Origin of the sequence: Streptomyces auratus (assembly GCF_050433025.1) — a bacterium.
GTDB lineage: Bacteria > Actinomycetota > Actinomycetes > Streptomycetales > Streptomycetaceae > Streptomyces > Streptomyces sioyaensis.
Genome location: NZ_JBNGCB010000003.1, coordinates 1,421,486 through 1,536,828, shown reverse-complemented (window position 1 = coordinate 1,536,828; position 115,343 = coordinate 1,421,486). Strand labels below are relative to the sequence as shown.

The window sequence follows — 115,343 nt, the reverse complement described above, 5'->3', positions numbered from 1 at the left end:
GGCGGCCGTGAACGCCGTGGGCGGCAGCTGGGGATCGCCCGCGACGAAGCGCGCCAGCGCCCGGTCCAGGAAGCGGGAGCGGGTGGCCGGATCGCCCACCAGCAGGGCGAGCGCGGAGCCGTGGTGGGCGGCGTCGGCGCGCCGGGCGAGCAGGCACAGCGCGGCGTAGCGCAGCAGGGCGCGGTCGGGTGCGGCGGTGGCGTGGGGGGCGGCCCGCAGGCCGTACGACGCGGCGGCGGCCCGGCGCTCGGGGCGCTCGTCGTGCGCCCAGCGGTCCACGGCCCGGCACACGGCTGCCGGTTCGTCCTCGGCGAGCGCGTCCATCAGCTCGTCGCCCCTGGGGTGCGCGGCGGTCACCAGTGCCTCCAGGAGCGCGTCGAGCGCCAGTCGGCGGTGGGTGTGCAGCAGGGCCTGCGCGGCGGCGGCGACGGTGATCTCACGGGGCAGGGCGCGCACGGGGCCAGCCGGGCCGCCGCCGTCCGCACCGGGACGCTGCAGCGGGCGGCTGTCGTCGAACCAGGCGCACAGCAGCGGCTGCATCCCCTCCGGGTCCGTCCGCAGCAGCGCGGCCGCGGCGTCGAGGAACCGCGTGGAGCGTGCGCCGGAGCCGGCCGCCGCGGACGGGTCGTCGGCGGGGTGCGGACGCGGACCGTCGGCGGGACCCACCGAACCGCCGCGGTCCCGGGCGGGCTCGGGACGGTCGGCGGGGTGGTCGGCAGGATGGTCCGCGGGGTGGACGCGTACGCGCGGCGGCTCCGCGAAGGGCCCACCCGGGCGCGGCACGGTGACCGGCGGGTGCGCGCCCGGCGCGCTGGGGACGGTTCCCGCCCCGGCACTCGTCCCCGCGCCCCCCGGCAGCCCGGCCGGCACCCGCCCCGCCGCGCCCGGCGGCCCGTCCGCCGGCAGCAGACGGCGCAGCAGATCCATCCGGTCCTCGTCCGTCAGCGCCAGCCGCTCCCAGAACCAGGGGCCGAACTCCGCCAGGCCGGTGTGCTCGAAGCCGCCCGCGCGCAGCGACCGCTCCGTGATCCGGTCGGCGAGCAGCCGCAGCACGCCCGTGTACGGCCGCGCATCGGGCACCCGGAGCAGGACGCCGGTCAGCAGCCGGGCGGCCCACCGGCGGCCGTCCACGGCGCGTGCGGCCGGCGCCGCGGGGCCGCCGGCGGTCGCCATCGGCACCAACTCGGCCAGCCGGAAGGTCAGTTGTACCGTCCCCTCCCGCCGGGCGAGCAGCAGCAGCGCCTGGACGACCGGTCCGGTGCGCCGCCCGGGGGCGGGCCGGAGCCCGGGGCCGGCGTGGGCGCCCTGCAGCCAGTCCGCGAACTCCTCGTGGGCGAAGCGGTATCCGCCGCCGGCCGGGACCAGCAGCCCCTCGCTGAGCACGGCGGCGGCCCAGCCCGGCTCCGGCGGAAAGACCTCCTCGAAGGACATCCGGTCCAGCGCGCCCGGCCCGGGGCGAAGACAGCGGCGGGCCGCCTCGTGCACCTGGCCGGCGACCTGGGCGGCCAGGCGGCGTACGGCGGTGCCGCGCAGCACGGGACGGTGCGCGGCCGCCAGGCGCCCGGCGATACGCAGACACGTCAGGTCCAGGTAGGCCTCGAAGATCTGATGGCGGTCAGGGGTGCCGAGACCGGCCGGGTCGCCCTTGGGGAGCGCCGCCAGGACCTCCGCGAGCAGCCGCAGCGCCAGCGGATGGCGGGCGTCGGCCGCGGCCGGCAGGCCCGGGGGCAGGCGGTAGCGGCCACGGGCGCGCTCCGCCGCCTCCTCCGGGAGATCACCGAGTCCCACGCAGGCGGGCAGCGCGGGCAGCGGATGGCGCGGCCGGTGCAGCAGCGCGGGCGGGAAGAGCGCCCCGGCCCGCTCCCAGTACTCGGGGCCGCAGGCGAGCACCAGCCGCACACCGGCCGTACGCAGCCAGTCGGCCGTCGCCTCGGTCCATTCGGCCAGCCGCCGGTCCAGGGCGGTCGGCATCTCCTCCGGACCGTCGAGGAGCACCAGCAGCCCGCGTCCGGCCGCGGCCGCCGCCCGGGCCACGCCCTGCGAGGTGGTGTCCGTCGGATCACCGGCCGTACGGCCCGCCGCGGCGACGATCCGGCCCGCGGAGCGCAGCGCGCGCTCCACCGCCGTCCGCACCCCGTCGTCGCCGGGCCGCAGCTCCGCGCCGCGCAGCCGGACGGTCGGCGCCGGGAGGGGTCCCTGCGCCCGGCGTGCGGCCAGCGCGGCCAGCTCCGTGCTCCGCCCCGTCCCCGGCTCCCCCACCAGGCCCAGCACCAGCGCGGTCGCCCTGCTGTCCTCGAAGCGCGCGAACTCCGCGGCCACCTCCGGCCGTTCGACCGGATCCCGCCACCGTCGCGGCCGTGCGGGGGCGCTCCCCGACACCTCGGTCAGGTGCCGGGCGCCGGCCGGATTCAGCTCGCTGCCGTAGGCGGGGACGGTCACGGCGTTGCGCTCCAGCAGCGCGGCCAGCACACCTCCCGGCGCGGCCTCGGCGACGGCGCGGAGCGGGATCGCATAGCCGCCGGCCCGGCGGCCGGAGTGCAGCGCGGTGCCGAGCACCCCGAGCACCGCGCCCGTCCGTGCGTCCAGCACCGGCCCACCGACCGCGGCGCCGCCCAGCCGCAGCGCCTCCCTGCCGCCCGCGCAGAGGTGGAGTTCCAGTGTCTCGTCGAGGAGATGGACGCGGTCGGTGGCCGTGTACATCACCCCGGAGCCCGGCCCGACGACCGTGCCGTCCAGCCAGCCGCCCGCCCAGAGCCGTGCATGGGTGCCCGCCGCGGGCCGGCCCGCGGCGATGGGCAGCGGCAGCAGCCGGTGCGGTCCGAAGCCGTCGGTCCGTACGAGGGCGAGCCCGTCCTCCGGCAACGGCGTCACGGCGTCGGCCGCCACCAGGCAGGTCCATCCACCGCCGCCCGCCGCACCGCCGCCCGCCCCGTCCGCCATGGGCTGCAGCACCAACTGTGCCGCCCCGTCCACCGCTTCGTGGCTGGTGATCACGGTGCCGTCGGGGTCCGCGAGGAACCCCGTGCCGCGCGTGCGACCTGCCAGATCGCGGATGCGCACCAGCGCCGCGTCCACATCGGCGTCCAGCAGTGCCATTGCCGATCCTCTCGCCTGTTCAGTCCCCGAACGGTAAGCAAGCAGTGATCGTCATGGCAGGGGGCCGTTCCAACGCGCCCCCGTCCACTCCTTGATTCACTCCGAGCGCCTCACCGAATGAGTGAATGGCCCGGCCCCGCTGGAGAGACACAAGGTGAGGGGGATGGTGGAGCGCGGGCCGGCCCTCCGTTCCTGACCGGGCGGCCCGCGTTCCACCACCCTTCCGGGGGCGGCCGCCGCCGCGTCCGCACACACGAAGGCCGGGCCCGGAGCGTCTCGCACGCTCCGGACCCGGCCACGGTGCACGGCCCCCTCGGGCCGTGCCTCAGACCTCGAACACCGCCAGGCTCTTCGCCTTCCCGCCCTGGTTCTCCACCAGCGCCAGGAACCGGCCGTCCGGCCCGAACGCCGCGACCGGGCCGTCGCCCTCGAACCGCGGCATCGCGATCCGCGCGCCGTTGAGCAGCAGCCGCGCCTGCGCCTCGGCGACGTCCCAGCGGGTGAACGCCGCGGCGGCCGCCTCCCCGAGCGGCATGACCGGCAGGCCCTCCCCCTCGGTGTCGTCCACCGCGGCCTGGAGCTGTTCGAGCGTGCGCGCCCGGTCCAGCTTGTACGGGCCGACGCGGGTACGGCGCAGCGCGGTCAGATGGCCGCCGACCCCGAGCCCGGCTCCCAGATCGCGGGCCAGCGCGCGGATGTAGGTACCCGACGAACACTCGACGGAGACCAGCAGATCGGTCACCGGGGTGCCGTCCTCGGCCTCGGTTTCGTGCGCGGAGTGCAGCACGAACGAGGAGACGGTCACCGGGCGGGCCGGGATCTCCACGTCCTCGCCGTCGCGGACCCGCGAGTACGACCGCTTGCCGTCGATCTTGATGGCGCTGACCTTCGACGGGACCTGCATGATCGCGCCGGACAGCCGGGCGATTCCCGCGTCGATGTCCTCGCGGGCGAGGCCGTGTGCCGCCTTCGACGCGGTGATCTCGCCCTCGGCGTCATCGGTGATCGTCGTCTGGCCGAGCCGGATCGTGCCGACGTACTCCTTCTCCGTCAGCGCGAGATGGCCGAGGAGCTTGGTGGCCCGCTCGATGCCCAGGACGAGCACGCCCGTCGCCATCGGATCGAGCGTGCCGGCGTGCCCGACCCGACGGGTGCGCGCCATGCCGCGCATCTTCGCCACCACGTCGTGCGAGGTGAAGCCGGCGGGCTTGTCGACGATGACAAGGCCCGCCGGCCGCCCACCACCCTTGCCGGAGCGCGCAGCGCGCTCGCCCCTCTCGATGGGCTTGTTGCTCTCACGCTTCATTCTGCCGCGGTGCCCTCGTCGTCCTCGTCCTCGCCCGGCTTGCGGTACGGGTCGGCCTCACCGGCGTACTGGGCGCCCGAGGAGACCTCGCGCACCTTGGCGTCCTCGGCCCGTGCCTTGGCGAGCAGGTCATCGATCGTCTTGGCGTTCTCCGGCAGGGCGTCCGCCACGAAGGCCAGGGTCGGCGTGAACTTCGTGCCGGCCGCGGCGCCGACCGCGGAGCGCAGGATGCCCTTGGCGCTCTCCAGCCCGGCGGCGGCACTGGCACGGTCCTCGTCGTCTCCGTAGACCGTGTAGAAGACCGTAGCCTCCCGCAGGTCGCCGGTGACCCGGGTGTCCGTGATGGTCACATGCGAACCGAGCCGCGGGTCCTTGATGCCGCGCTGCAGCTTCTGGGCGACCACCTCCCGGATGAGGTCCGCCAGCTTCTTCGCCCGCGCATTGTCGGCCACTGGTCCGTCTCCTTCTTTCTTCCACAATTGTGCTTCCACCGGCGGCGAGCTGCCCGTACCTCAGGTCAGTCGTCGTCGCCGTGCAGCCGCCGGTGTACCGACAGCAGCTCCACTTCGGGCCGTGCGGCGACCAGGCGCTCGCAGCGGTCCATGACATCGGTGAGATGCCCCGCGTCTCCGGACACCACCGCCAGGCCGATCCTGGCCCTGCGGTGCAGATCCTGGTCCCCGATCTCGGCGACGCTCACCGCGAATTTGCGGTGCAGCTCGGCGACGATCGGGCGGACGACGGAGCGCTTCTCCTTCAGCGACCGTACGTCGCCGAGAAGCAGGTCGAAGGACAGCGTCCCTACGTACATGCAGTGCGGGTCAAGCCGACCCGTGAGGCCTCGTATTCGGTAAGCCCTGCCGATATTTGGCAAGAACACAAGAACGGTACACGCAACATCGGACACCGATCGACGGGATTACTTTGCGTAGGCCCGAGGGGGCGGTGGGTGAGCGCATCGGGCCGTCAGTCCACCGCATCCTCGAAAACAGCCGGGGCCGGCCGGCGGAGCAGAACTCCGCCGACCGGCCCCGGTCTTTGCGTGATCAGCCGCGCGGCTTCTCCCGCATCTCGTACGTCGCGATGACGTCGTCGATCTTGATGTCGTTGAAGTTTCCGAGGTTGATACCGCCCTCGAAGCCTTCGCGGATCTCGGTGACGTCGTCCTTGAAGCGGCGCAGACCCTGGATGTTGAGGTCCTCCGCGACCACCTTGCCGTCGCGGATGAGGCGCGCCTTGGTGTTGCGCTTGACCTCGCCGGAGCGGATGAGCACACCCGCGATGTTGCCGAGCTTGGACGAGCGGAAGATCTCGCGGATCTCCGCGGTACCGAGCTCGACCTCCTCGTACTCCGGCTTGAGCATGCCCTTGAGGGCCGCCTCGATCTCCTCGATCGCCTGGTAGATGACCGAGTAGTACCGGACGTCGACGCCCTCGCGCTCGGCCATCTGCGTGGCACGGCCTTCGGCGCGCACGTTGAAGCCGATGACGATCGCGTCGGAGCCGGACGCCAGGTTGATGTCGGTCTCCGTGACCGCACCGACGCCGCGGTGCAGCACCCGGATGTCGACCTCTTCGCCGACGTCGAGCTGGAGCAGCGAGGACTCCAGGGCCTCGACGGAACCAGAAGCGTCACCCTTGATGATGAGGTTGAGCTGCTGGACCTCGCCGGCCTTGAGCACCTTGTCCAGGTCCTCCAGGGACACCCGGCGGGTGCGCTTGGCGAAGGCGGCGTTGCGCTCGCGCGCCGCGCGCTTCTCGGCGATCTGACGGGCCGTACGGTCCTCGTCGACGACCAGGAAGTTGTCGCCGGCGCCCGGGACGTTGGTCAGACCCAGGACCAGGACGGGGGTCGACGGACCCGCTTCCTCGACGTTGTTGCCCTTGTCGTCGAACATCGCACGGACACGGCCGTACGCGTCGCCGGCCACCATCGTGTCGCCGACGCGGAGGGTACCGCGCTGGACCAGGACGGTCGCCACGGCACCGCGGCCGCGGTCGAGGTGTGCCTCGATCGCGAGACCCTGGGCGTCCTGCTCGGCGTTGGCCCGCAGGTCCAGCGCCGCGTCCGCGGTGAGGACCACGGCCTCCAGCAGGGACTCGATGTTCTCGCCCTGCTTGGCGGAGATGTCGACGAACATGGTGTCGCCGCCGTACTCCTCGGCCACCAGGCCGTACTCGGTCAGCTGACCGCGCACCTTGGTCGGGTCGGCGCCCGGGACGTCGATCTTGTTGACCGCGACCACGATCGGCACCTCGGCCGCCTTGGCGTGGTTCAGGGCCTCGATCGTCTGCGGCATGACACCGTCGTTGGCCGCCACCACGAGGATCGCGATGTCGGTCGACTTGGCACCACGGGCACGCATGGCGGTGAACGCCTCGTGACCGGGGGTGTCGATGAAGGTGATGCGCCGCTCTTCTTCGTTGACCTCGGTCGCGACCTGGTAGGCACCGATGTGCTGGGTGATGCCGCCGGCCTCGCCCGCGATGACGTTCGTCTTGCGGATCGCGTCGAGCAGCCGGGTCTTACCGTGGTCGACGTGACCCATGACGGTCACCACCGGCGGACGCGCGACGAGCATCTCCTCGCCGCCCTCGTTCTCACCGAAGTCGATGTCGAAGGACTCCAGGAGCTCGCGGTCCTCCTCCTCCGGGCTGACGATCTCGACGACGTAGTTCATCTCGTCGGCGAGCAGCTGGAGGGTCTCGTCGGAGACCGACTGGGTCGCGGTGACCATCTCGCCGAGGTTCAGCATGACCTGGACCAGCGACGCCGGGTTGGCGTTGATCTTCTCCGCGAAGTCCGTCAGCGAGGCACCGCGCGACAGGCGAACCGTCGCACCGTTGCCGCGCGGCAGCATGATGCCGCCGACCGACGGGGCCTGCATGGCCTCGTACTCCTGACGCCTCTGCCGCTTCGACTTGCGGCCACGACGCGCCGGACCGCCGGGACGGCCGAACGCACCCTGCGTGCCACCACGGCCACCGGGACCGCCCGGACGACCGCCGAAGCCGGGACGACCGCCGAAGCCGCCGCCACCACCGGGGCCACCGCCACCGGGACGACCGGCGAAACCGCCGCCGCCACCCGGACGACCGCCGCCACCGCCACCGGGACGACCGGCGAAACCGCCGCCGCCACCGGGACGACCGCCGCCACCACCGGGACGACCGGCACCCGCGGGACCGCGACCGCCGCCGCCACCGGGACCCGGACGCGGGCCGGCTGCGGGACGCTGCGGCATCATGCCCGGGTTCGGACGGTTACCGCCGCCGCCACCGGGACGGGGACCGCCGGGAGCGGCACCCTGCGGACGGGGCATACCGCCCGGGGTCGGACGGGCGCCGCCCTGACCCTGCGGACGGGGACCGCCCTGGCCACCGGCCTGCGGACGGGGACCGCCGGGGCCGCCCTGGCCGCCGGGACGCGGGGCGCCACCGGGACGCGGGGCCTGCGGACGGGCCATGCCCGTCGAGCCACCGGAGGTGAAGGGGTTGTTGCCCGGACGGGGGCCGGACGGACGGGCACCGGGACGCGGGCCCGGACGCTCGCCACCGGGACGCGGAGCGTTACCGCGGCCCTGACCACCCTGGCCGCCCTGACCGGACGCCGGACGGGCCGGACGCGGGCCGGGGGTGGCACCGGGACGGGGAGCCGACTGACCGGCGGCGGGAGCGGCCGGCGCGGACGGCGGAGCCTGGAACTCGGGCTGCGCGGGGGCGGCCGGAGCGGGCTTGGGTGCCGCAGCCTTCGGGGCCGGCGCGGGGCGCGGACCCGGCGTCGGGCCGGCGGCGGGAGTGCTCTTGGGTGCTGCGGGGGCCTGCGGCGCCTCGGCGGCGGCCGCCGGGGCCGGAGCCGGAGCCGCGGGGCCCGGCTTGGGGGCGCCGCCCGGCTTCGGGGCAGCAGGACGGGACGCCTGCGCCGGGGACGGCGCGGACGGCTTCGCGGGGGCCGCCTTGCGCGGCGCCGCGGGCTTGCCGGCGGCGCGGCCGTTGCCGCTGCCTGCCTGGAAAGCGTCGGTCAGCTTGCGCACGACCGGCGCCTCGATCGTCGAGGACGCCGAACGGACGAATTCCCCAAGCTCTTGGAGCTTGGCCATGACGACCTTGCTCTCGACGCCGAACTCCTTGGCGAGTTCGTATACCCGGACCTTAGCCACTTCGCTCCTTCTAGGTCCGGGTTGTCCACCGGACCGTCGCTACTTCATGGGCGTACTCATCGCGTACTCATCGAGTGCTCATCGCAATCTCGACCTACTTCCGACTCGCGAGGTACCTGACCGCACGGTTTTCCGTGCGCTGTGCGTTTCTTGCTGCTGTGCCTTATTGCAACGGCGGCTGCTCGACGGGCGTCCGCTCGAGGAACCGACGGAGTTCCGTGGTGTCGAACGGCCCCCGGGCCCGGTAGGCCCGGTTGAACGCCCGGCGGCGAACCGCCAGGTCGAGGCAGACCGGTGTCGGGTGCACGTACGCACCCCGGCCGGGCAGCGTACCGCGAGGATCGGGGACACAGTCACCCTCGATCTCCACGATGCGCAGCAAATCGCCCTTGGCCGCTCGCTCCCGGCATCCCAGACAAGTGCGCTCAGGGCATGCGCGGGCATGCGTCCGGCCAGACACTGCTTAAGTCTACCTCCCCGTGGCGGCCCGACCCCGCTGGGGTGAAGGCCGAACGGCTGCTCAGAATTCCCTGCCGGGCGCCGCGGCACCACCGATTTTCCGGGGCCGCGACGCCCGCCGGCTACGCCGCGTGTACTCAGTCCTGCGCTGCGTGCTCGGTGTCCGGGCGGATGTCGATCCGCCAGCCCGTGAGGCGGGCGGCGAGCCGGGCGTTCTGCCCTTCCTTGCCGATGGCCAGCGACAGCTGGTAGTCGGGGACGGTGACCCGGGCGGAGCGCGCCGCCAGGTCCACGACCTCGACCTTGCTGACCCGGGCCGGCGACAGCGCGTTCGCCACCAGCTCGGCCGGGTCGTCCGACCAGTCCACGATGTCGATCTTCTCGCCGTGCAGCTCGGCCATCACGGCGCGTACCCGGCCGCCCATCGGGCCGATGCAGGCGCCCTTGGCGTTCAGGCCGGAGCGGGTGGACCGCACCGCGATCTTGGTGCGGTGGCCGGCCTCGCGGGCGATGGCGGAGATCTCCACCGAGCCGTCCGCGATCTCCGGGACCTCCATGGCGAAGAGCTTCTTCACCAGATTGGGGTGGGTGCGCGACAGCGTCACCGACGGGCCGCGGACACCCTTGACCACCCGTACGACGTACGAGCGCAGCCGGGTGCCGTGGGCGTAGTCCTCACCGGGGACCTGTTCCTGCACCGGCAGGATGGCCTCCAGGCGGCCGATGTCGACCAGGACGTTCTTGGGGTCCTTGCCCTGCTGGACGACGCCGGTGACGACATCGCCCTCCCGTCCGGCGTACTCGCCGAAGGTGATCTCCTCCTCGGCGTCCCGCAGCCGCTGCAGGATGACCTGCTTGGCGGTGGTCGCCGCGATCCGCCCGAAGCCGGAGGGGGTGTCGTCGAACTCGCGGGGCTCCTCGCCCTCCGCCAGGTCCGTGAGGTCCTCGGCGTTCTCCTTCGCCCACACCGTCACATGACCGGTGTTGCGGTCCAGTTCCACCCGCGCCCGCCGGCGGCTGCCCTCGGTGCGGTGGTACGCGATGAGGAGGGCCGACTCGATCGCCTCGACCAGCAGGTCGAACGAGATCTCCTTCTCCCGCACCAGCCCCCGCAGGGCACTCATGTCGATGTCCACGGCTACGCCTCCTCCTTGTTCTCGTCGATCTTCTCGTCCTGCTGCGCGTCGCGCTTGTCGGACTTGCTCTTGAATTCCAGCTCGACGCGCGCCTTGGCGATCTCGTCGAAGGAGACCCGGCGGGCGGTCGGCTTGCGGCCCTTGACGCCCGGCACCTCAAGATCCAGTCCGCTCTCGTCCACCCCGGTGATCCGGGCCACCAGCTCGCCGGCGCCTGCCTGCGCGGTCAGTTGGACCTTGATGAGGCGGCCGACGGCGCGGCGGTAGTGCCGCAGCTCGGTCAGCGGCCGGTCGGCGCCCGGTGAGGTCACCTCAAGGGTGTACGGGGCGCCGCCCATCACATCGGAGTCGTCCAGGACCTGGGAGGCCTCGCGGCTGAGCTCGGCACACTCGTCCAGCTGGACGCCCTCGTCGGAATCGACCACGATCCTCAGCACCCGCCGCTTGCCTGCCGGTGTCACCTCGATCTCTTCCAGATCCAGGTCTCGCGCGGCGACGAGCGGTTCAAGCAGTCCGCGCAGCCTCTCGCTCTGGGTCGTGCTCATCCGGGTGACTCCTCGGCCGCGTGTGCTGTTGTGGGTGGGTCGCGTGTCGGGTCAAAGCCTATCGGTTCCGGCGGGGTACTGACGATTCGGTGGGTGGTCACGGATACTCTCGCCTGCGGTGATCACTACGAAAGACCCCGGGAAGTGCAACGTGCCGAAAGTGCCGCTCACGCGCAGAAGGACCCTGCTGGCCGGCGCCGCCCTCGGGGGCGTGGCGCTGCTCGCCGGCTGCGCCGAGGACGACGGCCCCGGCGGGCGGGAACATTCCTCCGCCGCGGACCGGCTGCGCGAGCGCTCCGCCCGCGACAGCACGACCCTGCTGGCCCGCTATGACGCGACGCTGCACGCACATCCGGCGCTGGAGCCGCGGCTGCGCCCGCTGCGCGGCGAAGTCGCCCGGCACGCCGAGGCGTTGGGCGCGGACCGCACCGCCCCCGAGGACCCGGCACGCGACGCCGGTGCGCCCTCGTCCGCGCCGTCACCGCGCGCCGCCCGGCCGTCCGCTCCCCCGGTTCCCCAGGACGAGCGGGCCGCCCGCGCGGCGCTCGCCGACGCGGAGCGCACCCTCGCCGACACCCGCACCAAGGCGCTGACCGCCGCGCCCCCGGAGCTGGCCCGGCTGCTCGCCTCGGTCGCGGCGGCCGGGGCGGCACATGCGTTTCTGCTGGCGGAGCCGGCCCGATGACGGGCACCGGACGGCACGGCGGAGCACGGACCAGCGAAGGGGCGTACACATGAGGGCCGCAGCGGTTCACCGCAAAGACGGGCAGCAGGACGACGACGGGCACGGTGAGCTGACGGCGGTGCAGGCGGCGCTGGCCGCCGAGCATGCGGCGGTGTACGGCTACGGCGTGGTCGGCGGGCGGATCACCGGCGACCGGCGCAAGGAGGCGCAGGAGGCGTACGACGGACATCGCGCACGCCGGGACGCACTGCGCCGGGTGGTGCGCGACCTGGGCGGCACCCCGCAGGCCGCGGCCGCCGCCTATGAGCTGCCCTTCCCGGTCCCGGACGCGGCCGCCGCGGTCCGGCTGGCGGCGGAGCTGGAGGACCGGCTAGCCGCCGTCTACGCCGATCTCGTACGGGCCGGCGGCACGGCCCGGCGCAGGGAGGCGGCGGCCGCACTGCGGGAGGCGGCGGTCCGGGCGGTGCGCTGGCGCGGCAGCGGCGTAGCCTTCCCTGGGCTTGCGGAGCGGGCCGCGGCCGCCGCTCCGTCCGGCTCCGCGAGCGCCGCCGCGGGCGCGCTCTGAACGACGGCCGCCGCGCGGTCTCCGCCCAGGAAAAGGACAGCTCAAGCATGGCAACAGCACCCATCGAACCGCCGCAGCGGTTGGTGAGTTCGCTGAGCGGCGATCCGGACGGTGCGGTGCGCGAGTGGCTCGCGGCGCTCCCGACCCTGGTTCAGCAGCGGCTGGACGCCTGGCAGCTGACGCTGGAACGGGTGCAGGCCCCCGGTGGCCGCAGCAGTCTGCTCGCCCTCGTACGGCAGCAGGACGGGACGCCCGCGGCGCTGAAGCTGACGGTGCCGGGGCGGGTGTCCGCGCACGAGGCGGCGGCGCTGGAGGCGTGGGACGGCTGGGGCGCGGTACGGCTGCTGCGGTCCGACGACGCCGGCGGGGCGCTGCTGCTGGAACGGCTGCAGGGCGCGGTGTCGCTGCGGGCGCTGCCGGAGGCGAAGGCGCTGCTGGAGGCGGCCGGGACGGTGCGGCGGCTGTGGGTGCCGGCCAAGGCGGGCCACCCCTTCGAGACACTGGCCGGGCGCACCGAAGAGGCCGCGGTGGCGCTGCGTACGGCCGGGTCCCTGACCCGGGCCGCCGGACCGCTGGTCGAGCAGGCCCTGGAGCTGCGGCGCACCCTGCCGGCCGGGTCCGACGAGCAGTTCCTGCTGCACGGCGCGTTCCGGCAGGGCAAGGTGCTGGCCGGTGAACGGGCGCCCTGGCTGGCGGTCGGCCCGTCGCCGGTGGTCGGCGAGCGGGCCTACGACCTGGCGGCGCTGGTGCTGGACCGGTTCGAGGATCTGATGGCCGGGTCGGGCGCGGCCCCGGCGGCCCGCCGCCGGGTGGCCAAGCTGGCCGACTCCCTGGAGGTGGACCGCGACCGGCTGCGCGACTGGACGCTGTACCGGGCGGTGGACACCGGCGTACGGGAGGTGGCCGCGGGCGCCCGCCAGCGGGGCGAGCTGCTGCTGGAGTTCGCGGCCTGGCTGTAGTGGACGGACGAACGGGCCGGCCGGGGTGGGTACCCCGGCCGGCCCGTTGCCCTACGGTCCCTACGCGCTGAGGCGGGCGACGGCCTCCTCGACCGTCAGCTCCTCGCGCTCGCCGGTACGGCGGTCCTTGACCTCGACGACGCCCTCGGCGGCACGCCGGCCGGCGACCACGATGGCCGGCACGCCCAGCAGTTCGGCGTCGGTGAACTTCACGCCCGGCGAGACCCCGGCCCGGTCGTCGACCAGGACCCGCAGGCCTGCGGCGCCGAGCCGCTCGCCGACCTCCAGGGCGAGCTCGGTCTGCTTGGCCTTGCCGGCCGCGACGACATGCACATCGGCCGGCGCGACCTCGCGCGGCCAGCACAGGCCCTTCTCGTCGTGCGACTGCTCGGCGAGCGCAGCCACCGCACGGGAGACGCCGATGCCGTACGAGCCCATGGTGACCCGGGCGGGCTTGCCGTTCTGGCCGAGCACATCGAGCTCGAAGGCGTCGGCGTACTTGCGGCCGAGCTGGAAGATGTGGCCGATCTCGATGGCGCGGTCGATGCGCAGGCCGGTGCCGCACTTCGGGCAGGGGTCACCGGGCTCGACGACGACCACGTCGAGGTACTCGTCGACCTCGAAGTCCCGGCCCGCGACGACGTTGCGGGCGTGCTTGCCCTCCTTGTTGGCGCCGGTGACCCAGGCCGTGCCGGGCGCGATCCGCGGGTCGGCGAGGTAGCGGAAGGCCTTGCCGGCCAGGCCCTGCGGGCCGACATAGCCGCGGACGAGCTCCGGCCGGTCGGTGAAGTCCTCGGCGGTGACCAGCTCGACGGTGGCCGGTGCGAGGTGCTCGCCGAGCTTGCCGAGGTCGACCTCGCGGTCGCCGGGCACGCCCACCGCGACGATCTCGCCGTCGACCTTGACCAGGAGGTTCTTCAGGGTCGCGGCGGCCGGCACGTCGAGGAACTCGGCGAGCGACTCGATGGTCGGGGTGTCGGGGGTGTCCAGCTCCTCGACGGGGCCGTGCCCGGAGCCGTCGGCCGGCGCGACCTTGACGGTCACGGCCTCGGTGTTGGCGGCGTAGTCGCACGCCGGGCAGTCCACGAAGGTGTCCTCACCGGCCGAGGCCGGGGCCAGGAACTCCTCGGAGGCCGAGCCGCCCATCGCGCCGGAGACGGCGGAGACGATGCGGTAGTCCAGGCCCAGACGCTCGAAGATCTTCTGGTACGCCGCGCGGTGCAGGGCGTAGGACTGCTCCAGCCCCTCGTCGGTGGTGTCGAAGCTGTACGAGTCCTTCATCTGGAACTCGCGGCCGCGCAGCACACCGGAGCGGGGGCGGGCCTCGTCGCGGTACTTGGTCTGGATCTGGTAGAGGATCACCGGCAGGTCCTTGTAGGACGTGCACTGGTCCTTGACCGTGAGGGTGAAGATCTCTTCGTGGGTGGGGCCGAGGAGGTAGTCGGCACCCTTGCGGTCCTTGAGCCGGAAGAGCAGGTCGCCGTACTCCTCCCAGCGGCCGCTGGCCTGGTAGGGCTCCTTGGGCAGCAGGGCCGGCAGCAGGACCTCCTGGCCGCCGATGGCGTCCATCTCCTCCCGGACGATGCGGGAGACGTTCTCCAGGACCTTCTTGCCCAGCGGCAGCCACGTCCAGATGCCGGCGGAGGAGCGGCGGACGTACCCGGCGCGGACGAGCAGCTTGTGGCTGGCGGTCTCGGCGTCGGCCGGGTCGTCGCGCAGTGTCTTGATCATCAAGCGGGACATGCGCTGGACCTGTGCGGCGTGGGCCATGGGAGATTCTCCTGCGTAAGAAAGGTGACTCCCTGGAGGTTAGCCGTAGGGGTCTCTCCGGCGGAAATGCGATACCGCTGCGCTTGGCCTTCATTCCCACGTTGTCGGCCTTCCCGCCGTGGGAGTTTCTCGCCGTTTGCGCTGTGCGGCGCACCCCGCGTTTTCGGCGTTCCCGCCGTGGGAGGTTCCCACCGTTGCGCTTTGCGGCGCGCCGCACGTGGTCGCCTGGCCCGCCGCGGGTGTTTGTCGCCGTTGCGCCTGCGGCGGGCTGGTTGCCGCTGCGCTGGCTGTTCGGCCGCGGGACCGGCCCTCCGGACTCCGTCCTGCGGTCCGCCCCCTCCCGTTGGGGGTGGAAGAAGACCGGTGGGGGCGGACCTCATCCCTCGACTGCACGCAGACGACGGCCGGGGCCCGCCCCCACCGGCCTGTTCCCACCCACTCACGGGAGGGGCCGCGCCGCAGGACGAAGTCCGGAGGAGCGGCACCGCACCCGACAAACCACGCCCGCCGCCAGGCGCAACGGCGATAAGCCACCACGGCGGGAAAGACAAAAACGTGGGGCGCGCCGCCAAGCGCAAGCGGCACGGCGGGTCAGCCGACAACGTGGGAAGAAGGCCGCATCAGCGGCAAGCGCGCGCCCATCACCGCGTAAGGCGTAGGCGCGCTCGGGAAGAGCACGCGGCGGGCCAGGTCGTGGTAGCCGAGGGAGCGGTAGAGGCGGCGGGCGGGGCTTTCGGTGTCGATGGCGGAGAGGATGGAGCGTGGTTCGCGGGCCTCGTCGGTGAGGCGGGTGAGCAGGGCCCGGCCGATGCCGCGGTGCTGGTAGGCGGGGTGGACGTGCAGCTCGGTGATGGTGAAGGAGTTGTCGAGCCAGTGGTCGAGGGACGCGCTGCGCAGGTAGGGCTCGACGACCGTGGACCACCAGTGGGCGCGGTCGTTGGGCATGCCGTAGACGAAGCCGACCAGCCGGCCGTCGGGGGTGGTGGCGCCGAGGGCGCGGGCGCCGGGGCAGGCGAAGTGGCGCAGCACGATGTGCCGGCGGACGGCGGTCTCCTCGTCGCTCAGGCCGAAGGCGAGCGCTTGGACGGCCAGCGCGTCATCCACGCGGGCAGCGAGATCAAGGGGGCCGACCGCGACGTGATCCATGCCCGGAGCGTACAAGGCGGCGGGCGGGAACAGTACGGCGAGATCAGAACAGCACGCTCATGAACGCGCCGACCTCCTCGAAGCCCACCCGGCGGTAGGAGGCGCGGGCCGCGGTGTTGAAGTCGTTGACGTAGAGGCTGACGACGGGGGCGACATCGCTGAGGGCGTAGCGCAGCACGGCGGCCATGCCGGTCTCGGACAGGCCCTTGCCGCGGTGGGCGGGGTCGACCCAGACGCCCTGGATCTGGCAGGCCCGCTGGGTGGCGGCGCCGATCTCGGCCTTGAAGATGACCTTGCCGTTCTCTATGCGGGCGAAGGAGCGGCCGGCGCCGACGAGTTCGGCGACCCGGGCTTGGTAGAGGAGCCCGCCGTCGCCGGCCATCGGGGAGATGCCGACCTCTTCGGTGAACATGGCCACACAGGCGGGCATGATCAGGTCCAGCTCGTTCTTGCGGATCCGCCGGACGTCCGGGTCGGGGGCGATCTCGGCGGACGGTGCGGTGGTGACCATCAGCGGCTGGTGGGCGCGGATCTCGCGGGCCGGTCCCCAGTACGGCTCCAGGAGCGACCACAGCTCGGCGGTGGTGCCCGCGGGGCCGACGATGGACGAGCAGCGGCGGCCTTGGCGGCGGGCGCGTTCGGCGAAGCCGCGGACGGCCTCGGAGGTGGCGCAGACCGGGACGAGGTTGGCACCGGCGTAGCAGAGCGACTCCAGGCGCCCGCCGACGTACCAGCCCCACATCTCGCCGCCCAGCCGCCAGGGGTCGAGGCCGGCGATCTGGACGCGGGCGGCGACGAAGGCATTGGCGACCGGATCGCGGTCCAGGACCGCGAGGGCGTCGTCGAGCTCCCCGGGCTCGAGGACCTTGATGGCAGTGGTCGTCAGCACGTGTCGGACAGCCTCACCGTTACGGGCCTGGGAGGCCAGGCGGGAGCAGGTCCTGGCACTTTACCTCGCGCCCGCGGGGAGCACCCGGCCCCGGCGGGACGCATTGTTCCGGGCGGCCGAGAGCCCCGCGGCCCGGTGCGGGCGGCGGGGCTCGGCGGCTGCGGGAGGCGGTCTCAGCCTGCGGCGGAGACGACCGGGCTGCCGGAGGCGACGCCGTCCGCCTCCATCTGTGCGGCGATCTTCAGCGCCTCTTCGATGAGGGTCTCGACGATCTTCGACTCGGGGACGGTCTTGATGACCTCGCCCTTGACGAAGATCTGGCCCTTGCCGTTGCCGGAGGCGACCCCGAGGTCGGCCTCGCGGGCCTCGCCGGGGCCGTTGACGACGCAGCCCATGACGGCGACGCGCAGCGGCACCTCCATGCCCTCCAGGCCCGCGGTGACCTCGTCGGCGAGCTTGTAGACATCGACCTGGGCGCGGCCGCAGGACGGGCAGGAGACGATCTCCAGGCGGCGCTGGCGGAGGTTGAGCGACTCCAGGATGGAGATGCCGACCTTGACCTCTTCGGCGGGCGGCGCGGAGAGCGAGACGCGGATGGTGTCGCCGATGCCCTCGCTGAGCAGGGCGCCGAAGGCGACGGCGGACTTGATGGTGCCCTGGAAGGCGGGGCCGGCCTCCGTGACGCCGAGGTGGAGGGGGTAGTCGCACTGGGCGGCGAGCTGGCGGTAGGCGTTGACCATCACGACCGGGTCGTTGTGCTTGACCGAGATCTTGATGTCACGGAAGCCGTGCTCCTCGAAGAGGGACGCTTCCCACAGCGCGGACTCGACGAGCGCCTCGGGGGTGGCCTTGCCGTACTTCTGCAGCAGGCGGCTGTCCAGGGAGCCGGCGTTGACGCCGATCCGGATCGGGGTGCCGGCGTCGGAGGCCGCCTTCGCGATCTCCTTGACCTTGTCGTCGAACTGCTTGATGTTGCCGGGGTTGACGCGGACCGCGGCGCAGCCGGCGTCGATCGCGGCGAAGACGTACTTCGGCTGGAAATGGATGTCCGCGATGACCGGAATCTGGGACTTCCGGGCGATGACGGGCAGCGCATCGGCGTCGTCCTGGGTCGGGCAGGCGACGCGGACGATCTGGCAGCCGGAGGCCGTCAGCTCGGCGATCTGCTGCAGCGTCGCGCCGATGTCGGACGTGCGTGTGGTCGTCATCGACTGCACCGAGACCGGTGCGTCTCCGCCCACGGCGACCGTTCCGACCTGGATCTTGCGGCTGACCCGGCGGTCGGCAAGCTTGGTCGGTACGTCCGGCATTCCCAGTGAAATGGCAGTCATCTGGCGAGCAACCCCAAGGTGTGGATCTAGGCCCCGCATCGGCGGGCTCCGGCCTTCGAGGTTACGGCACCGGGGTTGCAGGAGGCACATCGTCCCCCCGTGGCACCACGAAAGGAGACGGCCGGACACCTCCAAACGCCACAGAGGTGCCCGGCCGCCGCCAAACCTGTTTTCAGGTCAGCTTCACCGGATTCACCACGTCGGCGACGAGCACCAGCAGGGTGAAGCAGATGAAGATCCCCGCGACGACGTAGGCGACCGGCATCAGCTTGGCGACGTCGAAGGGGCCGGGGTCGGGACGCCGGACGATCTTGGCGAAGGCCCGCCGGATCGACTCCCACACGGCCCCGGCGATGTGTCCGCCGTCCAGCGGCAGCAGCGGCAGCATGTTGAACAGGAACAGCGAGAGGTTGAAGCCGGCGACCAGGAAGAGCATGGTCGCCACCCGCTGCTCCGGCGGGATGTGCAGGGAGAAGACCTCGCCGCCGACCCGGGCCGCGCCGACCACGCCCATCGGGGAGTCCTGCTTGCGCTCGCCGCCGTTGAAGGCCGCGTCCCACAGGTCCGGGACCTTGCCGGGCAGGTTCACCAGCGAGGAGACGCCCTGCTCGACCATGTTGCCCATGCGGTCGACGGACTGGCCGAACGACTGCTGGACCACACCGCTTGCCGGGGTGAAGCCGAGGAATCCGGCGCTCACGAACTGGCCGGGCACATAGCCGCCGTGGCCGTCGGTCTTGGCGACCTTGTTCTCGATCAGGTCGGCGTGCAGGGTCGTGCGGGCGCCGTGTCGCTCGACGACGAGGGTGGCGGGCCCGGTGGTGTCGCGGATCTGCTGCTGGAGGGCGCCCCAGTCCGGGACGGCGCGCCCGTTGAACGACACGATCTTGTCGCCGGCCCGCAGGCCCGCGGCCTTGGCCGGGGAGTCCTTGGCGCCGGCCGGGCACTTGTCGGTCTTGGCGGCGGCCGAGATGACGCAGTCCGAGACGGAGCCGACCGACGTCGTCTGGGTGTTGATGCCGAAGCCCATCAGCACGCTCATGAAGATCACGACCGCCAGGATCAGATTCATGAACGGCCCGGCGAACATCACGATGACGCGCTTCCAGGGCTTGCGGGTGTAGAAGAGCCGCTTGTCGTCGCCGGGCTGCAGCTCCTCGAAGGCCGCCGAGCGGGCGTCCTCGATCATGCCGCGGAACGGCGAGGTGGAGCGGGCCTGGAGCTTTCCGTCGTCCCCGGGCGGGAACATCCCGATCATGCGGATGTAGCCGCCGAGCGGGACGGCCTTGATGCCGTACTCGGTGTCGCCCTTCTTACGGGAGAAGAGCGTCGGCCCGAAGCCCACCATGTACTGCGGCACGCGGATACCGAACATCTTGGCCGTGGAGAGATGGCCGAGCTCGTGCCAGGCGATGGAGAACAGCAGGCCGACGACGAAGACGACTATGCCGAGAATGGTCATCCAGGTCGTCATGCGCGAGCCTCCGAAGGTGTCCGTGCCGCACGGGCGGCCAGTTCGCGGGCGCGGGCGCGCGCCCAGGTCTCCGCCTCCAGGACGTCCGCGACCGTCAGGGAAGTTCCCTTCGAGGGCGTGCCGTGCTCGGCGACCACATCGGCGACGGTATCCACAATCCCTGTGAACGGCAGCCCGCCCTTGAGGAATGCCTCCACGCATTCCTCGTTCGCCGCGTTGAAGACGGCCGGGGCGGTGCCGCCCAGATCACCGACGTGGCAGGCCAGTGGGACGGACGGGAAGGCGGACCCGTCCAGCGGGAAGAACTCCCAGGTCTGGGCCTTCGTCCAGTCCACGCCCGGTGCGGCGTCCGGGACCCGCTCGGGCCAGCCGATGCCCAGCGCGATCGGCATCCGCATATCGGGCGGGCTGGCCTGGGCGAGCGTGGAGCCGTCGGTGAACTCCACCATCGAGTGGATGTAGGACTGCGGGTGGACGACGACCTCGATGCGGTCGAAGGGCACGTCGAACAGCAGATGCGCCTCGATGACCTCCAGGCCCTTGTTGACGAGGGTCGCGGAGTTGATGGTGACGACCGGGCCCATCGACCAGGTGGGGTGGGCCAGCGCCTGCTCGGGGGTGACACCGGCCAGCTCCCGCTTCGTACGGCCGCGGAACGGGCCGCCGGAGGCGGTGACGACGAGCTTGCGTACCTCGGCGCGCTCGCCGCCGGCCAGCGCCTGGAAGAGCGCGGAGTGCTCGGAGTCGACGGGGATGATCTGGCCGGGTGCAGCGACCGCCTTGACCAGCGGGCCACCGACGATCAGCGACTCCTTGTTGGCGAGGGCCAGCACCCGGCCCGCCTTCAGGGCGGCCAGCGTCGGGGCGAGGCCGATGGAGCCGGTGATGCCGTTGAGGACGGTGTGGCAGGGCGACGCGGCCAGTTCGGTGGCCGCGTCGGGGCCGGCCAGGATCTCGGGCAGCGGCTCGCCCGCGCCGTAGCGGTCCGCCAGCGCCGTGCGCAGCGCGGGCACCGCGTCCTCGCGGGCCACCGCGACGGCGGTCACCCGCAGCTGGTGCGCCTGCTCGGCGAGCAGCTCGACCCGGCCGCCGGCCGCGGAGAGCGCGGTGACCCGGAAGCGGTCGGGGTTGCGCAGCACGATGTCGATCGCCTGGGTGCCGATCGACCCGGTCGAGCCGAGGATCACCAGGGAACGGGGCCCGCGCGGGCCGTCCGGGTCGCCGGCGGCCGGCTCGAAGCGCAGATGCGGGTGGGCGAGGGAGTCCGTCATGGGGTCCATTGTGGCCGGTCGCCGGGGGGCGGTGGACACCAAGGGCGGGTCTTGCCGATCATGCCTCCCCTGGAGGCGCCCGGCACGCCCCGGGGCCGCCCCGGCGGATCACCGCCGGGGCGGCCCCGGGATGCGGGCCGCGTCCGGCTCAGCGGATGGGCCGCCGGACGTTGTCCGTCCTGCTCGGGCCCGGGGTGGCGTCGGCGATCCAGGGGCCGTCGCCGCTGGGGTCGACGATGCCGTCCTCCAGCCAGGTGTAGTTGCCGTCGAGCACCCCGGAGACGACCTTGCGGTCGAGCTCGTCGGTGTTGGTCCACAGCCGGCCGAACAGCTCCTCGATCCGGATCCGCGCCTGCCGGCAGAACACGTCGGCCAGCTGCTGCGCCTCGCGCCCGTGGTCGTCGGTCTCCCGCAGGTACTCGGCGCGGACGCAGGCGGCGCTCATCGCGAACAGCTCGGCGCCGATGTCGACGATCCGGCCGAGGAAGCCCTGCTTGGTCTCCATCCGGCCCTGCCAGCGGGACATCGCGTAGAACGTGGAGCGGGCGAGCTTGCGGGAGGTCCGCTCGACATACCGCAGATGCCCGGCGAGCATCCCGAACTCCTGGTACGTACGCGGGAGTTGGCCCGGACCGGCGACGAGCTTGGGCAGCCAGCGGGCGTAGAACCCGCCGGCCTTGGCCGCCGCCCGGCTCTTGTCGGCGAGGGTCTTGTCGGGGTCGATGAGGTCGCCGGCGACCGACAGATGGGCGTCCACCGCCTCCCGGGCGATCAGCAGATGCATGATCTCCGTGGAGCCCTCGAAGATCCGGTTGATGCGCATATCGCGCAGCAGCTGCTCGGCCGGGACCGCGCGTTCGCCGCGGGCGGCGAGCGAGTCGGCGGTCTCGAAGCCGCGGCCGCCCCGGATCTGGACGAGTTCGTCGGCGATCAGCCAGCCCATCTCGGAGCCGTAGAGCTTGGCGAGGGCGGCCTCGATGCGGATGTCGTTGCGGTTCTCGTCGGCCATCTGGGAGGAGAGGTCGACGACCGCTTCGAGGGCGAAGGTGGTGGCGGCGATGAAGGAGATCTTGGCGCCGACGGCCTCGTGCTTGGCGACCGGGCGGCCCCACTGCTCGCGGGCCCCGGACCACTCGCGGGCGATCTTCAGGCACCACTTTCCGGAGCCGACGCACATCGCGGGCAGCGACAGCCGTCCGGTGTTGAGGGTGGTCAGCGCGATCTTCAGGCCGGCGCCCTCGGGGCCGATGCGGTTCGCGGCGGGGACCCGTACCTGGTGGAAGCGGGTGACGCCGTTCTCCAGGCCGCGCAGGCCCATGAAGGCGTTGCGGTTCTCGACCGTGATGCCCGGCGCGTCCGCCTCGACCACGAACGCCGTGATGCCGCCCTTGTGGCCCTCGGAGGCGGGCACCCGCGCCATCACCACCAGCAGGTCGGCGACCACACCGTTGGTGGTCCACAGCTTCACGCCGTCGAGCACGTACTCGTCGCCTTCCGGGACGGCCACGGTCGCCAGCCGGGCCGGGTCCGAACCGACGTCGGGCTCGGTCAGCAGGAACGCCGAGATGTCCGTCCGCGCCAGGCGCGGCAGGAAGGTCTCCTTCTGCTCCTTGGTGCCGAACAGCTTCAGGGGCTGCGGTACGCCGATCGACTGATGCGCGGAGAGCAGCGCGCCGATGGCGGGGCTGGCGGTGCCGACCAGGGCCAGCGCCCGGTTGTAGTAGACCTGGGTCAGCCCGAGGCCGCCGTACTTCGGGTCGATCTTCATGCCGAGCGCGCCGAGCTCCTTGAGACCCTTGATGGTCTCGTCCGGAATCGTTCCCTCGCGCTCGATCCGGGCGCTGTCGATCTTCGTCTCGCAGAACTCACGCAGCGTGGCGAGGAATTTCTCGCCGCGGCGCACGTCGTCGACCGCGGGGGTGGGGTGCGGATGGATGAGGTCGAGCCGGAAGCGCCCCAGAAACAGTTCCTTGGCGAAGCTGGGCTTGCGCCAGTCCTGCTCGCGGGCCGCCTCGGCGACCTGGCGTGCTTCGCGCTCGGAAACGTTGCGGATGGATGGAGCGGTCATCAGGAGCTCACCTCGCCGCGGGTTCGGGAGTTCAGCGCCGGCGGCCGGTCGGTCGCTGGACAGCGCTACTTGTGAGAGTTACCCGATCCGCACGGGTTGCACCACTGGAGGTACGAGGAGAAGCCGGCGCAAGGGCGCCGGTGCGCCATGGGAGGCCTGCGCCCCGGCACCGGTCCCTGAGGACTCGCGGGCCTCGGCCCTTCGGGGGGTGGGGCACGGCGCCGGTGGAGTGGGGGCGGTGTCGCACCGCCCGGCCGGCGTGAGACCGTCCGCGGCTAGGGGGTGTCTCTTCGGTCTCCGTGGATCAGCCTGCGGCGTCTGGTGCCGTGCATCGCAAGGCGGAGCGTCTCCCTCGGACTGGGTGTCCGTGGGTGATGCGACAACGCCGCGTGGGGGTACCCCCAGCGTTAGCTGGGGGAGTGCGGTGCCAGGCGCCGCAGGCCCACGGAGATCGGAGAGACACCCCCTACGGGCGCGACGCCTGCCGCCGCACCCGCCGCGGGCCGGAACGGCGGACGCGGCGCGCTCCGCACAGAGTGCCGGAGCGCGCCGCGCCGGGGGCCGGCGCCGGAGCGCCGGCCGTGGCCCGGAGGGTGATACGACCCGAGGACGGCCGTCGCTGTCCACCTGGCCGGGCCGGGCCGGTGGGTTACAGCGCGAGTCCGGTGAGGACCATGACCCGCTCGTAGGTGTAGTCGTCCATCGCGAAGCGCACGCCCTCGCGGCCCACCCCGGACTGCTTGACGCCGCCGTACGGCATCTGGTCGGCGCGGTAGGACGGCACATCGCCGATGATCACGCCGCCGACCTCCAGCGCACGGTGGGCGCGGAACGCGGTCTGCACATCGTGCGTGAACACGCCCGCCTGCAGGCCGAACTTGGAGTCGTTGACGGCCGCGAACGCCTCGTCCACGCCCTCGACCTTGGTCAGGGTGAGCACCGGGCCGAAGACCTCTTCGCCGGCGAGGGTGGCACCGGCGGGCACGTCCGCCAGCACGGTCGGCGCGTAGGAGGCGCCGTCGCGCTTGCCGCCTGCGAGCAGCTTCGCGCCGCGCTCCACGGCCTCGTCCACCCAGGACTCGACGCGCTTGGCGGCGTCCTCGCTCACCAGCGGGCCGACCTCGGTCGCGTCGTCGGAGGGGTCACCGGTGACCTGCGCCTCGACGGCCGCCACGATCTTCGGCACCAGCCGGTCGTAGACGGACGCGTCGGCGATCACCCGCTGCACCGAGATGCAGGACTGGCCGCCCTGGTAGTTGGAGAAGGTGGCGATGCGCTGCGCCGCCCAGTCCAGGTCCGCCTCGGAGGAGAAGTCCGGCAGGACGACGGCGGCGCCGTTGCCGCCGAGCTCCAGGGTGCAGTGCTTGCGCGGCACCGAGTCGAGGATCGCGTAGCCGACCTTCTCGGAGCCGGTGAAGGAGACGACCGGCAGCCGCTCGTCCTGAACCAGCGCCGGCATCCGGTCGTTGGTCACCGGGAGGATCGACCAGGAGCCGGCCGGCAGGTCGGTCTCGGCCAGCAGCTCGCCGATGAGCAGACCGGAGAGCGGGGTGGCCGGGGCCGGCTTGAGGATGATCGGGGCGCCGGCGGCGATGGCCGGGGCGACCTTGTGGGCGCAGAGGTTGAGCGGGAAGTTGAACGGGGCGATGCCCAGCACCGTGCCGCGCGGGAAGCGGCGGGTCAGCGCGAGCCGGCCGGCGCCGCCCGCGTCGGTGTCCAGCCGCTGCGCCTCGCCGCCGTTGAAGCGGCGGGCCTCCTCGGCCGCGAAGCGGAACACGGACACGGCCCGGCCGACCTCGCCGCGCGCCCACTTCATGGGCTTGCCGTTCTCCGCGGAGATCAGCCGGGCGATCTCCTCCGTACGCTCCACCAGCCGGCGGTGCACATGGTCCAGGGCGGCGGCCCGCACATGCGCGGGGGTCGCGGCCAGCTCGTCCTGAACGGCGACGGAGGCCGCGATGGCCTCCTCGACCTGCGCCTCGGTGGGGACGCTCACCGTGCCGACGAGACGTCCGTCCCAGGGGGAGGTGACATCGAAGGTGGCCTCGCCGGTGGCCTTGCGGCCGGCGAGCCAGAAGGCGGTGGGGGCTGCATCAGTGGGGATCGGCACAGTGGAACCCGGCCCTTCAGACGTGGTGGGTGGTGCGCATGGCTCAGCGAGCGCCTCTGCGGTTTTGACTCTGCACCCAAGGTAGGGGGACGGCGGCGCCGTGGCGTTTGTCCGTAGCGGAGTAATCGGCAGGCCGGTCTCTCCGTGGTGGAGGGGGTGGACGGAGTGGGTCCGGGGCGCGGCGGAGAGGGCGTACGGGACGGGTCCGCGGTGCGCGGCCGAGGCGGCGGACGGAGCAGGCGGACCGGCCGTCGCGGGGAAGGCGACCGTCACGCGGTGCGCGACCGAGGGGGCTCACGCAGCAGGCGGACCGGCCATCACAGGGAAGGCGGCCGTCACAGGGAGGGCGACGAGCCCGCCCCGCCCTCGTTGCCCTCGGACGTCGAGGTCGCCTTCAGCGCCAGCCACAGCTCCATCCGGACATCCGCGTCGTCCAGCGAGCGCCCCAGGATCTCCTCCACCCGCCGCATCCGGTAGCGCAGGGTGTGGCGGTGGACGCCCAGGTCGGCGGCGGCCGCGTCCCACTGGCCGTGCCGGGCGAGCCAGGCCCGCAGCGAGGCCACCAGGTCGCCGCGGCCGGTCGCATCGTGCTCGCGCAGCGCCCGCAGCAGCCCGTCCGCGAAGGCACGGACCGCGTCGTCGGCGAGCAGCGGCAGCACGGATCCGGCCGCCACGTCCTCGTGCTCGACCAGCGCCCGGCCGCGCCGGCGGGCCACCGACAGCGCCTGTTCGGCCTGGCGGTAGGCGTGGGCGGCGGCCATCGGTCCGGTCGGCGCCGACAGCCCGACGGCGACCGTCTCGCGCCGCCCGCTCTCCCCGCGCCCGGCCCGGCCGCGCGCACGCGGCTGCGCGCCGGCGCGGGCCTCGGCCTCGGCGGCGTAGGCGGCACAGGCGGCCGCGGCCGCGCCGCCGTCCGCGACCAGCACGATCAGCCGGCCGCCGTCCGGCACGGCGAGCAGCGCCTCACCGGTCCGGGCGGCCGCGGAGTCCATCGCGTCGGCCAGCCCGTCGAGGCCCCTCGGGGAGACGGCGCCCCCGGCCGCACCCGACGACTGTTCCTCGGCGGGCACCGGCTCGGCGACCACCACCCGGAACGGCGCGTCCAGCAGTCCGCCGTAGAGCCGCCCGGCCACCGCCCGCGCGTGGTCCGGCTCCCCCGCGAGCAGCATCTTCAGCACCGCCGCGCCCAGCCGCGCCTCGGCGTCCTGCAGCGCCCTGGACCGCTCGGTGGTCAGGGTGAGCAGCGCCACCGCGGAGTGCACGGCGTAGCGCTCGGCCGTGCCGAGCGGCGCGGCGGTGCCCACCGCGAGCACCCCGCGGGCCCGCCGCCCGGTGCCCAGTGACTGCAGTTCGACCCGGTCGTCGCCTTCGGTGTCGCTGACCACGGAGCTGGCGGGGGCGGGCCGCTCGCGCAGCCGCCCGACGTCCTCGGCGAGCCGGGCCGCGCGCCGGGCCGCCCAGTCGGGGGCGGCGGCGACCACGGCGCCCGAGGCGTCGTAGAGCGCGGCCCAGCCGTCCAGATGGGCCGCGAGCCGGGCCAGGAGTTCGGCCGGACCCTCGGCGCCGAGCGCCGCCCGGGTCAGCTCCCGCTGCGCCTCGAACCCCGCGGTCACCGCGCGGTACTGGTCGGCGGCGACGGCCGCCGAGACCGCCTTGCTGATCGCGATGAACGGTGTCCTGCGGGGCACCCCGAGCAGCGGCAGCCCCTGCTCCCCGGCCGCCTCGACCAGCGCCGCCGGCACCCCCTCGTAGTTCACCCCGACCGCGAAGCCCAGCCCGACCACCCCGGCCTCGGCGATCCGCCGCACATAGCTGCGGGTCGCCTCCGCGTCCTCCGCGTCCAGCTTGAGCGCGGTGATCAGCAGCAGCTCGCCGCCTTCCATGTACGGCACCGGATCGATCAGCTCACTCGCGTGCGCCCAGCGCACCGGCACGTCCAGCCGCCCCTCGCCCGCGAGCACGGTCAGCTTGAGCGCGGTGTGGTTGACCAGGGAAGCGAGCGTGTGCGGCATGGGACCTTCGTGACGTCGACGACTGCGGGGGACGGACGGTCGACAACCGGTCACCGGCAGGGCCGGGGGACCGGCCGCCGACCCGTCTATTTTCGCCGCCCCGTATGAACGGCCGGTGTCGATTCTGCCTCAGCGGAGGAATCCGGGGGACCCACGGGCCGGATATTCCCGCCGCCTCCGGGGGCACGCCCCGCACCCGGGCCACCGGACGGCGCGCCGCCGCCTGCCCTGGATGCACCGGGCCGCCCCGGCCGGCGTCCGCCCCCGCGTCCGCCCCCTCAGGACCGCAGATCCACCAGCACGGGCGGCGCATGCTCCCCCGCCACCGAGGTCACGGAGAGCACGGCATGCCCGGGCGGCAGCGAATTGGCGAGGTCGGAGGCGGACCAGCGCTCCCGCTCGACGGTGCGGACGGTGACGGCCTTGGCGGTGGGCGCCTTGCCGGTGACCAGGTGGCGGAAGAGGTGGAGCGCCTTCATCGCGGCGCCCTCGGCAATGATTTGACGATCCGTCACATCTCGGGTCTCCACCCACTCCTTGCCCCACACCTCGGCGAACCGGGCGCCGTCCCAGGTCGTCACGCCCGCGAACGCCATCCGGCAGCCCACCGAGCCCAGCAGCGTGCCGCGCAGCGCGTCGGGGACGTCGTCCAGCGAGCGCAGCGTCAGCACCGCCCCGGCGTTCGCCGAGCGCAGCCGCTGCAGACCGCGCAGCGCCTCGGCGGTGATGGTGTGGGCGGCCTCGTCGAGGACCAGGCAGGCGAACACCGAGCGGTCGCCGCGGGCCACCGCGCACTCGGTGAACTGCGCCAGTACCAGCCGGGCGAGGATCCGCGAGGCCTCCGCATGGCCGCGCTCGGGGAGTTCGATACGGACCCGCAGCGGATGGTCCAGGGCGCGCAGCGAGACCTGCCGGGTGCCCCCGGTGGGGTCGAAGAACGCGGCGAAGGCGGGCCGGTCCAGGAGGGCGATGCGGTCGGCGAGGAGCACGCCGAGGTCGCCGGGGCGCTCCGACTGGCGGGCCCGTGCGTCCAGTTCGCGCAGCAGGGTCTGGGCGCCGGTCTCCTCCAGGGCGGCGCGCAGCGCGGACATCGCCCGGGGCGCGCCGTCCAGCAGTTCGCGCAGCTCGGGCACGGTGGGGAAGCGGTCGTGGGCGGCCGCGAAGGGGCCGAGCAGCTGGGCCAGTGCGGTGGCGGCGCGCCGGCTGTCGCCGCCGGGCAGTTGCTCGGCGAGATCACCGACCAGCGCCTCGGCGAGGATGCCGGCCGCTTCGTCGGGGTCCGTGGTGCCGCCGTACAGGTCGAGGTCGCACTCCGGATCGGGGCGGCCGATCCGGACCACCACATCGAACGCGTCGTCGGCACCGAGGTCGGAGCCGGCGGGGCCGACCACGACCACCGCGCACTGCCCGGCCAGCGCCTGCAGGCACATCGACTCGACGACGGGTTTGACGACCCGGGTGGTCTTGCCGCTGCCGGCCGGCCCGACGGCCAGCAGCGAGGTCCCCAACAGCGCCGGTTCCAGGGCGCATCCGGCGAGCCGGTGCTGATACGGGTTGCGGGGGTGGTCGGCGGCGGTGCCGATGCGGACCTGGTGGGCGAGCAGATCGTGGTGGGCGGTCCGGCGGGCCAGATCGCGCCGGCCCGAAGGGTGCGCACAGGCCGCCGCGCCGTGCCGGAGCACGGTGTCGGTGAAGGAGGCCAGGGAGTTCTTGCCGGACCGCACCGAGTGCCAGGCGCGCTCGATCCTGGCCACGTCCACATCGTTCATCCGCCCGGCGCGCGCCTCGGCGGCGAGCTTGTCGGCCGCGTCCGCGGCGCCGTGTGCCCGCAGTTCGGGCCACTGGGCCCGGTCGGCGGCGGGCTGCGGCCTGGGGGCGGGCGCGCCCTTGCGCATCCGGCCGAGGGCCGGTCCCAGGAAGCGGCGGGCGAGTTCGGGCCAGCGGCCGAGGCGGCCGAACACGACGGCCAGCAGCGCCAGCACCAGGCCGTAGTAGAGGTAACTGGCCCCGACAAAGATCATCTTGTCGCCGCCGGCCGTCCGCCAGGAGTCCGGCGTCAGCAGGAGCAGCGGCCAGAGCCAGTAGCTGCCGAGGTACTGGTTGTACAGCAGCGACCACAACAGCCACCCGCACAGGAACGAGATCACCGCGCCGCTGATCAGCTGCCGCGCGGGGACCCGGTCGGGATCGGCCGCGGCCCGGGGCCGGTGGCCGAAGGTCCAGATACCGGGCGCGGCGGCCGGGCGCGGGGTCCGCAGCCAGCCCAGCAGGGGCGGTTCGGCGGCGGAGCCGGCGGGCGCGGGGCCCGGCGGGGCGGCGGGCACGGCCGGCACGGCCGGCGGGGCGGCGGGTGGCGGCGGGGTGGGCGGTGCCGCGGGGCGCGGCACCGCGGCGTCGGGTCGGTGCGCTCCGCCGGGCGGCCGGGGAGCGGTCTCCTGTGCGTCCTGCGTGCCCTCGGTGTCCATCCGGTGCCCTAGTCCCCCTTGAGCCGTGGGCTGCTGCGTCGTTGCGCCGCGGCCGCGTCGTCGGGCCGCGCTGCCATTGTCATGCCCGCGCTGGTGTCTGCCACTGCCGGGCGCGCCGTCGCTCAATCTACTGGCCGGGGGCCGCCGCTATGTCCGGTGCGGACAACGCAACACGCGCACTTCTCCCGAACGGAACATGCCAGAGCCGCCCGGCCGCCCCTAGCCTGCGAGAACAAGACCTTTGTACGTCGTCCCGTTCCACCCCAGGAGACTGCCATGACCGAACTGTCCGGAGGCCCCGCCCTCCCCCAGGAGCGTCGCGTCGTCACCGCGATCCCCGGCCCGAAGTCGCAGGAGCTGTGGGCGCGCAAGCAGGCCACGGTGGCCGGTGGTGTCGGCGCCGTGCTGCCCGTCTTCGTCAAGCGCGCGGGCGGCGGCGTCCTGGAGGACGTGGACGGCAACTCCCTGATCGACTTCGGCTCCGGCATCGCGGTGACCTCGGTCGGCAACAGCGCGGAGGCGGTCGTCCGCCGGGCCACCGCGCAGCTGGCGGCCTTCACCCACACCTGTGCGATGGTCGCGCCGTACGAGCCGTACATCGAGGTCTGCGAGCAGCTGGCCGAGCTGACGCCGGGCGACCACGCGAAGAAGTCGGCGCTGTTCAACTCCGGTGCGGAGGCCGTCGAGAACGCCGTCAAGATCGCCCGCGTGCACACCAAGCGCCAGGCGGTCGTCGTCTTCGACCACGGCTACCACGGCCGCACGAACCTCACGATGGCGCTCACCTCCAAGAACATGCCGTACAAGCAGGGCTTCGGCCCGTTCGCGCCCGAGGTCTACCGCGTCCCGGTGGCCTACCCCTACCGCTGGCTGACCGGCCCGGAGAACTGTGCGCAGGAGGCCGCGGACCAGGCCATCTCGCAGATCACCAAGCAGATCGGGGCGGAGAACGTCGCGGCGATCATCATCGAGCCGGTGCTCGGTGAGGGCGGTTTCATCGAGCCCGCCAAGGGCTTCCTGCCCGCCCTCGCGAACTTCGCGAAGGAGAACGGCATCGTCTTCGTCGCGGACGAGATCCAGTCCGGCTTCTGCCGTACCGGCCAGTGGTTCGCGTGTGAGGACGAGGGCATCGTCCCGGACCTGATCACCACCGCCAAGGGCATCGCGGGCGGTCTGCCGCTGGCCGCGGTCACCGGCCGCGCCGAGATCATGGACGCCGCGCACGCCGGCGGCCTGGGCGGCACCTACGGCGGCAACCCGGTCGCCTGCGCCGCGGCGCTGGGCTCGATCGAGACCATGCGCGAGCAGGACCTGAACGCCAAGGCCCGCCGGATCGGCGAGATCATGAAGCCGCGGCTGACCGCGATCGCGGAGAAGTACGACATCATCGGCGAGGTCCGCGGCCGCGGCGCGATGATCGCGATCGAGCTGGTCAAGTCCGGCTCCAAGGAGCCGAACCCGGAGGCCACCGCCGCGCTGGCCAAGGCCTGCCACCAGGAGGGCCTGCTGGTACTGACGACCGGCACGTACGGCAATGTGCTGCGCTTCCTGCCGCCGCTGGTCATCGGCGAGGACCTGCTGAGCGAGGGCCTGGACATCCTCGAAGGCGCCTTCGCCACGATCTGAGCGGCAGACCGACGGCGGAGCAGCGCTCCGCGGGAGGCACCCGGCGCGGCCCGGGGCACGGCTGATGCCGTGTCCCGGGCCGCGGCCCGTTGGGCCCCTCTCCCCACCCCGCTCTTTGCCCCTCCCTTTGAGGATTTCTGCGCTCATTTCTGTGCGAACACGCGTAGGTGGAGGCATGGCGTGAAGAAGATGTGCGGGGCCGATGGCGGGCGGGTGATGCGGCTGTCGGGCGCGGTCGTGGTGCCGTACGGTTTCTGCAGATGAGAGAAACACCCCGCTCGCAGGGGACTGCGAGCGACGCCCGGTCGGCGCTTCCCCGGCTTCGACCAGGCCGTGCCCTCGCGCACAACACCGGAACCCCTGGCACTGGGAACTCCGGGAATCCTCACCGATCGGATGTCCGCCCGCCCCAGACCCCCCGGGGCGCGCGGGACACCGGTCACCACGGCCGCCTCGGAACCACCCCCCCTGTTCCGAGGCGGCCGACCCTTTTCCCGGGCCCCGCGGAGCCGTCCGGCCCCGGCCCCCGCCGCCTGTCCCCGCTGTCGGTCTGTGCGGTCAGTGCGTTGCTCTTCGCCGTGCTCACCTGGCAGGTGGCCGAGCACGGCCCGCTGCGCGCGCTCGACGAGCGGCTCGGCCGCGCCGTGGCCTCCGGCGGCCTCCCCGCCGGACCTGCCGGGTTCTTCGCCGATCTCGGCAATACGGCGGTGGCGCTGCCGGTGCTGTCGGCGGTCCTGGTGTGGGCCCTGTGGCGGGGCCGGCGCGCAGCGCGTCGCCGGGCGGCCGACGGCGGCGCTCCCCCGCGCTGGTGGCTGCCCCCGCTCGCGGCCGGCCTCACGGCGGTGGCGGTGCCCGCGCTGGTGGTCCCGCTCAAACTGTGGCTCGCCCGGCCGGGCCCGCCGCAGATGGCGGGCGCTGCGCACGAGGGCTTCTATCCGTCGGGCCACGGCGCCACGGCGGCGGTGCTCTACGGCCTGGCGGCGCTGCTGCTGTTCCGCGGCCGGCGGCGGACCGCGGCCACCCGCCCGGTCGTGCCGGCGGTCGTCGCCGCCGCGGTCGTCCTGCTCGATGCGGCCGTCGGCACCGGCCTGGTGCGCCGCGGCTATCACTGGCCGCTGGACGTGCTCGGCAGCTGGTGTCTGGCCGGGGTGCTGCTCGCCGTGTGGTGTGCGGTGTGCGACCGGTGGTCGGGCGGACGACGGGGCGTGGGTGCCCAGGGGCGGCCGGCGGGGCGCCCGTAGACCCGAGGGGGCGGACGGCGCACGGCCGGCCGCCCCCTGGCCGGGCGTCAGCTGTCGAAGCCCAGCCCCGCCTTGTCCATGGCCTTCAGCCACAGGTTGCGGCGTCCGCCGTGGGTGTCGGCGCGGGTCATCGACCACTGGGTGATCCCGATGCCGGCCCAGCGCAGCGGCTCCGGCGGGAACGGCAGCGGCTTGCTGCGGACCATCTCCAGCTCCGTGCGCTCGGTGCGCTCGCCCGCGAGCAGATCGAGCATCACCTCGGCGCCGAAGCGGGTGGCGCCCACGCCGAGGCCGGTGTAGCCGGTGGCGTAGGCGACCCGGCCGGCGTGCGCGGTGCCGAAGAAGGCGGAGAAGCGCGAGCAGGTGTCGATGGCGCCGCCCCAGCTGTGGGTGAAGCGCAGCCCCTCCAACTGCGGGAAGCAGCGGAAGAAGTGCCGGGCGAGCTTCTCGTAGGTGGCCGGGTGGTGGTCGTATTCGGCGCGTACGCCGCCGCCGTAGCGGTAGACGATGTCGTAGCCGCCCCACAGGATGCGGTGGTCCTCGGTGATGCGGAAGTAGTGGAAGTGGTTGTTGGAGTCCGAGAGGCCCTGGCGGTTCTTCCAGCCGATGGCGGCGAGCTGTTCGTCGGTCAGCGGCTCGGTCATCAGGGCGTGGTCGTAGACCGGGACGATGTACGGGCGGACCCGCTTGACCAGGGACGGGAAGGCGTTGGTGCCCAGCGCGACATGGCGGGCGAAGACCCGGCCGTAGGGGGTGCGGACGGCCATGCCCGTACCTTGTGAGGCGAGCGCGGTGGCGCGGGTGCGCTCGTAGATGCGGACGCCGAGGCCGAGGCAGGCCTTCTTCAGGCCCCAGGCGAGGCGGGCCGGGTTGAGCATGGCGACGCCGTCGCGGTCCCACAGTCCGGCGCGGAAGGTCGGTGAGTCGACCTCGGCGCGCAGGGCGTCCTCGTCGAGGAAGGTGTGCCGGTCGAGGCCGAGCTCCGCGGCGTCCTCGGCGAACTCCTGGAGTTCGGCGACCTGGTGGGGCTCGGTGGCGATGTCGATCTCGCCGGTGCGCTCGAAGGCGCAGTCGATGCCGTAGCGGGCGACGGCATCCCCGATGGCGTCGAGGTTGCGGATGCCGAGCTTTTCGAGGGTGGCGAGTTCACCGGGCCAGCGGGCCAGGCCGTTGCCGAGGCCGTGGGTGAGGGAGGCGGCGCAGAAGCCACCGTTGCGCCCGGAGGCGGCCCAGCCGATCTCGGCGCCTTCGATGAGGACGACGTCGCGCGCGGGGTCGCGCTCCTTGGCGATCAGCGCGGTCCACAGTCCCGAGTAGCCGCCGCCGACGACCAGCAGATCGCAGGTCTCGTCGCCGACGAGGGCGGGCAGGGCGGCTGGGCGGGCGGGGTCGTCGAGCCAGAAGGGGGTGGGGGCGGCGTCCGCGAGCGCATGGACCGGGGACGCCCCGGGCGTGTGCGGCATGGCAGCTCGTGCCATGGTTCTCAGCTCCTCTTCTTGCGGCGGTTCCCGGCCAGTTGACCGGCGAGTACGCACAACACCGCGACCAGGAACATCGCGGTGCCGATGACGTTGATCTGCACGGGCGTGCCCCGCTGTGCCGATCCCCAGACGAACATCGGGAAGGTCACGGTGGAGCCGGCGTTGAAGTTGGTGATGATGAAGTCGTCGAAGGACAGCGCGAAGGACAGCAGCGCGCCGGCCGCGATGCCGGGGGCGGCGATCGGCAGCGTCACCCGCAGGAAGGTCTGGACGGGTGAGGCGTAGAGGTCCTGGGCGGCCTGTTCCAGGCGCGGGTCCATGCTCATCACCCGGGCCTTGACGGCGGTGACCACGAAGCTCAGACAGAACATGATGTGGGCGATGAGGATCGTCCAGAAGCCGAACTCGATGCCCATGTTGAGGAAGAGGGTGGCCAGCGAGGCGGCCATGACGACCTCGGGCATCGCCATCGGCAGGAAGATCAGGGTGTTGACGCCGGAGCGGGCGCGGAAGCGGTAGCGGGCCAGCGCGAACGCGATCATGGTGCCGAGGACGGTGGCGCCGACGGTGGCCCACAGCGCCAGCTGCAGGCTCAGGCCGAGCGAGCCGCACAGGTCGGCGACGCCGCACGGATCGCGCCAGGCGTCCGTGGAGAAGTGCTGCCACTGGTAGTTGAAGCGGCCGTTGGGCTTGTTGAAGGAGAAGACCAGCACCACGAGGTTGGGCAGGATCAGATAGCCCAGCGTGGCGAGGCCCGCCATCACGACGATGTTGCGGCGCAGCCAGCGCAGGCCCCGGTTCGGGGTGCGGGCCGCGGGGGCCTGGGAGTCTTTCGTGGTCTCGTGGACGGCCATCAGACCAGGTCCTCCGTCCCGGACTTGCGGATGTAGAGGGTGACCATGGCGAGGATGGCCGCCATGAGGATGAAGGAGAGCGCGGCCGCGGTCGGATAGTCCAGGACCCGCAGGAACTGGGACTGGATGACGTTGCCGATCATCTTCTGGTCGGTGGAGCCCAGCAGTTCGGCGTTGATGTAGTCACCGGCGGCCGGGATGAACGTCAGCAGGGTGCCGGCGACGACACCGGGCATCGACAGCGGGAAGGTCACCCGGCGGAACGTGGTCGACGGGCGGGCGTAGAGGTCGCCGGCGGCCTCGTGCAGGCGCGGGTCGATGCGCTCCAGCGAGGTGTAGAGCGGCAGGACCATGAACGGCAGGAAGTTGTAGGTCAGTCCGCAGACCACCGCGAGCGGGGTGGCCAGCACCCGGTGCCCCTCGGTGATGCCCAGCCAGCTGGTGACGTCCAGGACGTGCAGCGAGTTCAGCACGCCGACGACCGGCCCGCCGTCGGCCAGGATCGTCTTCCAGGCGAGCGTACGGATCAGGAAGCTGGTGAAGAACGGGGCGATGACCAGGATCATCACCACATTGCGCCAGCGGCCCGCCTTGAAGGCGATGAGGTAGGCCAGCGGATAGCCCAGGACCAGGCAGAGCACGGTGGCGATGCCGGCGTACGCCATCGAGCGGACGAACTGCGGCCAGTATTCGCCGAGCGCGTCCCAGTAGGTGGCGAAGTGCCAGGTGACCTTGAAGCCCTCTTCGAGGGAGCCGGTCTGGATCGAGGTCGACGCCTGGTAGACGAGCGGTGCGGCGAAGAAGACGATCAGCCACAGGATGCCGGGCAGCAGCAGCCAGTAGGGGACCAGGCGCTTGCGGACGGGGGTCTTGCGGAGGACGGGGGACTCCGCCTCGGCCGGCCCGTCCGGTGGCGCGGGTGAGACGGTGGTGATCACTGGTGTCATGCCGCCTCCTCGTCGAGGTCCGCGCCGGCCTGGATGTCCTGGGCGGCGTCCAGACCGAAGGTGTGCGCCGGGCTCCAGTGCAGCACGATCTCCGCGCCGGGGACGAGGCGGCCGTCGCGCTCGATGTTCTGCTCGTAGACGGCGAGTTCGCCCAGGCCGGGCACCTCGACGACGTACTGGGTGGAGACGCCGATGAAGCTGGCGTCCTTGATGCGGCCGGGCAGCCGGTTGTGGCCTTCGGTGATCGACCCGGCGTCGTCGCCGTGCTTCAGCGCGACCTTCTCGGGCCGCACGCCGGCCAGCACCTTCTCGCCCGTACGGGCCGAGGCGCTGCACCGGGCGGCGGGCAGCCGCAGTTTGGCGTCACCGGCCTTGAGCAGCAGCTCCTCGCCGCCGGCCTCGACGACCTCGGCCTCGATCAGGTTGGAGGTGCCCAGGAAGTTGGCGACGAAGGTGGTGCCGGGGTTCTCGTAGAGGTCGGCGGGGGCGCCGAGCTGTTCGACCCGGCCGCCGTTCATCACGGCCACGGTGTCGGCCATCGTCATGGCCTCCTCCTGGTCGTGGGTGACGTGCACGAAGGTGATGCCGACCTCGGTCTGGATGCGCTTGAGCTCCAGCTGCATCTGGCGGCGCAGCTTGAGGTCGAGGGCGCCCAGCGGCTCGTCGAGGAGCAGCACCTGGGGGTGGTTGATCAGCGCCCGGGCGACCGCGACGCGCTGCTGCTGGCCGCCGGAGAGCTGCTGCGGCTTGCGGCGCGCCATCGGCCCGAGCTGGACGAGGTCGAGCATCTCCTCGACCTGCTTCTTGACGGACTTGACGCCGCGGCGGCGCAGGCCGAAGGCGACGTTCTCGTAGATGTCCAGGTGCGGGAAGAGGGCGTAGTTCTGGAAGACGGTGTTGACCTGGCGCTTGTAGGGCGGCAGGGCGGTGACGTCCTGGCCGGACAGCTCGACGGTCCCGGTGGTCGGCTCCTCCAGCCCGGCGATCATGCGCAGGGTGGTCGTCTTGCCGCAGCCCGAGGCGCCCAGCAGCGCGAAGAAGGAGCCCGTGGGGACGGTCAGGTCGAGCGGATGGACGGCGGTGAAGGAGCCGTAGGTCTTGCTTATCCCGTGGAGGCGGACATCGCCGCCGCTGCTCTGGGGGGTCGCGGTCTTCGTCATGTCGGTCGTCCCGTGGGTCGGTGGGCGAAACGGCTCGGGCGGGCCCGGAGGGGGGTCAGGCGCCGCTGAGTTCGGAGAACTTCTGGGTGAACGCCGTGTTCTCCTTGGCGGACAGGGCACGGAAGGAGTGGGAGCGGGCGGCCATCTCCTTGTCCGGCAGGATCAGCGGGTTGTCGGCCGCGCTCTTGTCGATCTTGGCCAACTCCTCGCGTACCCCGTCGACGGGACAGGCGTAGTTGATGTACGCCGCGAGCCGGGCCGCCGCCTTCGGCTCGTAGAAGTAGTCGATGAGCCGTTCGGCGTTCTGCTTGTGGCGGGCCTTGTTCGGCACCATGAGGTTGTCGGTGGAGACCATGTAGCCGGACTTGGGGATGGCGTAGGCGATGTCCGGGTTGTCGTTCTGCAGCTGGACGACGTCACCGGCCCAGGCCACACAGGCGGCGAGGTCGCCCTTGTCCAGGTCGTTGGTGTAGTCGTTGCCGGTGAAGCGGCGGATCTGCTTGGAGTCGACGCCCTTCTGGAGCCGGGCGATGGCCGCGTCGTAGTCGTCCGCGGTGACGTCCTCGGGCCGCTTGCCCATGTCCAGCAGGGTCAGCCCGATGCTGTCGCGCATCTCGGAGAGGAAGCCGACCCGCCCCTTGAGCTGCGGGTCCTCCAGCAGCTGGCTGACCGAGTCGACCTTCTTCCCGCCGGTGGCCTTCTTGTTGTACGCGATGATCGCCGGGATGCCCTGCCAGACGTAGGAGTGCGCGCGGCCCGGGTCCCAGGCGGGGTCGCGGTACTGCCCCGAGAGGTTGGCGTAGGCGTGCGGCAGGTTGGCCGGGTCCAGCTGCTGGATCCAGCCCAGGGAGATCATCCGGGCGCACATCCAGTCGGTGAGCACGATCAGGTCGCGGCCGGTGTCCTGGCCGGCCGCGAGCTGCGCCTGGATCTTGCCGAAGAACTCGTCGTTGTCGTTGATGTCCTCGGTGTATTTGACGGCGATTCCGGTGCGCCGGGTGAAGCGGTCCAGCGTCGGACGGTGCTTGCCGTCCTTGCTGACGTCCATGTACTCGGTCCAGTTGGAGAAGTTGACACGCTTCTCCGCCGCGGAGTGGTCCTCGCTCCGGCCGGCGTCCGTACGGCCGGCGGGCGGGATCCCGCACGCCGACAGGGCGCCCAGCCCGCCGGCCGCGGCCGCCATGGCACCGCCGGCGCGCAGCAGGGAGCGGCGGGTCATGGCGAGCCGGCCGTCGGTCATACTGCGGCGCACGGCGGCGAGTTCGACCGGGGACAGGGGTTCGGGCTGCTCGTGGTGCTCCATGCGCGGTGCCCTTTCAGGGGTGAACCCGGCACTGGGCCGGTGGTGACGAAGCCGCGCGGCGCGGGCCGCAGGGGTGGCGGCGGGGCCGGCCCGCCGCCGTCCGGGGGGACGTCCGTTACGGACGGTCCCCGAAGATCGTGCGGTGCCAGTCCTTCCGTGCCACCGCGGTGTTGTCGTACATGACGTGCTTGACCTGGGTGTACTCCTCGAAGGAGTAGGCCGACATGTCCTTGCCGAAGCCGGAGGCCTTGGCGCCTCCGTGCGGCATCTCGCTGATGATCGGGATGTGGTCGTTGACCCAGACGCAGCCCGCGTTGATCTCGCGGGTGGCGCGGCCGGTGCGGTAGACGTCCCGGCTCCAGACGGAGGCGGCCAGCCCGTAGGGGGTGTCGTTGGCCAGCGCGATGCCCTCGTCGTCGCTGTCGAAGGGCAGCACGACCAGGACCGGGCCGAAGATCTCGGACTGCACGATCTCGCTGTCCTGTGCGGCTCCGGCGATCAGCGTGGGCCGGTAGTAGGCGCCCTTGGCCAGCCCGCCCTGGGGAGCCTCGCCTCCGGTGACGACCGTGGCGTACGCGCGCGCCCGGTCCACGAAGCCGGCCACCCGGTCGCGCTGGGCGTGCGAGATCAGCGGGCCCAGGTCGGTGGACGAGTCGAAGGGGTCGCCGAGCCGCACGGTCGCCATCAGGTCGGCGACGCCGCTGACGAAGGCGTCGTAGAGGGGGCGCTGGACATAGGCGCGCGTGGCGGCGGTGCAGTCCTGGCCGGTGTTGATCAGTGCCCCGGCGACCGCGCCGTGCACGGCGGCCTCCAGGTCGGCGTCGTCGAAGACGACGAAGGGGGCCTTGCCGCCGAGTTCGAGATGCAGCCGCTTGACGGTGCCGGTGGCGATCTCGGCGACCCGCTTGCCGACGGCGGTCGAGCCGGTGAAGGAGGTCATGGCGACGGAGGGGTGGCCGACGAGGCGCTCACCGGCGTCCCGGCCGGCGCCGGAGACGATGTTGAGCGCCCCGTCGGGCAGCCCGGCGCGCTGGGCGGCCTGCGCGAACAGCAGCGAGGTGAAGGGGGTGATCTCGGCCGGCTTGAGGACGATGGTGTTGCCCGCGGCGAGGGCCGGCAGCACCTTCCAGGCGGCCATCTGGAGCGGGTAGTTCCACGGTGCGATGGAGCCGACGACGCCGATCGGCTCGCGGCGGATCACGGAGGTGTGGTCGGGGCTGTATTCGCCGGCCGCCTTGCCCTCCAGATGCCGGGCGGCGCCCGCGAAGAACGCGGCGTTGTCGATCGAGCCCGGTACGTCGAACTCCTCGCTGAGCTTGATCGGCTTTCCGCAGTTCAGCGACTCGGCGCGGGCGAGGTCGCCGGCGTCCTCGGTGAGCGCGGCGGCGAAGCGGTGCAGGGTGTCGGAGCGCTCGCCGGGCGTGGCACCGCCCCAGTCCGCGAACGCCCGCCGTGCGGCCTCGACGGCCGCGTCCACCTCTGCCCCGCCGGCGAGTTCGTAGGAGTACACCGTCTCGCCGGTCGCCGGGTCCACGACGTCCTGGGTACGGCCGGAACTGCCGCTCCGGAGACTGCCTGCGATGAATTGCGCGCCCTCGGCGAACCGCTCGGTGGCATCGAACCGCTGATCCATGGTGCACTCCTCCGCCGGGCGCCGGGGCCGCTCAGCGGCACTGCCTGGCGTAGCTATTTCCGGAATCGATGGCCGATCCTGGCAGAGGAACGCAACCTCAACAAGTGATTCCGTTGTTGCCTTTTGGTTACACGACGAAATCTGTTCTTTGCCTGGCCACGGCCCCGACACGTTGTCAGTGCCCGCTGACAGAATCCCGGCATGATGCACGACCACACGGGGACCACCACGGAGGACGCCACCTCACCCGCCGCCGACGGGCCGCGCTCGGTCGACGAACTGCGCCGGGCGACGGCCGCCGGGAAGCACCCGACGTACGTCTTTTTCTGGGGCCACAGCCCGCGGCGCGACGGCAGCCTCGGCGCCGGCTGTTTCAGCCAGTGGTGGCCCTCCCCCTTCACCGTCGACGGCGTCCGCTACGCCACCGCGGAGCACTGGATGATGGCCGGCAAGGCCCGGCTGTTCGGCGATGCGGAGGCCGAGCGGCGGGCGCTCGCGGGGCGCCACCCCCGGCAGGCCAAGGATGCCGGGCGGACGGTCCGCGGCTTCGACGAGGAGACCTGGCAGCGCCGGCGCTTCGCCCTGGTCGTCGAGGGCAGCACGCACAAGTTCCGGCAGGACGCCGCTCTGCGGGAGTACCTGCTGGGCACGGGGTCCCGGGTGCTGGTCGAGGCCAGTCCGCTGGACCGGATATGGGGCATCGGCCTGGCCGCCGACGACGAGCGGGCCGCCGACCCGGCGCGCTGGCGGGGCCTGAACCTGCTGGGCTTCGCGCTGATGGCGGCCCGGCAGCAGCTGCGGGAAGAGGGGGGCGGGCAGTCGGAGGGCAGGCCGTCGTAGGCCAGCGCCGGGGTCGCTCCTGCGGGCCGTTGCGTCATCCCCCGCACCATGACCGCCCCGCCCCGCATAGCATGGCCGGGCCCCTCCGCGCACTCCGGCGCACCCTTTGACCAGGAGGAACCGTTGTCCGATCTCGATGCCTTCATCACGGGCCTGCCCAAGGCGGAGCTGCACGTCCACCACGTCGGATCGGCGTCCCCGCGTATCGTCTCCGAGCTGGCGGCCCGCCACCCCGACTCCGCCGTCCCCACCGACCCCGATGCCCTGGTCGACTACTTCACCTTCCGCGACTTCGCCCACTTCATCGAGGTCTACCTCTCCGTCGTGGACCTGATCCGCGATGCCGAGGACGTCCGGCTGCTGACGTACGAGGTCGCCCGGGACATGGCCCGGCAGCAGATCCGCTACGCCGAGCTGACCGTCACCCCCTTCAGCTCGACCAGCCGCGGCATCCCCGACGCCGCGTTCGTCGAGGCGATCGAGGACGCCCGCAAGGCGGCGGAGTCGGAGCTCGGCGTGGTGCTGCGCTGGTGCTTCGACATCCCCGGCGAGGCGGGCCTGGCGTCGGCGGAGGAGACCGCCAGGATCGCCTGCGACCTGCAGCCCGAGGGCCTGGTCTCGTTCGGCCTCGGCGGCCCGGAGATCGGGGTGTCGCGCCCGCAGTTCAAGCCGTACTTCGACCGCGCCCGCGCGGCCGGACTGCACTCCGTCCCGCACGCCGGGGAGACCACCGGCCCCGAGACGATCTGGGACGCGCTCCGCGAGCTGGGCGCCGAGCGCATCGGCCATGGCACCAGCGCCACCCAGGACCCCGCGCTGCTGGCCCATCTCGCCGAGCACCGCATCCCGCTGGAGGTGTGCCCCACCTCCAACATCGCCACCCGCGCGGTGCGCACCCTGGACGAGCACCCGCTCAAGGAGATGGTCGACGCGGGCGTGCTGGTCACCATCAACAGCGACGACCCGCCGATGTTCGGCACCGACCTCAACACCGAATACGGCGTCGCCGCCCGCCTGTTGGGCCTGGACGCGCAGGGGGTGGCCGCCCTCGCCAAGAACGCCGTCGAGGCCTCCTTCATGGACGCCCCCGCGAAGGCCCGGCTGGCGGCCGAAATCGACACGTACACGGCGTCCTGGCCCGCCTAGCCAACGGGACGGTGGCGCCCTGACCGCCCGTCCGTCGTCCCCCGAACCGCACCCGAGACCGGCGGGACGACGGGCGGGCGGGGCCCCCTACAACCCCACGATCCCGTTCCACTCCTTGGCGAACTCGGTGCGCTCGGCGGAGGTGATGTCGCGGGCGATGGCCAGCCGCTTGCGCATCGCGTCGTCGGGGAAGATCAGCGGATCCTCGGCGAGGGCGGCACGCTCCTTGTCCTTGGAGGACGCGAGGACCTCGCGCGCGGCCGGCACGGGGCAGACGTAATTGACCCAGGCGGCCAGCTCCGCGGCCACCGCCGGCTCGTAGTAGTAGTCGATCAGCCGCTCGGCGGTGCGCTTGTGTGCCGCGAGGTTCGGGATCAGCAGGCTCTCCGCCCAGAGTTCGGCGCCCTCCTGCGGCACCACGAACTCGATGTCCGGGTTGTCGGCCTGCAGTTGGATCACATCGCCCGAGTAGGCCTGGGCGGCGAGCACGTCCCCGGAGTCGAGGTCCTTGATGTAGTCGTTGCCGGTGAACCGCCGGATGTGGCCGCGGCTCACCAGCCGGCGGATCCGGTCGGTCATCCGGTGGAAGTCGTCGGCCGTCCAGCGGGTGATGTCGACGCCGTCGCCCTGCATCAGCATCGCGAACGATTCATCGAGCCCGGAGAGCAGGGTGACCCGGCCGCGCAGGTCGTCCTGCCACAGATCCGAGGTGTGCCTGATCTCCCGGCCGAGCCTGCGGCGGTTGTAGGCGATACCGGTGATCCCGGACTGCCAGGGCACCGAGTGCCTGCGGCCCGGGTCGAAGTGCGGGGTGCGCAGCTGCGGATCGAGGTACCGGGCGACATGCGGCTGGGCAGCCCGGTCCATCTCCTGCACCCAGCCCAGCCGGACGAGGCGGGCGCACATCCAGTCGCTCATGACGATCAGATCGCGGCCGGTGCTCTGGTGGTTCATCAGCGCCGGGCCGATCTTGCCGAAGAACTCGTCGTTGTCGTTGATCTCCTCGGTGTACGTGACGGAGATCCCGCTGCGCCGCTCGAACGCCGCCAGGGTGGGCCGGCGCTGCTTGTCGTGGTCGTCGACGTCGATGTAGAGCGGCCAGTTCGCGAAGGTGAGCCGGGGGTCGTGCGCGGACCGGTCCGGGCCGGTGCGGTCCGCCGCCCTGACGTACGCGGGCGGCACCCCGCATCCGGTCATGGCGGCCAGCGCCCCGGTCACCCCTGTCGCTCCCGCACCCCGGAGCAGCGCACGCCGCGAAAGATCAGCCATGGCGAGCACTCTCACGCGCCGCGGGCGGAGGCGGCAAGAGACAGAGCGTCCATTGCCGGGCCTCCGCCCGCGACGGTGTGTCGGGCGTGCCGTGCCGCCCGACGGGGTCAATTCCCCGGTGAAGCCTGCCGGTTCAGCCGCCCAGCGAGGTCATCACGTGCTTGATGCGGGTGTAGTCGTCGAAGCCGTAGGACGACAGGTCCTTGCCGTAGCCGGACTTCTTGAATCCGCCGTGCGGCATCTCGGCGACTAGCGGGATGTGGGTGTTGATCCACACACAGCCGAAGTCCAGGCTCCGCGACATCCGCATGGCGCGGGCGTGGTCCTTGGTCCACACCGAGGACGCCAGCGCGTACTCGACGTCGTTGGCCCACTGCACCGCCTGCTTCTCGTCGGAGAAGGACTGGACGGTGATGACCGGGCCGAAGACCTCGTGCTGGACGATCTCGTCGTCCTGCTTGAGGCCCGAGACGACGGTCGGGGCGAAGAAGTAGCCCTTCTCGCCGACCTGCTCGCCGCCCGCCTCGATCTTGGCGTGCGCGGGCAGCCGCTCGATGAAGCCCTTGACCTGCTTGAGCTGATTGGCGTTGTTCAGCGGGCCGTAGAGCACGTCCTCGTCGTCGACCGCGCCGGTCTTGGTCTCCGAGGCGGCCTTGGCCAGCGCGGCGACGAACTCGTCGTGGATGGACTCGTGGACCAGCACCCGGGTCGCGGCCGTACAGTCCTGGCCGGCGTTGAAGTAACCGGCGACGGAGATGTCCTCGACGGCCTTGGCGATGTCGGTGTCCTCGAAGACGACGACCGGCGCCTTGCCGCCCAGCTCCAGATGGACCCGCTTGAGGTCCTTCGAAGCGGACTCGGCGACCTGCATACCGGCACGCACCGAGCCGGTGATCGAGGCCATCGCCGGGACCTTGTGCTCGACCATCAGCCGGCCGGTCTCGCGGTCACCGCAGAGGACGTTGAACACGCCGCGGGAGTGGCCCAGTTCGTCCAGCACGCTGCCGATGATGTCGGCGATCAGCACCGTTGAGGCGGGCGTGGTGTCGGACGGCTTGATGACCACGGTGTTGCCCGCCGCCAGCGCGGGGGCGAACTTCCACACGGCCATCATCATCGGGTAGTTCCATGGCGCGACCTGGGCGCAGACGCCGACCGGCTCACGGCGGACGATGGAGGTGAAGCCGTCCATGTACTCGCCGGCCGAGCGGCCCTCCAGCATCCGGGCGGCCCCCGCGAAGAAGCGGATCTGGTCCACCATCGGCGGGATTTCCTCGGAGCGTACGAGGGCGATCGGCTTGCCGCAGTTCTCGGACTCGGCGGCGATCAGCTCCTCGGCCCGCTCCTCGAAGCGGTCGGCGACCTTGAGCAGCACCTTCTGGCGCTCGGCGGGGATCAGGTCGCGCCACGCGGGGAAGGCGGCCTCGGCGGCAGCCATCGCCGCGTCCACGTCGGCGGCGCCCGAGAGCGGGGCGGTGGCGTAGGCCTCGCCCGTCGCGGGGTTGACCACCTCCGTGGTCCGCCCGTCGGCGGCGTCCCGGAACTCCCCGTCGATGTAGTTGCGCAGACGACGCAGTGCGGTGGTCACTGTGCGCCCCCTTCAGTCAGTTGTCCGGTGATGTGGTTCCACCCTAGCCATGGGACCCACGTTTTCAACACACCCGCCACTCAGTAACAACGGAATCAGTGAAATTTCGATCGCGACACGACTAATTTCATCGATTTGGGGTTGCAAGACAGACGAGGCTCGTGCACAGTGAACGACGTGGCGGCATCTCGAAACAGTCATGACAGAACCGGAACCCCGACGATCGACTCCGTCTCCCTGGCGATCATCGAGCAGCTCCAGGAGGACGGGCGCCGTCCGTACGCCGCGATCGGCAAGGCCGTGGGCCTGTCCGAGGCGGCGGTACGCCAGCGCGTACAGAAACTGCTCGACCAAGGCGTGATGCAGATCGTCGCGGTCACCGACCCCCTCACGGTCGGTTTCCGCCGGCAGGCAATGGTCGGCATCAACGTCGAAGGCGACCTCGACCCCGTGGCCGACGCCCTGACGACCATGGAAGAGGTCGAGTACGTCGTCATGACGGCAGGCTCCTTCGATCTCCTCATCGAGATTGTCTGCGAGGACGACGACCACCTGCTGGAAATGATCAACAAGCGGATCCGCACGCTTCCCGGCGTCCGATCCACCGAGAGCTTCGTTTACCTCAAGCTCCGGAAGCAGACCTACACCTGGGGAACGAGATAGTAATGAGCGGCGACCTCTCCAAGACGGCCTACGACCACCTGTGGATGCACTTCACCCGCATGTCGTCGTACGAGAATGCCCCCGTGCCCACGATCGTGCGCGGTGAGGGCACCCACATCTACGACGACAAGGGCAAGCGCTACATCGACGGCCTCGCCGGCCTCTTCGTGGTCAACGCCGGCCACGGCCGGGTCGAGCTCGCCGAGACCGCCTACAAGCAGGCGCAGGAGCTCGCCTTCTTCCCCGTGTGGTCCTACGCCCACCCCAAGGCCGTCGAGCTCGCCGAGCGCCTGGCCAACGAGGCCCCCGGCGACCTCAACAAGGTCTTCTTCACCACCGGCGGCGGCGAGGCCGTCGAGACCGCGTGGAAGCTGGCCAAGCAGTACTTCAAGCTCGTCGGCAAGCCGATGAAGCACAAGGTGATATCCCGCGCGGTCGCCTACCACGGCACCCCGCAGGGCGCCCTGTCCATCACCGGTCTGCCCGGCCTGAAGGCCCCCTTCGAGCCGCTGGTCCCCGGCGCGCACAAGGTCCCGAACACCAATATCTACCGCGCCCCGATCCACGGCGACGATCCCGAGGCCTTCGGCCGCTGGGCAGCCGACCAGATCGAGCAGCAGATCCTCTTCGAGGGCCCCGAGACCGTCGCCGCGGTCTTCCTGGAGCCGGTGCAGAACGCCGGCGGCTGCTTCCCGCCGCCGCCCGGCTACTTCCAGCGGGTCCGCGAGATCTGCGACCAGTACGACGTGCTGCTCGTCTCCGACGAGGTCATCTGCGCCTTCGGCCGCCTGGGCACCACGTTCGGCTGCGACAAGTTCGGCTACGTCCCGGACATGATCACCTGCGCCAAGGGCATGACCTCGGGCTACTCCCCGATCGGCGCCTGCATCATCTCCGACCGCCTGGCCGAGCCGTTCTACAAGGGCGACAACACCTTCCTGCACGGCTACACCTTCGGCGGCCACCCGGTCTCCGCGGCCGTCGGCGTCGCCAACCTCGACATCTTCGAGCGGGAGGGCCTCAACCAGCACGTCCTCGACAACGAGGCCAACTTCCTCAACACCCTGCAGAAGCTGCACGACCTGCCGATCGTCGGCGACGTCCGCGGCAACGGCTTCTTCTACGGCATCGAGCTCGTCAAGGACAAGGCCACCAAGGAGTCCTTCAACGACGAGGAGACCGAGCGCGTCCTGTACGGCTTCCTCTCCAAGGCGCTGTACGACAACGGTCTCTACTGCCGCGCCGACGACCGTGGCGACCCGGTCATCCAGCTCGCCCCGCCGCTCATCGCCGACCAGCCGGTGTTCGACGAGATCGAGCAGATCCTGCGCACGGTCCTCACCGAGGCGTGGACCAAGCTCTGACCCCCGCGGCACCGCCCGCCGCGCGCCGGGACAACTGAACATCCAGCGGCCCAGATTCGCTCACTTCAAGCCATACGAGTGAATCTGGGCCGTTGTGCTGCCAAGCGACGAATACCGGGGGTCACCAGTACTTACCGTGCTAGAGACCGATACCCTCCATGGTCGTTCACCCGGTCGGGGGAACGATTCGACGCCTACAACAAGAGGTGCGCAGATGGTGGCCCCGCCTGACAACGACGTTCTCTGGGCCCGCGGCCTGCACCACACGCACGGCGGCACCTCCGCCCTCGCCGGAGTCTCCGTCGGCGTCCGCGAAGGCGAGATCCTCGCCGTCACCGGCCCGCGCGGCAGTGGCAAGACCACCCTCCTGAAATGTCTCTCCGGCCAGCTCGTCCCGACCGAGGGCGAGGTCTGGTTCAACAGCTCCCCCGTGCACACCCTGTCCTCCCCCAGCCGTGAGCGGCTGCGCCTGGACCGGTTCGGCTGGATCGACACCGAGCCGCACCTCGTCCACGAGCTCACCGCCTGGGAGAACGCCGCCCTGCCCCTGCTGCTCCGCGGCACCGGCACCCGCTCGGCCAAGCACGCCGCCCTCGAATGGCTCGACCGCCTCGACGTCGGCATGTGCGCCGGCCGCCGCCCCGCCAAGCTCGACCAGTCCCAGCGCCAGCGCGTCGCCATCGCCCGCGCGCTCGCGACCACGCCCCAGGTGCTGTTCGCCGACGAACCGACCGCCCCGCTGCACCGCGCCGACGGCACCCAGGTGCTGCGCACCCTGACCACCGCGGCCCGCTCGCACCAGATCACCGTGGTCCTGGCGACCCATGCCCCGGACGTCGCCACGCTCGCCGACCGGACCCTGGCGCTGCTCGACGGCCGCCCGGCGAGCGCCGCCTCCGCCGCCGGCGGCTCCTCCGATGAGGAAAGCAGGGCAGCGTGCTCGCTCTCCGTCTAGCCCGCGGCTCGCACCCCCTCGTCCTGCTGCGCCGCCTGTCCGTCGCCGCCGCCGCGGCCGGCACCGGGTTCCTGCTGCTCTCCACCGTCGGCCACGCAGCCGGCCACCCGTCCGCGGCCGACGAGTCCCTGGTACGCCTGCTGTGGTGCGCGGCGCCGCTGGCGGCCACCGCCCAGTTCGCGGTGTCCTGCGCCCGTACGGACCCCGCCGCCCGGCTGCAGCGCGGGATGGCCGCGGCCGGCCTGGGCCCGCTGCGCCTCACCCTGCTCGCGACGGCCTCCACCGCACTGACCTGTCTGCTGGGTGTCCTCCTCGCGCTGCTGGCCTTCCTGCGGCTGCGCGGCGACCTGGGCGGCCCGGGCGGCTCCGGCTCGCTCGGCATCGACTCCGCCCTGCTCGGCGCCGGCCATCCGGTGCCGCTCGCCGGCGCCCTCCTGCTGCTGGCGACCGTGCCGGTGACCGCCGCCGTCGCCACCGCCGTCGCCCTGCGGCCCCGCAACGAGAACGGCTCCCGCGAGACCGCGGCCCGCCCCCGGACCGCCCCGCCCTCCGGTCTCCCCTGGGGCATCGCCCTGGCCGCGGCCGGCCTGGCGATCGAGGCGTACACCAGCCCCGGCCCGCACGCCCCCGGCGGGCTGCTGCCGCTGCCCGGCCGGCTGATCGGCAGCCCGCCCGGCGTACTGGCCGGCTGGGCGCTGTCCGCCTTCGGCCTGGTCCTGGCCGGTCCCGGGCTGGTGCATCTGTGCGGCCGGCTGCTCTGCGCCGGGCGGCCGGGCGCGCTGCGCCTGCTGTCCGGGCGGGTGCTCCAGGAGGAGTCGCACCGCCTCGGCCGCCCGCTGGGTGTGCTGTGCGCGGTCGGCTCCGCCGCGTACGCCGCCGTGAAGGTCTACGAGGCCTCGCCCGCCCGGCCGTTCGGACCGCTCACCGCCGTCGGGGCGGCGGTGGTCCTCGCCTGTGTGACCGCCAGCGCGCTCACCGCCGCACTGGAATCCCGCACCGCCCGCGCCCACACCACGGCCGCCCTCCGCCGGCTGGGCGCCTCCGCGTCCGTCCTCCACCGCGCCGCGGCGCTGCGCGGCCTGGCCCTGGTCCTCGTCCTGGCGCCCCTGACGTGGACGGTCGCGGAGATGGCCACCCTTCCCCTGGTGCACTGAGGGGCCGGCCCGCCGGGGCCACAAACGGCTCGGGGCGCCGGGAGCCGGGACCCGCCGCACACACCGCGGCCCGGATCGCCACCTGGCCTCCTGGGCGCGTCACCGCGGTCCTAACATGACGCACGTGCAGCCGAATTCACATGCCTCCGCCGCCCGCCGTCCCCCCGCCCACGACGACAACCACGACCACGAGATCGAGTCCCTGGAGGAGTTCGACCGGGTCGTCGCCGCCGGCAGCCTCGCCGGACACCGCGTCCAGTCGGTCGATCTGACGGACCGTACGTTCGCGCTGCTCAGCACGGACGCCTCGGATTCCGTGTTCCTCGGCTGCGCCATGGAGGAGGACGCCGCGGCCAAGATACGTGCCGGGGGCGCCCTGGTCTTCCCGCCCGTACCGGACCTGCCGTTCGATCCCTACCGGGGCGGGCTCTACGGGCCGGACGAGCTCTTCGCGCAGCTGGTCGATGCCGGCTACGACGCCACCCCGGACGCCCGCACCTACGCCTGGTTCCAGGAGACCAAGGCGGACGGCGACATCTTCGCCTCGATGCTGCGCAGCATCCACGACGACGCCGTCTCCGACGCCCTGGACGAAGACCTCGCCGGTGCCCAGGTGGTGGGCATCATGGGCGGCCACGCCCTGGAGCGCGGCTCCGCGGCCTACGCGGGCGCGGCCCGGCTCGGCCGCCGGCTCGCCCGCACCGGCCTGACCGTGGCGACCGGCGGCGGACCGGGCGCGATGGAGGCGGCGAACCTCGGGGCGTACGCCGCGCCCTTCGAGGACGGCATGCTCGACTCGGCGCTGGAAATCCTCGCCAAGGCACCGCACTTCGCCCCGTCGGTCACCGACTGGGCACGGGCCGCCTTCGAGATACGGCGCAGCTGGCCGGACGGCGGCGCCTCGGTCGGCATCCCCACCTGGTTCTACGGGCATGAGCCGCCGAACGCCTTCGCCTCCCGCATAGCGAAGTACTTCGTCAACGCGGTGCGCGAGGACGGTCTGCTGGCGCGCTCCCGGGCCGGTGTGGTGTTCCTGCCGGGCGCGGCCGGGACCGTACAGGAGATCTTCGACAACGCGACCCCGAACTACTACGGGTCGCGGGGCGAGCCCACCCCCATGGTGCTGGTGAACCGCGCGCACTGGACCGAGAAGCTCCCCGCCTGGCCACTGCTCCAGGCGCTCGCGGCCGGCCGTCCGATGGCGGCTCGGATCGCGCTGGTCGACTCGGTGGACGAGGTCCCGGACACCCTGGCCCGCCTCCGCTCCGCGGCACCGGCCTGATCCGGCCGCGGGGGCTTCCCGCGTCCGCACCGGGCTCCGCCGCCGTTCCCGCAGGACGGCCGTACGGGTGGGTTTGCCCACCCGAGGCAACTCCGGCCCCCGAATGCACGTCTGCCAGTCCGGCAGTGCACAGGCAGTGCGGTGCATCAGCAGGAAAGACAGCGGGCGAACGGAGCTCTTGGTGATCATCGGTCTGCTGACGGCCGTGGCGGCGTCGGCCGGTTACGGCACGGGATCGGTTCTGCAGGCGCTGGGCTCGCGCAAATCCGCCCGCCGGGAGGCGGCCAAGGCCTCCGCGTCCGGTGTCACCCAGCACGGCGGCCCCAGTTTGGCGTCCACCGCAAAGGCGGCCGTGACCTGGGAATTCATGCTGGGAACGGTGCTGGACTTCATAGGGTTCGCTCTCGGCGCGCTGGCGGCCCGGCTGCTGCCGCTGTTCCTTTCGCAGACCGTGATCAGCGCCAACCTCGTGATCACTGCCGTACTGAGCGTCAAGCTCCTCGGCATCCGGCTCAGCCGCGCCGAGTGGACCTCCATCGCCGTGGTGTGTTCGGCGCTGGTGCTGCTGGCCACGGCCGCCGGACCGGAGGGCGACGGCCACACCCCGCTCGCCGCCCACTGGTGGCTGCTCGCCGCCTCCGTCGTGCTCATCGGCGCCGGCACCGTGGTCGTGCGGCTGCTCGGCGCGCGGGCCGCGATCCTCGCGGGGCTCTTCTCCGGCCTGGGCTTCGGTGCACTCGGCATCGGGGTACGGGTGCTGAACGGGATGGCCCCCTTCGATCTGCCGTCCCTCCTCGGCGACCCCGCCCTGTACGCGATCGGCGTCGCCGGTATCGGCGGCATGTATCTGCACACCGTCGCCCTCCAGCTCGGCTCGGTGAACGGCGCCACGGCGGCGCTGGTGGTCGGCGAGACGGTGATCCCCGGCATTCTCGGGGTGCTGTGGCTGGGCGACTCCTCCCGGCCGGGCTTCGCCTGGGTCGCCGTCCTGGGCTTCGTGGTGGCGGTGGCCGGGGCCGTCGCGGTCGCGTGGTTCGGCGAGCCCGACCCGGGGGCGCACGACGACCCGGCACAGGCCGGTGAGCTGCCCGCCGAGGCGGCGGCGCGCTGAGGGCGACCGGCTGCCGAGGGACCGGACGGCGCCCTCCGTACGGTCAGCCCGCCGGCGCCCCGCCGTCCAGCACCACCACATCCGCTGCGGCGAAAGCCAGGCCCACCCGCTCGCCCACCTCGGGCGCGTCCCGCAGGGTGCAGGCCGCCTCGATCTGCGGTCCGGCGGCGGGTTGCAGCAGCAGCGCGACATGGGTGCCGCGGAACGTCCGGGCCGCGACCGTGGCGGGCACGCCGTCCGGGGCCGCCGTCAGCCGCACCCCGGCCGGGCGGACGAGCAGGCGGCAGGGCCCGTCCGTGGTGCCGTCCGGGACCGGCACCTTGCCCCAGGGGGTGGCGGCCGCCTCGCCCTGCACCGTCGCCTCGACCACGTTGTCGAAGCCGAGGAAGCGGGCGACGAACTCCGAGGCGGGCCGCTGCCAGACCTCCAGCGGGGTGCCGCTCTGGGCGATCCGGCCGTCCTGCATCACCACGACCCGGTCGGCGAGCGCGAAGGCCTCGCCCTGATCGTGCGTGACGGCGAGCACGGTCGTGCCCAACTCCCGGAAAAGACGGCGGAGTTCGACGACCAGCCGTTCGCGCAGCCCGCGGTCGAGCTGGCCGAGGGGCTCGTCCAGCATCAGCAGACGGGGGCGCGGGGCCAGCGCGCGGGCCAGCGCGACCCGCTGCTGTTCACCGCCGGACAGCGAGGCCACGGCCCGCCGCTGGGCGCCCGGCAGCCCCACGAGGTCCAGGAGTTCGGTGACCGTACGCTCCCGGTCGGCGCGCGAGGACCCCCGCATCCGCAGCCCGAACGCGACATTGCCCTCGACATCGCGCTGCGGAAAGAGCTGATGGTCCTGGAACATCAGGCCGACCCCGCGCCGGTGCGCGGGCACCCCCCGCTGTTCCCGCCCCTCCAGCAACACCTGCCCGGCGTCGGCGTGCTGGAGACCCGCGACCACCCTGAGCAGGGTGGACTTGCCGCTGCCGCTCGGCCCCAGGACGCAGACGATCTCCTGCGCGGCGACGTCCAGGTCCACCGCGTCGAGCGCAGGGCGCCCGGCCGCGGTGAAGCGGACGGTCACCCCGCCCAGCCGCAGCAGCTTTGGCGCCCGTGTGCTGGTGTCCGCTGCCGTCATCTAGAACTCCCCGGAGTGGTCGACGGGGCGCAGGCGCTCCAGTACCAGCAGGGCGCCGGCACACACCACCATCAAGATGGTCGACAACGCCATCGCCTGCCCGTAGTTGGTCTCCCCCGCCCGCCCCAGCAGGCGGGCCACGGCGACCGGCAGCGTCGGCCGGTCCGGCCGCGCGATGAAGACGGTCGCCCCGAACTCACCGAGCGACACCGCGAAGGCGAAGCCCGCGGCGATCAGCAGCGCCCGCCGCACCAGCGGCAGATCGACCTCGCGCCACACCCGCCAGGGCGACGCGCCGAGCACGGCGGCGGCCTCCCGCAGCCGGGTATCGACCGCCCGCAGCACCGGCAGCATCGTCCGGACCACGAAGGGCACCCCCACCAGCGCCTGGGCGAGCGGGACCAGCCACCACGAGGCACGCAGGTCGAACGGCGGCTTGTCGAGGCTGATCAGAAATCCGAAGCCGACGGTCACCGCGGAGACCCCGAGCGGCAGCATCAGCAGGGCGTCGAAGCCGCGGACGAAACGGCTGATCGCGGGCGTCCGTCCGGACGGGCCCCGGCGCAGCCGCGGCAGGGTCAGTACGGCGGCCGCCAGCCCGCCCACCACCAGAGCGATCACCGTGGCCGCGGCCCCGTAGGCGAGCGAATTCCACAGGGCGTCCAGGGGTGCGACGGCGAAGGTGCTGTCGGCGGCCGCGGCGGACCGCAGCGAGGTGTAGAAGACCGTTCCGTAGCCGTCCGGCCCGGCGAACGACCGCTCCACCAGCACCACCAACGGCACCAGCAGCAGCACGGTGATGACGGCGAGCGTGCCCCACAGCAGCGCCCACTGGCCGCCGCCGCGCGGCCGGTGGGCGGTCTGCGACGCGTCCACCAGCCGCAGCGCGGACTCCCGGCGGCGCACGGCCCAGGCGTGCAGCGCCAGCACGCCCAGGACCGCGGCGAACTGGACGAGGGTGAGCACCGCGGCCGTCGGCAGGTCCAGGAAGTCCGCGGTCTGCCGGTAGATCTCCACCTCCAGCGTGGAGAAGGTGGGCCCGCCCAGAATCTGCACCACGCCGAAGGAGGTGAAGGTGAAGAGGAAGACCATCAGCGCGGCGGCCGCGACGGCCGGGCCCAGCGCGGGCAGCGTCACCCGCCGCCAGGCCGCGAACCGGCCGGCTCCCAGCACCCGCGCCGCCTCTTCCTGCCGCGGATCGAGCTGCCCCCACAGGCCGCCGACGGTGCGCACGACCACGGCGTAGTTGAAGAAGACATGCGCCAGCAGGATCGCCCACACCGAGGTGTCCAGACGCACCCCCCACAGCTCGTCCAGCAGTCCGCCCCGCCCGACGAGCGCCAGGAAGGCGGTGCCGACGACGACGGTCGGCAGCACGAACGGCACCGCCACCACCGCCCGCAGCAGCTGCTTGCCGGGGAAGTCGAAGCGGGCGAAGACATAGGCGCCGGGGAGCGCGATCAGCAGGGTCAGCACGGTCGAGGCGGCCGCCTGCCAGACGGTGAACCACAGCACCTGCACGATGCCCGGCTCGCTCAGCACGGCACCGAACCGGCCGAACTGCCACTGACCGCCGTCCTTCAGCCCCCGCCCGACGATCGCCACGACGGGATAGGCGAAGAACAGCGCGAAGAAGGCGAGCGGCACGGCCATCAGACCGAGCCGCACCGCCGTCCCCTTCGCAGGCCTGCGGCCGCGGGTGCGCCCTACTTCAGAACGAGCGAGGACCACTGCTTGATCCACTGTTCGCGGTTCTTGGTGATCGTCTCCGGAGCCAGCGTCGCCGGCTTGCCGATCTTGGCGCCGTACTTCGTGAACACCTCCGGCACCTTGGCGTCCGCACGGGCCGGGTTGACGAACATCTGCAGCGGCTCGTCCTCCTGGAACTGCCTGCTCAGCAGGAAGTCCAGCAGCGCCTTGCCGCCCTTCTCGTTCTTCGCGCCCTTCAGCAGACCGCCGAATTCGATCTGCCGGAAGCAGGTGCCGGTCGCGACGCCGGTCGGTGCCTCCTTGGGCGCGGGCTTCTTGCCGAGCACCTCGGCCGGCGGGCTGGAGGCGTAGGAGACCACCAGCGGCTTGTCGCCCTTGCCCTTGCTCGCCGCGGACCCCGAGAAGCGCTGGTTGTAGGCCTGCTCCCAGCCGTCGACGACCTCGACGCCATTGGCCTTGAGCTTCTTCCAGTAGTTGCCCCAGCCGTCCTTGCCATAGGCGGCGACGGTGGCGAGCTGGAAGGCAAGCCCCGGCGAGGAGGTCGCCGAGTTCTCCGTGACGAGCAGCCCCTTGTACCGGGGCTTGATCAGATCGTCGAAGGTCTTCGGCGGCGCGATCTTGTGCCGGGCGAAGTAGCCGCGGTCGTAGTTGACGCAGATGTCGCCGTAGTCGAGCGGGGTGACGCGGTGCCGCGCCTTGTCCAGCTGCAGCCCGGCCGGGACGTGCGGGAGCCCCTTGGCCTCGTACGGGATGAAGAGGTCCTCGTCCAGACCGCGCGAGAGCAGGGTGTTGTCGATGCCGAAGAACACATCGCCCTGCGGATCGTCCTTGGACAGGATCGCCTGGTTGACGGCCTTGCCGGCGTCCCCGCCCTTGAGGATCCGGACCTTGTAGCCGCTCTGCTTCTCGAACGCGGTCAGCACGGACTTGGACACGTTGAACGAGTCATGGCTGACCAGCGTGACGGTCTTGGCGTCCGCACTGTCACCCCCCGACGTGCCGCAGGCGGCCAACGCGGTCATGCCCATGGCAGCGGCAAGCGCTGCCGCGGTGATCCTTCTGGTGGTGCTCACTGAATGTCCTCCTGGCTGGCCAGGACGAGACGCGGCCCTGCCCGAAGTCCCCTCCGTACATCCGCGGACATACGGAGGGGACTTCGGGCAGGGCACAACAGCATGAGTGACGACCGAACTTCCTACCCGGCATGACCCGGGCGAGGTTCAAGGGTCTGCGGGCACCGTAGGACTACGGCGCTTCCGCACTCTCAGCGCTGTGGCGCTCCCCTGTCGGAATGTTGCATTTGTTCGATCACACAGTACCAGCGAACGGTCAGCGCTCCGAGGCCGCGAGCTGCCCGCAGGCGCCGTCGATCTCCTGACCGCGGGTGTCGCGGACGGTCACCGGCACCCCGTGCGCCTCGATGGCCCGCACGAACGCCAGCTCGTCCTCGGGACGCGAGGCGGTCCACTTCGACCCGGGGGTCGGGTTCAGCGGAATGAGGTTCACATGGACGCGCTTGCCCTTCAGCAGCCGTCCCAGCAGGTCACCGCGCCACGCCTGATCGTTGATGTCCCGGATCAGCGCATACTCGATCGAAATCCGCCGCCCGGACTTCTCCGCGTACTCCCACGCCGCGTCCAGCACCTCACGCACCTTCCAGCGCGTGTTGACGGGGACGAGCGTGTCCCGCAGCTCATCGTCGGGGGCGTGCAGCGACACGGCCAGCCGGCACTTGAAGCCCTCGTCGGCGAACCGCAGCATCGCCGGCACCAGCCCGACCGTGGACACGGTGATCCCCCGCTGCGACAACCCCAGCCCGTCCGGCTCGGGATCCGTCAGCCGCCGGATCGCCCCGACCACCCGCTTGTAGTTGGCGAGCGGCTCCCCCATCCCCATGAAGACGATGTTGGACAGCCGCGCCGCCCCGCCCGGCACCTCGCCGTCGCGCAGCGCACGCATCCCGTCGACGATCTGGTGCACGATCTCGGCGGTCGACAGATTGCGGTCCAGCCCCGCCTGCCCCGTCGCACAGAACGGACAGTTCATTCCGCAGCCGGCCTGCGAGGAGATGCACATGGTGACCCGGTCGGGATACCGCATCAGCACCGACTCGACGAGCGTCCCGTCATGCAGCCTCCACAGCGTCTTGCGCGTGGTGTCGTCATCGCACGAGATGTGCCGCACGACCTTCATCAGCTCCGGCAGCAGCTCCCCCGCCAACTTCTCCCGGGCCGCCGCCGGGATGTCGGTCCACTGCGCCGGATCATGCGCATAACGGGCAAAATAGTGCTGCGACAACTGCTTGGCACGAAACGGCTTCTCCCCGATCGCGGCCACTGCTTCGCGACGCTCATCAGGACTGAGATCAGCAAGGTGCCGAGGGGGCTTCTTGGCGCCACGGGGCGCGACAAACGTGAGTTCTCCGGGTGCAGGCATGGTTCGTCCAGTGTGGCAGATCGTTTATCGGGGCCCAGGTCGGAGCGGTGAGAGGGCAGTCACCCGCTGTGGCCTTCTGTCATTGGCGGTCTACCTCGCACGGCCCAGGGACGGCCCAGGGACAGCCGGGTTATCGGCTGGGCCTCGGCCTTGGCGGTCGACCGTGACCGCTCCATGAGACCTGACAGTGGCCGGAGGCCTGCGGTGCTTCAAGGGGCGGAGCCTCCCGGGGCGGCGGGTGAAGCGTCCCAAGCCCGCCAAGCCGGTGGTGCGTCCGCAGCTTCGCGGGGCCGGTGGAGGGGACTGAGTGGGCGGTGGCCGCCGGCGGAGATCTCGGCTTGGTTGCGTTAGCCGGCGCGTTAGGGGCAGCTCGCTCACCAGGCGCATACTGCTGGTAATGACAAAGCCTGCCGTAGCCCGGCGCCATCTGCCGTCCAGCCCCTTCAAGCCCCCGGTCACGCGTCCTCCCAAGCAGTTCGCGATAGGCGACCGCGTCACACACGATGAGCACGGCCTCGGCCGGGTGATCCGTATCGAGAATGAGATCGCGGTATTTGTCGACTTCGGTTCGCTGCAGGCACGGATCATGAGTCCGTATGGCAAATTGACCAAGCTCTGAGATCCTCACGACGTTCGGGTCAGCCGCATGCTCGGCCACGATGGCGGGGTGCCCAGCGGAGCACCCACGCTGCGCCGGCGGTTCGCCTGCACGGCTACTTCGTGCAAACGGCGCACGTTCGCCGAACAGATCCCGGGGCTGACCCGCCGATACAGCCGGTGGACCGAACGGCCTCGGTCGGCACTGGCCGAGGTCGGCCTCGCGCTCGCCGGTCGAGCCGGCGCCCGCATCGCAGATGTTTTCGGGATCTCGGTTAGCCGCGGCACCGTGCTGCGCCTGGTCGACGCCCTCCCAGAGCCACAGCCACGGACTCCGCGGGTAGTTGGCGTCGACGAATACGCGATGCGCAAGGGCCGGGTCTACGGGACCGTGCTGGTCGACGTCGAGACCGGCCGACCGGTGGACCTGTTGCCCGACCGTGAATCGGCAACGCTCGCAGCCTGCATCGAACAGGCTCTCCACCGGGACGTACGGGACAGCGCGTGAGCGAAGCACGCTTCGACGAGATCATCCACCCGGCCAACCGACTCCAGATCTGCGCCATACTCGCCGCCGCCGACTCCATGGCCTTCTCGGCCATCCAAGAGACTCTGGGCGTCAGCGACTCCGTACTGAGCAAGCAAGTAAAGATCCTCCAGCGAGCCGGCTACCTCACCGTGGCCAAGAAGACCTCGAACTCCCACTTGCGAACGTGGCTGTCCCTCACCCCCTCAGGCCGCAAGGCGCTGGCAGGGCACCTGGCCGAGCTACGCCGCATTGCAGATCTCGCGGATTCTGCTCCGCGTCACACAGTGTGAGCGCACCACAGAAAGTGATCCAGAACCCGAGAACGGGAGGCACTTCGTGTACCCATCCGCCGGACGGCCAGGGCGAGGAACAGCGGGGGGTGTGACAAGCTGTCAGGCCCGCAGGGCAGACTGTCGCTCATGACAGAAGCCGGGCTCGACGCCGCCGCCCGCTCCCTGCGGGCCTGGCTCAATCGACAGCAGTTCAGTGACCTGTCTACCTCCGAGGTGACCGCGTTCTTCACCGACTCGGTGGCCGACTGGGCGACCGACCAGGGATATGAAGTCCAGCGGGAGGTAAAGCTGCCCACCGCCACTCGGCAGAACCGGACCGGGCGCCTCGACCTGCAACTGCGGCACCGTTCGGGTAAGGGACGGCTGATCAGCATCGAGGTGGATCGGGGTACGAAGGAGTGGTCCCTCGAGAAGCTCGTCCAGGCCGCGGAGCTTGGCCACCTGGCGCTGTGGCTTCGGTGGAGCCGCGCCCCCGTCACTCTGCCGATCCCGCCCACGGTCCGGCTCATCCGGGCTCAGGTACTCAGGCGCACCACGCTCACGCGGGCGAAGGTCCACTCGCTCCGGCCGGACAACTGCGGGTAGCAGGCTGGTTCGCACCCGGCAGCGCCATAGGTGTTGAGGCGGACCGGCCGCGGGCTTCTACCGGCCCCGCGTCAGGGTCACGGGGACCCTCCAGCAAGCCTCGGTGCTGTCGAAACTCGTGAACATTCCGGCCAGCCCGCGACCGCTTACCGTCTCCCGAATCGGTGTCGAAGTGCTGCCCGTTCTTGTGAACAGAGCCACCGGGTCCGTGGTTCTGCAGCTGATTGCAATCTGGGGACACAGGCAGCTGCGGACCGCTACGGTTCGTCGACTGAGAGTTTCAGAAACAGGGGGATGGTGGTTATGCGAGGACGCAACGCGGCCGCCGGCGCGGTTTTGCTCGTCGCCCTGGCAGGGTGCGCCGATGCCTCACCTGAGAAGGAGGCCAAGGCAGCCCCCTCGCCTCGTCCAACCATTGCTGATTACGTCGGCAAGACCAAGAGCGAAGCAGAGGACGACCTGAGCCCGTCGATGACATTACGGGCGTATGAGGACGCGGAGACAAAGGCCGATCGCAGTGACTCCACCTTCGACGCATGGATCATCTGCAAGCAGGATGCGCACGGCGACGGACCCGTAATGTTCTCCGTGGCTGCCACCCGCGCCGCCTGCGGGCTGCCCGCGGCGCCCAAGGACCCTGAGGGCTCGAAGTCTCCGGATCCCTCATCAGATGCCTCAGATGATGTTCCCTCGTCATCGGACAAGGACGAGCAATACGCCGACGCCGTCAAGGTTCGCGCTCCCGAACTCAGGCGGGTGGAGGCTGACGACCTCGGCGTTCAGGGACAGCTCGTTTGCGCCGAGCTGGACGCGGGCGACAGCCCCCGGGAAGTACTCAAGACGATTCGGGCTGCGTACCCCGGAGCGAAGGGCCTGGCCCTCGTTACCGAAGCGCCTCCCGTCTACTGCCCTTCGCACGAGTCCGCCGTGGCCTCAGCCCTGAAGTAGCTGATGGCCCTGCTGGAACCGCTCACGGCCCAGCCACGGCCCACGGCCCGGCAAGAGGCCCCCTACCGGCAGCAAAACCGCTGGTAGGGGGCTTCTCGTCACCCTCAGAGTCAGAGTTCTCCGGGTGCAGGCATGGTGGATCCAGTGTGGCAGATCGTTTACGGGCGCCCAGGTCGGAGCGGTGAGGGAACCGTCACCCGCTGTGGCCTTCTGTCACTGACGGCCGGCCTCGCACGGCCCGGGGACGGCGGGACGTGGCCCCTGCCTCAGTCGCCCGCACGCTTCAGGACGCGGCGGGCGGCTGCCAGCCAGCGGTCCTTGCGGGCCTTCGCCTCACGCAGGCGGTCGGAGTTCTGCTGGATCAGGCGGTGTTGGACGCGGGTCTCGGCCGCTGCCCATACCGTCACCAGCTTCGCCGACTTCTGGCAGGCCACGTCTCTGCGGGCGGTGGCGCGTTCGGCCGCTGTGGGCTCGGTCGTCTCCCAGCGCCCGCTGCCGGCGGCGGCAAAGGGGTCCGCGTAGTCGAAGGCCGCCTTCGCCATGCAAACGTGCCATGCGCGCAGGGCCTCGCGTACTTCGGGTGTCCGCCGGGAGGTCTCCAGACCGGTGCCGGTCAGCTGGTTGAAGGCGTGGTAGTCGGGTGGAGGGGTGTCGCCGACGAGTCGATGCCGGGCTGCCTTGAGGCAGCCGCCCTTGCCGGAGGTCCCGTAGGCCGCGCGCCGCACCTCGGCGGGGAGAGCCTCGCGCTCGTCCCAGGCCCGGTTGCGCCGCACCACCGACGGCGGGTCGGGGCGCGGGTGGTATCCGTAGCGGACAGCTTCCGACTCGTCGGCTCCGTATCGTCGGAGGTTCGGCGGCTCGGTGTCCTGGGCGTCCACCGAGGGCAGGGTCTTCCACTCCATGCCCAGGTCGTTCATGCACCGGCGCATGAGGAGGTCCTGTGCGTCCTCCACGACGTGGGTCTCGGCCACGGTCGATGCATAGGCGTCCAGTGGCAGCCGGAGCTGCACGGCCTGCCGGGACACCGGCGGTGGGTGCGAGTCGGGCGTGGACGCGTGCTCCGCGGCGGTGCAGGCGGTGGTGGCCAGGAGCAGCAGGGCGAGCGCGGTGGCGGCCCAGGCGCGGGAGGGCGACATGGTTGCCTCTCGTCGTGCGGTGCGCGGTGCGCGTTGAGCGGGGTGCGGAGGGGGGCGGGGTGCGGCCCCCCGTAGCCGCACCCCGCCCGTCAGCAGTTCATAGCCGACGGAACCCGCTCTCAGCTGAACTTGATGGAGCTCGTCGCGTCGCTCATGCCGGCGTGGTCGCCGAAGTGGGGCTCCTTCTCGCCCGGTGCCAGGGAGAAGCGGGCGCCCTCGTAGTTCTTGTGCTGGTAGAAGGTGACCGTGCGGTTGCCCTTGTTCCTGGCGGAGCTGATGGTGTCGTTCCAGCCGTCCTTCTTCAGGTCTCGCATGTTCTCGGTGAAGGTCGTGTTCCGGTTCTTGTACTCGGCGTCCTGGAAGACCTGGACCTTCCGCTTCGCGGCGGCCGCCTGGTCGGCGGCGACCGAGGCGTGAGAGTCGGCGAAGGCCGGCAGCGCGGCACCGAGCGAGAGTGCGGTCGCGGCGGCAGCCGCAGTGACGAGGTGACGAATACGCATGAGGTGTTCCCCTCTGGTCGGTTCTCAGGTGAGGCACGTGAGATGGGTGAGGTGTTGGCCGGTTCTGGTTGCTCGTGCCCGACCGGCACTTCGTACGCTAAGAGCTCCCGTGCGCTGGAGGTTCAAGTAGCTGTGAGCGAGGTCACATGGACCATTGGGCAGCTGGCGGCCCACACCGGGCTGCCGGTGAAGACGGTCCGGTACTACTCCGACGTCGGCCTGTTGCCCGTCGCTGAGCGAAGCGCCGGGGGCCACCGCCGCTACCGGCCGGAGGCGCTGGAACAACTGCGCCTGGTCCAGCGGCTGCGCGCGCTGGACACCCCGATCTCCACCCTCACCGCGCTGGCATCCGGCGAACGCAGCCTCGGCGACCTCATCGCCGACGAGATGGGCCTTGTGCGGAGCCGATTAACCGAACTCCACTGGCGCCAGGCCACCTTGGAGGCACTGGACAACTGCTCCGCACAGGAGCGGCTCCGCCGTTTGGAGGTGTTGTCCCGGGTTCAGCGTCTGCCGGAAGCCCAGGACCGGCTCGCAGGCGCATGGGGGCAGACCATTCCCGCCTCCGTGCCGGCGCGCCTTGCCGATGCCATCACCGCGCAGGCCGTTCCGGAACCTCCCCGGAACCCCACCGCGGAAGTGGTCCTGGCCTACGCCGAACTGCACACACTCACCCGGCACCAGGACTTCCCCGTCTACTGGGCCTGCCCCAACGTGCGCGACAAGGCGTCGCTGTACTCAGAACTCCTCGACACCTCCGAGCTCGCCGCCGACACAGTCGCCGACGGCCTGCCTCCCCAGCCCGGAGAGGCCCTGGACCACTTCTCCCGAGCCTGCGCCCGCTCCCGTGGCGAGGAAGACTCACCCGGATTCCGCACCTTCATCGGTGCGCATCTGTACGGCACCATCCCCCTCTTTCGCCGTTACTGGCACCACGTCGCCACGATCTCGGCCGCTCAGCGACCCAACCTGGGGATCACGCATTGCTGGCTGGTCGAAGCCCTCACTTCGCGGCAACAAGCCGCGCCGGCACCGGCGCGATAGCGCCGCGCAGGCGCCGTCGGTCACTCGCATTACTCGTTCGGGTGGGCACCTCATGCAGGCTTCCGTCCTGAGGCCCAGGATTGGCCTCACGCTGTGTTTCCTCGTGAAGGTGGAAGAACATGCCCACGTACATCGCGTTGCTGAACTGGACCGATCAAGGGATCCGAAACTACAAGGAGACCGCGAAGCGCGCCGAGGCCTTCGGCGCAGCGGCACAGAAGCTCGGGGCGAAGCTCCTGAACCTCTACTGGACCGTCGGTCCACATGACCTCGTGGCCGTCGTCGAGGCGCCGGACGATGAAACCGTCACCGCGACCCTCCTGCAACTCGGCGGAGTGGGCAACGTCCGTAGCACGACCCTGCGGGCCTTCGGTCGCGAGGAGATGGATCGCATCATCACCAAGGCTGCCGGCTGACGACCTCCACACGCTGCGAGCGGGTCGCCATGCCGGTCGGTGACCGGCCGGCGTGGTCGCACTTGCGCAGGAGAGATTCTGCATGCCGTGCCGCTGCCCAGCGAGCCGTGAACCCGCAGCGAAACGTGTTGCTCAAGCTCCGGACACGAGGCACCACAGCGGCGCCTCGTACTGCCCCGGGCGGCTGCTGAGCAGCAGCGCCCTGAGGTCCTGGCGCTGGTGGGCGCCGAGCCCGAACGCCTCGGTGAGCCGACGGAACGTCGTGTGCGTGATTCCGCGGCTCCGGGCACCGGCCTCGAAGTCGTCGAGCTGGTGGAGTACGGCTTCCGGGTCGAGCTTCCGGGCGGGTTGGCTTCCCGGCCGAGCCTCGTGGCGCTCGTAGTCGATCTCTGAGAATCCGCAGATTTCGCGGCTGTACTGCTCGACCTTGTGGAGGTTCTCCGTGGCGAGGACGGCTCGGGCGAGTCGGTTGCGGTGGAGGGCTTCGTCGAGATCTGCCTCGTACACGACGGAGCCGTCGTCGGTGAGCGGGACCGGTGGGCCGGCGTCCCGCACTTCGCACAGGCCGCGGGCGCCGCGTGCCGTGGCGGCCAGCATCGCCGTGGCCTCGGAGGGGTGCCACTCCAGGACCGAGCTGACCGGGTGCGTGTGCTCGGCGGTGAGCGTCAGGGCAGCGGGGCCGAGGCGGTCGCGGAGGGTGTCGGCGGGGAGTTCGCCGTCGAGGCCGGGACCGGCGATCAGGAGCCGTACGGGGTAGTTGAGTTCGCAGCATGCCGCGAGCGTGAGGGCGTCGGCGAGGGGGCTGCGGAGGGTGGGCTCGTCGCCCCGGGCGAGGATGTCTCCGCCCACGTCCAGGAGGTCGACCGTGTCCGGCTCCAAGTGCTGTACGAGCTCTTCGAGTTGGCGGATGATTCCCTCGGCGCCGTGGTGCGGGTCGGTGAGCGCGAAGGTCTGCGGGAGCTCTGCCGCCAGTCGGGGAAGTGTCGAACCCGCGGGGGCGATCGGGGTCGCGTCGGCGGGGACGGTCCGGACGCTGCGGGTGAGGGGACGGAGGCCGGTGAAGTTGGCCGGTCCTCTGGGGCCGGGAACGGGGTCGACCAGGAGGCGGTCCCATGCGTAGGTGAGCACTACTGCCGGAGATTCGTCGCCGTGGAGGGCGGCGTCCAGCATCGCTGCGGCAACGGCGTCGCCGCCTCCTCCTGCTGCCACGATCAGGCGCGTCACATGCGCCAGCGTACGCGTCGGCCACCTGCAGCGGCCACAGCGCAACGCGCACCCCAGCGGGGAAAAGTTGCTGGTGGGGAGCCTCCGGCCGCCCGTCATCCGCAGGGATTCAGTTCTCCGGAGCGACGGTTGGCCGTCGCGTTCGGCAGGCGGACGGCCCCCGCCGGGGCGGGGGCCGCGAGGCGTCAGATGAGCCTCAGGGCCGGGCGGACCGGCCTGCTTCGCGCCGGCTGAGCCCCGTACGCAGCACGGCGAGGACCTGGTCGAGGTCGTCGCCCTGGCGGGGATCGTCGGCCATGCGGTTGCGACGGCGGACGCCGCAGCCGGTGCAGCGGTGAACGATCATGTAGCCCTTGGCGGAGTGGTGGTCGACGGCCACCGGGCGCATCAGCGCCCGGCAGTCGCTGGCACGGTCTCCGGGCCTGACGTCCACATGACGTGAGTGCAGGCACCGCGGGCAGTGGTTGCGGTAGCTCCCGTTGACCAGGGGCGCGACCTCTTCGCCGCAGTTGCTACAGGTGAAGCCGGTGTTCTCGGTGGTTCTGCTGATGCTGCTGCTCCTCGGCGAGTCGAAGGGATCTTCAACTCGGAGGCGCAGGGTTCCGTTGGCTCTCCCCCTGTTCAGGGGTCTCAGGCTCGGCCGGCGAGGGACGCGGTTCACCGCCCGCTTCTCGGGCGGGCGATTACTTCCGGCTCCAGCTTCATCAGGGCGTGCTCGCATCCCCGAATCCGGACCACGACCGGGTTTGTCGGTTTGTCCCGGTCACTGTCACGCGGGCCTCCCCACGTGCCGCCGGTAGGTGTCGGTCCGGCCTCACTGACGTCGGCGCCGTCCCCTGTCAGGCAGCACCGGCAGCGGCATAGCGCTTCTTGATCACGCCACCTCCTTGTCCGTGTCACGGAGTGTTCCGAAGGCCGCCGGAACGGCTTCGGAGGGTGATGTCCACTGTAGGACGCCCAGGGCCGAGCGCGGCATCCCTTTTCCCCTGAGCCAGGGCCGGCGGCGCGGCCGGGCACCCCCGCACTCCCTTCCACCTGGCCCTCGATCCAGGTGACCGAGCGCCGCCGTATGCCCGCCGCCCTGCAGACATACGAAGACGGGCCCCTACTTGGCGCGGGGGGCCCTCACGAACATCACGAAGCCCGTGCTCCGCAACAGTCCATGCCGCACAAAGGAAAGCGGGGAGCAGAGACGGAAAGTCCGCCTCCGCTCCCCGCTACGGGAATCCGTGCCGTCAGCCGGCCCCCACAAAGATCACGAACAGCAGCCACACGACGGGCGCGGTCGGCAGCAGGGAGTCCAGACGGTCCATGATGCCGCCGTGGCCGGGGAGCAGGGTGCCCATGTCCTTGATGCCGAGATCGCGCTTGATCATGGATTCACCGAGGTCACCGAGGGTGGCGCTGGCCGCGACCGCGAAGCCGAGCAGCAGGCCCTGCCACCAGGCGCCGTGCGCGATCAGGAATTCCATGCACAGCGCGCCGGCCACCATCGCGAAGAGCACCGCGCCGACGAGTCCCTCGCGGGTCTTGCCGGGGCTGATGCGCGGTGCGAGCTTGTGCTTGCCGAAGCGCCAGCCGACCGCGTACGCACCGGTGTCGCTGACGACCGTCAGCAGCAGGAAGGTCAGCACCCGCTGCGCCCCGTCGGCCTCGGCCGCGAGCATCAGCGCCACGAACGTCGCGAGGAACGGCACGTAGAACGCTGCGAAGACACCGGCGGTGACGTCCCGCAGATAGTTCTCGGGCGCCTCGGTCATCCGCCAGACAAGGACGGCGAGCGCGGTGAGCGCCATCGCCACCCAGGCGCCCTCGGCGCCGCGGACGTATCCGGCGACCACCATGGCGGTGCCGCCGACCGCGAGCGGCACCAGCGGCACCTTGATGTCCTTGCGCTCGGCCAGCCGCGAGGTCAGCTCCCACAGGCCCACGACGACAGCGATCGCTATCACGCCGATGAAGACAGGCTTGTAGACGAAGAGCGACGCAACGATGATCACGCCGAGGCCGATGCCGACCCCTATGGCGGCACGGAGGTTGCGGCCCGCGCTCTTCTTCTTCGGCTTCTCTGAGTCCGGCGAGCTGTCGGACCCGGAACGAGAGGTGGGCATGGGCTCCTGCGGCTTTTCGTCGCGGAACAGGGGGCCGCTCAGGCGAGCAGCCCCCCGGTCGTCCAGGTGATCCCGGTTTTCCCGGATGTCCCGATGTTCCCGGTCGTCGTCCTGGTGTCCGCCTGGCCCGGGTACGAAGGGCATGGGCCGAGTCTGCGCCGCGTCGCCCCAGTCGTACACGGGACCCGCCGGGACGGGGGGCGCCACCCCGCGAAGCGAGGAGGCCGGTCCGTGGTCGGGCGGTCCCCATTGACCGGCGCCGGGCGGGGCCCCCCAGGAAGACTCGTTCATCAGACCTCGAGGAGCTCGGATTCCTTGTGCTTGAGGAGCTCGTCCACCTGCGCGACGTACTTCGCGGTGGTGTCGTCGAGCTCCTTCTCGGCGCGGCGCACCTCGTCCTCGCCGGACTCCTTGTCCTTGACGAGCTTGTCGAGGGTCTCCTTGGCCTTGCGGCGCACGCTGCGGATCGAGATCTTCGCGTCCTCGCCCTTGTTCTTCGCGACCTTGATGAACTCCTTGCGGCGCTCCTCGGTCAGCTCCGGGAAGGTCACCCGGATGATGTTGCCGTCGTTGCTCGGGTTGACGCCGAGGTCGGAGTCGCGGATGGCCTGCTCGATGTTGCGCAGCGCGCTCTTGTCGAACGGGGTCACCACGGCCATCCGCGGCTCGGGCACCGAGAACGACGCCAGCTGGTTGATCGGCGTCATGGCGCCGTAGTAGTCCGCCACGATCTTGTTGAACATCGCCGGGTGCGCACGCCCGGTGCGAATCGCGGCGAAGTCCTCCTTGGCGACCACGACGGCCTTCTCCATCTTCTCCTCGGCCTCGAGGAGGATCTCTTCGATCACCACTTGCTCCTGGTCTTTTCGGTAAGAAGCAGAGCCTCGCCCCTGCCGCACGTCTTCTCCTGCACGGTGTCCGACCGGCAGGCAGTTGTCCATCCCCGTACCGGGGTCTGCCCCCGGCCGGGAGTTGCCGCCCGTACAGGCCGATGCCCGTACGGAACCACGGCAGTTGGGGCCGTCAGGCCCGAGTGCCCTGATCGCTGACGAGCGTGCCGATCTTCTCACCCTTCACCGCGCGCGCGATGTTGCCCTCGGCGAGCAGTTCGAACACGAGGATCGGGAGCTTGTTGTCCCGGCACAGGGTGATGGCGGTGGCGTCAGCGATCTTCAGGTCGCGGGTGATGACCTCGCCGTATTCGAGCGCGTCGAACTTGACCGCGTCCGGGTTCTTCTTGGGGTCGGAGTCGTAGACCCCGTCCACCCCGTTCTTGCCCATCAGCATGGCCTCGGCGTCGATCTCCAGGGCACGCTGGGCGGCGGTGGTGTCGGTGGAGAAGTACGGCATGCCCATGCCCGCGCCGAAGATGACGACCCGGCCCTTCTCCAGGTGGCGCACCGCGCGCAGCGGGATGTACGGCTCGGCGACCTGGCCCATGGTGATGGCCGTCTGGACGCGGGAGTCGATGCCCTCCTTCTCCAGGAAGTCCTGGAGCGCCAGACAGTTCATGACCGTGCCGAGCATGCCCATGTAGTCGGAGCGCGCCCGGTCCATACCGCGCTGCTGGAGTTCTGCGCCGCGGAAGAAGTTGCCGCCGCCGATCACGACGGCGATCTCGTAACCGTCGCGCACCACAGCGGCGATCTCGCGGGCCATCGCGTGCACGACGTCGGGGTCGACGCCCAGGCCGCCGCCGCCGGCGAACGCTTCGCCCGACAGCTTCAGCAGGAAGCGTCGCCTGCCGCCGTGACCGGCATGGACTGTGTGCGCGCCGTCGGCACCGTGAATCATTGAGCTCTCCTCGTGCACATACGAAGAAGGCCATTGCCGTGGGTCTGGTCCAGATCCCTGTGCGGCAATGGCCTCCTCGTCACATCTGCGGCCGGCCGTTGAGCGGCCGACTGCGTACGACCCTAGCCGGGTCGCAGGTCATTCGCTGCCTTCGCGACAGGCTCAGATGCCGACCTTGATGCGCGAGAAGCGCTTCAGGGTGACACCGGCCTCCTGGAGGACCTTCTCGACGGACTTCTTGTTGTCGAGCGCGTACGGCTGACCGAGCAGCGTCGCGTCCTTGAAGAAGCCGTTGATGCGACCCTCGACGATCTTCGGAAGCGCAGCCTCGGGCTTGCCCTCGGCGCGGGTGGTCTCCTCCGCGACACGCCGCTCGGCCTCGACTACCTCGGCCGGCACGTCGTCCTTGGCGAGGTACTTCGGGGCGAACGCGGCGATGTGCTGCGCAATGCCCTTGGCGACCTCGGCGTTTTCCTTGTCGAGCTCGACGAGGACACCGATCTGCGGGGGCAGGTCGGGCATGGTGCGGTGCATGTACGCCGTCACGTAGCCGTCGGCGAACTGCGCGAAGCGGTCCAGGACGATCTTCTCGCCCAGGGTGGCGTTGGCCTCGTCGACGAACGCCTGGACGGTCTTGCCGGGCTCGATCTCGGAGGCGAGCAGGGCCTCGACGTCGGCCGGGGAGTTCTTCGCGATGTGCGCGGCGATCTCGTTGGCGACGGCCTGGAACTTCTCGCCCTTGGCGACGAAGTCCGTCTCGCACTTCAGCTCGACGATGACACCGGAGGTGTTGTCGCCGGCGATCACGGAGACCACCGCGCCGTTCTCGGCGGACCGGCCCTCGCGCTTGGCGACGCCCTTCTGGCCCTTGATACGCAGCGCCTCGACGGCCTTGTCGACGTTACCCTCGGCCTCGTCCAGGGCCTTCTTGCAGTCCATCATGCCGGCGCCGGTGAGCTCGCGGAGCTTCTTGACGTCAGCGGCGGTGTAGTTCGCCATGGTCTGTGAATCTCTTCTCGAAATCTCGAAGTCGAAAGATCTACGGGTGGACGGCGGGGGCGGCGCTTGTGGCGCCCTCCCCCGCCGTCGTCAACCGGATGCTGCGGGTCAGGCCTGCTCGCCCGGCTTCTCGGCGTCGGCCGGCTTCTCGGCCTCTGCGGCGGGGGCCTCGGCGACGGGGGCCTCGGCGACGGGCGCCTCGGCGGGCTTCTCCTCGGCCTTGGGGGCCTCGTCGTCAGCCTTCTTCTCGCCCTCGAGCAGGTCGCGCTCCCACTCGGCCAGCGGCTCGGCGGCAGCAGCCTTCTCGCCGGGCTTCTGGTCGCCCGTGGCGGCACCGGAGCGGGCGATGAGGCCCTCGGCGACGGCGTCGGCGATCACGCGGGTGAGCAGGGTGACGGAGCGGATCGCGTCGTCGTTGCCCGGGATCTTGTAGTCGACCTCGTCCGGGTCGCAGTTGGTGTCGAGGATCGCGACGACCGGGATGTTGAGCTTGCGCGCCTCACCGACGGCGATGTGCTCCTTCTTGGTGTCCACGATCCAGACGGCGCTGGGCACCTTCTGCATCTCGCGGATACCGCCGAGGGTCTTCTCCAACTTGGCCTTCTCGCGGGAGAGGACGAGGAGCTCCTTCTTGGTGAGGCCGGAGGCGGCCACATCCTCGAAGTCGATCTGCTCGAGCTCCTTCAGGCGCTGCAGGCGCTTGTAGACGGTCGAGAAGTTGGTCAGCATGCCGCCGAGCCAGCGCTGGTTCACGTAGGGCATGCCCACGCGGGTCGCCTGCTCGGCAATGGCCTCCTGGGCCTGCTTCTTCGTGCCGACGAACATGACCGAGCCGCCGTGGGCGACGGTCTCCTTGACGAACTCGTAGGCGCGGTCGATGTACGACAGCGACTGGAGCAGGTCGATGATGTAGATGCCGTTGCGCTCGGTGAAGATGAAGCGCTTCATCTTCGGGTTCCAGCGGCGGGTCTGGTGCCCGAAGTGGACGCCGCTCTCCAGCAGCTCCCGCATCGTGACGACGGCCATGGCCGTACTCCTTGTTGTTCTCGGTTCCACTGCGACCGGTCGGCCGCAGTGCCTGACGCCCCGACGCGCCTGCCGGGGAAGACACCTTGCGGAGCCGTCCGAGGACCGAGGAGCGCGGCCGTCGTGCTGCCCGAACGGGACTGGTGCACTGACGGCGGGGCGTGCGAAGTCGACCCGGTGACCCGGATCGCCACCAGAAGTGTACGGGACGGGCGATGCACCGGGCGACACGCACCTTTTCGCACCCCGAGTGGGTGACGCCGTTGTCCACAACCGGCCCGCCGTCCACAGCTCCGGACCAAGATCCCCACGCCCCGGCGTCCTGCGCCACCGTCGAACCATGCGACGACACACCCCACAGAACACGCCAGCGCCCTCCGGCTCGGCCAGAGCCCTTCCCACCTGCGACGGCTTCGCGCCGGCCGCCGGCTCTCGGCGACCGCTCGCCCCCGGGCGGCGGCCGGAGGCTTTCAGCCGCCCGCGATCCCTCCCCCTTCCCCTTGTCCGTCCCCACTCCGGGTCCCGCTTCCGGCTACCCGCGCCGCCCTTACGGCCTCCGGCCCCGCCCGCGGAGCCGGGCACATCCGGCCCGAGCTGCTTCTTCCCGGCCCGCGCCATGGAGGTGCTGCTGGCCCCGGCCACGGCTGCGGTGCTTGCCTTCCTGGGGTCGGGCCTCGCGAACGCTGCCGCCGTCCCGCCCATGGGCGCGGCGGTGGAGCGCGGGGCGCAGGCAGCGGCGGGGCGGATCAGTGTCCGGTCGGCGGAGGGGCCTGCGGCCGCGGAACGGGCCAGGGACGCAGGTGGGGTCACCAGTACGGGGCACCCGGGGGCCGGAGAACACGACGAGCGGGTGGGACGTCCTGGGGACCGGGCGCCGGCTGAGAGTGCGGGACACCTGGGGAATCCCGCGCGCGCCGAGCCCAGCGCCGAGCCGTCTGCTGAGGAACGGTCCTGGCCTGTGGCGGGACCGGCGGGGATACGGCCCACCGTGCTGCGCGGCTGGGATCCTCCTGCGTCCCCCTGGGCGGCCGGGCACCGCGGCGTCGACCTGGCCTCATCCGCCGGTGCGGAGGTACGGGCCGCGGCACCGGGCCGGGTGGTGTACGCGGGAACGGTGGCCGGCCGTGGCGTCCTGACCCTCGAGGTGTCCCACTCGGGCCGCCCTCCCCTACACACCACCTACGAGCCGGTACGCCCCACGGCCCGGAAGGGGCAGCACGTCACAACAGGCCAGAAGGTCGCCGTACTACAACGCGGTCCGTTCCACTGCCGGGCACCCTGCCTCCACTGGGGCCTACGGCGCGGCAAGACCTACCTGGACCCGTTGTCGCTACTGCCCCGGAGCATGCTCCGCAGCGGCCCCTCACGACTGCTGCCGGTCTTCGGGATCCCCGTCCCGACGGAAGGCCGCACGGTCCCCCGTCATCCGGCGCCCCCCGAACCAGCAGCTCACGCCCAAAGCTCGACACCGACTGCGGCCGCCCTCCTGGGGACCGTCGGGCTCGCGGCGGCCGCGCTGTGGGCGTTGGGGCGGATCCCCCTCAACTCGGTCGGCGAGCAGGGGCGGGTAGCGGCGAGCAAGGGAAGGGGCGTGCGCGGGCTGCGGTAGCGGGGGCGGCAGATGGAGGGCGTGGACTCGGGCGCGGGCGCCGGGTGTCACCGGGCGGCGGGGGTCGAAGACTGCCAGGCGAAGGAGGGGTGGGGTCACAGGCCGGTGAGGCGCACGACCAGTGGGACCACGGATCCGGGCGACGGAGCCGAGGGGTCACGGGCCCGTTAGGCCTCACGAGCCGTGAGGCCATAGATCACCCAGGTCACGGACCGGTGGGCCACAGACCAGCCTTGTCACAGACGGGCGAGGCAACAGGCCGGTCGCGTCGCATTGCGGACTGTGAGCTGCCGGGCTCACGAGGGGGGTGGGTGGTGGAGGGGGTGGGGAGGGAGGGGGTGGGGAGGGAGGGGGCGGGGGGGAGGCCCCAGGTCAGCCGCGGACCCCCCGGAGGGCCATAGACACCGCCGCCTCCGTGATCTCGTCCGGGTCCTCCGCCGCACCGAGTTCGATACGGCGGACCGCGGCATCGACGACTCCCTGGAGGAGCATGGCCGCGAGTCGGGGCTGCTCGTGGCCCAGGGCGGCGAGCGCTTCTACGATCATGGCGATGAGGCCGCCGTGCGCCGCGCGGATCTTCTCGCGGGCGCCGGCATCCAGCTCGCCGGCCGAAATGGCGACGACGGCGCGGTGGCGCCGGTCGCCGACCAGGGCGAGTTGCCGGCGCACATACGCCTCGATCTTCCCCTCGGGCGTGTCGACCCGCTCCATCGCCGCTTCGACCTCGGCGGCCCAGACGGGGAAGTCGACGGCGCACAGCTCCTCGACGACGGCGGCGCGCGAGCGGAAGTACTCGTACACGGAGGAGCGCGCGAGGCCCGTGCGCTCGGCGAGGGCGGGGAAGGTCAGTGCTTCCGTTCCGCCTTCGGACAGCAGGGTGCGGGCGGCGTCCAGAAGGGCGCGGCGCTGCATCGTCCGGTGCTCGGCCACGGAGGCCGCTCGAATCCTTGGCACGTCACCACTCTACGGATGGCGCGCTCGCCGCGGCACTCCGTATGGCGACACGGCGTGGGAAGACCCGTCTCGGGCGACGTGATCAGTGTCCGACGTCGGCGAGCTTCGCCCGCAGTTGGAGGACGGACTTGGTGTGGATCTGGCTGACCCTGCTTTCGGTGACGCCGAGGACATTGCCGATTTCGGCGAGCGTGAGGCCTTCGTAGTAATAGAGCGTGACCACGGTCTTCTCGCGCTCGGGGAGGGTGTTGATGGCACGCGCGAGCAGGCGCCGCAGCTCGCGGTCCTCGGCGATCTCGACGGGGTTCTCGGCGGCCGTGTCCTCAAGGGTGTCCATCAGGCTCAGCCGTTCGCCCCCCTCGCCGCCGACGTGCAGGAGCTCCTCCAGGGCGACCACGTTCGCCAGCGACAGCTGGCTGAAGACGTTGTGGAGTTCCTCCAGCCCGATACCCATCTCCTCGGCGACCTCCGCCTCGGAGGGGGTGCGGCGCAGTTGCGCTTCGAGGGTGGCGTAGGCGCGTTCGACGGCACGGGCCTTCTGTCGTACGGAGCGCGGGATCCAGTCGAGTGCGCGCAGCTCGTCGATCATTGCGCCGCGGATGCGGGTGATGGCGTAGGTCTCGAACTTGATGGAGCGTTCGGGTTCGAATTTCTCGATGGCGTCGATCAGTCCGAAGACTCCGGAGGAGACGAAGTCGGCCTGTTCGACGTTGGGGGGCAGGCCGACGCTGACACGACCGGCGACGTATTTGACCAGCGGCGAGTAGTGCAGGATCAGCTGTTCCCGCAGCCGCCCGTCACCTGACGCCTTGTAGGAGCGCCACAACTCATCGAGCGAGGTGGGCGGGGCGGGGCGCACGCTGCCGCGCGCGGCGGGTGGTACCGCCGCACGGTCAGACCCGGAGGTGTGCTGGGGCATTCGTCGCCTTGAGCCGTTCTGCCGAGACGCGGGTGGATGGATGCATGAGGGTTGAATTTGCCTGTGAGCGTAGCGTGACCGCAGCGTTGCGGTGTGCGATGACGGCAGGTTCGGGGGTGCGCAGATACGTTCCGCTGCCCGCACCCCGGGGTTACCTCGTACGGCGTGGCGACACCCGGACAAGGGGCCGGTCGCGGCCCTGCGGAGGGCCGTGCGGACGGAGGCGGTGATGCGGCGCGCGGGACGACGTGCGCCCCCGGCGCCGCCACGCCCGCTCCCCATGGGGCGGGCGTGTGCACCGAAGCGTGGCAAACCTGGATTCTGCGGTCATTCCCCTCACCCTTTCACCCGTTCGCCCCAGGTCAAGCACCGCCTCGCCGGGAACCGTCGGCCGGCTCGGCGCGTCGCGCCAACTCCCAGTGACCACCGCACCTTTGAACGAATCCGAGGGACAGCAGCTCGAAGAGCTTGCCCTGGGTCACCTCACGGGGTGTGCCGGCCTCCTCGGCCAGGCGGCCAATGTCCGTGCTGCCCTGTGCGGGCAGCGCCTCCAGTACGCGGGTGGCGACGGGGTCGAGAAGGTCACGGGTGAGGGTGGGTCCCCGTCGGCCGGGGGCCAGGTCGCCGATGCTGCCGACGAGTTCGATGACCTCATCGGCGTCGGTGACCACCGTGGCCTCGTCGCGCAGGAGTTGATGCACGCCGGCCGACAGACTGCTCGTGACCGGGCCCGGCATACCCATCGTGAAGCGTCCGAGGGACCGCGCCCGCCGGGCGGTGACCAGTGAGCCGCTGCGCAGCTCGGCCTCCACTACGACGGTTCCTCGGGTGAGCGCGGCGATGACGCGGTTGCGCTGGATGAACCGACTGCGGGTGGGGTGGTCGCCGGGTGGTAACTCGGCGACCACCAGGCCCTGTTCGGCGATCCGGCCGAGCAGTTCGGTGTGGCCGCGCGGGTAGGCGTAATCGACACCGGAGGCCATGACGGCGATGGTCGCGCCGTCTGCGGCCAGCGCGCCACGGTGAGCGGCGCCGTCGATGCCGTAGGCGGCTCCGGAGACGACGGTCCAGCCGCGGTCGGCGAGCCCTGCGCTGAGGGTGGTGGCGAGGTGGGCGCCGTAGTCGGTGCAGGCCCGGGCGCCGACGACGGCGACCGAGCGCAGCGCCCACAACCTGAGGTTGGCCGTCCCGCGCACCCACAGGCCGAGGGGGCGGGCGTCGCCGAGATCGTCGAGCTGGCCGGGCCATTCGTCGTCCCCGGGGCAGATGAACCGGCCGCCGAGCGCGGTGACGGCGGCGAGGTCCGCGGCGGGTCGGGCCCGTGCGGCGCGTAGCCGCAGGCCCTCGGTCTTGGCCGGGCTTGCGCCCCGGGGAGGGGTTGCGTCCTCGTCGGACAGCGCGCGCCACAGCGCCACCGGGCCCATCTCGCGCACCCAGCGGCCGGCGGTTTCATCGCCCGGTTCGAGGATGCGGGTGAGGGCCGCGCGAGCCGTGCGCTGCGTTTCGCGGGCTGCGCCGCCGGGCGCGGAGCACGGGCGGGCGGTCGCGCGCCCGGCGGTGTGGGATGCGGCCGTGGTGTGTGGGGCGGAGCCCGGTTCCACGGTCGGTCCGGGCGCGTGTGACCGGTCGTCCGTGGCGGTGTCCGGCCTGTCGGCGGTGTCCGGCCGGTCCGTGGCGAAGCCCCATGGGTCGATTCCGTTCATCGTTTGTCCCGGCGTGTGCGGGGCCGGGTGGTGGCGGTCTCGCTCCCGCCGCCGCCCGTCGGGGTCAGCGCGCCGCGGTGTACGCCGGTGCGGAGTTCCAGGGCCCAGTTGACGTCTTCGCTGGTGGGGCGGTCGCGGCCGGCGAGGTCGGCGGCTGTCCAGGCGACGCGCAGGACCCGGTCGAGGCCGCGGGCCGTGAGCAGGCCGCATTCGAGGTCGCGTTCTGCCTGGGCCAGGGCGCCGGGGCGGACCTGCCAGCGGGTGCGCAGTTCATGGCCGGGGACCTCACTGTTGGTGTGCCAGGGGGTGTCGGCCAGGCGGGCGGCGGCGCGTTCCCGGGCGGCGTGTACGCGCTCGGCCACGGCCGCGGTGGATTCGGCGCCGCGGCCCAGCGCGAGCAGTTCGGAGCGGGCGACCGGTTCCACGGTGATCCGCAGGTCGACCCGGTCCATCAGGGGGCCGGAGAGTCGTGAGCGGTAGCGCCGGATGGATGAGGGCCGGCATTCGCATCCGCCGCCGGCGGTGCCGTGTCGCCCGCAGGGACAGGGGTTCGCGGCGAGGGCGAGGAGGATGCGAGCGGGCATGCGCATCATGCCCCCGGTGCGGGCGACGACGATGTGCCCGGATTCCAGTGGCTGGCGAAGCGCGTCCAGGACACGTGGGCTGCATTCCGCGGCCTCGTCCATGAACAGCACGCCGTGGTGGGCGAGGGAGACGGCTCCGGGACGGGGCAGGCCGGTACCACCGCCGACGAGGGAGGCCATGGTCGCGGAGTGGTGTGGTGCGCAGTAGGGCGGCCGGTGGACGAGCGGCTGTCCCGGCGGGAGGGCGCCGGCCACCGAGTGGACGGCGGTGACCTCCAGGGATTCCTTGGGGGACAGCGGCGGCAGCAGTCCCGGGAGGCGTTCGGCGAGCATGGTTTTGCCGGCGCCGGGCGGGCCTTTGAGAAAGATGTGGTGACGTCCGGCGGCGGCTGCTTCCAGGGCGCGGCGGGCGCCGTGCTGGCCTGCGACGTCCGCAAGGTCGGGGGTGCGGTCACCGGCGGGCAGGCCCGCTCCGGCGCAGGTGCCGGACACGGCGAGCCCGGCGAGCAGCGGGTCGGGGCGGCCTTCGTCCCTGGGTTCTTCGTGGGGCACCGGTTCGTCGGCGAGGACGCCGATGAGCTGGCGCAGGCTGCGGACGCCGAGAACGGAGATGCCGGGGACGAGTGAGGCTTCGGCGGCGGTCTGCTCGGGGACGACGACCTGGCGATATCCGGCGTCGGCGGCGGCCAGGACGGCGGGCAGGACTCCGCGTACGGGGCGAACGCGGCCGTCCAGGCCCAGTTCGCCGATCATCATCAGGTCGGTGAGTTCGCGGGGGTCCAGGCGCTCGGCGGCGCCGAGGACGGCGCAGGCCACGGCCAGGTCGAAGCCGCTGCCGCCTTTGGGTACGGAGGCCGGGCTGAGGCCGACGGTGAGCTTTTTCTGCGGCCATTCAGCGCCGGAGTTCACGACGGCAGCGCGGACGCGTTCCCTGGATTCGATGAGGCTCTTGTCGGGCAGGCCGACGAGGGTGAAGGCGGCGACGCCCGGTTCCAGGTCGGCCTGGACCTCGACGACGACTCCTTCGACGCCCACGAGGGCGACGGAGCAGGTCCGGGCGAACCCCATCAGGCCACCCCCCGGGCGTGCTGGACGACGGGGGCGCCGCGGGCCGGCAGCAAGATGCCGATGACATCGATCCGTACGCCGCCGGGTGGCGGGCCGCCGTGCCGCTCCAGCCAGCGTTCCGCCAGCAGTCGCAGCCGGGCGGTCTTCTCGGGGCGCACGGCCGCCATGGGGTGTTCGTACCAGCCGGCGCGGCGGGTTTTGACTTCGCAGACCACCAGGGCGTCTCCGTCGGCCGCGACGATGTCGATCTCTCCGTCGCGGCAGCGCCAGTTGCGGTCCAGGATCCGCATCCCGGCCTCGGTGAGCCGCCGGGCAGCCAGATCTTCGCCGTAGCGGCCCAGGGCACGACGCCGGGTGCCGGTCGAGGCGGCCGCTGCGGGGCCGGCGCCGGGTGGCTGGGCGGTGGTCGGTACGGCCGCAGGACCAAGGGCGCCGGGCGGCGGGGCCGCGGGACCCGGGCCGTCGGCCGGTGGGGCCGCCGGCCCCGGGTCACCGGGCGAGCCGACGGCCGGATCGGCGGCCGGACCATCGGCCATCCGCACGCCCCCGGACGGTTCCCGTCCAGCAGGCGCCACTCCGCCCTTGCTGCGTCGGCCGGGCATCCCGCCGGCGGACGCTGCGCTGCGCGCCCCGCACGCCGCCGCGGCCGGCCCCAGGCGGCCCCGCAGCCCGTCCCCTGCTCTCCCCAGCCGCCGCTCCCGCGGCCTGGGGTCAAACTGTGTGTCCTTCCCGGCCCTGCGGCCGGCGTGCATGGCGTTCATGCGGTACCACCTCCGGCACCGACTGTGACGCCCCCGCGCAGAGCTATTGGATCTTGGTGGACAACGAGCCGCCTGTGGACAACCTGCTCACCCGTCCGAGTGACGGCTGACCCGACGACGCCCGAGGACGGCCGGGTCCCACCCCTCCGCCGCCGTCGGCCGGACTCAGCTCCCCGGAAGATCCAGATCGCTCTTGTTGAGCTCCTCGATGTTCACGTCCTTGAACGTGAGTACCCGCACCTGCTTGACGAAGCGAGCCGGGCGGTACATGTCCCAGACCCAGGCGTCGGCCATCGACACCTCGAAAAAGACCTCTCCCTGAACCGAGTGCACCTGCATCTCGTAGTCGTTGGTGAGGTAGAAACGTCGCTCGGTCTCGATCACATATTTGAACAGCCCGACGACGTCGCGGTACTCCCGGTAGAGCTTCAGCTCCATCTCGGTCTCGTACTTCTCGAGGTCCTCGGCGCTCATGGCAGATCCCCTTCAGCCGTGCGTCCCCCTATTGTGCGTCAGACCCTCTCGGTCTCCAGGAGCACCGGCGCATTCGGGGGCCCATCGACGAGCAGCATGCGCAGCAGCTCGGCGAGTCTGGTCGGGTACACCGTCTCATGCGATGCCGACAGTTCCTCCGACGTCCACCACCTCAGCCCCGAGACGCTGCGTCGCTCCAGCTCGGTGTGCCCGCCGAGGTCGGTGGCAGTCCGGTCGGTCCGGCCCAGGTAGTACCACTCGTCCTGCTCCCAGCGGCGCCCGTCGAACGGGAATGCGCAGCGGCGCTTCCACAGGACGGGGCCGAGGACGGCGTCGGTGATGCCGGTCTCCTCGGCGAGCTCACGGCGGGCCGCCTCCTCGTGGCTCTCCGTGCCCTCCAGGCCGCCGCCCGGGGTGAACCACCAGGTCTCGGTCGGACGGGCCGGTTCGAAGCCGTGGAGCAGCAGGATCCGGTCGTCGGGGTCGAGCAGCACGATGCGGGAGACCTGGCGCACCATGGCCTCCGCCGGCTCGCCGGGCGCGGCTTCCGCCCCGGTCTCTGTTCGCCGGCCGCCCGCTGCCCGGCCATGGGCCGGCGACCCGGCGGCGCCGCGGCCCGCCCCGGACCGGTCGCCGGCCGCCGCCTCACGGCCGCCGGCCGGCTCCCCGCCGTCCCGCCTCTCAGGCACGCCTACGCGCCTTGCGCCGGGCGATGGGCCCGTAGGCGGCACCGCCGAGGATGAGGACTGCGCCGGCGAGCACGGTGATGGTGATGGGCTGTACCGGGCCGGGCTGCGAGGTGCCGCCGGGGAGGGCGGAGAAGGCGGCCGGGCGCTTCATCATCCCGATGCTGCCGAGCGGCCAGGCGCGGGCGTCGACCCGGGCATTGACGGCGCTGCGCGGGACGGAGCCGTGGTCGCTGTCGGTGAGGTGGACGCGCGAGTCCATGGAGTCGCTGCGGTGATCGCCGAGCAGGAAGAGCTGACCGGCGGGGACCTTGGCCTTGAAGCCAACGGGCGAGGCGGGGCCGCTGCCCTCCAGATACGGTTCCTCGATGGGGGTTCCGTTGACGGTCAGCCGGCCCTGTTTGGTGCAGCAGGCGACCTTGTCGCCGCCGACGCCGACGACCCGCTTGACCATCGGCAGGTCGCCCCACACGGAGTCCTTGAAGATGACGACGTCACCGCGGCGTATCTCGGAGCCCGCCACCTTCTGGGCCAGGACCCGCGACCCGGCGGTGATGGTCGGTGACATCGAATCGGTCGGCACCGTATAGGGGCGGTACGTCAGCGCTGCCCATACGAAGCCCCCCAGGAACGCCGCACAGCCGACGGCCACGGCCAGACCGGACAGCACACTGCCCGAGGTCCGGCCGCGGCCGTCGGTCTTGTGTTCCGTCGTGCTGCTCATCCCAGCGCTCCCACCCCGCGGACCCGGCCCGCGTCGAAGATCCGGGACGGCACCTTACCTGGGGTTACGCGTTCCGGTCAGCCTCTTCCGACGCCAGATCACGATCGGAACCGCGCCGACCAGGCCCAGGGCGGCCGGTGCGGCCCCCATTGCCTTGTTGATACCGGGCTGGTCGAAGGTGTCCGGTACGGGCAGGGTCGCCCAGCGGTTGACGGGCCAGGCGATGGTGAACGCCCGGCCGACGACCTCGTCCTCCGAGACCGTGCCGTTGCCCTTGAGGGTCTGGTGGTAGCGGGAGTCGAGGGAGTCGTCACGATGGTCTCCCATCACCCAGATCCGGCCCTTGGGAACCTTGATCGGGCCGAACGCACGGTCACCGCAGGGGGTGGCGCCGGGGAAGATGTAGGAGTCTTCCTTGAGGGCCTTGCCGTTCACCTTGACCGGGCCGGTGCCGTGGCACTCGACGGTGTCGCCGCCGACCGCGATGACCCGCTTGATCAGGTCCTTCTCTTCGGCCGAGGGCATCAGACCGATGAAGCTGAGGACCTTCTGGACGGGGTTGGGCTCGGGGGTCGGCGTCTCGTTCAGCCAGCCGCCCGGGTCGTGGAAGACGACGACCTCGCCGCGCTCCGGCTTGGAGCCGAACCACGGCGTCAGCTTGTCGACCAGGACCCGGTCCCCGCGCTGCAGGGTGTCCTGCATCGAGTCGGACGGGATCGAGAACGCCTGCACCAGGAAGGTCTTGATCAGCAGGGCGAGGAGGAGGGCGATACCGATGAGGATCGGCAGCTCTTTCCAGAAGGCACGCGGCTTCTTGGCCTTCTTCATGCTGCCGCTCACCTCGCCACTCGCCGACGTGTCCAACGTATCCGACTCGTCCGCCCCGGCTGAACGCGGCGACTGGGCCTGCGCTCCTGATGGTGACTGTGTCTGATGCACGGAACTCGCCGCCGGCTGCGGGGTCTCACCGCGCCGTGCCGGCTCTTCGGGCTCTTCGGTTCCGGACCGCGCGCCGACCGCCAAGTCCCCCACATCTGCTCCTCACTCCACGCACTCGCCCGCGCGTCAACCGGCGCAGGCCCACCACTCCCATAACGAGCGGGAGTTCCGCAGGGGTCGGGAGTACGGTCAAACTCTCGGGTGACACCCTATGCGGCACACCCGCTGCGGACGCCTTGGCGCCCGGCGCGTCGTGCACGGTCGTGAAGGTGTCCGGCTCTTCGAGGCGCCGCCAGTGCTTGAACGGCCAGGCGATCACCTGGGCACGGCCCACCACATTGTCCTCAGAGACCGTGCCACGGTACGGCTCGTCCAGGTGAAAGCGCGAATCCGCGGAGTTCGAGCGGTGGTCGCCCATGACGAAGATCCGGCCGGTGGGGACGGTCACCGAGAACTTCAGCGTGGAGGGCGGGTTCCCCGGATGGACGTACGGTTCGGTCAGCGGGGTGCCGTTGACGGTGACCTTGCCCTGCTTGTCGCAGCATTTGACGGTGTCGCCGCCGACCGCCACGACCCGCTTGATCAGGTCCTGTTCATTTGCCGACGGCAGCAGGCCGATGAAGGTCATGGCGTCCGTGACCGGCTTGAAGGCTCCCCCGTCGTCGGTGGGCTTGGTCTGCTCGCCCTTGAGCCAGCCTCCGGGGTCCTTGAAGACGACGACGTCACCGCGCTCGGGCTTCGACCCGAACCAGGGCGTGAGCTTGTCGACCAGCACCCGGTCGCCGATCTTGATCGTCTGCTCCATGGAGCCGGACGGGATGACGAAGGCCTGGACGAGGAAGGTCTTCAGGACGAGGGCGATGGCCAGTGCCACGCCGATGAGGATGGGGATTTCCTTGAGGTACGAGCGCTGTCTGCGGCGCTTGATGCGCCGGGCCTGGCGCCGGCGCTCGGCCCGCCCGCCGGTCGCGGGGCGGCCCGCCCGACCGCGGCCCGCGCCCCGCCCGGCCCGCGGTCCGGGGCTCGTGCCGGGCTCCTGAGGGTCGCTGGGGCCACCGGAGTCGCCGTACGCACTGCCGGCGTCCGGCTGCGGCTGAACGGCAGCGCGGCCCCGCCGGCCGGTGTCCTTGCTCCCGTGGCGGGGGCGTCCGCGGCTACCCACGTGGGCCTGCCGCGGCGGGTATCCGGTCGAAGGCGCGTGGGGCGTCAAGCGTGCGCCAGCGGCTCACCGGCCAGGTGATCAGGTCCGCGCGGCCGATGACCTCGTCGACCGGGACCGTTCCGCCACCGGGCTCGCCGAGGTGGTCGCGGGAGTCACTGGATCTGGCGCGGTGGTCGCCCATGACCCAGAGCCTGCCCTCCGGCACCACGATGTCGAAATCCACCGAGGACGGCGCGTCCCCGGGGTGGAGATACGCCTCGTTCACGGGCTCACCGTTCACTTCGATCCGTCCCCGTTTGTCGCAGCAGGTCACGTGGTCACCACCGATGCCGATCACGCGCTTGACGTAGTCGGTCTCGTCGGGCCGGGCCAGTCCCAGCGCCGCACCGGCGCCGCGCAGGAGTCCCGTGACGGGATTCTCCCCCTGCTCCCTGTGAACGAACGATCCCGTGCCGTCGAACACCACTACGTCGCCGCGCGCGGGCGCGCTACCGAAGCGGTACGCCAGCTTGTTGACCAGCACCCGGTCCCCGATCTGCAGGGTGTTCTCCATGGAGGAGGACGGGATCAGAAAGGGCTGGGCGATGAACGCACTGAGCAGCAGCACAAAGGCCAGACAGAGCGCGAGCAGGGTGACCGGCCGGTGGCGCAGACCGGCCGCCCAGCCGGGAAAACGCGCGGAGCGCGACCCCTGCTCCGGCCCCTGGTCGGGGGTGGGAGAGGGGTCGCGCTCCGTGAGCTGTGCGTCGGTGTCCATCGGGCCCTGAGCCTATCCGGCCGGATCCGGACGCCGTACGTGAGCGTCGGTTTGCGTTGCCGGGGCGCAAAAAATCGCGCCCCGGGGCGGCCCGGCTCAGTTGTCGCGCTTCTCCTTGATCTTCGCGGCCTTGCCGCGGAGCTCGCGCAGGAAGTACAGCTTGGCGCGACGGACGTCACCGCGGGTCACGACCTCGATCTTCTCGACGATCGGGGTGTGCACCGGGAAGGTGCGCTCGACGCCGACGGAGAAGCTGACCTTGCGGACCGTGAAGGTCTCGCGCACGCCGGCGCCCTGACGGCGGATGACAACGCCCTTGAACTGCTGCACACGGGAGCGGTTGCCCTCGATGACGCGGACGTGGACGTTGACGGTGTCGCCCGGACGGAAGGCCGGGACGTCGCTGCGCAGCGACGAGGCGTCGACGGAGTCGAGAAGGTGCATGACCTACTGCTTTCTTCGTTGATGCCACAGGTCATCAACGGGATATCGGAAATGAGGTGTCGGATGCCGTTCCGTCGGGCGGGCGTCGTTCCCCCTGTGGCAGGGGCGCGCGCCGGACGCACACGGCAGCGGCCTATTCTTCCACGGCCTCGGTCGTCCGCCCAAATCGGCCGTCGGCGCCCTCCGACCAGCCGAGAGCGGCGAGTATCGCGCGGTCGTGTTTGTCGAACGCGGCGGGGTCGGCGCGCTCGATCAGATCGGGGCGGTTGCGGTCGGTGCGGCGGAACGCCTCGTCCCGACGCCAGCGGGCGATCTTGCCGTGGTGCCCGCTGAGCAGCACCTCGGGGATGCCGCGGCCGCGCCACTCCGGCGGCTTGGTGTAGACGGGGCCCTCCAGGAGGTCGGCCATCGCGCCCGGGGCGAAGGAGTCGTCCTGGTGGGAGGCGGCGTTGCCGAGGACGCCGGGCAGCAGCCGGGCCACCGCCTCGACCATGACCAGGACCGGCGCCTCGCCGCCGGCGAGGACGTAGTCGCCGATGGAGACCTCGCGCACGTCGACGCGGTCGCCGTACTCCTCGATGACCCGGCGGTCGATGCCTTCGTAACGGGCCGGGGTGAACACCAGCCAGGGCTTGGCGGAGAGTTCGACGGCGAGCTGCTGGGTGAAGGGGGCGCCGCTCGGGGTGGGGACGACGATCACCGGTTCGCCCTCACCGGACGCGAGGATCCCGTCGAGCGCCTCGCCCCACGGCTCGGGCTTCATGACCATGCCCGGGCCGCCGCCGTAGGGGGTGTCGTCGACGGTGTTGTGCTTGTCGTGGGCACAGTCCCGCAGGTCGTGGATGCGCACATCGAGCTGTCCGCGCGCGCGGGCCTTGCCCACGAGGGAGACGTTCAGCGGCTCGAGGTACTCGGGGAAGATCGTGACGATGTCGAGCCGCATCAGCTGTCCTCGTGGCTGGCGATCTCGGCCTGGCTGTCGTCGAGGAGGCCGGGCGGCGGGTCGATGACCGCGCGCTGCTCGTCGAGGTCGATCTCCGGAACGATCTCGGCGACGAACGGGATCATGACCTCGCTGCCGTCGGGCCGCCGGACGATCAGCAGGTCCTGGTACGGCAGATGGGAGACCTCGGAGATCCGGCCGACGGCGGTGCCGTCACGGGTGACGACATCGAGGTCGATCAGCTGGTGGTCGTAGAACTCCTCGGGGTCCTCGGGGACGTCCTCGGGGTCGACCTCCGCGATCAGCAGGGTGTTGCGCAGCGCCTCGGCGGCCGTGCGGTCCGCGACGCCCTCGAAGCGCAGCAGCAGCCGGCCGCTGTGCACCCGGCCGGCCGTGATGGTCAGCGGTCCGACGGAGGACGGTTCGGTCGCGAGGACGGCGCCCGGGCCGAGCCGCAGTTCGGGCTCGTCGGTCCGCACCTCTACCGTGACCTCGCCCTTGATGCCGTGGGCGCGGCCGATCCGTGCCACTACCAACTGCACGCTGTTCTCTCCCTTGCCAGTGCCTACGGCACTGTTCCGTGTCCGTAGACGACTACGGGCCGGGGCGGGCCGGCAGCCCTCCCCGGCCCGAGCCGGTGTTCAACTTGTCAGCGGACCTGGTCCACGTCGACGAGGTCGACGCGGATGCCCCGTCCGCCGATGGCGCCCACGACGGTCCGCAGCGCGCGGGCGGTACGGCCGTTGCGGCCGATCACCTTGCCGAGGTCGTCGGGGTGGACCCGGACCTCGAGCACGCGCCCGCGGCGCAGGGTGCGCGAGGCTACCTGCACGTCATCGGGGTTGTCGACGATGCCCTTGACGAGGTGCTCGAGGGCTTCCTCGAGCATGCTCAGGCCTCGGTCGACTCGGAGGTGGACTCGGCCGCAGCCTCGTCCGCCTTCTTGTCAGCCTTCTTCGCCTTCGGGGTGATGGCCTCACCCTTCGGCTCGTCGCCGGAAGCCTTGGCCGCGGCCTCGAAGAGGGCGCGCTTGTCGGCCTTCGGCTCGGCGACCTTCATCGGCGCCGGGGCGGGCAGGCCCTTGAACTTCTGCCAGTCGCCGGTGACCTTGAGGATGGCCATGACGGGCTCGGTCGGCTGCGCGCCGACACCCAGCCAGTACTGGACACGCTCGGAGTCGACCTCGATGCGCGAGGGGTTCTGCACCGGGTGGTACAGGCCGATCTCCTCGATGGCCCGGCCGTCACGGCGGGTACGGGAGTCGGCGATGACGATGCGGTAGTGAGGCGCGCGGATCTTGCCCAGACGCTTCAGCTTGATCTTGACTGCCACGGGAGTGGTGTCTCCTGGTCTTGACGTGGTGGGGCACAACGGGATGCCACGTGGGGTTGCGGTACTCGGGGTGCCCGATGGACGCGTCAGCCGGAGGAGAGAGGGGTCCTATGCGACTGTCGAGTACAGCCAGCCATTGTGCCACACGCGCTCGGGTCAGCCGACCGCGGCGACCTCGGGGATGCGGAAGGGCTTCCCGCAGCCGCCGCAGACGATCGGCGCCTGAGCGAGCACGGACGGGACGACCCGGACATTGCGCCCGCAGTCGCAGACGGCCTTGACCCGGACGCCGCCCCCGGAGGAGCCGTGCCGGGCGGCGGGGCCCCGGAAGCTGCGGGTGGTGTCGGTGGCGGTGGCGGCGGTGTGCGCCTTGAGCGCTCTGGTGAGCCGTTCGATGGTGGGGCGGTAGCGCCTTCTGGCTTCGGGGTTGAGCGTGACCAGCGAGAAGCCGCTGCTGGGATGCGGCTCGTCGACATGATCCAGGCCCAGTTCCTCGGCGATCGCCAGGAACCGGCGGTTGTGGTAGCGGCCTGCGCGGGAGGTGTCACGCACGCCGCGGGCGGCGGCGATGCCGTGGACTGCCTCATGGAGCAGCCGTTCGAAGGAGAGTTCGGCGCCACAGGCGGACGAGGACTCTCCGATCAGGGACTCGGGCGCGGCCAGGTCCGGCAGCTCGGGGTGGTGCCGTTGAATATCGGCCCAGGCGAGTGCCAGCTCGGCGGCGAGGACAGGCGGTGTCGTGCTCACGTCGTGACAACGAGCCGGGGCCGTCGAGTGTTCCGATTCCGGGGCATCTCAAATAATTTGCACGTACCAGTCAGTTTCCGGTCATGCGTCGTGCCGAGGGCGGGTGCGCCGATCTGCGCAGAAGGCGCCCAGCAGCCCGCAAGCCGGTACGTATCACCGCGTACGCCGCATGGCGTAGCCGGTCGTATACGGCGTGAGGATCACCGCGGCGATGGTACGGGGAGTACCTGTGCCCGCCGACACCGGCCCGTATTCCCTCACGGGACCGGCGGATGGGGGTGACCGGACGGCGCCCCGGGGGCTCGGCGGCGGCTCGTTGCCGTGGCGGAGCGGGTCTGGGCGGGGCACGCTGGAACGGCGCTCCAGGGAGCGGGCCCGGCGCATCGAGGGGCGCGCGGGAGACAACCCCGGCGCATCCCCTGGACGCCCGGACGAATGCGCAGTTGTCTGGATCGCGGGGGCGCACAACGCGCGAACACGGGGGCGATCGGTACGGAACAGCTTCGGGTTCTCGGCGAATAGGGGCGCTATCGATGTCACCCACGCTCGTGCGGCACCAGCTTCCGCACTCCGGATCCATACGCTGCGACGACCCGCCCGCTCCGGACCGGTCACGGCGCACCCGTGACTGGGCCGAGATCCAGGAGCGGATGCTGCTGCCGCTGTACGAAGCCGCGTACGACCGCCTGGGCATCGGCCCCGGCACCCGCCTGCTGGGGCTCGGCTGCGGTTCCGGGCTGGCGCTGCTGCTGGCGGCGGCGCGCGGCGCGCAGGTCAGCGGGGTGGACGCGGACGAGTCCCGGCTGGAGCTGGCACGTGAGCGGCTCACGCCGGAGGGCGGGCCGGAGCACACCCGGCTCGTCAGTGGGGGCCTGGAGGCCGCGGCGCCCGGGGATGCCGCCTTCAACGTGGTCACGGCGTTCCACCCGGTGGGCTGTGTGAGCACGGTCGAGGGGCTGACGGCCTCGCTCACCGCGGCGGCCGGGCTGGCGGAGCGCGGCAGCGCGGTGGTGCTGGGCGGCTGGGGCCCGGTGGAGCGCTGTGCCACGGCCGGGGTGCTGGGGGTCGCGCAGCGGCTGGCCGACCCGCGGGGCGACTGCGCCGTCGGCTCCGCCGGCGGGTGGCCCAGCGGCCGGGACGATCTGGAGGAGCTGGCGGACCGGGCCGGGCTGCGGCCCGATGGTTCGGGCCGGGTGGCCTGCCCGTTCGGGTACGCGGATCCGGCGAGCGCGGTGCGCGGACTGCTGTCGACGGGGCTGTTCGATGCGGCGCTGGAGGTGACGGAGGAGCGTCAGGTGGAGAAGGAGCTCGCGGAGGCGCTGCATCCGTACCAGCGGGCGGACGGGACGGTGTGGATGCCGAATGTGTTCCGGTATCTGATCGCACGGACGCGGTAGGGCTGCCGGCGGGCCAGGGGCTGCCGACGGGCGGGTGCGCGATGAACGAGCTGCTGCGGATCGTCACGGGCCCGCTGCCCGTCTCCGCGGTGCGCGGGCCGGTGCTCGCCCATGAGCATCTGGCGCTGGACCTGACCCTGGGGTGCCGACCGTGCGGCGACCCTGACACCGGGGCACCGGGCCGCGATCACCGGGGAACTGGCGGCGCTGCGCCATGAGTTCGGGCTCGCGCTGGTCATCGAGCTCACCTGTCGGGGCATGCGGTTCCTCACCGGCCGGGACGGGCCGGCGCCGGCCGCCGACGGGCGCCCGGCGGACGGTCGCGCGCAGCCGGCCGGTCCCCCGCGATGAGCGCGCGGCCGCGGAGTTCCCCCGCCCCGGCACCGCGCGAGCCCCCGGCCGCACACTGCCGGCCGGGGGCTCGCGGAAGCGGAGCTGAGCGGATCAGCCCATGAACTTCTTGAACTCGTCGGGGAGTTCGAAGTTCTGCGGGTCCTGGCCGCCCTGCGGCAGGCCCAGCGGGTTGCCGGACTGGGCGGCCTCGCGGCGCGCGGCCGCGGCCTGCTCCTCGGCCTTGCGCTTCATCGGGTTGCCGCTCTTGCGCTTACCCTTGGCCTGCTTGACCTGCTTCTTCTTGCGGGCGCCGCCCCCCATGCCAGGCATGCCCGGCATGCCGGGCATGCCGCCGCCCTGAGCCATCTTCGACATCATCTTGCGGGCCTCGAAGAACCGCTCGACCAGGCTCTTGACCTGGCTGACGTCGACACCGGAACCCTTGGCGATACGGGCCCGGCGCGAACCGTTGATGAGCGTCGGCTCGTGGCGCTCGGCCGGGGTCATCGACTTGATGATGGCGGCGGTGCGGTCGACCTCGCGCTCGTCGAGGTTGTCGATCTGGTCCTTCATCTGCCCCATGCCGGGCAGCATGCCGAGCAGCTTGGAGATGGAGCCCATCTTGCGGACCTGCTCCATCTGGGCCAGGAAGTCGTCGAGGGTGAACTCCTTGGGGCCCTTCGCCAGCTTGGCCGCCATCTTCTCGGCCTCGGCCTGGCTGAAGGTCTGCTCGGCCTTCTCGATCAGGCTGAGCATGTCGCCCATGCCGAGGATGCGGGACGCCATGCGGTCCGGGTGGAACGCGTCGAAGTCGTCCAGCTTCTCGCCGTTGGAGGCGAACATGATCTGCTTGCCGGTGACGTGGGCGATGGACAGCGCCGCACCACCACGGGCGTCGCCGTCGAGCTTGGAGAGCACCACGCCGTCGAAGCCGACGCCGTCGCGGAAGGCCTCGGCGGTGTTGACCGCGTCCTGACCGATCATCGCGTCGACGATGAAGAGGATCTCGTCGGGGCTGACCGCGTCGCGGATGTCCGCGGCCTGCTGCATCAGCTCCTGGTCGATGCCCAGGCGGCCGGCGGTGTCGACGATGACGACGTCGTGCTGCTTGGTCCGCGCGTACTCGATGGAGTCCTTGGCCACCTGGACCGGGTCGCCGACGCCGTTGCCCGGCTGGGGGCCGTAGAAGGCGACCTCCGCACGCTCCGAGACGACATGGAGCTGGTTGACGGCGTTGGGGCGCTGGAGGTCACAGGCGACCAGCAGCGGGGCGTGGCCCTGCCCCTTGAGCCAGCGGCCGAGCTTTCCGGCGAGCGTCGTCTTACCGGCACCCTGCAGACCCGCCAGCATGATCACGGTCGGCGGGTTCTTGGCGAACCGCAGCCGCCGGGTCTCGCCGCCGAGGATGCCGACGAGCTCCTCGTTGACGATCTTGATGACCTGCTGGGCGGGGTTCAGCGCCTGGGAGACCTCGGAACCGGTGGCCCGCTCCTTGACCTGCTTGATGAAGGCCCGGACGACGGGGAGGGCGACGTCCGCTTCGAGCAGCGCGATACGGATCTCGCGCGCCGTGGCGTCGATGTCCGCCTCGCTCAGGCGGCCCTTGCCCCGGAGGTTTTTGAAAGTACTCGCCAAGCGGTCGGAAAGCGTATCGAACACGGCGTTCGTCGATCCTCGGGGTCGGGGGCGGGGTGCAGTCGGCTTCTAGGGTATCGGGCTGCGCAAGGGAAGCGTTCCTGCCCTGTTTCCCGGTCCGTGCCGCGGGACGTAGCCGTACGGCTACCCGAGGGCGCTCTCCACGGCCGCCGCCAGCTCATGGGCCGCCGCATCGGCGAGCGGCTCCCCGTCCGGATCGGTGACATAGAACGCATCCACCGCGTTCGCCCCCAGGGTGCTGATGTGGGCGCTGCGGACCGCGACACCGGCCGTCTCCAGGGCGCGGCCGATGCGGTGCAGCAGACCGTGGGCGTCCTGGGCGCGGACCTCGATGACGGTCGCGGTACGGGAACTGCCGGTGACGGCGCTGACCCGAGGCGGCGGGGCCAGGACGGCACGGGCGCGGCGGGCGTAGGCGCGTTCGCGCTCGGCGAGGCGGGCAGGGATGTCGAGGGAGCCGTCCAGGGCGCGGACCAGGTCGACGCGCAGCCGGTCGGCGTCCGGCAGCGAGCCGTACTCGGCGGCCACCCGCCAGCTGAGCAGCAGGACCGGGCTCGCGCCCCCGGGGTCGAGGACGAGCAGATCGGCGGCGCGGACGGTGAGCCGGTGCAGGGCCAGCACGCCGGCCGCCGCGGGCAGCACTCCCGACTGCTCCGGGACGGCGATGAGCAGCTCCACGCCGACCGGCGGCCGGGCGCTCTCGTCGGCCCCGGAGCCGTCCTCGGGCGCGGTGGGGGTTTCGGCGCGGGCGTGCAGCGCCAGGACGGGGCCCTTCGTGCGCCGGGCCTCGGCGGCCAGCCGCTGCTGCTCCGCGGTCGGTTCGTCCGCCGGGCGCACCTCCTCCTCGGGCTCCCCGGCGAGCCGCGCGGCGACCCGTTTGACCAGGTCGGCCACGAGTCCGCCGCGCCAGGCGCTCCAGGCGGCGGGCCCGGTGGCCAGGGCGTCGGCCTCGGTGAGGGCGTGCAGCAGCTCCAGGGTGCCGGCGGAACCGACGGCCTCCGCGACCGCGCCGACGGTCGCCGGGTCGTCCAGATCGCGCCGAGTGGCGGTCTCGATGAGCAGCAGGTGGTGGCGTACGAGGGTGGCGATCACGGCGATGTCGCGGGCGCCGAAGCCGAGCCGGGCCGCCACATCGTGGGCGATGGTCTCGCCGGCCACCGAGTGGTCGCCGGGCCAGCCCTTGCCGATGTCGTGCAGCAGGGCGGCGACCAGCAGCAGGTCGGGGCGGTGCACCCGGCGGGTCAGCGCGGACGCGCGGACGGCGGTCTCGATCAGATGGCGGTCCACGGTCCAGGTGTGGACGGGGTTGCGCTGGGGGCGGCAGCGGACGCGTTCCCAGTCGGGCAGCAGCCGGGTGACGAGGCCCTCGGCCTCCAGCGCCTCCCATACGGGCACGGTGTAGGTGCCGGCGCCCAGGAGGGTGACCAGCTCTTCCCGGGCCTCTGCGGGCCACGGCACGGGCAGCGGACGGGTGGCAGCCGCCTCGACGCACCGGCGGATCGAGTGGGTGGCCAGCGGCAGCCCGGCCTGGGCGGCGGCGGCCGCGGCGCGCAGCACCAGCACCGGGTCGCGCTCGGGCCGTGCGGTGCGGGCCAGCACCGCCTCCCCGTCGAGTTCGACGACGCCCTCGGCGAGCGGTGAGCGCTCCCCCTTGCCCGCGCCGCGGCCGGGCAGCAGCCCGCGCAGGACGGGCTTGACGGCGCGGGCGCGCAGCACCCGGCCGACCTCGCGCCAGGTGACATCGGCCGCGTAGGAGATGGTGCGGGCGGATTCGTAGGTCTGCCGCAGCAGGGCGTCCGCGTCCAGCATGCCCAGGGCCTCGGCAACCTGAGGGTGCTCCTGGAGGGAGAGCCGGTCGGTGGCGCGGCCAGTGGTCAGATGGAGTGCGTCACGGGTGTCGAGCAGCCGGGTGCGGGCGGCTTCGAGGCCGCCGCGCGGGGCGTCGGCGAGCCAGGAGGCGGCGACCGCCCGGAGCGCGGTGGCGTCCCGCAGCCCGCCCCTGGCCTCCTTGAGGTCGGGTTCGAGGAGGAATTGCAGTTCCCCTTGCCGCTCTGCGCGCTCCTGGCACAGGTCGTGGAGTTCCGGCAGCCGCTTGGGGGCGCTCTCGCGCCAGTCGGCGTACGCGGTGCTGCGCAGCGCGGCGGTCAGTTCCGGGTCGCCGGCCAGGTGGCGGGCGTCGAGCAGGCCCAGCTGCACCTTCAGGTCCTCGCGGGCCGCTTTGCGGGCCTCGGCGGGGGTGCGTACGGAGTGGTCGAGGTCGAGGCCGAGGTCCCAGACGGGGTACCAGAGGTGGTCGGCGAGTGCGGCCAGGGCGCCGGGGTCGGCGCGGCCGTCGTGCAGCAGGAGCAGATCGAGGTCGCTGCGCGGGGAGAGTTCGCCGCGGCCGTAGCCGCCGACGGCGACCAGGGCGGTGCCGGAGAGGCCGGCGGCGGTGGCGTGCCGGGTCAGCAGGCCGGCCAGCCAGTCGTCGGTCAGCCGGGCGAGGGCGGCGCGGCGGTCCGGTCCGGCGGCCGTCTCGTCCTGGAGGAGCCGCAGCCGGGCCGCGGGGTAGCCGCCTTCCGGGGCGGGCGCGGGCTCGCTGCCCGGGCCCTGCGTTCCGGCCGGTCCCGCCGTTTCCTCGACGCTCTCCGTCAACGCGCGCTCCTCGCTCGTGTCGTCCCCGTCGTCCCCGTAGTCGCCCCCGTGCGGCCGTTTCCGTACCGGCCGACTGTCCCCCGCGCGCTCACTCAGTCTCTGCCGCTGCGGTGCGTGCGGCCACCGCTGCCCGCCGGCCTCGGCCCGCTGAAAGGCATCCGCTGCCTTCCGGAGGGCCGAGGCCGCGGGCCGTCACAGCGCGTCCGGGCCCCGCTCGCCGGTCCGCACCCGTACCGCGTCGTCGACGGGGATGCTCCACACCTTTCCGTCACCGATCTTGCCGGTGCGGGCCGCCTTGACGATGACGTCGACCAGTTCCTCGGCGTCGGCGTCCTCGACCAGCACCTCGATGCGGATCTTCGGTACCAGGTCGACGGTGTACTCGGCACCGCGGTACACCTCGGTGTGCCCGCGCTGCCTGCCATATCCGCTGGCCTCGGTGATCGTCAGTCCGTGCACACCGAAGGCCTGCAGGGCGTCCTTCACCTCGTCCAGCCGGTGCGGCTTGATTACTGCCGTGATGAGCTTCACGCGTTCACCTTCTTTGTCAGGGCCTCGCCGAGTCGGCCGACCGTGCCACCGCCCGCGCCGGTGAAGTCGTACGCGGTCTCCGCGTGCGAGGCCTGGTCGATGCCGGCGACCTCCTCGTCCTCACCGACCCGGAAGCCCATCACCAGGTCGATGACCTTGGCAAGGACGTACGAGACGACCAGCGAGTAGAGCAGCACACAGACCACACCGACGGTCTGCTTGCCGAGCTGTTCGAAGCCGCCGCCGTAGAACAGGCCCTTGGCCTTGCTCTGTACCCCGCCGGTGGCGAAGAAGCCGATCAGCAGCGAGCCGACGACACCGCCGACGAGGTGGACACCGATGACGTCCAGCGAGTCGTCGTAGCCGAGCTTGTACTTCAGATTGACCGCCATGGCACACAGCACACCGGCGATCACACCGACCGCGATGGCGCCCAGCGGGCTGACCGCGCCGCAGGCCGGGGTGATCGCGACGAGTCCGGCGACCGCGCCGGAGGCCGCGCCGAGCGTGGTGAACGAGCCGTGCCGGAGCTTTTCGTAGGCCAGCCAGCCGAGCATCGCGGCGGCGGTGGCGACCTGGGTGTTGACGAAGGCGACCGCGCCGACGCCGTCGTCGTTGCCGAGCCAGGAACCGGCGTTGAAGCCGAACCAGCCGAACCACAGCAGTCCGGCGCCGAGCATGACCAGCGGCAGGCTGTGCGGCCGCATCGGGTCCTTCTTGAAGCCGATGCGCTTGCCGACGACGAGGATCACGCCGAGCGCCGCGGCACCGGCGTTGATGTGGACGGCCGTGCCGCCGGCGAAGTCGATGACGCCCAGGTCGAAGAGCCAGCCGCCCTCGGCCCACACCCAGTGGGCGACCGGGAAGTAGACGACGGTGACCCACAGGGCGATGAACACCGCCCAGGCGGTGAACTTCACCCGGTCGGCGAGCGCACCGCTGATCAGCGCGGGCGTGATGACCGCGAACATCAGCTGGAAGACGGCGAAGACATAGATCGGGATGGTGCTGGCGCCCCACAGCTGGGTCAGGCCGATCCCGCTGAGGCCGGCGAAGTGGCCGTCCCAGCCGATGAAGCCCCCGCTGTCGGTGCCGAAGGCCAGACCGAAGCCGTACAGGACCCACAGAATCGTGACGATGCCCAGGCTGATGAAGCTCATCATCAGCATGTTGAGCACGCTCTTGACCCGGACCATGCCTCCGTAGAAGAAGGCGAGACCGGGGGTCATGATCATCACCAGTGCGGAGCAGATCAGCATGAATCCGGTGTTGGCCGGGCTGAGTGTCACCTTGTCTGCTGCAAGCGTCAGGATGCCTGGGGGCATCGGCGTCTCCTCGTCGTCGATGCGGCCCGTGCGGGCGTGTTTCTGGTGGGCCGACTTCGCGATGAGGTTGTCGCAGCACGGTTTCGGCCAAACCTTGCGGGTGTTTCACCCCCGTGACGAAGAACGCTTTCGTGTTACGCCCCCGTGAACCGCGGGATCAGCCCCACAATCACCCGTTCAACCCACCGAAACCCTCAATTGAGCAACCCCCACGGCGCCGCACCACCTCCGCGAAAGCGGCGCCGGCTTAGGCGCAAAAGGGGGGCGCGCACAACACAACCCGGCCGCGGCTGCCGCCCTCGTGACCTGGCATGGGGGAGCCGAGTCGGGCTGTACGGGGCGGCGGCCACGGCCGGTGTTTCTGGGGCGCGCCGTCAGCCGGCCTCCGCGGTTTCCGGCAGCTGGCGGGCGAGCTCGTCGCTGAGCCGGATCACCTCGGCGACCTCGCCGAATTCCCGCGCCGCGGTGTCCACGGTCTTGCGCAGCCGGGTGTTCACCCGCTCCGAGCGGACCTGCCGGGCGAACGGGATCGCCTGCTGTGCCATCGCCGCACAGGCCTCCGGCTCCTTCTGCAGCAGATGCACGGTGGCCATCCCGATGAGGTTGAGCGCATACGAACGCTGGTGCTCGGGGTCCTTGCCGAACAGCTCCACCGCGCGCGCCATCACCGGCTCGGCGAGCGAGGCGTAGGTGGGGCTGCGGCCGGCGACATAGGCGAGGTCACGGTAGGAGTGGGCGTTCTCCGCGTTCAGCTCGGCCTCGGAGAAGAAGCGGATCCAGTCCGGCTCGGGCTCGCCGGGCGTGACGTCCGAAAAGGTGTCCTCGGCCATCCGGACGGCCCGCTTGACCTTGCTGGGCTGCCCCATTCCGGCGTAGGCGCGGGCCTCCATCGCATACAACATCGCCTGGGCGCGCGGGGTGGCCGTCTCCCGGCTGCCGTACTGGGCGAGGTGGATCAGCTCCAGCGCATCGTCGGGCCGGCCGAGGTGGATCATCTGCCGGCTCATGCTGGAGAGGATGTACGAGCCCAGGGGCCGGTCGCCGGCCTCCTTGGAGGCGTGCAGCGCCAGCACGAAGTACTTCTGCGCGGTGGGCTGCAGGCCGATGTCGTAACTCATCCAGCCGGCGAGCTCGGCGAGCTCGGCGGCGACCTTGAACAGCCGCTTGGCCACCGGCTCCGGCTGCGGCTCCTGGAGGAGGTCGGTGACCTCGTGCAGCTGACCGACCACGGCCTTGCGCCGCAGCCCGCCGCCGCACTGCGCGTCCCACTGGCGGAACATCACGGTCGTCGACTCCAGCAGATCCAGCTCCGGCTTGGACAGCCGTGCGGGCCTGCGCAGACGGTCGGGCTCCTCCGCGCCGCCCTGGCTCGCGGGCACCGGGACCAGCCAGCGCTGCATCGGCTCGATGAGGCTGGGGCCGGCGGCGAGGGAGAGCGAGGTGCCGAGGAAGCCGCGGCGCGCCAGCATCAGGTCGCTGCGCGAGAACTCGCTGATGAGGCCGACCGTTTGGGCGCCCGCCCAGGGCAGGTCCACCCCGGAGACGGACGGGGACTGGTGCGCGGAGCGCAGCCCCAGCTCCTCGATGCCGACCACGCAGCCGAAGCGTTCGGAGAACAGCTCGGACAGGATCCGCGGAATGGGTTCCCGCGGCTGCTCGCCGTCGAGCCAGCGGCGCACCCGCGAGGTGTCGGTGCTGATGTGGTGGGCGCCCATCTGGCGCGCCCGGCGGTTGACCTGGCGCGCCAGCTCGCCCTTGGACCAGCCGCTGCGCATGAACCACGAACCCAGCTGTGCGTTGGGTTGTTTGACGGCGTCGGTGCCGCCCGTGCCGCCGTTGCCGCCCACTGGAGCCCCCATCCCGAATAGCTGACTTGGTGCGCTTACCCGATGTCCGCGGCGAACCACCCGCAGACTGCCGCCCGTTGCGACGCGTGCCGGGGGTACCTCTACCCGATCACGGTTTCCGGGCACACCTTTTGGCCTGGGCTCGACCCGTGCGTTGCCATCGGCATACCCGTGCGAGGAGTGCCTCGCGGGGCTCGTGCACCGAAAGTAATCCTACGATCACGCCCGCCGCGAGGGCGATCGGGGAAACGCCACCATTCGCCACCCCTTCGAATGAACTCCCCACCCTGCTCTCGCGATTGACTTGACACAGGTCGAACGCGGCCGGGCGGAACGGAGCACGCAAGGGCTCACACTCCGCTCCGCACCACCCGGCACGCCACGTCACACCACCGGCACCGCGGACAGTCAACGGAGCGTGAACGGCGCCACGACGTCAACCCACCGACTCGTAACCACTGGCACGCACCACCCGTTGGAGGGGGTATGGGCTTCACGATCGGCGGCATCCGAGAGATTCGTTCCGGCTCCCGGCGCCGCGCCCGCTCGACCGAGATCTCGGCGGTGGCGGAGTACACCGGGCTGTGGGGCTGGGACGTCGCCCCCGGCGCCCGGGCGGTGCGCGCGGGCAGCGGCCGTACGGACTGCTCGTGCGGCGCCGCCGACTGCCCCTCCCCCGGCGCCCATCCGCTGGCCTTCGGTGAGGAGCTGGCGGCCGGGGCCACCTGGGAGAAGGCCGGCGTGGCCTGGGCGGAGACGCCGGGCGCCGCGATCCTGCTGCCGGTGGGCCGCTCGTTCGACGTCCTCGACGTGCCGGAGGCCGCGGGCCGTAACGCCCTGGCGCGGCTGGAGCGGATGGGCCTGCCGCTGGGCCCGGTCGCGCTGACCCCGACCGGCCGCGCGCAGTTCTTCGTCGCCCCCGGTGCGGCCGGGCAACTCCCCGACCTGCTCTACCGGATGGGCTGGGACGACGCCGCGCTCGATCTGCGCCCCCTGGGCCCGGGCGACCACCTCACCGCACCGCCCTCCGACCTCGGCGGCCACGGCCCGATGCGCTGGCTGCGCCCGCCGACCCTGGACACCGCGGACCGGCCGCCGCAGGCGCGGCTGATGGTGGGCATCCTGGCGTACGTCTGCCACCGGTCGGTGGCCTGAGCGACGGCCCAAGCGATCTGCGGGCGCGCTCCACCCGCCCCTCCCGGCCGGACACCCGTCGACGAGGACACACCTGCCCGGGCGCGCTCCGGGCGGAACGGCTCCGGCCCCCGGCGCCCGCCGTGTGCGGGTACCGGGGGCCGGGGGCTGCCGGGGCGTGGCCTCCTTGCGGCGGCGTCAGTCGATCAGGGCGTCCACGAAGGCCTCGGGCTCGAACGGCGCCAGGTCGTCCGCCCCCTCGCCCAGGCCGACCAGCTTCACCGGCACGCCCAGTTCGCGCTGGACGGCGACGATGATGCCGCCCTTGGCGGTGCCGTCGAGCTTGGTGAGCACCACGCCGGTGATGTCCACGACCTCGGCGAACACCCGGGCCTGGACCAGGCCGTTCTGGCCGGTGGTGGCGTCCAGGACGAGCAGCACCTCGCCGACCGGGCCGTGCTTCTCGACGACCCGCTTGACCTTGCCGAGCTCGTCCATCAGGCCGGTCTTGGTGTGCAGCCGGCCCGCGGTGTCGATGAGGACGACGTCGGCGGACTCGGCGATGCCTTCCTTCACCGCGTCGAAGGCGATCGAGGCGGGGTCGCCGCCCTCGGGTCCGCGGACCGTACGGGCGCCGACCCGCTCGCCCCAGGTCTGCAGCTGGTCGGCGGCGGCGGCGCGGAAGGTGTCGGCGGCGCCGAGGACCACGGACTTGCCGTCGGCGACCAGGACCCGGGCGAGCTTGCCGGTGGTGGTGGTCTTGCCGGTGCCGTTGACGCCGACGACCAGGACGACGCCGGGGATCTCGTCGCCGCCGTTGCCGATGCCGTTGGCGGTGTGCACGGAGCGGTCGGCGTCCGTGCCGATGAGGGTGAGGAGCTCCTCGCGCAGCAGCGCCCGCAGGCCCTCAGGGGTCCGGGTGCCGAGGACCTTGACCCGCTCACGCAGCCGCTCGACCAGCTCCTGGGTGGGAGCGACGCCGACGTCGGCGGTCAGCAGGGTGTCCTCGATCTCCTCCCAGGTCTCCTCGTCGAGGTGTTCGCGGGAGAGCAGGGTCAGCAGGCCCTTGCCCAGGGTGTTCTGGGAGCGGGAGAGCCGGGCGCGCAGGCGGACCAGCCGGCCCGCGGTGGGCTCGGGGACCTCGACCGCGGGCGCGACGGGCGCCTCGGGCTCGGCTACCGGTGCCTCGGCCGCGGGGGCCTCGGCGGTGGGCAGCGTGACTTCTTCAATGGTGCGACGCTCTTCGTCGCGGGGGGTCTCGGCCTCCTCGCCGACATGTGGTTCGGCGGGGGGCGCGGTGACGGAGGGCTTGGGGGCAGCCGGCGGGGACGGCGGCAGCTGCTTCTTCTTGCGGCCGCTGACGACGAGCCCGCTGATCGCGCCGAGCACGACCACGGCGATGACTACAGCAAGGATGACGGTTTCCATAACCCCTCCAGTATCAGCCACGCCCCGGCCCCGGGGACTGCACGCGCCGAATCCGCACGGGGCCCGTCCCGGACCTCCTCCGCGGGTGCGGTGTGGCCTGATGTGTCTCGTGCAGCCGGGCCGTCGGACGTCGCGCGGAGCATCCGGAAGCGGGGGTTCCCAGGGGAACGAGACGTGGGTCTCCCTGCGGGCCGGTGCTCCGGAGTCGTCCGTGGCGGCCGGTGGTCCCCGGGGTGCACGGGCGCCCCGGCACCCCCGCGTTCCGCCTGCTCGGGACGGCCCGGCTGGACCCTTCGACGAAGCTGGGTGACACTCGGTGTCGTCGTGGGGTCCAACGGCGCAAAGAGGCGGAAGTTGGATCAAAGTACGATGGTCGGCGACCGCGCAACGCGCGTAGAGTCCTGGCAGCCAAATGCCGGCCAGGCACCACAGCCGCTGCCTGCACCCCCTCCCCCGGGGGTGCCTCCAGATTCCCGCTCGGAGATACCTGCACCATGGGCACCACGTCTGCTTCCCCGCCCGACATCGACGGCGCCGTCGAGACCCGCGGCATCGAACCCGTTCCCGACAACGAACGGAAGGGCCGCGTCCGCGAGCTCTTCCCCACCTGGGTCGCTGCCAATATCAGTGTGCTGTTGCTCACCATGGGCGCCGCGCTCGTGGTCACCAACGGGCTGAATTTCTGGCAGGTCCTGCTGGTGGCCGCGATCGCCGCCGCCGTCGCCTTCGGCATGGTGGGCGTGCTGTCGGTCTCCGGTAAGTGGGGTGGCGCGCCCGGCGCGATGCTCTCCCGTGCCGCTTTCGGCGTGCGCGGCAACTACTTCCCCGGCGCGATCCTCTGGGTCGCCCGCTTCGGCTGGGAGACGATCAACGCGGTCACCGGTGCCTATGCGGTACTGACGGTGCTGCATCTGCTCTTCGGCATCGAGAGCAACAACGTCCTGGTCGTCGTCACCCTGCTCGCCTTCGTGGCCGTCACCTACCTGGTGAGCGGCATGGGCCGCAAGGCGCTGAACGTCTGCAACAAGTACTCGACGTATCTGTTCGGCCTGTTCAGCATCATGGTGCTGGTCTATCTGATCGCCACGATGAACTGGGACGCCGTCTTCGCCAAGAAGGCCGGCACGACCGCGATGGTGATCGCGGGCGTCGGCACCATCGCGGCCGGCGGGATCAGCTGGGTGCCCACCGGCCCCGACTTCGCGCGCTACCTCCCGCACTCCGCGTCCGGCAAGAAGATCGTCACGGCCACGGTCTCCGGAGCCGCGCTGGTGCTGCTGCCGATGGTGCTGATGGGCGGCGTGATGGCCGTCTCCAACCCGAAGCTGGCCGGTCAGAACACCGACCCGATGTCGTTCCTCGGCAACATCCTGCCGTCCTGGCTCGCGGTGCCGTACCTGATCACCGCGCTGGTCGGCATGGTGCTGATCAACAGCCTGTCGATGTACTCCGCGGGCTTCACCGCCCAGACCATGGGCGTCAAGCTGCCGCGCGCCCTCGCGGTCAGCATCAATGCCGTCATCAGCCTGGTCGGCGGCCTGTTCATGATGCTGGTGGCCAAGGACTTCATCGGCCAGTTCATCGCCTTCCTGACGCTGCTGGCGGTCTCCTTCTCCGCCTGGATCGGCGTCTACGGCATCGACATGGCCCGGCGGCGCAAGCTGGCGGTGCGCTATGACGCCGACAGCCTGATGAACACCGGCCCCACCAGCCGCTACTGGTACACCGGCGGCTTCTGCTGGCAGGCCATGACCGCCTGGGCCGTGGCCCTCGTCGCGGGGCTGTCCTTCACCAAGGTCCAGTGGTTCACCGGCCCGCTGGCCACCACCTGGATCGGTGAGAACGGCCTGGGCTGGGCGGCCACGATCGCGATCGCCGCGGTGGTCTTCGCCGTGCTGCCGGCGCCCCGGGAGACCGTCCCGGCGGCCGCGGGCGAGTCGTCGGCGCCGGACCGCAAGCCGGTCGAGGTGGGCTGAGGCCGCCCTTTCCCGGTCGGCCGGATCCCCCGGCTAGCTATCTGACGCATCGTCAGCTAACGTCCCCTTCGCCCACCACCGGCGAAGGGGACGTTCTGCCATGTCCGCCCTGCCCGTCACGGTCCTGCGCTGCAACCTCGTCGACCCCGCGCCCACACCCGCCACGCTGTCCGCCCGCTACCGGGCGGCCGTCGAGATGGCCGCGTTCGCCGACGACCGCGGCTTCACCATGGTCCAGACCGAGGAGCACCACGCCACGGCCAACGGCTGGATCCCCTCCCCGCTCACCTTCGCGGGCGCCGTCTTCGGCGCCACCCGCCGCATCGGCGTCACCGTCTCCGCCCTGATCACCCCGCTGCACGACCCGCTGCGGCTGGCCGAGGACATCGCCTCGCTCGACCTGCTCAGCGGCGGTCGGCTGACCACCGTCGCCGGCCTCGGCTACCGGCCCGAGGAGTACGCGGCCCACGGCAAGGACTGGCGGCGCCGCGGCGCCCTCCAGGACGAGGTGCTGACGGCCCTGCTGTCCGCCTGGACCGGCGAACCGTTCACCTACCGGGGCCGTACGGTCCAGGTCACCCCGCGCCCGTACACCCGGCCGCATCCGCTGCTGCTGATCGGCGGCAGCTCACGGGCCGCGGCCCGGCGCGCCGCCCGCCTGGGGCTCCCGTTCTTCCCCAGCGCCCGCCTCCCCGAGCTGGCGGCCTACTACCACGAGCGGCGGGCGGCCTTCGGCACCGAAGGCTGGGTATGGCAGCCGCCCGAGCGGACCTCGCTGCTCCATGTCTCCGAGGACCCGGACCGCACCTGGGCCGAGTACGGCGGTCATCTGCTGCACGAAGCCCTGACGTACGCCTCCTGGCAGTCCGCCGGCATCCGCTCCGCGGTGCGTTCGTCCGCCCAGGACGTCACCGCGCTGCGCCAGGAGGGCGTCTACCGCATCGTCACCCCCGAGGAGTGCCTGCGCCTCGCCCGGCAGGCGGGCGGCGAGGGCTCGCTGATCCTGCATCCGCTGTGCGGCGGGATGCCGGTCGACGAGGGCTGGCGCTCGCTGCATCTGTTCGCCGAGCGGGTGCTGCCCTGTCTCAAGGACGGCGGCCAGGACTGACGGCCGGGGCGGCCTGCCCGGCACCGGCCGCACCCGGGCGGGCTGCCGTGTCCGCCGTACGGGAGGGGACGCCGTACGGCCCGCCCCATGGGAGCGGCCGCGCCGCCGGGTCGTATACGGAAGAGGCCACAAAAAACGGGTACTGCCCGGGGTCCCTGATGACCCGAGGCAGTACCCAGTACTGAGGAGAAGAGCTGGCGGGGGGTTAGCCCATCTCCTCCAACGCCTTGCCCTTGGTCTCCTTGACGTACCTCAGCACGAAGGGGATCGAGAGCAGAGCGAAGATCATGTAGATGACGTACGTACCCGAGAGGTTCCAGTCCGACAGGCTCGGGAAGCTGGCCGTGATGGCCCAGTTGGCGATCCACTGCGCGGAGGCGGCGACGCCCAGCGCGGCGGCACGGATCTTGTTCGGGAACATCTCGCCGAGGAAGACCCAGACCACCACGCCCCAGGAGAGCGCGAAGAAGAGCACGAAGCCGTGGGCGGCGATCAGGGCCACGGTGCCTTCGGCGGTCGGCAGGGTGCCGGCCGCGGTCTTGGCGGAGAACGCCCAGGCCTCCAGGCCGAGCGCCAGGGCCATACCCACCGAGCCGATCAGCGCCAGCGGACGGCGGCCGATCTTGTCGACGAAGATCATCGCGATCACGGTGCCGATGATGTTGATGATCGACGTGGTGAAGCTGTAGAAGAACGAGGCGCTCGGGTCGATGCCGACGGACTGCCACAGCGCCGAGGAGTAGTAGAACGCGACGTTGATGCCGACCAGCTGCTGGAAGACCGACAGACCGATACCGACCCAGACGATCGGCAGGAAGCCCATCTTGCTGCCGAGCAGGTCCTTGAACGAGGACTTGTGCTCGCGGCGCATCGCCTCCTGGATCTCGGTGACCCGGGTGTCGAGGTTCACCGTGTGGCCCTCGACCTCGGCGAGCACCTCCTTGGCGCGGGGGACCTTGCCGATGGAGATCAGGTAGCGCGGCGACTCGGGGATCACGAAGGACAGCAGACCGTAGAGCACGGCCGGGACGACCATCACGCCGAGCATCCACTGCCAGGCCTCCAGGCCGGCGATCTTGCCGCGCTGCTGGCCGTCGGCGAGGTTGAGGATGCCCCAGTTGACGAGCTGGGAGACGGCGATGCCGACGACGATCGCGGCCTGCTGGAACGAGCCGAGACGGCCGCGGTAGGCGGACGGCGAGACCTCGGCGATGTAGGCCGGGCCGATGACCGAGGCCATACCGATCGCGAAGCCGCCGATGATCCGCCAGAAGGCGAGGTCCCACAGGGCGAACGGCAAAGCGGACCCGACGGCGCTGACCGTGAACAGCACGGCGGCGATCTGCATCACCCGGATGCGGCCGATGCGGTCCGCGACCCGGCCGGCGGTGGCGGCACCGACGGCGCAGCCGATCAGCGCAACGGCGATGACCTGGGCGAGGACGGCGGACCCTACGTCGTAACGGCTGCGGATCGCCTCGACGGCACCGTTGATGACGGAGCTGTCATAGCCGAAGAGGAAGCCGCCCATCGCGGCAGCCGCGGTTATGAAGATGACATGGCCGAGATGCTCGGGGTGGGCCTTACGGCCTTCCGGGACCGTCGGCTGCGCGGTGCTGGTCAACGTGAACTCCAGTTGCCCGGCTGCGCTGCCGGGCGTCGGGGGCTGGCCCTTCAGTGGCGCTGATGGTTGGGGCAACCCACCACTTGAAGGTAAAAGCAACGTTGCAGAGACTATGCCTTCAAGTTTCGAAGTCAATAGGCCGTGATGAATTTGTTTCGCCACCGTCCAGGTGGTCATTCATTCAAGTTATGAACTGATGGGTCGTCGGACACTCCACGCGATCACCGCAGTCGCTGGCTGATGACCTTGGAGACTCCATCGCCCTGCATGGACACCCCGTAGAGGGCGTCGGCGACCTCCATTGTCCGCTTCTGATGGGTGATCACAATCAGCTGTGAGCTCTCCTGGAGCTCCTCCATGATCCGGATCAGCCGCTGCAGATTGGTGTCGTCGAGCGCGGCCTCCACCTCGTCCATCACGTAGAACGGGCTGGGCCGCGCCTTGAAGATCGACACCAGCAGCGCCACCGCGGTGAGTGACCGCTCCCCACCCGAGAGCAGCGAGAGCCGCTTGACCTTCTTGCCCGGCGGACGCGCCTCCACGTCCACCCCCGTCGCGAGCATGTCGCCCGGGTCGGTCAGCACCAGCCGCCCCTCGCCGCCCGGGAAGAGCCGCGAGAAGACGCCCTCGAACTCGCGGGCGGTGTCGTGGTACGCCTCGGTGAAGACCTGCTCCACCCGCTCGTCGACCTCCTTGATCACCTGCATCAGGTCGGCCCGGGTCTTCTTCAGGTCTTCCAGCTGCTCGCTGAGGAACTGGTGCCGCTCCTCCAGCGCCGCGAATTCCTCCAGCGCCAGCGGGTTCACCTTCCCGAGCTGCTGATACGCCCGCTCGGCCGCCTTGAGCCGCTTCTCCTGCTCGGCCCGTACATAGGGGACCGGCTGGTTGCGCGGGTGCTCCGGGTCGTCCGGGAGCACCTCGCCGTCGGCGGGCGGCGACGGGGGAACGAGCTGCTCGGGGCCGTACTCGGACATCAGCCCGGCCGGCTCCACCCCCAGCTCCTCCAGCGCCCTGGTCTCCAGCTGCTCGATCCGCAGCCGCTTCTCCGCGCCGAGCACCTCCCCGCGGTGCATCGAGTCGGTCAGCTTGTCCAGCTCGGACTTCAGCTCGCGCCCCTGGTTGCGCGCGGCCACCAGCGCCGCCTCCCGCTCGGCCTTGGCCCGCTCGGCGGCGGCGCGCTCCTCCTCGGCCCGTACGGCCGACACCTCGACATGCGCCAGCAGCTGCCGGGCACCGGAGGCGACCGCACCGGCCACCTCCGCCTCGTGCCGCAGCCGGGCCCGCCGCCGCTCGGCCCGCGCCCGTGCCTCGCGCTCCGCCCGCGCCCCGCGGTCCAGGGAATCCGCCCGCCCGGCGAGCGCCTTGACCCGCTCCTCGTGCGTCCGCGCCTGGAGCCGGGCCTCCATCTCGGTCTGCCGCGCATTGGCGCCGTCCGCGGCCAGCCGGTCCCGTACGGACGTATCGGGCTCCTCGTCCCCGGCGCCCGGGTCCTCCTGGGCCACCGCGAGCCGCTCGGCAAGCTCCTCGGCCTCCTCGGTGGCCCGCGCCAGCGCCTCCTCGGCCCGGGCGGCCGCCGCACCGGACCGCTCGGCCTCCCCCGCGGCCGCCCGGGCCTGCCCGCCGAGCCGGCCCAGGTCCCCGGCGATCTTCGACTTCTCCCGGTCCGCCGCCCGCCGCCGCTCGTCCAGCTCCTCGACCAGCGCGGCACACTCCGTACGGTGCTCCGCCGCGACCCGCTGCGCCTCTGCCAGCTCCTCGCAGCGCCCGGCCAGCTCCTCCAGCTCGGCCGCCGCCTCGTCGACGGACGCCTGTACCTCCAGCAGGCTCGGCGCGCCGGCGGAGCCGCCCTGCGCGAAATGCGCCCCGAGCAGATCGCCCTCGCCGGTCACGGCCGTCAGCTCCGGCCGCGCGGCCACCAGCTCCTCGGCGTCCGCCAGCGTCCCGACCACCACGACGTCCCGCAGCAGGCGGGCCACGGCGGCCGACAACTGCGCGGGACCCGTCACCACTTCGTCCGCCGGTACGGGCGCCGAGCGGGGTCCAGGGACCCGGTGCACGACCTGCCCACGGGCCGCCGGTGCCCCGGCCGCCCCCTCGGGCCCGGCCGGCACGGCCCCGCCCGGAGCCCCGGTGACCCCTGCGGCCCCCTCAGCCTCCGCGGTCGCAGCGACGTCCACGGCCTCCCACGCCTCCACGGCCCGCGCCGGCCCGGGCACCCGCCCGGTCCCGCTCCGGCTCCCGCTTCCCCCGACCAGCATCGCCGCCCGCCCCGCGTCCTGGGCGCGCAGCAGCCGGATGGCCTCGGCCGCGGTGTCCGGGCCGGTGACGGCGAGAGCGTCCGCGGCCGCACCGAGGGCGGCGGCCACCGGGATCTCGAAGCCGGGGGTGACGGTCAGCAGTTCCGCCGCCGGCCCGAGCAGACCGCTGAGGCGGTCCGCGGCGGCCAGCAGCGCGCCGCTGCCGTCCTTGCGGCGCAGCCCCAGCGCCAGCGCGTCATGCCGGGCGGCGGTCGCGGCCCGGCTGCGCTCGGCCGCGGTCAGCGCCTCACGCGCGGCGGTCAGCGCGGCCTCCGCCTCCGTCAGCTCCCGGCGGGCCGCCGCATGCCGCTCCCCGAGCGCGTCGTCGTCCTCGTCCAGCTCGTCGACCTCGGCCTTGAGCTGCTCGTACTCCTCCTGGGCGGCACTCGCCCGGTGCCGGGCGGCGTCCCTGGCCTCGACGAGCCGGCCGATCTCCGCCTGTGCCGAGGCGGCCCGGCCGCGGGCGGCGGTGACCTGTCCGCTCAGCCGGGCCAGGCCCTCCCGGCGGTCGGCGATGGCCCGGGCTGCGTCCCGCAGCCGCCGCTCCTCGTCCGCCAACTGCCGCTCCAGCCCGGCACGGTGTTCGACGGTGTCCTCCAGGGCCCGGCTCGCCGCCTCCAGCGCGGCCGTCAACTCCGCCTCCTGCTCGCGGATCCGGGCCGCCTCGCGCTCCATGTCCTCCGGATCGCGCCCCTGCCGCTCGTCCGGCGGGGGCGCCGAGGCGCTCTTCACCCGCGCCTCGGCCAGCGAGATCGTGCCGCGCACCCGCTCCGCGAGCTGGGACAGCTCGTACCAGGTCCGCTGCGCGCGCTGCAGCCGCGGGGTGAGCGTCCGTACCTCTTCCTCCAGCGCCGCCTCCTGCTGCTGGGCGGTGCGCAGCCGGGCCTCGGCGGCCTGTTTGCGTTCCTTCAGCGCCGCCTCGTCCGCGATCTCGGCGCGCAGCGCCCGGCGCAGGGTGACGAGATCGTCGGCGAGCAGCCGCAGCCGGGCGTCGCGCAGGTCCGCCTGGATGACGGCGGCGCGCCGGGCGACCGCGGCCTGCCGCCCCAGCGGCTTGAGCTGGCGCCGCAGCTCGTCGGTCAGATCCTGCACCCGGGCGAGGTTGGCCTTCATCGCCTCCAGCTTCCGCAGCGCCTTCTCCTTGCGCTTACGGTGCTTCAGGACGCCGGCCGCCTCCTCGATGAATGCCCGGCGCCCCATCGGATCGGCGTGCAGGACGGAGTCCAGCTGCCCCTGCCCGACGATGACATGCATCTCCCGGCCGATTCCGGAATCGGAGAGCAATTCCTGGATATCGAGCAGTCGGCAGGTGTCCCCATTGATCTGGTACTCGCTGCCGCCATTGCGGAACATGATCCGGGTGAGGGTGACTTCGGCGTAGTCGATCGGCAGTGCACCGTCGGAGTTGTCGATCGTGAGCGCGACCTCGGCGCGGCCGAGCGGCGGCCGCCCGGTCGTCCCGGCGAAGATGACGTCCTCCATCTTCCCGCCGCGCAGCGACTTGGCGCCCTGCTCGCCCATGACCCAGGACAGCGCGTCCACGACATTGGACTTGCCGGATCCGTTGGGGCCCACGACGCAGGTGATGCCCGGTTCGAACCGGAGCGTCGTGGCGGAGGCGAAGGACTTGAAGCCTCGCAGGGTCAGACTCTTGAGGTGCACGCCGTTGGACTCTACCGGCCGCTCCCGAACGGACGACCGCAACATTCCGGGACCGGTCACCGGCCCCGTACGACCCCCCGTATACCGCGCCGTTCATTTTCGGTTTCATTGCGGAAAGCGCAGGGCACATCATGCGGTAAGGAAGGGGCGGGCACGGCCGAATGGACCGCGGGTTCGCACGAAATGGCCGTCGAACGAAGTATCGGGAAACGACGAAGGGACGCCGAAGCGTCCCTTGCAGATCTTGAAGAGAGCGGTGCCTCAAGCGGCTGGCGAGCAGCCCTGCCGGCCCTGGGGGCGGGGTCAGGTGAGCGCGGGCTCCGCCTGGGGTACGTCGATGTCGAGCATCGAGTCGTCGCGACGTGCGGCAGCGGACAGCATGTCGTTTTCGGCCTGCATCCGAATCAGTTCGGATTCAAGGTCTTGGACGCGCTGCTGAAGCCGTCGCATCTCGGAGAGGACTCGGGGGTCGGAGCCGCCGACGTAACCGAGAAGCGCCTTTGCCATGATGGATGGTCCTCCACAATGAGTGACCGACCGAAGCGGTTGGGTCGTGAGGGATTCGCACCCGCGGTGCTTGTCATTCCTGGTGTACTCAATGCCAAACAGCTAAGGTGCGCGGGGATTCCAGAGTCTCACCAAACGGTTTGACGGTCAACACGATCACGCCCCGTATCCTCGGGCACCTGAGAGTGCGCGGCCGCGAGGGCGCTGCGCCGACTCCCCAGAAAGGTCCCGCGGGGGCGTAGAGATCATCCGTACAGCGGCAGCCTTGCACGGGTCGGCCGAGTTGGCAACCACCAGGCCTTATCTCCCGTAAGCAGCTGACAAAGACGCATCCCGGAGATCGCCTCTGACGGTCGTACAGCCGGTTTCGGCGAGCCCGGTCAGCGGATCTCGAAGCCGTCATAACCCCCGCGGGGCGTGTCCCATATCTCAGTGACTCCGTCGACCCGCCCGGGCGTGTCTCCGGTGCGGAGCCACTCCAGCAACGCATCGCAGTGATCCTTCGGTCCCTCGGCGACCACCTGGACGCGGCCGTCGCCGAGATTGACCGCAAACCCGGCAAGTTCCCCGATGCGAAGGGCGTTGGCCCGGGTGAACCAGCGGAATCCGACACCCTGGACCTGACCACGTACCCACGCGGTCACACGGACAGCTTCGTTCATGTGTGCACGCTAACCGGCCAATTGCTCAGCGGTCACTTCCGTCCCGTTCGGCATCGCGTACAGTCCCCCGACAACGAGGCTCACTCTTTTGGGTGCGTCAGCTTGACGCAAGGAAGGCTGTGCGGCAGTAGCCGCTCCAGTGGAGCCGGTGCTTGCACCGGGGGAAGGAAGAACGCGGATGGGCCGCCATCGACGCTCTGCTCCCCCGGTCCCTGAAGCCCCCGGTGCGGCGCATGGTGACGCACCGACGGCTGTGCGGACCGGTACACCGGCCGCCGCGCGACGCCGCGGTGGACATCGCGCGGCGCGCGGCCGCGGCGCGGCGCCCGTCCGCGCCGGACTGCTCGGCGCCTCCGCCGCGGTGGCGATGGGAGCCGTGGCGGCCGCCTCCGGACTGATCCCCGGCCACGGCCAGTTCGACGGGGGCACCGGCGGCGATCCGGGCGACCGGGTCCGGGCCGACGCACTGCCGGAGGCGACCGCGCCGCTGGGCGGCAGCTCCGCGAGTCCGAGCGACCGGGCCACGAACGAGGCGAGCCGCGGCGGCTCCCGCCCCACGACCCCCGCCACCGGCCGCCCCTCCTCCCCCACCACCCCTTCGACGTCCCCCGCGCCACACCAGCCGTCCACCTCCCCCACCGGGAAGACCGCTTCGCACCGGCCCTCCCGGCCCGCCGGCCGGCCGTCCGCCGCCACACCCGAACGCTCCGCGGCCCCGTCGACAACGCCCGATGCCCGGTCGTCCGCCGAGGCGCAGGTCCTGTCACTGGTCAATCAGGAGCGCGGCCGGGCCGGCTGCTCGCCCGTGACGGCGGACGGGGAACTGGCCCAGCTGGCACAGCAGTTCAGTGACGACATGGCCGGGCGCGGTTTCTTCGGCCACACCGACCCGGACGGCGACACCCCCTGGGACCGTGCCCGCGCCGCGGGCATCGCCGATCTGGGCGGCGAGAACATCGCCCGTGGCCAGGCCAACGCCCAGTCCGTCATGGACTCCTGGATGAGCAGCCCCGGCCATCGGGCCAACATCCTCAACTGCGAGTACAAGACCCTGGGCGTCGGCGCCCACTTCGGGCCGGGCGGCCCGTGGTGGACGCAGGACTTCGGGTTCTAGGACCAGCAGCCGGACGACGGACTCTCGCGCGAGACGCCCGCACCGCCCCGTGACGGATCACGGGGCGGTGCGGGCGTCGGCGTGTCCCGGCGGGCGCCGGTTTGGTGCCGGCTGTCAGGCGGCGAGGGCGGCCCGGCCCGCCGCGTAGATCCGTGCCTGCTCGGCGATGCGGCGGCCGAGGTGCTCGGCGGTGGCGATGTCGGCCTTGTGGACCCCCTCGGCGCCCTGGTCGTTGGGCGACTGGGCGCCGGCTCCCAGGAAGAAGCCCAGGCGGTTGAGGTCGTTCTCGGAGCCGGTGGAGGAGTTCCAGCCGGGCAGCAGGTCGAGGCCGACCCAGCTCATCCCGTGCTGGGCGGCGAGCACCGTGAAGAACTGCAGGGTGTGCAGCTTGTCGCCGCTCTTGGAGGCGGAGTTGGTGAAGCCCGCGGCGAGCTTGTCCTGCCAGGCGCGGGTCGCCCAGCGCTGGGAGGTCGCCTCGGCGAAGGTGTGGAAGGCGCCCGAGGCCGTCCCCATGTAGGTCGGCGAACCGAAGATGATCGCGTCGGAGGCGTCGAGCTGCTCCCACTGCGCTTCGGTGATCTCGTCGACCTTGATCAGGTGGACGCCGGCGCCCGCCGCGGTGGCCGCGGCACCGACGGCCTCGGCCAGTACGGCGGTGTGGCCGAAGCCGGAGTGGTACGCGACGGAGACGACGGGTGCGGGCAGGGCAGGGGTGGTCACGATGGTTCTCCTTCAAGATCACGGCATCCATGGGCGGTCGTTGCCCGGGAGCGTTGGGCGGCGACGAGAGAAAGAGAAGCACTAACTTTTAGAAAGCGCAACCCAACAGTTGGCGCTGCACAGGAGTAAGGTGTCGGTATGGCGATCGAGAGCAGTGCCGGAACGGCCGGGGAGGCCGCCCCCGGCTGTACGGACGACCTGGCCTATGACGTGTTCGCGCGCGACTGCCCGTCCCGTGATGCGCTCAAGCACGTCACCGACCGGTGGGGCAGCCTGACGCTGGGCGCGCTGCTCGACGGGACCTTCCGCTTCAACGAGCTGCGGCGCCGGGTCGACGGGGTCAGCGAGAAGATGCTGGCCCAGTCCCTGCACGCACTGGAGCGGGACGGACTGGTGCACCGCGAGGCACAGCAGTGCAATCCGCCCCGGGTGGACTACGCGCTGACCCCCCTGGGGGACCAGGTCGCCCGTCAACTACGGCTGCTGATCGACCTGGTGGAGGACCGGATGCCGCAGGTGCTCCAGGCCCGGGAACGCTACGACGCCCGGCACCCCGCGGAATGAACCGCCGGCGGCGAGGGCTCTGCGCTCAGCCGCGGGGCGGCCGCTGGCAGCGGGGGCAGAAGTAGCTGGAGCGGTTCATCCAGGGACGGCGGCGGATGGGCGTGCCGCAGCGGCGGCAGGGTTCGTCCTCCCGGCCGTAGGCGTCCAGCGAGCGCTCGAAGTAGCCGGATTCACCGTTGACGTTGACGTAGAGGCTGTCGAAGCTGGTGCCGCCGACGGCGAGCGCGGCGTTCATCACGTCCCGGACGTGGCTGAGGAGTTCGGCGGTGCGCGGACGGGTGAAGGTGGCGGTCGGCCGCTCGTAGTGGAGCCTGCTGCGCCACAGCGCCTCGTCGGCATAGATGTTGCCGACGCCGCTGATCAGCGTCTGGTCGAGCAGCGCCCGCTTGATGGTGGTCCGGCGGCGGCGCAGCGCGTCGTGGAAGGCGGCGTCGTCGAAGGCCGGGTCCAGCGGGTCCCGGGCGATATGGGCGATCACATCGGGAAGGTGGTCGGCGGCGCCGGGGACGGTGTCGTGCAGCGAGAGGCCGCCGAAGGTGCGCTGGTCGACGAAGCGGAGTTCGGTGCCGAGCGCGTCGTCGAAGCGCACGCGGATCCGCAGATGCTTCTCGTCGGGGGCGCCCTCCGGCTGGACCAGCAGCTGACCGCTCATCCCGAGGTGGGCGAGGATCGCCAGCCCGTGGGTGACGGACGGGGTGACCATCGGGCTGATGCCCTCGGCGGCGGTCTGGGAGGCCGGGCCACCGCCGGTCACCGGGAGCCAGAGGTACTTGCCGCGCCGGCGGGCCGCACCGATCCGCAGTCCCTTCAGCCGGGCCGCGAAGTCGGCCGCACCGGCGGTGTGCCGGCGGATGGACCGTGGATGGTGCACCTCGACGGCGTCGATCGTGCGGCCGCTGACCCAGCGCTCCAGTCCGCGGCGTACGACCTCGACCTCGGGCAGCTCGGGCACGGAGGGCTCCTTGGGAACAATCGCGGCGACAAAGACTTCTGACCCCGCCCGGAGCGGCGCGGGGCCGCCCGGAAGGGGTCAGAAGCGGGGTTTCAGTGTGCCGACGACGGGCTGTCGCCGGCGGCCGGAGCCGAGTCGGGCTGCGCGGCGGCAGCCGTTCCGGTGGAGTCGCTGCTCGCACCGGGGGCCGGCGACGCCTCGTCGCCGGACGCCGCCGCCTTGGCAGCCTCGTCCGCCGCGGCGCGGATCGCACGCCACGCGGACTCCGCCGCCTGCTGCTCGGCTTCCTTCTTGCTGCGGCCGGTGCCGGTGCCGTACGAGACACCACCGACGCGGGCGGCAGCAGTAAAGGTCTTCTCGTGGTCGGGGCCGGTCTCGGTGACCAGGTATTCCGGGACGCCGAGACCTTCGGTCGCGGTGAGTTCCTGGAGGCTGGTCTTCCAGTCCAGGCCCGCGCCCAGACTGGAGGACTTCTCGATCAGCGGGTCGAAGAGCCGGTGCACCAGCTCACCCGCCGCGTCGAGGCCCTGGTCGAGATAGACCGCGCCGATCACCGCTTCAAGGGTGTCGGCGAGGATGGAGGCCTTGTCCCGGCCGCCCGTGCCCTCTTCGCCCCGTCCGAGGCGGATGAAGGCGCCGAGGTCGAGGCCGCGGCCCACCTCGGCAAGCGCACGCGAGTTGACCACCGCGGCCCGGAGCTTGGCCAGCTGGCCTTCCGGGAGGTCGGGGTGGATGCGGTACAGCGTGTCCGTGACCACCAGGCCGAGCACGGAATCCCCGAGGAATTCCAGCCGCTCGTTGGTGGGCAGACCGCCGTTCTCGTATGCGAACGAGCGGTGCGTCAGTGCACGCACCAGAAGGGCGGTCTCGAGCTTGTACCCGAGCCGCCCTTCCAGAATCGTGTGGGACGAGGCCGTGTCCGCCGGAGTCGGTTCCTCCCCGCGAGTGCGGGGAGTCGAAGTGGCGTCTTCCGCCTTCTTGGGGCTAGACACGGAGCCTGTCACCAGCCGCTCAGACCTCGAGGACCTGGCGCTTGTTGTAGGTGCCGCAGCTCGGGCACGCGATGTGCTGCTGCTTCGGCTCATGGCAGCGCTCGCATGCCACCAGGGTGGGGACCGCAGCCTTCCACTGCGACCGGCGGTGGCGCGTGTTGCTGCGCGACATCTTCCGCTTCGGAACAGCCACGGCTACTTCTCCTGCTTCTCGTCGACGCCCGCTTCGGCGCCGCCCATGTTGTCCTTCTCGCCGTCCTTGACGGTCCCGGCGAGTCCCTGCAGTGCCGCCCAACGGATGTCGACGGCGTCGTGATGGTGGTCCGGGTCGTCCGCGAGCCGCACTCCGCAGTCGGAGCACAGGCCGGGGCAGTCGTCCTGGCACACCGGCTGCATCGGCAGTGCAAGCACCACCGCATCGCGCAGCACGGGTTCGAGGTCGAACAGGTCGTCCTCGAGGAAGAGGGTGTCCTCCTCGTCCTCGGCGTCGTCGCCGGCGTCCTCATGGACCCTGGCGTCGGCGTCGGGGTAGGCGAACATCTCCTGGAAGTCCGCATCGAGCTCTCGCTCCAGCGGCTCCAGACACCTTACGCACTCCCCCTTGACGGTTGCACGGCCGGTGCCTGTGACAAGCACCCCGTCCATGACCGACTCCAGGCGGAGGTCGAGCTCGATCGGCGCGCCCTCAAGCACACCGATGACCTCATTGCCGAGGTCCCGGGGGGCCTCGGCGGAGCGGGAGACCCTCTTCAGCGCACCGGGACGCCGGCCCAGCTCGCGCGTATCGAACACGAGCGGGGAACGGTGGTCGAGGCGGGCGTTGATGGCTTCCTGCTTTCTACGGGGATTACGTGCCACCTGAATCCCAGTGGTGGAATTCCGGGCAGCAGAGACCGCGGGCATACGCGCGACCGAAGAGCCAGGATACTGGACGGGCCCCGATAGGCCCAATCCGCTTCCGGCCGCAGCACAGGGCCGCGGCCGCACGCCTACTGGCGCCCCTCCTCGTACTGCCGGAGCTGGTCCAGGTCGATCATGCTGGTGTCGAAGAGGCTGGTCTCGTCCAGCGCACCGGGCTGCGCCGGATGGCCGTGCGGGGCGTGCTGGGGCTGCTGGGGCACCTGCTGCTGGAGGTAGGCGTTCGGGTCGTAGCCCTGCTGCTGGGCCTGCTGCTGGGCCTGCTGCTGGGCCTGCTGCTGGGCCTGCTGCTGCCAGTCGTAGCCGTACGGGTCCTGGTGCGGGGCGTACGGGTCGTGCGGGGGCTGCTGGTAGCCGTAGACGTCCTGCTGCGGGTAGGCCGCCGGGTCGGTGTAGTAGCCCTGCTGCTGAAGCTGGGGCTGGAGGGGCTGCTGGTGCTCCTGGGGCATCACGGGCTGCTCCTGGGGCATCGCGGGCTGCGGCGGCGGCTGCGGCATCGGGGGCGCCTGGGGCGGCTGCGGGTCCTGGTCGGCGCCGACGCCGGCCAGGCCGGCGAGGTACTCGGCGTCGGCCTGGTGCCCGGACTGCGGATCGCCCTGCGCCGCCAGGTGGGCGCCCAGCTCGTCGATCGCCTGGGCACCCTGGAGCTTGTCCCGGCCCCGGCCGACCGCTTCCAGCGTCTTGGTCAGCACGGCCTGGAACGCCCCGAACTTGGCGTCCACATAGGCGTCGGCGCGCTGCCGGAGGGTCTCCGGGTCGGCGCTGCGCTCCGGGGCCTCGGTGTCCTCGTAGCCCTGCTCGTCCAGCCCCGGGCCGCGGCCGAGCAGCTTCTCGCGGCCGCGGTCGACGGATCCGATGGTCTTGGTCAGCACGACCTCGAAGTTGGCGAGCTTGCTGTCGACGTAGTCGTCGGCCTCGGCGCGGATCTCCTCCGCCTCCCGGCGGGCCTCCGCGAGGATCCGGTCCGCCTCGTCCTGGGACTGCCGGGCGACCTCGGTGTCGGAGATCAGCGAGCCGCGCTGGGCGTGCGCGGTCTCGATGATCCGCTCCGCCTCGGCCCGCGCCTGCTCGACCATCTGCTCCCGCCCGCCGAGCAGCTCCTGCGCCTGCGCGAGCGAGCCGGGCAGCGCGGCGCGCACCTCCTCCAGCATGGCGAGCAGCTCGGCGCGGTTGACCACGCACGAGGCCGACATGGGCATGGACCGGGCACCGCCGACGGTCGCGACGATGTCGTCGAGCTTCTTCTGCACGTCCACCTTGGACTCGCCACTCTCTGAAGGGTTGGAACGACGGAACGGGACGACTGTACGGCCACGCGCCCTTGGCCCGACACCACCTGACGGCCCATCAGGCAGGCATCGCGGGCCGGTGCGCCCGGTGTGGTCTCAGCCCTTCTTCCGCAGGCGCTCGGTGAGCGCCTCCAGGACGAACGCCGGGACCAGGTGGGAGACATCGCCGCCCCAGGCGGCAACCTCCTTGACGAGGCTGGAGGAGAGGAAGCTGTAGGTCGGGTTGGTGGGGACGAAGAGGGTCTCCACTCCCGACAGGCCGTTGTTCATCTGGGCCATCTGCAGCTCGTAGTCGAAGTCGCTGACGGCCCGGAGCCCCTTGACGATCGCGGGGATGTCGCGCTGCTTGCAGAAATCGACCAGTAGGCCGTGGAAGGACTCGACCTCCACGTTGCCGTACTCGGCGGTGGCCCGGCGGATCAGGTCGATCCGTTCGTCGACCGTGAACAGCCCCTGCTTGGACTGGTTGATCATCACGGCGACATGGACGACGTCGTACAGCTTGGAGGCACGGGCGATGATGTCCAGGTGCCCGTTGGTGATGGGGTCGAACGACCCCGGACAGACGGCGCGGCGCAACTCGGGTTCCTCGCTCTCCGATCCGGTCATGACACGCTTGCTGACGTCGATTCGGCGGACGTCGAAGCGGCGCGACCGTACCAAAGCGTCCCCTCGCCGTAGCGACGGGCCTTGATCGCTTCAAATCCGTCCGGCCATGGGAACGTGCCGCCTCTGGTGCTGCGCTCCACGGTGACGAGTGCCTGCTCCGCAAACCAGCCCTGACCACGGAGTGTGAGCAGGATCTCGCAGAGTTCCGCGTCGGTGACCACGTAGGGCGGGTCCAGGAAGATGACGTCGTACGGCTCGCCCGGGGGCGGTGCTCCGGCGGTCTGCTCGGCCTTGCCGGCACGGACCTCGACGCCCGGGAGGCCGACCGTACGGACGTTGTCGCGGATGGTGCGCACCGCGCGGGCATCGGCCTCGACCAGCAGGACGTGCGCGGCCCCGCGGGAGAGCGCCTCCAGGCCGACCGCGCCGGAGCCGCCGTACAGATCGAGCACCCGGGCGCCGGCCAGCGGGCCGTCGAGCGACTCCCAGGTGGAGAACATGCCCTCGCGCGCCCGGTCGGAGGTCGGTCGGGTGCCGTTTCCCGGGGGTACGGCCAGGCGGCGGCCGCCGGCCGTACCGGCGATCACGCGGGTCATGGGCCCGTCCTTACGTTGCGCGGGTCAGGGAGGAGCCGGGCAGGCTCCGTCCCTCCACGATATGGCGTCGGCCGGCCGCGGACGCCCGGCCGGGGGCCCGGAGGACGGCGGGCGGTGATCGATCTCACGT

The 115,343-nt window shown here is 71.6% G+C and carries 101 protein-coding genes and 1 pseudogene (1 of these 102 cut by a window edge); 28 read left to right on the top strand and 74 right to left on the bottom strand.

Annotated features, from left to right (window positions below; all coding sequences use genetic code 11):
- The 8 genes from BKA18_RS26465 to rimP all read right to left on the bottom strand — a co-directional run.
- On the bottom strand, positions 1-3,096 hold the 5' portion of the coding sequence (locus tag BKA18_RS26465) for a hypothetical protein (RefSeq protein ID WP_366047343.1). Its footprint begins 711 nt before the window's first position; only the first 3,096 of its 3,807 coding nucleotides appear in the window; it begins with the start codon at positions 3,094-3,096; its stop codon lies beyond the left edge, outside the window.
- A 325-nt stretch (positions 3,097-3,421) separates the two neighbouring features.
- Positions 3,422-4,402 (bottom strand): tRNA pseudouridine(55) synthase TruB, encoded by a 981-nt coding sequence (gene truB, locus BKA18_RS26460; RefSeq protein WP_366047344.1) that lies wholly within the window; start codon positions 4,400-4,402, stop codon positions 3,422-3,424.
- Positions 4,399-4,854, bottom strand: a complete 456-nt coding sequence (rbfA, locus tag BKA18_RS26455; protein ID WP_006602773.1) for a 30S ribosome-binding factor RbfA — start codon at positions 4,852-4,854, stop codon at positions 4,399-4,401. Before rbfA ends, truB begins: the two co-directional genes overlap by 4 nt.
- 65 nt (positions 4,855-4,919) lie before the next feature.
- Positions 4,920-5,213, bottom strand: a complete 294-nt coding sequence (locus BKA18_RS26450) for a DUF503 domain-containing protein (RefSeq protein ID WP_366047345.1) — start codon at positions 5,211-5,213, stop codon at positions 4,920-4,922.
- A gap of 235 nt (positions 5,214-5,448) precedes the next feature.
- Complete coding sequence (gene infB, locus BKA18_RS26445) at positions 5,449-8,562, bottom strand: translation initiation factor IF-2 (protein WP_366047346.1); 3,114 nt, start codon at positions 8,560-8,562, stop codon at positions 5,449-5,451.
- 163 nt (positions 8,563-8,725) lie between these two features.
- A complete protein-coding gene (locus BKA18_RS26440) occupies positions 8,726-9,022 on the bottom strand; it encodes a YlxR family protein (RefSeq protein WP_078568605.1) in 297 nt (98 codons plus the stop codon).
- Positions 9,023-9,158: 136 nt separating this feature from the next.
- On the bottom strand, positions 9,159-10,157 hold the full coding sequence (nusA, locus tag BKA18_RS26435) for a transcription termination factor NusA (protein ID WP_129250727.1): 999 nt from the start codon (positions 10,155-10,157) through the stop codon (positions 9,159-9,161).
- 2 nt (positions 10,158-10,159) lie between these two features.
- Positions 10,160-10,702, bottom strand: a complete 543-nt coding sequence (rimP, locus tag BKA18_RS26430) for a ribosome maturation factor RimP (protein WP_366047347.1) — start codon at positions 10,700-10,702, stop codon at positions 10,160-10,162.
- A gap of 160 nt (positions 10,703-10,862) precedes the next feature.
- Between rimP and BKA18_RS26425 the strand changes: the two genes are divergently transcribed.
- The 3 genes from BKA18_RS26425 to BKA18_RS26415 are packed head-to-tail and all read left to right on the top strand — an operon-like array spanning position 10,863 to position 12,911.
- Positions 10,863-11,387, top strand: a complete 525-nt coding sequence (locus tag BKA18_RS26425) for a hypothetical protein (protein ID WP_366047348.1) — start codon at positions 10,863-10,865, stop codon at positions 11,385-11,387.
- Positions 11,388-11,436: 49 nt separating this feature from the next.
- Positions 11,437-11,952, top strand: a complete 516-nt coding sequence (locus BKA18_RS26420; protein WP_366047349.1) for a ferritin-like domain-containing protein — start codon at positions 11,437-11,439, stop codon at positions 11,950-11,952.
- 47 nt (positions 11,953-11,999) lie between these two features.
- Positions 12,000-12,911, top strand: coding sequence for an aminoglycoside phosphotransferase family protein (locus BKA18_RS26415; protein WP_366047350.1), 912 nt, complete (start codon positions 12,000-12,002; stop codon positions 12,909-12,911).
- Between the two features lie 60 nt (positions 12,912-12,971).
- Here BKA18_RS26415 and BKA18_RS26410 read toward each other — a convergent pair whose 3' ends face one another.
- The 10 genes from BKA18_RS26410 to BKA18_RS26365 form a co-directional block, all read right to left on the bottom strand.
- Entirely contained in the window at positions 12,972-14,681 is a 1,710-nt protein-coding gene (locus BKA18_RS26410) for a proline--tRNA ligase (RefSeq protein WP_366047351.1), read from the bottom strand.
- A gap of 591 nt (positions 14,682-15,272) precedes the next feature.
- Positions 15,273-15,827 (bottom strand): GNAT family N-acetyltransferase, encoded by a 555-nt coding sequence (locus tag BKA18_RS26405; RefSeq protein ID WP_366047352.1) that lies wholly within the window; start codon positions 15,825-15,827, stop codon positions 15,273-15,275.
- Positions 15,828-15,870: 43 nt separating this feature from the next.
- Positions 15,871-16,716 carry a GNAT family N-acetyltransferase gene (locus BKA18_RS26400; RefSeq protein ID WP_006602784.1) on the bottom strand — a complete coding sequence of 282 codons (846 nt, stop codon included), beginning with the start codon at positions 16,714-16,716 and terminating at the stop codon, positions 15,871-15,873.
- Between the two features lie 173 nt (positions 16,717-16,889).
- On the bottom strand, positions 16,890-18,047 hold the full coding sequence (gene ispG, locus BKA18_RS26395) for a flavodoxin-dependent (E)-4-hydroxy-3-methylbut-2-enyl-diphosphate synthase (protein WP_006602785.1): 1,158 nt from the start codon (positions 18,045-18,047) through the stop codon (positions 16,890-16,892).
- Positions 18,048-18,219: 172 nt separating this feature from the next.
- The gene (locus BKA18_RS26390) at positions 18,220-19,521 is read right to left on the bottom strand and encodes a M50 family metallopeptidase (protein WP_147248426.1); all 1,302 of its coding nucleotides are present in this window, start codon (positions 19,519-19,521) and stop codon (positions 18,220-18,222) included.
- Positions 19,518-20,792, bottom strand: coding sequence for a 1-deoxy-D-xylulose-5-phosphate reductoisomerase (gene dxr / locus BKA18_RS26385; RefSeq protein ID WP_366047353.1), 1,275 nt, complete (start codon positions 20,790-20,792; stop codon positions 19,518-19,520). The genes BKA18_RS26390 and dxr overlap by 4 nt, the downstream gene beginning before the upstream one ends.
- Before the next feature lie 148 nt (positions 20,793-20,940).
- A complete protein-coding gene (locus BKA18_RS26380) occupies positions 20,941-22,860 on the bottom strand; it encodes an acyl-CoA dehydrogenase family protein (protein WP_366047354.1) in 1,920 nt (639 codons plus the stop codon).
- Between the two features lie 649 nt (positions 22,861-23,509).
- Complete coding sequence (locus tag BKA18_RS26375) at positions 23,510-24,970, bottom strand: aldehyde dehydrogenase family protein (RefSeq protein WP_006602789.1); 1,461 nt, start codon at positions 24,968-24,970, stop codon at positions 23,510-23,512.
- 335 nt (positions 24,971-25,305) lie between these two features.
- Positions 25,306-26,982, bottom strand: coding sequence for a PucR family transcriptional regulator (locus BKA18_RS26370; RefSeq protein ID WP_366047355.1), 1,677 nt, complete (start codon positions 26,980-26,982; stop codon positions 25,306-25,308).
- Between the two features lie 278 nt (positions 26,983-27,260).
- A complete protein-coding gene (locus tag BKA18_RS26365) occupies positions 27,261-29,447 on the bottom strand; it encodes an ATP-binding protein (RefSeq protein ID WP_366047356.1) in 2,187 nt (728 codons plus the stop codon).
- Between the two features lie 276 nt (positions 29,448-29,723).
- Between BKA18_RS26365 and gabT the strand changes: the two genes are divergently transcribed.
- Positions 29,724-31,073 carry a 4-aminobutyrate--2-oxoglutarate transaminase gene (gene gabT, locus BKA18_RS26360; RefSeq protein WP_366047357.1) on the top strand — a complete coding sequence of 450 codons (1,350 nt, stop codon included), beginning with the start codon at positions 29,724-29,726 and terminating at the stop codon, positions 31,071-31,073.
- A 578-nt stretch (positions 31,074-31,651) separates the two neighbouring features.
- Positions 31,652-32,314, top strand: a complete 663-nt coding sequence (locus tag BKA18_RS26355; RefSeq protein ID WP_366047358.1) for a phosphatase PAP2 family protein — start codon at positions 31,652-31,654, stop codon at positions 32,312-32,314.
- Between the two features lie 47 nt (positions 32,315-32,361).
- On the opposite strand, the gene BKA18_RS26350 is transcribed toward BKA18_RS26355, so the two are convergent.
- The 6 genes from BKA18_RS26350 to BKA18_RS26325 all read right to left on the bottom strand — a co-directional run bounded on the left by BKA18_RS26350 (position 32,362) and on the right by BKA18_RS26325 (position 39,692).
- On the bottom strand, positions 32,362-33,777 hold the full coding sequence (locus tag BKA18_RS26350; protein WP_366047421.1) for an NAD(P)/FAD-dependent oxidoreductase: 1,416 nt from the start codon (positions 33,775-33,777) through the stop codon (positions 32,362-32,364).
- A gap of 20 nt (positions 33,778-33,797) precedes the next feature.
- Positions 33,798-34,649 carry an ABC transporter permease gene (locus tag BKA18_RS26345; protein ID WP_147248433.1) on the bottom strand — a complete coding sequence of 284 codons (852 nt, stop codon included), beginning with the start codon at positions 34,647-34,649 and terminating at the stop codon, positions 33,798-33,800.
- The gene (locus BKA18_RS26340; RefSeq protein ID WP_040898226.1) at positions 34,649-35,596 is read right to left on the bottom strand and encodes an ABC transporter permease; all 948 of its coding nucleotides are present in this window, start codon (positions 35,594-35,596) and stop codon (positions 34,649-34,651) included. Before BKA18_RS26340 ends, BKA18_RS26345 begins: the two co-directional genes overlap by 1 nt.
- Positions 35,593-36,756 carry an ABC transporter ATP-binding protein gene (locus BKA18_RS26335; protein ID WP_366047359.1) on the bottom strand — a complete coding sequence of 388 codons (1,164 nt, stop codon included), beginning with the start codon at positions 36,754-36,756 and terminating at the stop codon, positions 35,593-35,595. The genes BKA18_RS26340 and BKA18_RS26335 overlap by 4 nt, the downstream gene beginning before the upstream one ends.
- Positions 36,757-36,811: 55 nt before the next feature.
- Complete coding sequence (locus BKA18_RS26330) at positions 36,812-38,059, bottom strand: polyamine ABC transporter substrate-binding protein (protein WP_366047360.1); 1,248 nt, start codon at positions 38,057-38,059, stop codon at positions 36,812-36,814.
- A 115-nt stretch (positions 38,060-38,174) separates the two neighbouring features.
- Positions 38,175-39,692, bottom strand: coding sequence for a gamma-aminobutyraldehyde dehydrogenase (locus BKA18_RS26325; protein ID WP_366047361.1), 1,518 nt, complete (start codon positions 39,690-39,692; stop codon positions 38,175-38,177).
- 201 nt (positions 39,693-39,893) lie between these two features.
- On the opposite strand from BKA18_RS26325, the gene ybiA reads away from it, so the two are divergent.
- Positions 39,894-40,532 (top strand): riboflavin biosynthesis intermediates N-glycosidase, encoded by a 639-nt coding sequence (ybiA, locus tag BKA18_RS26320; protein ID WP_366047362.1) that lies wholly within the window; start codon positions 39,894-39,896, stop codon positions 40,530-40,532.
- A 48-nt stretch (positions 40,533-40,580) separates the two neighbouring features.
- On the top strand, positions 40,581-41,678 hold the full coding sequence (locus BKA18_RS26315) for an adenosine deaminase (RefSeq protein ID WP_429638654.1): 1,098 nt from the start codon (positions 40,581-40,583) through the stop codon (positions 41,676-41,678).
- 87 nt (positions 41,679-41,765) lie between these two features.
- Here BKA18_RS26315 and BKA18_RS26310 read toward each other — a convergent pair whose 3' ends face one another.
- On the bottom strand, positions 41,766-42,947 hold the full coding sequence (locus BKA18_RS26310) for a polyamine ABC transporter substrate-binding protein (RefSeq protein WP_366047364.1): 1,182 nt from the start codon (positions 42,945-42,947) through the stop codon (positions 41,766-41,768).
- 133 nt (positions 42,948-43,080) lie between these two features.
- Positions 43,081-44,535, bottom strand: a complete 1,455-nt coding sequence (locus tag BKA18_RS26305) for a gamma-aminobutyraldehyde dehydrogenase (protein ID WP_366047365.1) — start codon at positions 44,533-44,535, stop codon at positions 43,081-43,083.
- Between the two features lie 168 nt (positions 44,536-44,703).
- Between BKA18_RS26305 and BKA18_RS26300 the strand changes: the two genes are divergently transcribed.
- From BKA18_RS26300 to BKA18_RS26275, 6 genes are all read left to right on the top strand, one after another.
- Positions 44,704-45,198: an Lrp/AsnC family transcriptional regulator gene (locus BKA18_RS26300; RefSeq protein WP_006602804.1), complete on the top strand. Its 495-nt coding sequence runs from the start codon at positions 44,704-44,706 to the stop codon at positions 45,196-45,198.
- A 2-nt stretch (positions 45,199-45,200) separates the two neighbouring features.
- A complete protein-coding gene (locus tag BKA18_RS26295; RefSeq protein WP_366047366.1) occupies positions 45,201-46,562 on the top strand; it encodes an aspartate aminotransferase family protein in 1,362 nt (453 codons plus the stop codon).
- Positions 46,563-46,776: 214 nt separating this feature from the next.
- Positions 46,777-47,517 carry an ABC transporter ATP-binding protein gene (locus tag BKA18_RS26290; protein ID WP_366047367.1) on the top strand — a complete coding sequence of 247 codons (741 nt, stop codon included), beginning with the start codon at positions 46,777-46,779 and terminating at the stop codon, positions 47,515-47,517.
- A complete protein-coding gene (locus BKA18_RS26285) occupies positions 47,499-48,671 on the top strand; it encodes a hypothetical protein (protein ID WP_366047368.1) in 1,173 nt (390 codons plus the stop codon). The genes BKA18_RS26290 and BKA18_RS26285 overlap by 19 nt, the downstream gene beginning before the upstream one ends.
- Positions 48,672-48,795: 124 nt before the next feature.
- Positions 48,796-49,953 (top strand): LOG family protein, encoded by a 1,158-nt coding sequence (locus BKA18_RS26280; RefSeq protein ID WP_429638652.1) that lies wholly within the window; start codon positions 48,796-48,798, stop codon positions 49,951-49,953.
- A 181-nt stretch (positions 49,954-50,134) separates the two neighbouring features.
- Positions 50,135-51,064 carry a DMT family protein gene (locus tag BKA18_RS26275; protein WP_366047370.1) on the top strand — a complete coding sequence of 310 codons (930 nt, stop codon included), beginning with the start codon at positions 50,135-50,137 and terminating at the stop codon, positions 51,062-51,064.
- Positions 51,065-51,107: 43 nt separating this feature from the next.
- On the opposite strand, the gene BKA18_RS26270 is transcribed toward BKA18_RS26275, so the two are convergent.
- The 4 genes from BKA18_RS26270 to rlmN form a co-directional block, all read right to left on the bottom strand.
- Complete coding sequence (locus BKA18_RS26270; RefSeq protein ID WP_366047371.1) at positions 51,108-52,184, bottom strand: ABC transporter ATP-binding protein; 1,077 nt, start codon at positions 52,182-52,184, stop codon at positions 51,108-51,110.
- Complete coding sequence (locus BKA18_RS26265) at positions 52,185-53,852, bottom strand: ABC transporter permease (RefSeq protein ID WP_366047372.1); 1,668 nt, start codon at positions 53,850-53,852, stop codon at positions 52,185-52,187.
- A gap of 38 nt (positions 53,853-53,890) precedes the next feature.
- A complete protein-coding gene (locus BKA18_RS26260; protein WP_366047373.1) occupies positions 53,891-54,967 on the bottom strand; it encodes a thiamine ABC transporter substrate-binding protein in 1,077 nt (358 codons plus the stop codon).
- A 256-nt stretch (positions 54,968-55,223) separates the two neighbouring features.
- On the bottom strand, positions 55,224-56,330 hold the full coding sequence (gene rlmN / locus BKA18_RS26255; protein WP_366047374.1) for a dual-specificity RNA methyltransferase RlmN: 1,107 nt from the start codon (positions 56,328-56,330) through the stop codon (positions 55,224-55,226).
- A gap of 397 nt (positions 56,331-56,727) precedes the next feature.
- Between rlmN and BKA18_RS26250 the strand changes: the two genes are divergently transcribed.
- The 5 genes from BKA18_RS26250 to BKA18_RS26230 all read left to right on the top strand — a co-directional run bounded on the left by BKA18_RS26250 (position 56,728) and on the right by BKA18_RS26230 (position 59,282).
- Complete coding sequence (locus BKA18_RS26250; RefSeq protein WP_366047375.1) at positions 56,728-56,949, top strand: CarD family transcriptional regulator; 222 nt, start codon at positions 56,728-56,730, stop codon at positions 56,947-56,949.
- A gap of 48 nt (positions 56,950-56,997) precedes the next feature.
- Positions 56,998-57,435 carry a transposase gene (locus tag BKA18_RS26245; protein ID WP_366047376.1) on the top strand — a complete coding sequence of 146 codons (438 nt, stop codon included), beginning with the start codon at positions 56,998-57,000 and terminating at the stop codon, positions 57,433-57,435.
- Entirely contained in the window at positions 57,432-57,746 is a 315-nt protein-coding gene (locus BKA18_RS26240; RefSeq protein WP_366047377.1) for a transcriptional regulator, read from the top strand. Before BKA18_RS26245 ends, BKA18_RS26240 begins: the two co-directional genes overlap by 4 nt.
- 129 nt (positions 57,747-57,875) lie before the next feature.
- Entirely contained in the window at positions 57,876-58,334 is a 459-nt protein-coding gene (locus BKA18_RS26235; RefSeq protein WP_366047378.1) for a hypothetical protein, read from the top strand.
- A gap of 303 nt (positions 58,335-58,637) precedes the next feature.
- Positions 58,638-59,282 carry a DUF732 domain-containing protein gene (locus tag BKA18_RS26230; protein WP_366047379.1) on the top strand — a complete coding sequence of 215 codons (645 nt, stop codon included), beginning with the start codon at positions 58,638-58,640 and terminating at the stop codon, positions 59,280-59,282.
- A gap of 266 nt (positions 59,283-59,548) precedes the next feature.
- Here the strand turns inward: BKA18_RS26230 and BKA18_RS26225 are convergent, their stop codons facing one another.
- Together BKA18_RS26225 and BKA18_RS26220 are read right to left on the bottom strand one after the other, a co-directional pair.
- Positions 59,549-60,418, bottom strand: coding sequence for a hypothetical protein (locus tag BKA18_RS26225; protein WP_366047380.1), 870 nt, complete (start codon positions 60,416-60,418; stop codon positions 59,549-59,551).
- A gap of 119 nt (positions 60,419-60,537) precedes the next feature.
- Complete coding sequence (locus BKA18_RS26220) at positions 60,538-60,918, bottom strand: peptidase inhibitor family I36 protein (RefSeq protein ID WP_366047381.1); 381 nt, start codon at positions 60,916-60,918, stop codon at positions 60,538-60,540.
- A 132-nt stretch (positions 60,919-61,050) separates the two neighbouring features.
- Here BKA18_RS26220 and BKA18_RS26215 point away from each other — a divergent pair, with 132 nt between their 5' ends.
- Both BKA18_RS26215 and BKA18_RS26210 read left to right on the top strand, forming a co-directional pair.
- Entirely contained in the window at positions 61,051-61,962 is a 912-nt protein-coding gene (locus BKA18_RS26215) for a MerR family transcriptional regulator (RefSeq protein WP_366047382.1), read from the top strand.
- A gap of 119 nt (positions 61,963-62,081) precedes the next feature.
- Positions 62,082-62,378 (top strand): GYD domain-containing protein, encoded by a 297-nt coding sequence (locus BKA18_RS26210; protein ID WP_366047383.1) that lies wholly within the window; start codon positions 62,082-62,084, stop codon positions 62,376-62,378.
- Between the two features lie 132 nt (positions 62,379-62,510).
- Here the strand turns inward: BKA18_RS26210 and BKA18_RS26205 are convergent, their stop codons facing one another.
- The 7 genes from BKA18_RS26205 to rpsB form a co-directional block, all read right to left on the bottom strand.
- Positions 62,511-63,602 (bottom strand): DUF1152 domain-containing protein, encoded by a 1,092-nt coding sequence (locus tag BKA18_RS26205; protein ID WP_366047384.1) that lies wholly within the window; start codon positions 63,600-63,602, stop codon positions 62,511-62,513.
- A 196-nt stretch (positions 63,603-63,798) separates the two neighbouring features.
- Positions 63,799-64,323: an RNHCP domain-containing protein gene (locus BKA18_RS26200; protein ID WP_366047385.1), complete on the bottom strand. Its 525-nt coding sequence runs from the start codon at positions 64,321-64,323 to the stop codon at positions 63,799-63,801.
- A gap of 514 nt (positions 64,324-64,837) precedes the next feature.
- The gene (locus tag BKA18_RS26195; RefSeq protein ID WP_078568607.1) at positions 64,838-66,004 is read right to left on the bottom strand and encodes a phosphatidate cytidylyltransferase; all 1,167 of its coding nucleotides are present in this window, start codon (positions 66,002-66,004) and stop codon (positions 64,838-64,840) included.
- Positions 66,004-66,561: a ribosome recycling factor gene (frr, locus tag BKA18_RS26190; protein WP_006602824.1), complete on the bottom strand. Its 558-nt coding sequence runs from the start codon at positions 66,559-66,561 to the stop codon at positions 66,004-66,006. The genes BKA18_RS26195 and frr overlap by 1 nt, the downstream gene beginning before the upstream one ends.
- Positions 66,562-66,736: 175 nt before the next feature.
- Complete coding sequence (pyrH, locus tag BKA18_RS26185; protein ID WP_006602825.1) at positions 66,737-67,507, bottom strand: UMP kinase; 771 nt, start codon at positions 67,505-67,507, stop codon at positions 66,737-66,739.
- A gap of 162 nt (positions 67,508-67,669) precedes the next feature.
- Positions 67,670-68,506, bottom strand: coding sequence for a translation elongation factor Ts (tsf, locus tag BKA18_RS26180; RefSeq protein WP_366047386.1), 837 nt, complete (start codon positions 68,504-68,506; stop codon positions 67,670-67,672).
- Between the two features lie 108 nt (positions 68,507-68,614).
- A complete protein-coding gene (gene rpsB / locus BKA18_RS26175; RefSeq protein ID WP_366047387.1) occupies positions 68,615-69,532 on the bottom strand; it encodes a 30S ribosomal protein S2 in 918 nt (305 codons plus the stop codon).
- Positions 69,533-70,490: 958 nt separating this feature from the next.
- On the opposite strand from rpsB, the gene BKA18_RS26170 reads away from it, so the two are divergent.
- Entirely contained in the window at positions 70,491-71,141 is a 651-nt protein-coding gene (locus tag BKA18_RS26170; RefSeq protein ID WP_366047388.1) for a murein hydrolase activator EnvC family protein, read from the top strand.
- Between the two features lie 372 nt (positions 71,142-71,513).
- On the opposite strand, the gene BKA18_RS26165 is transcribed toward BKA18_RS26170, so the two are convergent.
- The 17 genes from BKA18_RS26165 to BKA18_RS26085 all read right to left on the bottom strand — a co-directional run bounded on the left by BKA18_RS26165 (position 71,514) and on the right by BKA18_RS26085 (position 85,338).
- A complete protein-coding gene (locus BKA18_RS26165) occupies positions 71,514-72,053 on the bottom strand; it encodes a TetR/AcrR family transcriptional regulator (RefSeq protein ID WP_006602829.1) in 540 nt (179 codons plus the stop codon).
- A 124-nt stretch (positions 72,054-72,177) separates the two neighbouring features.
- On the bottom strand, positions 72,178-73,014 hold the full coding sequence (gene whiG, locus BKA18_RS26160) for an RNA polymerase sigma factor WhiG (protein ID WP_366047389.1): 837 nt from the start codon (positions 73,012-73,014) through the stop codon (positions 72,178-72,180).
- 362 nt (positions 73,015-73,376) lie between these two features.
- Positions 73,377-74,717, bottom strand: a complete 1,341-nt coding sequence (gene dprA, locus BKA18_RS26155) for a DNA-processing protein DprA (protein ID WP_366047390.1) — start codon at positions 74,715-74,717, stop codon at positions 73,377-73,379.
- A complete protein-coding gene (locus BKA18_RS26150) occupies positions 74,714-76,369 on the bottom strand; it encodes a YifB family Mg chelatase-like AAA ATPase (RefSeq protein WP_366047391.1) in 1,656 nt (551 codons plus the stop codon). Before BKA18_RS26150 ends, dprA begins: the two co-directional genes overlap by 4 nt.
- Positions 76,369-76,905, bottom strand: a complete 537-nt coding sequence (locus tag BKA18_RS26145) for a YraN family protein (protein ID WP_429638646.1) — start codon at positions 76,903-76,905, stop codon at positions 76,369-76,371. Before BKA18_RS26145 ends, BKA18_RS26150 begins: the two co-directional genes overlap by 1 nt.
- Before the next feature lie 390 nt (positions 76,906-77,295).
- Positions 77,296-77,604 carry a DUF2469 domain-containing protein gene (locus BKA18_RS26140; protein WP_003980220.1) on the bottom strand — a complete coding sequence of 103 codons (309 nt, stop codon included), beginning with the start codon at positions 77,602-77,604 and terminating at the stop codon, positions 77,296-77,298.
- Positions 77,605-77,642: 38 nt separating this feature from the next.
- Positions 77,643-78,122 (bottom strand): NUDIX hydrolase, encoded by a 480-nt coding sequence (locus tag BKA18_RS26135; protein WP_366047422.1) that lies wholly within the window; start codon positions 78,120-78,122, stop codon positions 77,643-77,645.
- A gap of 163 nt (positions 78,123-78,285) precedes the next feature.
- Positions 78,286-79,014, bottom strand: coding sequence for a signal peptidase I (gene lepB, locus BKA18_RS26130; RefSeq protein WP_366047393.1), 729 nt, complete (start codon positions 79,012-79,014; stop codon positions 78,286-78,288).
- Between the two features lie 54 nt (positions 79,015-79,068).
- The gene (gene lepB, locus BKA18_RS26125; protein ID WP_366047423.1) at positions 79,069-80,037 is read right to left on the bottom strand and encodes a signal peptidase I; all 969 of its coding nucleotides are present in this window, start codon (positions 80,035-80,037) and stop codon (positions 79,069-79,071) included.
- Entirely contained in the window at positions 79,979-81,115 is a 1,137-nt protein-coding gene (gene lepB / locus BKA18_RS26120; protein WP_366047394.1) for a signal peptidase I, read from the bottom strand. The genes lepB (BKA18_RS26125) and lepB (BKA18_RS26120) overlap by 59 nt, the downstream gene beginning before the upstream one ends.
- A complete protein-coding gene (lepB, locus tag BKA18_RS26115; RefSeq protein ID WP_366047395.1) occupies positions 81,108-81,872 on the bottom strand; it encodes a signal peptidase I in 765 nt (254 codons plus the stop codon). The genes lepB (BKA18_RS26120) and lepB (BKA18_RS26115) overlap by 8 nt, the downstream gene beginning before the upstream one ends.
- 96 nt (positions 81,873-81,968) lie before the next feature.
- Positions 81,969-82,316 carry a 50S ribosomal protein L19 gene (gene rplS / locus BKA18_RS26110; protein ID WP_006602839.1) on the bottom strand — a complete coding sequence of 116 codons (348 nt, stop codon included), beginning with the start codon at positions 82,314-82,316 and terminating at the stop codon, positions 81,969-81,971.
- 133 nt (positions 82,317-82,449) lie between these two features.
- Positions 82,450-83,259 carry a tRNA (guanosine(37)-N1)-methyltransferase TrmD gene (gene trmD / locus BKA18_RS26105; RefSeq protein WP_366047396.1) on the bottom strand — a complete coding sequence of 270 codons (810 nt, stop codon included), beginning with the start codon at positions 83,257-83,259 and terminating at the stop codon, positions 82,450-82,452.
- Positions 83,259-83,801 carry a ribosome maturation factor RimM gene (rimM, locus tag BKA18_RS26100; RefSeq protein WP_366047397.1) on the bottom strand — a complete coding sequence of 181 codons (543 nt, stop codon included), beginning with the start codon at positions 83,799-83,801 and terminating at the stop codon, positions 83,259-83,261. Before rimM ends, trmD begins: the two co-directional genes overlap by 1 nt.
- A 107-nt stretch (positions 83,802-83,908) precedes the next feature.
- A complete protein-coding gene (locus tag BKA18_RS26095) occupies positions 83,909-84,148 on the bottom strand; it encodes an RNA-binding protein (protein ID WP_003980229.1) in 240 nt (79 codons plus the stop codon).
- Between the two features lie 2 nt (positions 84,149-84,150).
- A complete protein-coding gene (gene rpsP, locus BKA18_RS26090) occupies positions 84,151-84,591 on the bottom strand; it encodes a 30S ribosomal protein S16 (RefSeq protein WP_006602842.1) in 441 nt (146 codons plus the stop codon).
- Positions 84,592-84,747: 156 nt separating this feature from the next.
- Complete coding sequence (locus BKA18_RS26085; protein WP_006602843.1) at positions 84,748-85,338, bottom strand: hypothetical protein; 591 nt, start codon at positions 85,336-85,338, stop codon at positions 84,748-84,750.
- A gap of 533 nt (positions 85,339-85,871) precedes the next feature.
- Between BKA18_RS26085 and BKA18_RS26080 the strand changes: the two genes are divergently transcribed.
- Positions 85,872-86,735, top strand: coding sequence for a methyltransferase domain-containing protein (locus tag BKA18_RS26080; RefSeq protein ID WP_359367417.1), 864 nt, complete (start codon positions 85,872-85,874; stop codon positions 86,733-86,735).
- A gap of 41 nt (positions 86,736-86,776) precedes the next feature.
- Positions 86,777-87,017, top strand: a pseudogene (locus BKA18_RS26075) (phosphotriesterase family protein); the annotation flags it as partial.
- A 162-nt stretch (positions 87,018-87,179) separates the two neighbouring features.
- Here the strand turns inward: BKA18_RS26075 and ffh are convergent.
- The 5 genes from ffh to nsdA all read right to left on the bottom strand — a co-directional run bounded on the left by ffh (position 87,180) and on the right by nsdA (position 95,073).
- Complete coding sequence (gene ffh / locus BKA18_RS26070; RefSeq protein ID WP_366047398.1) at positions 87,180-88,727, bottom strand: signal recognition particle protein; 1,548 nt, start codon at positions 88,725-88,727, stop codon at positions 87,180-87,182.
- 120 nt (positions 88,728-88,847) lie between these two features.
- Entirely contained in the window at positions 88,848-91,358 is a 2,511-nt protein-coding gene (locus BKA18_RS26065; protein ID WP_366047399.1) for a [protein-PII] uridylyltransferase, read from the bottom strand.
- Positions 91,359-91,550: 192 nt separating this feature from the next.
- A complete protein-coding gene (locus BKA18_RS26060; RefSeq protein WP_006602848.1) occupies positions 91,551-91,889 on the bottom strand; it encodes a P-II family nitrogen regulator in 339 nt (112 codons plus the stop codon).
- A complete protein-coding gene (locus tag BKA18_RS26055; protein ID WP_366047400.1) occupies positions 91,886-93,214 on the bottom strand; it encodes an ammonium transporter in 1,329 nt (442 codons plus the stop codon). Before BKA18_RS26055 ends, BKA18_RS26060 begins: the two co-directional genes overlap by 4 nt.
- A 374-nt stretch (positions 93,215-93,588) precedes the next feature.
- Entirely contained in the window at positions 93,589-95,073 is a 1,485-nt protein-coding gene (gene nsdA, locus BKA18_RS26050) for a transcriptional repressor NsdA (protein WP_366047401.1), read from the bottom strand.
- Between the two features lie 474 nt (positions 95,074-95,547).
- Here nsdA and BKA18_RS26045 point away from each other — a divergent pair, with 474 nt between their 5' ends.
- Positions 95,548-96,216 (top strand): bifunctional DNA primase/polymerase, encoded by a 669-nt coding sequence (locus tag BKA18_RS26045; RefSeq protein ID WP_366047402.1) that lies wholly within the window; start codon positions 95,548-95,550, stop codon positions 96,214-96,216.
- A 177-nt stretch (positions 96,217-96,393) separates the two neighbouring features.
- Here BKA18_RS26045 and ftsY read toward each other — a convergent pair whose 3' ends face one another.
- Positions 96,394-97,623, bottom strand: coding sequence for a signal recognition particle-docking protein FtsY (gene ftsY, locus BKA18_RS26040; RefSeq protein WP_366047403.1), 1,230 nt, complete (start codon positions 97,621-97,623; stop codon positions 96,394-96,396).
- A gap of 494 nt (positions 97,624-98,117) precedes the next feature.
- Between ftsY and BKA18_RS26035 the strand changes: the two genes are divergently transcribed.
- Together BKA18_RS26035 and BKA18_RS26030 are read left to right on the top strand one after the other, a co-directional pair.
- The gene (locus BKA18_RS26035; protein ID WP_366047404.1) at positions 98,118-99,599 is read left to right on the top strand and encodes a purine-cytosine permease family protein; all 1,482 of its coding nucleotides are present in this window, start codon (positions 98,118-98,120) and stop codon (positions 99,597-99,599) included.
- 100 nt (positions 99,600-99,699) lie between these two features.
- Positions 99,700-100,707: an LLM class flavin-dependent oxidoreductase gene (locus BKA18_RS26030; RefSeq protein WP_366047405.1), complete on the top strand. Its 1,008-nt coding sequence runs from the start codon at positions 99,700-99,702 to the stop codon at positions 100,705-100,707.
- 205 nt (positions 100,708-100,912) lie between these two features.
- Here the strand turns inward: BKA18_RS26030 and BKA18_RS26025 are convergent, their stop codons facing one another.
- From BKA18_RS26025 to BKA18_RS26010, 4 genes are all read right to left on the bottom strand, one after another.
- Entirely contained in the window at positions 100,913-102,331 is a 1,419-nt protein-coding gene (locus BKA18_RS26025) for a sugar porter family MFS transporter (RefSeq protein ID WP_366047406.1), read from the bottom strand.
- A 221-nt stretch (positions 102,332-102,552) separates the two neighbouring features.
- Positions 102,553-106,290 (bottom strand): AAA family ATPase, encoded by a 3,738-nt coding sequence (locus BKA18_RS26020; RefSeq protein WP_366047407.1) that lies wholly within the window; start codon positions 106,288-106,290, stop codon positions 102,553-102,555.
- A 303-nt stretch (positions 106,291-106,593) separates the two neighbouring features.
- Positions 106,594-106,797 (bottom strand): hypothetical protein, encoded by a 204-nt coding sequence (locus BKA18_RS26015; RefSeq protein ID WP_006602857.1) that lies wholly within the window; start codon positions 106,795-106,797, stop codon positions 106,594-106,596.
- Between the two features lie 380 nt (positions 106,798-107,177).
- Positions 107,178-107,459, bottom strand: coding sequence for an acylphosphatase (locus BKA18_RS26010; protein ID WP_006602858.1), 282 nt, complete (start codon positions 107,457-107,459; stop codon positions 107,178-107,180).
- 178 nt (positions 107,460-107,637) lie between these two features.
- Between BKA18_RS26010 and BKA18_RS26005 the strand changes: the two genes are divergently transcribed.
- Positions 107,638-108,573 carry a CAP domain-containing protein gene (locus BKA18_RS26005; RefSeq protein ID WP_429638641.1) on the top strand — a complete coding sequence of 312 codons (936 nt, stop codon included), beginning with the start codon at positions 107,638-107,640 and terminating at the stop codon, positions 108,571-108,573.
- Between the two features lie 114 nt (positions 108,574-108,687).
- On the opposite strand, the gene BKA18_RS26000 is transcribed toward BKA18_RS26005, so the two are convergent.
- Complete coding sequence (locus tag BKA18_RS26000; protein WP_366047424.1) at positions 108,688-109,278, bottom strand: flavodoxin family protein; 591 nt, start codon at positions 109,276-109,278, stop codon at positions 108,688-108,690.
- 153 nt (positions 109,279-109,431) lie between these two features.
- Here BKA18_RS26000 and BKA18_RS25995 point away from each other — a divergent pair, with 153 nt between their 5' ends.
- Positions 109,432-109,857, top strand: coding sequence for a winged helix-turn-helix transcriptional regulator (locus BKA18_RS25995; protein WP_366047409.1), 426 nt, complete (start codon positions 109,432-109,434; stop codon positions 109,855-109,857).
- A gap of 25 nt (positions 109,858-109,882) precedes the next feature.
- Here BKA18_RS25995 and mutM read toward each other — a convergent pair whose 3' ends face one another.
- From mutM to rsmD, 7 genes are all read right to left on the bottom strand, one after another.
- A complete protein-coding gene (gene mutM, locus BKA18_RS25990; RefSeq protein ID WP_366047410.1) occupies positions 109,883-110,809 on the bottom strand; it encodes a bifunctional DNA-formamidopyrimidine glycosylase/DNA-(apurinic or apyrimidinic site) lyase in 927 nt (308 codons plus the stop codon).
- A gap of 92 nt (positions 110,810-110,901) precedes the next feature.
- On the bottom strand, positions 110,902-111,813 hold the full coding sequence (gene rnc / locus BKA18_RS25985) for a ribonuclease III (RefSeq protein ID WP_186832056.1): 912 nt from the start codon (positions 111,811-111,813) through the stop codon (positions 110,902-110,904).
- A 7-nt stretch (positions 111,814-111,820) separates the two neighbouring features.
- Positions 111,821-111,994 carry a 50S ribosomal protein L32 gene (gene rpmF, locus BKA18_RS25980; RefSeq protein ID WP_003951102.1) on the bottom strand — a complete coding sequence of 58 codons (174 nt, stop codon included), beginning with the start codon at positions 111,992-111,994 and terminating at the stop codon, positions 111,821-111,823.
- 2 nt (positions 111,995-111,996) lie between these two features.
- Positions 111,997-112,659 (bottom strand): YceD family protein, encoded by a 663-nt coding sequence (locus tag BKA18_RS25975; RefSeq protein ID WP_366047411.1) that lies wholly within the window; start codon positions 112,657-112,659, stop codon positions 111,997-111,999.
- Between the two features lie 131 nt (positions 112,660-112,790).
- Entirely contained in the window at positions 112,791-113,975 is a 1,185-nt protein-coding gene (locus BKA18_RS25970) for a F0F1 ATP synthase subunit B (protein ID WP_366047412.1), read from the bottom strand.
- 129 nt (positions 113,976-114,104) lie between these two features.
- On the bottom strand, positions 114,105-114,617 hold the full coding sequence (gene coaD / locus BKA18_RS25965) for a pantetheine-phosphate adenylyltransferase (RefSeq protein ID WP_040898258.1): 513 nt from the start codon (positions 114,615-114,617) through the stop codon (positions 114,105-114,107).
- A complete protein-coding gene (gene rsmD / locus BKA18_RS25960) occupies positions 114,614-115,213 on the bottom strand; it encodes a 16S rRNA (guanine(966)-N(2))-methyltransferase RsmD (protein ID WP_006602867.1) in 600 nt (199 codons plus the stop codon). Before rsmD ends, coaD begins: the two co-directional genes overlap by 4 nt.
- Positions 115,214-115,343: the final 130 nt, after the last annotated feature.

Excerpts from the sequence above, each read along its gene's own strand:
- truB (WP_366047344.1), bottom strand. The coding sequence starts at position 4,402 with ATGAAGCGTGAGAGCAACAAGCCCATCGAGAGGGGCGAGCGCGCTGCG.
- BKA18_RS26450 (WP_366047345.1), bottom strand. The coding sequence starts at position 5,213 with ATGTACGTAGGGACGCTGTCCTTCGACCTGCTTCTCGGCGACGTACGG.
- rimP (WP_366047347.1), bottom strand. The coding sequence starts at position 10,702 with ATGAGCACGACCCAGAGCGAGAGGCTGCGCGGACTGCTTGAACCGCTC.
- BKA18_RS26420 (WP_366047349.1), top strand. The coding sequence starts at position 11,437 with ATGAGGGCCGCAGCGGTTCACCGCAAAGACGGGCAGCAGGACGACGAC.
- BKA18_RS26415 (WP_366047350.1), top strand. The coding sequence starts at position 12,000 with ATGGCAACAGCACCCATCGAACCGCCGCAGCGGTTGGTGAGTTCGCTG.
- BKA18_RS26410 (WP_366047351.1), bottom strand. The coding sequence starts at position 14,681 with ATGGCCCACGCCGCACAGGTCCAGCGCATGTCCCGCTTGATGATCAAG.
- BKA18_RS26405 (WP_366047352.1), bottom strand. The coding sequence starts at position 15,827 with ATGGATCACGTCGCGGTCGGCCCCCTTGATCTCGCTGCCCGCGTGGAT.
- ispG (WP_006602785.1), bottom strand. The coding sequence starts at position 18,047 with ATGACTGCCATTTCACTGGGAATGCCGGACGTACCGACCAAGCTTGCC.
- BKA18_RS26390 (WP_147248426.1), bottom strand. The coding sequence starts at position 19,521 with ATGACGACCTGGATGACCATTCTCGGCATAGTCGTCTTCGTCGTCGGC.
- dxr (WP_366047353.1), bottom strand. The coding sequence starts at position 20,792 with ATGACGGACTCCCTCGCCCACCCGCATCTGCGCTTCGAGCCGGCCGCC.
- BKA18_RS26380 (WP_366047354.1), bottom strand. The coding sequence starts at position 22,860 with ATGACCGCTCCATCCATCCGCAACGTTTCCGAGCGCGAAGCACGCCAG.
- BKA18_RS26370 (WP_366047355.1), bottom strand. The coding sequence starts at position 26,982 with ATGCCGCACACGCTCGCTTCCCTGGTCAACCACACCGCGCTCAAGCTG.
- BKA18_RS26365 (WP_366047356.1), bottom strand. The coding sequence starts at position 29,447 with ATGGACACCGAGGGCACGCAGGACGCACAGGAGACCGCTCCCCGGCCG.
- gabT (WP_366047357.1), top strand. The coding sequence starts at position 29,724 with ATGACCGAACTGTCCGGAGGCCCCGCCCTCCCCCAGGAGCGTCGCGTC.
- BKA18_RS26350 (WP_366047421.1), bottom strand. The coding sequence starts at position 33,777 with ATGCCGCACACGCCCGGGGCGTCCCCGGTCCATGCGCTCGCGGACGCC.
- BKA18_RS26345 (WP_147248433.1), bottom strand. The coding sequence starts at position 34,649 with ATGGCCGTCCACGAGACCACGAAAGACTCCCAGGCCCCCGCGGCCCGC.
- BKA18_RS26340 (WP_040898226.1), bottom strand. The coding sequence starts at position 35,596 with ATGACACCAGTGATCACCACCGTCTCACCCGCGCCACCGGACGGGCCG.
- BKA18_RS26335 (WP_366047359.1), bottom strand. The coding sequence starts at position 36,756 with ATGACGAAGACCGCGACCCCCCAGAGCAGCGGCGGCGATGTCCGCCTC.
- BKA18_RS26330 (WP_366047360.1), bottom strand. The coding sequence starts at position 38,059 with ATGGAGCACCACGAGCAGCCCGAACCCCTGTCCCCGGTCGAACTCGCC.
- BKA18_RS26325 (WP_366047361.1), bottom strand. The coding sequence starts at position 39,692 with ATGGATCAGCGGTTCGATGCCACCGAGCGGTTCGCCGAGGGCGCGCAA.
- ybiA (WP_366047362.1), top strand. The coding sequence starts at position 39,894 with ATGATGCACGACCACACGGGGACCACCACGGAGGACGCCACCTCACCC.
- BKA18_RS26315 (WP_429638654.1), top strand. The coding sequence starts at position 40,581 with ATGACCGCCCCGCCCCGCATAGCATGGCCGGGCCCCTCCGCGCACTCC.
- BKA18_RS26310 (WP_366047364.1), bottom strand. The coding sequence starts at position 42,947 with ATGGCTGATCTTTCGCGGCGTGCGCTGCTCCGGGGTGCGGGAGCGACA.
- BKA18_RS26295 (WP_366047366.1), top strand. The coding sequence starts at position 45,201 with ATGAGCGGCGACCTCTCCAAGACGGCCTACGACCACCTGTGGATGCAC.
- BKA18_RS26290 (WP_366047367.1), top strand. The coding sequence starts at position 46,777 with ATGGTGGCCCCGCCTGACAACGACGTTCTCTGGGCCCGCGGCCTGCAC.
- BKA18_RS26270 (WP_366047371.1), bottom strand. The coding sequence starts at position 52,184 with ATGACGGCAGCGGACACCAGCACACGGGCGCCAAAGCTGCTGCGGCTG.
- rlmN (WP_366047374.1), bottom strand. The coding sequence starts at position 56,330 with ATGCCTGCACCCGGAGAACTCACGTTTGTCGCGCCCCGTGGCGCCAAG.
- BKA18_RS26250 (WP_366047375.1), top strand. The coding sequence starts at position 56,728 with ATGACAAAGCCTGCCGTAGCCCGGCGCCATCTGCCGTCCAGCCCCTTC.
- BKA18_RS26235 (WP_366047378.1), top strand. The coding sequence starts at position 57,876 with ATGACAGAAGCCGGGCTCGACGCCGCCGCCCGCTCCCTGCGGGCCTGG.
- BKA18_RS26230 (WP_366047379.1), top strand. The coding sequence starts at position 58,638 with ATGCGAGGACGCAACGCGGCCGCCGGCGCGGTTTTGCTCGTCGCCCTG.
- BKA18_RS26225 (WP_366047380.1), bottom strand. The coding sequence starts at position 60,418 with ATGTCGCCCTCCCGCGCCTGGGCCGCCACCGCGCTCGCCCTGCTGCTC.
- BKA18_RS26220 (WP_366047381.1), bottom strand. The coding sequence starts at position 60,918 with ATGCGTATTCGTCACCTCGTCACTGCGGCTGCCGCCGCGACCGCACTC.
- BKA18_RS26210 (WP_366047383.1), top strand. The coding sequence starts at position 62,082 with ATGCCCACGTACATCGCGTTGCTGAACTGGACCGATCAAGGGATCCGA.
- BKA18_RS26200 (WP_366047385.1), bottom strand. The coding sequence starts at position 64,323 with ATGCGAGCACGCCCTGATGAAGCTGGAGCCGGAAGTAATCGCCCGCCC.
- BKA18_RS26195 (WP_078568607.1), bottom strand. The coding sequence starts at position 66,004 with ATGAACGAGTCTTCCTGGGGGGCCCCGCCCGGCGCCGGTCAATGGGGA.
- pyrH (WP_006602825.1), bottom strand. The coding sequence starts at position 67,507 with ATGATTCACGGTGCCGACGGCGCGCACACAGTCCATGCCGGTCACGGC.
- tsf (WP_366047386.1), bottom strand. The coding sequence starts at position 68,506 with ATGGCGAACTACACCGCCGCTGACGTCAAGAAGCTCCGCGAGCTCACC.
- rpsB (WP_366047387.1), bottom strand. The coding sequence starts at position 69,532 with ATGGCCGTCGTCACGATGCGGGAGCTGCTGGAGAGCGGCGTCCACTTC.
- BKA18_RS26165 (WP_006602829.1), bottom strand. The coding sequence starts at position 72,053 with ATGCAGCGCCGCGCCCTTCTGGACGCCGCCCGCACCCTGCTGTCCGAA.
- whiG (WP_366047389.1), bottom strand. The coding sequence starts at position 73,014 with ATGCCCCAGCACACCTCCGGGTCTGACCGTGCGGCGGTACCACCCGCC.
- dprA (WP_366047390.1), bottom strand. The coding sequence starts at position 74,717 with ATGAACGGAATCGACCCATGGGGCTTCGCCACGGACCGGCCGGACACC.
- BKA18_RS26150 (WP_366047391.1), bottom strand. The coding sequence starts at position 76,369 with ATGGGGTTCGCCCGGACCTGCTCCGTCGCCCTCGTGGGCGTCGAAGGA.
- BKA18_RS26145 (WP_429638646.1), bottom strand. The coding sequence starts at position 76,905 with ATGGCCGATGGTCCGGCCGCCGATCCGGCCGTCGGCTCGCCCGGTGAC.
- BKA18_RS26140 (WP_003980220.1), bottom strand. The coding sequence starts at position 77,604 with ATGAGCGCCGAGGACCTCGAGAAGTACGAGACCGAGATGGAGCTGAAG.
- BKA18_RS26135 (WP_366047422.1), bottom strand. The coding sequence starts at position 78,122 with ATGGTGCGCCAGGTCTCCCGCATCGTGCTGCTCGACCCCGACGACCGG.
- lepB (WP_366047393.1), bottom strand. The coding sequence starts at position 79,014 with ATGAGCAGCACGACGGAACACAAGACCGACGGCCGCGGCCGGACCTCG.
- lepB (WP_366047395.1), bottom strand. The coding sequence starts at position 81,872 with ATGGACACCGACGCACAGCTCACGGAGCGCGACCCCTCTCCCACCCCC.
- rplS (WP_006602839.1), bottom strand. The coding sequence starts at position 82,316 with ATGCACCTTCTCGACTCCGTCGACGCCTCGTCGCTGCGCAGCGACGTC.
- trmD (WP_366047396.1), bottom strand. The coding sequence starts at position 83,259 with ATGCGGCTCGACATCGTCACGATCTTCCCCGAGTACCTCGAGCCGCTG.
- BKA18_RS26095 (WP_003980229.1), bottom strand. The coding sequence starts at position 84,148 with ATGCTCGAGGAAGCCCTCGAGCACCTCGTCAAGGGCATCGTCGACAAC.
- BKA18_RS26080 (WP_359367417.1), top strand. The coding sequence starts at position 85,872 with ATGTCACCCACGCTCGTGCGGCACCAGCTTCCGCACTCCGGATCCATA.
- BKA18_RS26055 (WP_366047400.1), bottom strand. The coding sequence starts at position 93,214 with ATGCCCCCAGGCATCCTGACGCTTGCAGCAGACAAGGTGACACTCAGC.
- nsdA (WP_366047401.1), bottom strand. The coding sequence starts at position 95,073 with ATGGGGGCTCCAGTGGGCGGCAACGGCGGCACGGGCGGCACCGACGCC.
- BKA18_RS26045 (WP_366047402.1), top strand. The coding sequence starts at position 95,548 with ATGGGCTTCACGATCGGCGGCATCCGAGAGATTCGTTCCGGCTCCCGG.
- ftsY (WP_366047403.1), bottom strand. The coding sequence starts at position 97,623 with ATGGAAACCGTCATCCTTGCTGTAGTCATCGCCGTGGTCGTGCTCGGC.
- BKA18_RS26035 (WP_366047404.1), top strand. The coding sequence starts at position 98,118 with ATGGGCACCACGTCTGCTTCCCCGCCCGACATCGACGGCGCCGTCGAG.
- BKA18_RS26030 (WP_366047405.1), top strand. The coding sequence starts at position 99,700 with ATGTCCGCCCTGCCCGTCACGGTCCTGCGCTGCAACCTCGTCGACCCC.
- BKA18_RS26015 (WP_006602857.1), bottom strand. The coding sequence starts at position 106,797 with ATGGCAAAGGCGCTTCTCGGTTACGTCGGCGGCTCCGACCCCCGAGTC.
- BKA18_RS26010 (WP_006602858.1), bottom strand. The coding sequence starts at position 107,459 with ATGAACGAAGCTGTCCGTGTGACCGCGTGGGTACGTGGTCAGGTCCAG.
- BKA18_RS26005 (WP_429638641.1), top strand. The coding sequence starts at position 107,638 with ATGGGCCGCCATCGACGCTCTGCTCCCCCGGTCCCTGAAGCCCCCGGT.
- BKA18_RS25995 (WP_366047409.1), top strand. The coding sequence starts at position 109,432 with ATGGCGATCGAGAGCAGTGCCGGAACGGCCGGGGAGGCCGCCCCCGGC.
- coaD (WP_040898258.1), bottom strand. The coding sequence starts at position 114,617 with ATGACCGGATCGGAGAGCGAGGAACCCGAGTTGCGCCGCGCCGTCTGT.
- rsmD (WP_006602867.1), bottom strand. The coding sequence starts at position 115,213 with ATGACCCGCGTGATCGCCGGTACGGCCGGCGGCCGCCGCCTGGCCGTA.